Origin of the sequence: Methanoculleus horonobensis (genome assembly GCF_001602375.1) — an archaeon.
In the GTDB taxonomy this organism is placed as follows: Archaea; Halobacteriota; Methanomicrobia; order Methanomicrobiales; family Methanoculleaceae; genus Methanoculleus; species Methanoculleus horonobensis.
The window spans coordinates 112,208-226,267 of sequence record NZ_BCNY01000013.1; the positions used below are offsets into that span (position 1 = coordinate 112,208).

Annotated in this window: 100 protein-coding genes and 1 other RNA gene (2 of these 101 only partly in view); 42 read left to right on the plus strand and 59 right to left on the minus strand. The window is 63.7% G+C overall.

Annotation, left to right across the window (positions count from 1 at the left end):
• Both MCUHO_RS03615 and MCUHO_RS03620 read right to left on the minus strand, forming a co-directional pair.
• Positions 1-932: the 5' portion of a glycosyltransferase family 4 protein gene (locus MCUHO_RS03615; protein ID WP_067073463.1), read on the minus strand. Its footprint begins 241 nt before the window's first position; only the first 932 of its 1,173 coding nucleotides appear in the window; the start codon lies at positions 930-932; the stop codon falls past the left edge of the window.
• Complete coding sequence (locus MCUHO_RS03620; RefSeq protein WP_067073469.1) at positions 914-2,368, minus strand: glycoside hydrolase family 57 protein; 1,455 nt, start codon at positions 2,366-2,368, stop codon at positions 914-916. The genes MCUHO_RS03615 and MCUHO_RS03620 overlap by 19 nt, the downstream gene beginning before the upstream one ends.
• 192 nt (positions 2,369-2,560) lie before the next feature.
• On the opposite strand from MCUHO_RS03620, the gene MCUHO_RS03625 reads away from it, so the two are divergent.
• Together MCUHO_RS03625 and MCUHO_RS03630 are read left to right on the plus strand one after the other, a co-directional pair.
• Positions 2,561-3,409, plus strand: a complete 849-nt coding sequence (locus MCUHO_RS03625; protein ID WP_235808150.1) for a GNAT family N-acetyltransferase — start codon at positions 2,561-2,563, stop codon at positions 3,407-3,409.
• A 58-nt stretch (positions 3,410-3,467) separates the two neighbouring features.
• On the plus strand, positions 3,468-5,768 hold the full coding sequence (locus MCUHO_RS03630) for an Orn/Lys/Arg family decarboxylase (protein ID WP_067073471.1): 2,301 nt from the start codon (positions 3,468-3,470) through the stop codon (positions 5,766-5,768).
• 90 nt (positions 5,769-5,858) lie between these two features.
• On the opposite strand, the gene gltA is transcribed toward MCUHO_RS03630, so the two are convergent.
• Together gltA and MCUHO_RS03640 are read right to left on the minus strand one after the other, a co-directional pair.
• Complete coding sequence (gene gltA, locus MCUHO_RS03635) at positions 5,859-7,202, minus strand: NADPH-dependent glutamate synthase (protein ID WP_067073474.1); 1,344 nt, start codon at positions 7,200-7,202, stop codon at positions 5,859-5,861.
• Positions 7,195-8,055, minus strand: coding sequence for a sulfide/dihydroorotate dehydrogenase-like FAD/NAD-binding protein (locus MCUHO_RS03640; protein WP_084385907.1), 861 nt, complete (start codon positions 8,053-8,055; stop codon positions 7,195-7,197). The genes gltA and MCUHO_RS03640 overlap by 8 nt, the downstream gene beginning before the upstream one ends.
• 178 nt (positions 8,056-8,233) lie before the next feature.
• On the opposite strand from MCUHO_RS03640, the gene MCUHO_RS12825 reads away from it, so the two are divergent.
• Positions 8,234-8,410: a hypothetical protein gene (locus tag MCUHO_RS12825; RefSeq protein ID WP_162839707.1), complete on the plus strand. Its 177-nt coding sequence runs from the start codon at positions 8,234-8,236 to the stop codon at positions 8,408-8,410.
• 4 nt (positions 8,411-8,414) lie between these two features.
• A complete protein-coding gene (locus MCUHO_RS03645; RefSeq protein ID WP_067073479.1) occupies positions 8,415-8,738 on the plus strand; it encodes a YbjQ family protein in 324 nt (107 codons plus the stop codon).
• A 506-nt stretch (positions 8,739-9,244) separates the two neighbouring features.
• Here MCUHO_RS03645 and arcS read toward each other — a convergent pair.
• From arcS to MCUHO_RS03665, 4 genes are read right to left on the minus strand one after another with little or no spacing between them, the layout of a single operon-like run.
• Positions 9,245-10,873, minus strand: coding sequence for an archaeosine synthase subunit alpha (gene arcS, locus MCUHO_RS03650; RefSeq protein WP_067073481.1), 1,629 nt, complete (start codon positions 10,871-10,873; stop codon positions 9,245-9,247).
• Positions 10,860-12,311 (minus strand): tRNA guanosine(15) transglycosylase TgtA, encoded by a 1,452-nt coding sequence (tgtA, locus tag MCUHO_RS03655; protein WP_067073483.1) that lies wholly within the window; start codon positions 12,309-12,311, stop codon positions 10,860-10,862. Before tgtA ends, arcS begins: the two co-directional genes overlap by 14 nt.
• A 5-nt stretch (positions 12,312-12,316) precedes the next feature.
• Positions 12,317-12,883, minus strand: coding sequence for a TIGR00296 family protein (locus MCUHO_RS03660; protein WP_067073485.1), 567 nt, complete (start codon positions 12,881-12,883; stop codon positions 12,317-12,319).
• A 29-nt stretch (positions 12,884-12,912) separates the two neighbouring features.
• Positions 12,913-13,473, minus strand: coding sequence for a hypothetical protein (locus MCUHO_RS03665; RefSeq protein WP_067073487.1), 561 nt, complete (start codon positions 13,471-13,473; stop codon positions 12,913-12,915).
• A 169-nt stretch (positions 13,474-13,642) separates the two neighbouring features.
• Between MCUHO_RS03665 and rnpB the strand changes: the two genes are divergently transcribed.
• An RNA gene (gene rnpB, locus MCUHO_RS03670) (RNase P RNA component) lies at positions 13,643-13,985 on the plus strand.
• A gap of 42 nt (positions 13,986-14,027) precedes the next feature.
• Here the strand turns inward: rnpB and MCUHO_RS03675 are convergent.
• Complete coding sequence (locus MCUHO_RS03675) at positions 14,028-14,288, minus strand: hypothetical protein (protein WP_067073490.1); 261 nt, start codon at positions 14,286-14,288, stop codon at positions 14,028-14,030.
• An 83-nt stretch (positions 14,289-14,371) separates the two neighbouring features.
• Here MCUHO_RS03675 and MCUHO_RS03680 point away from each other — a divergent pair, with 83 nt between their 5' ends.
• Entirely contained in the window at positions 14,372-14,926 is a 555-nt protein-coding gene (locus tag MCUHO_RS03680; RefSeq protein ID WP_067073493.1) for a CBS domain-containing protein, read from the plus strand.
• Positions 14,927-14,928: 2 nt separating this feature from the next.
• Here MCUHO_RS03680 and tpiA read toward each other — a convergent pair whose 3' ends face one another.
• Complete coding sequence (gene tpiA / locus MCUHO_RS03685) at positions 14,929-15,597, minus strand: triose-phosphate isomerase (protein WP_067074465.1); 669 nt, start codon at positions 15,595-15,597, stop codon at positions 14,929-14,931.
• A gap of 943 nt (positions 15,598-16,540) precedes the next feature.
• Between tpiA and MCUHO_RS03690 the strand changes: the two genes are divergently transcribed.
• The gene (locus MCUHO_RS03690) at positions 16,541-16,876 is read left to right on the plus strand and encodes a hypothetical protein (protein WP_067073495.1); all 336 of its coding nucleotides are present in this window, start codon (positions 16,541-16,543) and stop codon (positions 16,874-16,876) included.
• A gap of 87 nt (positions 16,877-16,963) precedes the next feature.
• On the opposite strand, the gene MCUHO_RS03695 is transcribed toward MCUHO_RS03690, so the two are convergent.
• Entirely contained in the window at positions 16,964-19,495 is a 2,532-nt protein-coding gene (locus MCUHO_RS03695) for a DUF3656 domain-containing U32 family peptidase (protein ID WP_067073498.1), read from the minus strand.
• 97 nt (positions 19,496-19,592) lie between these two features.
• On the opposite strand from MCUHO_RS03695, the gene MCUHO_RS03700 reads away from it, so the two are divergent.
• The gene (locus tag MCUHO_RS03700) at positions 19,593-20,393 is read left to right on the plus strand and encodes a pyrroline-5-carboxylate reductase family protein (protein ID WP_067073500.1); all 801 of its coding nucleotides are present in this window, start codon (positions 19,593-19,595) and stop codon (positions 20,391-20,393) included.
• 81 nt (positions 20,394-20,474) lie between these two features.
• Positions 20,475-21,104: a type I 3-dehydroquinate dehydratase gene (locus MCUHO_RS03705; RefSeq protein ID WP_067073502.1), complete on the plus strand. Its 630-nt coding sequence runs from the start codon at positions 20,475-20,477 to the stop codon at positions 21,102-21,104.
• Positions 21,105-21,623: 519 nt separating this feature from the next.
• On the opposite strand, the gene aroC is transcribed toward MCUHO_RS03705, so the two are convergent.
• From aroC to MCUHO_RS03750, 9 genes are all read right to left on the minus strand, one after another.
• The gene (gene aroC / locus MCUHO_RS03710) at positions 21,624-22,643 is read right to left on the minus strand and encodes a chorismate synthase (RefSeq protein WP_067073505.1); all 1,020 of its coding nucleotides are present in this window, start codon (positions 22,641-22,643) and stop codon (positions 21,624-21,626) included.
• Entirely contained in the window at positions 22,640-24,004 is a 1,365-nt protein-coding gene (gene aroE / locus MCUHO_RS03715; protein ID WP_084385909.1) for a shikimate dehydrogenase, read from the minus strand. Before aroE ends, aroC begins: the two co-directional genes overlap by 4 nt.
• On the minus strand, positions 24,001-25,269 hold the full coding sequence (gene aroA, locus MCUHO_RS03720) for a 3-phosphoshikimate 1-carboxyvinyltransferase (protein WP_067073514.1): 1,269 nt from the start codon (positions 25,267-25,269) through the stop codon (positions 24,001-24,003). Before aroA ends, aroE begins: the two co-directional genes overlap by 4 nt.
• Entirely contained in the window at positions 25,266-26,057 is a 792-nt protein-coding gene (locus MCUHO_RS03725) for a prephenate dehydratase (protein WP_067073516.1), read from the minus strand. The genes aroA and MCUHO_RS03725 overlap by 4 nt, the downstream gene beginning before the upstream one ends.
• On the minus strand, positions 26,054-26,878 hold the full coding sequence (locus tag MCUHO_RS03730; protein WP_067073518.1) for a prephenate dehydrogenase/arogenate dehydrogenase family protein: 825 nt from the start codon (positions 26,876-26,878) through the stop codon (positions 26,054-26,056). The genes MCUHO_RS03725 and MCUHO_RS03730 overlap by 4 nt, the downstream gene beginning before the upstream one ends.
• A 5-nt stretch (positions 26,879-26,883) precedes the next feature.
• Entirely contained in the window at positions 26,884-27,870 is a 987-nt protein-coding gene (locus MCUHO_RS03735; protein ID WP_067073520.1) for a 3-dehydroquinate synthase II, read from the minus strand.
• A complete protein-coding gene (locus MCUHO_RS03740; RefSeq protein WP_067074469.1) occupies positions 27,867-28,652 on the minus strand; it encodes a 2-amino-3,7-dideoxy-D-threo-hept-6-ulosonate synthase in 786 nt (261 codons plus the stop codon). The genes MCUHO_RS03735 and MCUHO_RS03740 overlap by 4 nt, the downstream gene beginning before the upstream one ends.
• Positions 28,653-28,657: 5 nt before the next feature.
• The gene (locus tag MCUHO_RS03745) at positions 28,658-29,449 is read right to left on the minus strand and encodes a 2-amino-3,7-dideoxy-D-threo-hept-6-ulosonate synthase (protein WP_067074473.1); all 792 of its coding nucleotides are present in this window, start codon (positions 29,447-29,449) and stop codon (positions 28,658-28,660) included.
• Positions 29,450-29,763: 314 nt separating this feature from the next.
• Positions 29,764-30,255, minus strand: a complete 492-nt coding sequence (locus MCUHO_RS03750; protein ID WP_067073528.1) for a multiprotein bridging factor aMBF1 — start codon at positions 30,253-30,255, stop codon at positions 29,764-29,766.
• Positions 30,256-30,312: 57 nt separating this feature from the next.
• Here MCUHO_RS03750 and MCUHO_RS03755 point away from each other — a divergent pair, with 57 nt between their 5' ends.
• Positions 30,313-31,551, plus strand: a complete 1,239-nt coding sequence (locus tag MCUHO_RS03755; protein WP_067073530.1) for a proteasome-activating nucleotidase — start codon at positions 30,313-30,315, stop codon at positions 31,549-31,551.
• A 39-nt stretch (positions 31,552-31,590) separates the two neighbouring features.
• Here MCUHO_RS03755 and preA read toward each other — a convergent pair whose 3' ends face one another.
• The 3 genes from preA to MCUHO_RS03770 form a co-directional block, all read right to left on the minus strand.
• Positions 31,591-32,796, minus strand: a complete 1,206-nt coding sequence (preA, locus tag MCUHO_RS03760) for an NAD-dependent dihydropyrimidine dehydrogenase subunit PreA (RefSeq protein ID WP_067073534.1) — start codon at positions 32,794-32,796, stop codon at positions 31,591-31,593.
• A gap of 129 nt (positions 32,797-32,925) precedes the next feature.
• Complete coding sequence (locus tag MCUHO_RS03765) at positions 32,926-33,369, minus strand: DUF5804 family protein (RefSeq protein ID WP_067073536.1); 444 nt, start codon at positions 33,367-33,369, stop codon at positions 32,926-32,928.
• Between the two features lie 825 nt (positions 33,370-34,194).
• Complete coding sequence (locus MCUHO_RS03770) at positions 34,195-35,367, minus strand: proteasome-activating nucleotidase (RefSeq protein WP_084385910.1); 1,173 nt, start codon at positions 35,365-35,367, stop codon at positions 34,195-34,197.
• A gap of 43 nt (positions 35,368-35,410) precedes the next feature.
• Between MCUHO_RS03770 and MCUHO_RS03775 the strand changes: the two genes are divergently transcribed.
• From MCUHO_RS03775 to MCUHO_RS03795, 5 genes are all read left to right on the plus strand, one after another.
• Positions 35,411-35,809, plus strand: coding sequence for a DUF126 domain-containing protein (locus MCUHO_RS03775; protein WP_067074477.1), 399 nt, complete (start codon positions 35,411-35,413; stop codon positions 35,807-35,809).
• Between the two features lie 6 nt (positions 35,810-35,815).
• Positions 35,816-36,247: a J domain-containing protein gene (locus MCUHO_RS03780; protein WP_067073544.1), complete on the plus strand. Its 432-nt coding sequence runs from the start codon at positions 35,816-35,818 to the stop codon at positions 36,245-36,247.
• 160 nt (positions 36,248-36,407) lie between these two features.
• The gene (locus MCUHO_RS03785) at positions 36,408-36,794 is read left to right on the plus strand and encodes a rubredoxin (protein ID WP_067073549.1); all 387 of its coding nucleotides are present in this window, start codon (positions 36,408-36,410) and stop codon (positions 36,792-36,794) included.
• Positions 36,795-37,091: 297 nt separating this feature from the next.
• Positions 37,092-40,301, plus strand: coding sequence for a tetratricopeptide repeat protein (locus tag MCUHO_RS03790; RefSeq protein ID WP_067073551.1), 3,210 nt, complete (start codon positions 37,092-37,094; stop codon positions 40,299-40,301).
• Positions 40,298-40,807: an FKBP-type peptidyl-prolyl cis-trans isomerase gene (locus MCUHO_RS03795; protein ID WP_084385911.1), complete on the plus strand. Its 510-nt coding sequence runs from the start codon at positions 40,298-40,300 to the stop codon at positions 40,805-40,807. The genes MCUHO_RS03790 and MCUHO_RS03795 overlap by 4 nt, the downstream gene beginning before the upstream one ends.
• 476 nt (positions 40,808-41,283) lie before the next feature.
• Here the strand turns inward: MCUHO_RS03795 and MCUHO_RS03800 are convergent, their stop codons facing one another.
• Complete coding sequence (locus MCUHO_RS03800) at positions 41,284-42,600, minus strand: hemolysin family protein (RefSeq protein WP_067073552.1); 1,317 nt, start codon at positions 42,598-42,600, stop codon at positions 41,284-41,286.
• A 109-nt stretch (positions 42,601-42,709) separates the two neighbouring features.
• On the opposite strand from MCUHO_RS03800, the gene MCUHO_RS03805 reads away from it, so the two are divergent.
• Entirely contained in the window at positions 42,710-43,198 is a 489-nt protein-coding gene (locus tag MCUHO_RS03805) for a redoxin domain-containing protein (protein ID WP_235808151.1), read from the plus strand.
• An 11-nt stretch (positions 43,199-43,209) separates the two neighbouring features.
• Here the strand turns inward: MCUHO_RS03805 and MCUHO_RS03810 are convergent, their stop codons facing one another.
• Positions 43,210-44,505: a sodium-dependent transporter gene (locus tag MCUHO_RS03810; protein ID WP_067073554.1), complete on the minus strand. Its 1,296-nt coding sequence runs from the start codon at positions 44,503-44,505 to the stop codon at positions 43,210-43,212.
• A 173-nt stretch (positions 44,506-44,678) separates the two neighbouring features.
• On the opposite strand from MCUHO_RS03810, the gene MCUHO_RS03815 reads away from it, so the two are divergent.
• From MCUHO_RS03815 to MCUHO_RS03825, 3 genes are all read left to right on the plus strand, one after another.
• Positions 44,679-45,470: an N-formylglutamate amidohydrolase gene (locus MCUHO_RS03815; RefSeq protein WP_235808152.1), complete on the plus strand. Its 792-nt coding sequence runs from the start codon at positions 44,679-44,681 to the stop codon at positions 45,468-45,470.
• 82 nt (positions 45,471-45,552) lie between these two features.
• On the plus strand, positions 45,553-46,812 hold the full coding sequence (locus MCUHO_RS03820; protein WP_067073566.1) for a RecQ family ATP-dependent DNA helicase: 1,260 nt from the start codon (positions 45,553-45,555) through the stop codon (positions 46,810-46,812).
• Between the two features lie 77 nt (positions 46,813-46,889).
• Entirely contained in the window at positions 46,890-47,114 is a 225-nt protein-coding gene (locus tag MCUHO_RS03825; protein WP_067073567.1) for a PspC domain-containing protein, read from the plus strand.
• Between the two features lie 453 nt (positions 47,115-47,567).
• Here the strand turns inward: MCUHO_RS03825 and uvrB are convergent, their stop codons facing one another.
• Genes uvrB through uvrA form a run of 3 tightly spaced genes read right to left on the minus strand, consistent with a single transcriptional unit; the run spans position 47,568 to position 53,844 of the window.
• Positions 47,568-49,496: an excinuclease ABC subunit UvrB gene (gene uvrB / locus MCUHO_RS03830; RefSeq protein ID WP_067073572.1), complete on the minus strand. Its 1,929-nt coding sequence runs from the start codon at positions 49,494-49,496 to the stop codon at positions 47,568-47,570.
• Positions 49,493-51,043, minus strand: a complete 1,551-nt coding sequence (gene uvrC, locus MCUHO_RS03835; RefSeq protein WP_067073575.1) for an excinuclease ABC subunit UvrC — start codon at positions 51,041-51,043, stop codon at positions 49,493-49,495. The genes uvrB and uvrC overlap by 4 nt, the downstream gene beginning before the upstream one ends.
• The gene (gene uvrA / locus MCUHO_RS03840; RefSeq protein WP_067073579.1) at positions 51,040-53,844 is read right to left on the minus strand and encodes an excinuclease ABC subunit UvrA; all 2,805 of its coding nucleotides are present in this window, start codon (positions 53,842-53,844) and stop codon (positions 51,040-51,042) included. The genes uvrC and uvrA overlap by 4 nt, the downstream gene beginning before the upstream one ends.
• A gap of 184 nt (positions 53,845-54,028) precedes the next feature.
• On the opposite strand from uvrA, the gene MCUHO_RS03845 reads away from it, so the two are divergent.
• Entirely contained in the window at positions 54,029-54,754 is a 726-nt protein-coding gene (locus MCUHO_RS03845; RefSeq protein WP_084385912.1) for a DUF5591 domain-containing protein, read from the plus strand.
• Between the two features lie 334 nt (positions 54,755-55,088).
• On the opposite strand, the gene rbcL is transcribed toward MCUHO_RS03845, so the two are convergent.
• On the minus strand, positions 55,089-56,381 hold the full coding sequence (gene rbcL, locus MCUHO_RS03850; protein WP_011844166.1) for a type III ribulose-bisphosphate carboxylase: 1,293 nt from the start codon (positions 56,379-56,381) through the stop codon (positions 55,089-55,091).
• Positions 56,382-56,521: 140 nt separating this feature from the next.
• Here rbcL and MCUHO_RS03855 point away from each other — a divergent pair, with 140 nt between their 5' ends.
• Positions 56,522-57,355, plus strand: a complete 834-nt coding sequence (locus MCUHO_RS03855) for an alpha/beta hydrolase (protein ID WP_067073583.1) — start codon at positions 56,522-56,524, stop codon at positions 57,353-57,355.
• A gap of 178 nt (positions 57,356-57,533) precedes the next feature.
• Here MCUHO_RS03855 and MCUHO_RS03860 read toward each other — a convergent pair whose 3' ends face one another.
• The 7 genes from MCUHO_RS03860 to MCUHO_RS03890 all read right to left on the minus strand — a co-directional run bounded on the left by MCUHO_RS03860 (position 57,534) and on the right by MCUHO_RS03890 (position 61,985).
• Complete coding sequence (locus tag MCUHO_RS03860; protein ID WP_067073587.1) at positions 57,534-57,875, minus strand: hypothetical protein; 342 nt, start codon at positions 57,873-57,875, stop codon at positions 57,534-57,536.
• Positions 57,862-58,185, minus strand: a complete 324-nt coding sequence (locus MCUHO_RS03865; RefSeq protein ID WP_067073590.1) for an ArsR/SmtB family transcription factor — start codon at positions 58,183-58,185, stop codon at positions 57,862-57,864. Before MCUHO_RS03865 ends, MCUHO_RS03860 begins: the two co-directional genes overlap by 14 nt.
• Positions 58,186-58,705: 520 nt before the next feature.
• Entirely contained in the window at positions 58,706-59,359 is a 654-nt protein-coding gene (locus MCUHO_RS03870; RefSeq protein ID WP_067073594.1) for a TfuA-related McrA-glycine thioamidation protein, read from the minus strand.
• The gene (locus tag MCUHO_RS03875; RefSeq protein WP_067073597.1) at positions 59,319-60,533 is read right to left on the minus strand and encodes a YcaO-related McrA-glycine thioamidation protein; all 1,215 of its coding nucleotides are present in this window, start codon (positions 60,531-60,533) and stop codon (positions 59,319-59,321) included. The genes MCUHO_RS03870 and MCUHO_RS03875 overlap by 41 nt, the downstream gene beginning before the upstream one ends.
• On the minus strand, positions 60,530-60,946 hold the full coding sequence (locus tag MCUHO_RS03880; protein ID WP_067073601.1) for a molybdenum cofactor biosynthesis protein MoaE: 417 nt from the start codon (positions 60,944-60,946) through the stop codon (positions 60,530-60,532). Before MCUHO_RS03880 ends, MCUHO_RS03875 begins: the two co-directional genes overlap by 4 nt.
• A gap of 14 nt (positions 60,947-60,960) precedes the next feature.
• A complete protein-coding gene (locus MCUHO_RS03885; RefSeq protein ID WP_067073605.1) occupies positions 60,961-61,239 on the minus strand; it encodes a ubiquitin-like small modifier protein 1 in 279 nt (92 codons plus the stop codon).
• An 11-nt stretch (positions 61,240-61,250) separates the two neighbouring features.
• Entirely contained in the window at positions 61,251-61,985 is a 735-nt protein-coding gene (locus MCUHO_RS03890) for a HesA/MoeB/ThiF family protein (protein ID WP_067073609.1), read from the minus strand.
• A gap of 248 nt (positions 61,986-62,233) precedes the next feature.
• Between MCUHO_RS03890 and MCUHO_RS03895 the strand changes: the two genes are divergently transcribed.
• Positions 62,234-63,262, plus strand: coding sequence for a GNAT family N-acetyltransferase (locus tag MCUHO_RS03895; RefSeq protein WP_067073611.1), 1,029 nt, complete (start codon positions 62,234-62,236; stop codon positions 63,260-63,262).
• A 14-nt stretch (positions 63,263-63,276) separates the two neighbouring features.
• On the opposite strand, the gene MCUHO_RS03900 is transcribed toward MCUHO_RS03895, so the two are convergent.
• Positions 63,277-63,981, minus strand: coding sequence for a PIN domain-containing protein (locus MCUHO_RS03900; protein WP_067074493.1), 705 nt, complete (start codon positions 63,979-63,981; stop codon positions 63,277-63,279).
• Between the two features lie 195 nt (positions 63,982-64,176).
• On the opposite strand from MCUHO_RS03900, the gene MCUHO_RS03905 reads away from it, so the two are divergent.
• The gene (locus MCUHO_RS03905) at positions 64,177-66,972 is read left to right on the plus strand and encodes a PAS domain S-box protein (RefSeq protein ID WP_067073613.1); all 2,796 of its coding nucleotides are present in this window, start codon (positions 64,177-64,179) and stop codon (positions 66,970-66,972) included.
• A gap of 36 nt (positions 66,973-67,008) precedes the next feature.
• Here the strand turns inward: MCUHO_RS03905 and MCUHO_RS03910 are convergent, their stop codons facing one another.
• From MCUHO_RS03910 to MCUHO_RS03920, 3 genes are read right to left on the minus strand one after another with little or no spacing between them, the layout of a single operon-like run.
• Positions 67,009-68,442 carry an NEW3 domain-containing protein gene (locus tag MCUHO_RS03910; protein WP_235808153.1) on the minus strand — a complete coding sequence of 478 codons (1,434 nt, stop codon included), beginning with the start codon at positions 68,440-68,442 and terminating at the stop codon, positions 67,009-67,011.
• Position 68,443: 1 nt separating this feature from the next.
• Positions 68,444-69,541: an ABC transporter permease gene (locus MCUHO_RS03915; RefSeq protein ID WP_235808154.1), complete on the minus strand. Its 1,098-nt coding sequence runs from the start codon at positions 69,539-69,541 to the stop codon at positions 68,444-68,446.
• Positions 69,542-70,447: an ABC transporter ATP-binding protein gene (locus MCUHO_RS03920; protein WP_067073616.1), complete on the minus strand. Its 906-nt coding sequence runs from the start codon at positions 70,445-70,447 to the stop codon at positions 69,542-69,544.
• Between the two features lie 484 nt (positions 70,448-70,931).
• Here MCUHO_RS03920 and MCUHO_RS03925 point away from each other — a divergent pair, with 484 nt between their 5' ends.
• Positions 70,932-71,942 (plus strand): DUF7490 domain-containing protein, encoded by a 1,011-nt coding sequence (locus tag MCUHO_RS03925; RefSeq protein ID WP_067073620.1) that lies wholly within the window; start codon positions 70,932-70,934, stop codon positions 71,940-71,942.
• Between the two features lies 1 nt (position 71,943).
• The gene (locus MCUHO_RS03930) at positions 71,944-72,189 is read left to right on the plus strand and encodes a DUF5671 domain-containing protein (protein ID WP_067073623.1); all 246 of its coding nucleotides are present in this window, start codon (positions 71,944-71,946) and stop codon (positions 72,187-72,189) included.
• Positions 72,190-72,196: 7 nt separating this feature from the next.
• Here MCUHO_RS03930 and MCUHO_RS13155 read toward each other — a convergent pair whose 3' ends face one another.
• From MCUHO_RS13155 to MCUHO_RS03940, 3 genes are all read right to left on the minus strand, one after another.
• Entirely contained in the window at positions 72,197-72,340 is a 144-nt protein-coding gene (locus MCUHO_RS13155; RefSeq protein WP_161485880.1) for a PGF-CTERM sorting domain-containing protein, read from the minus strand.
• A 9-nt stretch (positions 72,341-72,349) separates the two neighbouring features.
• Positions 72,350-74,266: a sensor histidine kinase gene (locus MCUHO_RS03935; protein ID WP_067073626.1), complete on the minus strand. Its 1,917-nt coding sequence runs from the start codon at positions 74,264-74,266 to the stop codon at positions 72,350-72,352.
• 240 nt (positions 74,267-74,506) lie between these two features.
• Complete coding sequence (locus MCUHO_RS03940) at positions 74,507-77,359, minus strand: PAS domain S-box protein (protein WP_235808155.1); 2,853 nt, start codon at positions 77,357-77,359, stop codon at positions 74,507-74,509.
• A 266-nt stretch (positions 77,360-77,625) separates the two neighbouring features.
• On the opposite strand from MCUHO_RS03940, the gene MCUHO_RS03945 reads away from it, so the two are divergent.
• Entirely contained in the window at positions 77,626-79,560 is a 1,935-nt protein-coding gene (locus MCUHO_RS03945; protein WP_067073630.1) for a heavy metal translocating P-type ATPase, read from the plus strand.
• A gap of 34 nt (positions 79,561-79,594) precedes the next feature.
• Here MCUHO_RS03945 and MCUHO_RS03950 read toward each other — a convergent pair whose 3' ends face one another.
• Both MCUHO_RS03950 and MCUHO_RS03955 read right to left on the minus strand, forming a co-directional pair.
• Positions 79,595-80,458 (minus strand): cupin domain-containing protein, encoded by an 864-nt coding sequence (locus tag MCUHO_RS03950; RefSeq protein ID WP_067073634.1) that lies wholly within the window; start codon positions 80,456-80,458, stop codon positions 79,595-79,597.
• Positions 80,459-80,520: 62 nt separating this feature from the next.
• Entirely contained in the window at positions 80,521-82,935 is a 2,415-nt protein-coding gene (locus MCUHO_RS03955) for a sensor histidine kinase (RefSeq protein WP_067073637.1), read from the minus strand.
• 369 nt (positions 82,936-83,304) lie between these two features.
• Between MCUHO_RS03955 and MCUHO_RS03960 the strand changes: the two genes are divergently transcribed.
• The 3 genes from MCUHO_RS03960 (at position 83,305) to MCUHO_RS03970 (ending at position 86,736) form a co-directional block, all read left to right on the plus strand.
• Positions 83,305-85,341, plus strand: coding sequence for a copper-translocating P-type ATPase (locus tag MCUHO_RS03960; RefSeq protein WP_067074506.1), 2,037 nt, complete (start codon positions 83,305-83,307; stop codon positions 85,339-85,341).
• A gap of 97 nt (positions 85,342-85,438) precedes the next feature.
• The gene (locus MCUHO_RS03965; protein WP_067073642.1) at positions 85,439-86,287 is read left to right on the plus strand and encodes a hypothetical protein; all 849 of its coding nucleotides are present in this window, start codon (positions 85,439-85,441) and stop codon (positions 86,285-86,287) included.
• A 92-nt stretch (positions 86,288-86,379) separates the two neighbouring features.
• Positions 86,380-86,736, plus strand: a complete 357-nt coding sequence (locus MCUHO_RS03970; protein WP_235808156.1) for a type II toxin-antitoxin system PemK/MazF family toxin — start codon at positions 86,380-86,382, stop codon at positions 86,734-86,736.
• 566 nt (positions 86,737-87,302) lie between these two features.
• Here MCUHO_RS03970 and MCUHO_RS03975 read toward each other — a convergent pair.
• Positions 87,303-89,051 (minus strand): PAS domain S-box protein, encoded by a 1,749-nt coding sequence (locus tag MCUHO_RS03975; protein ID WP_067073654.1) that lies wholly within the window; start codon positions 89,049-89,051, stop codon positions 87,303-87,305.
• A 238-nt stretch (positions 89,052-89,289) separates the two neighbouring features.
• On the opposite strand from MCUHO_RS03975, the gene MCUHO_RS03980 reads away from it, so the two are divergent.
• Positions 89,290-89,877 carry a nitroreductase family protein gene (locus MCUHO_RS03980; protein ID WP_235808157.1) on the plus strand — a complete coding sequence of 196 codons (588 nt, stop codon included), beginning with the start codon at positions 89,290-89,292 and terminating at the stop codon, positions 89,875-89,877.
• Positions 89,878-90,638: 761 nt separating this feature from the next.
• On the opposite strand, the gene MCUHO_RS03985 is transcribed toward MCUHO_RS03980, so the two are convergent.
• Positions 90,639-91,694: a S1C family serine protease gene (locus tag MCUHO_RS03985; RefSeq protein WP_067073661.1), complete on the minus strand. Its 1,056-nt coding sequence runs from the start codon at positions 91,692-91,694 to the stop codon at positions 90,639-90,641.
• 147 nt (positions 91,695-91,841) lie between these two features.
• Between MCUHO_RS03985 and MCUHO_RS03990 the strand changes: the two genes are divergently transcribed.
• Positions 91,842-92,540 carry an alpha/beta hydrolase gene (locus MCUHO_RS03990; RefSeq protein ID WP_084385914.1) on the plus strand — a complete coding sequence of 233 codons (699 nt, stop codon included), beginning with the start codon at positions 91,842-91,844 and terminating at the stop codon, positions 92,538-92,540.
• On the opposite strand, the gene MCUHO_RS03995 is transcribed toward MCUHO_RS03990, so the two are convergent.
• Positions 92,512-93,231 (minus strand): glycerophosphodiester phosphodiesterase, encoded by a 720-nt coding sequence (locus MCUHO_RS03995; protein WP_067073663.1) that lies wholly within the window; start codon positions 93,229-93,231, stop codon positions 92,512-92,514. The genes MCUHO_RS03990 and MCUHO_RS03995 overlap by 29 nt on opposite strands.
• Positions 93,232-93,418: 187 nt before the next feature.
• The gene (locus MCUHO_RS04000) at positions 93,419-93,673 is read right to left on the minus strand and encodes a DUF2795 domain-containing protein (protein ID WP_067074521.1); all 255 of its coding nucleotides are present in this window, start codon (positions 93,671-93,673) and stop codon (positions 93,419-93,421) included.
• 302 nt (positions 93,674-93,975) lie between these two features.
• Between MCUHO_RS04000 and MCUHO_RS04005 the strand changes: the two genes are divergently transcribed.
• Positions 93,976-94,749 (plus strand): ABC transporter substrate-binding protein, encoded by a 774-nt coding sequence (locus MCUHO_RS04005; protein ID WP_067073665.1) that lies wholly within the window; start codon positions 93,976-93,978, stop codon positions 94,747-94,749.
• Between the two features lie 133 nt (positions 94,750-94,882).
• The gene (locus tag MCUHO_RS04010; protein ID WP_153020000.1) at positions 94,883-95,932 is read left to right on the plus strand and encodes a DMT family transporter; all 1,050 of its coding nucleotides are present in this window, start codon (positions 94,883-94,885) and stop codon (positions 95,930-95,932) included.
• A 9-nt stretch (positions 95,933-95,941) separates the two neighbouring features.
• On the opposite strand, the gene MCUHO_RS04015 is transcribed toward MCUHO_RS04010, so the two are convergent.
• Positions 95,942-96,976: a 6-phosphofructokinase gene (locus tag MCUHO_RS04015; protein ID WP_067073670.1), complete on the minus strand. Its 1,035-nt coding sequence runs from the start codon at positions 96,974-96,976 to the stop codon at positions 95,942-95,944.
• Between the two features lie 4 nt (positions 96,977-96,980).
• Positions 96,981-97,901 (minus strand): beta/alpha barrel domain-containing protein, encoded by a 921-nt coding sequence (locus MCUHO_RS04020; RefSeq protein WP_067073672.1) that lies wholly within the window; start codon positions 97,899-97,901, stop codon positions 96,981-96,983.
• A 248-nt stretch (positions 97,902-98,149) separates the two neighbouring features.
• Between MCUHO_RS04020 and MCUHO_RS04025 the strand changes: the two genes are divergently transcribed.
• The 3 genes from MCUHO_RS04025 to MCUHO_RS04035 are packed head-to-tail and all read left to right on the plus strand — an operon-like array spanning position 98,150 to position 100,281.
• On the plus strand, positions 98,150-98,827 hold the full coding sequence (locus tag MCUHO_RS04025; RefSeq protein WP_067073676.1) for an amino acid ABC transporter permease: 678 nt from the start codon (positions 98,150-98,152) through the stop codon (positions 98,825-98,827).
• A 3-nt stretch (positions 98,828-98,830) separates the two neighbouring features.
• On the plus strand, positions 98,831-99,586 hold the full coding sequence (locus tag MCUHO_RS04030) for an amino acid ABC transporter ATP-binding protein (protein WP_067073687.1): 756 nt from the start codon (positions 98,831-98,833) through the stop codon (positions 99,584-99,586).
• A gap of 8 nt (positions 99,587-99,594) precedes the next feature.
• Positions 99,595-100,281: an amino acid ABC transporter permease gene (locus tag MCUHO_RS04035; protein ID WP_067073689.1), complete on the plus strand. Its 687-nt coding sequence runs from the start codon at positions 99,595-99,597 to the stop codon at positions 100,279-100,281.
• A 42-nt stretch (positions 100,282-100,323) separates the two neighbouring features.
• Here the strand turns inward: MCUHO_RS04035 and MCUHO_RS04040 are convergent, their stop codons facing one another.
• On the minus strand, positions 100,324-101,067 hold the full coding sequence (locus MCUHO_RS04040; RefSeq protein ID WP_235808158.1) for a hypothetical protein: 744 nt from the start codon (positions 101,065-101,067) through the stop codon (positions 100,324-100,326).
• A 127-nt stretch (positions 101,068-101,194) separates the two neighbouring features.
• Between MCUHO_RS04040 and MCUHO_RS04045 the strand changes: the two genes are divergently transcribed.
• Complete coding sequence (locus MCUHO_RS04045; RefSeq protein ID WP_067073708.1) at positions 101,195-103,036, plus strand: ABC transporter ATP-binding protein; 1,842 nt, start codon at positions 101,195-101,197, stop codon at positions 103,034-103,036.
• A 19-nt stretch (positions 103,037-103,055) separates the two neighbouring features.
• Here MCUHO_RS04045 and MCUHO_RS04050 read toward each other — a convergent pair whose 3' ends face one another.
• Positions 103,056-103,247, minus strand: a complete 192-nt coding sequence (locus tag MCUHO_RS04050) for a hypothetical protein (RefSeq protein ID WP_067073712.1) — start codon at positions 103,245-103,247, stop codon at positions 103,056-103,058.
• Positions 103,248-103,337: 90 nt separating this feature from the next.
• Here MCUHO_RS04050 and MCUHO_RS04055 point away from each other — a divergent pair, with 90 nt between their 5' ends.
• Positions 103,338-104,024: a metal-dependent hydrolase gene (locus MCUHO_RS04055; protein ID WP_067073716.1), complete on the plus strand. Its 687-nt coding sequence runs from the start codon at positions 103,338-103,340 to the stop codon at positions 104,022-104,024.
• A gap of 5 nt (positions 104,025-104,029) precedes the next feature.
• Here MCUHO_RS04055 and MCUHO_RS04060 read toward each other — a convergent pair whose 3' ends face one another.
• Entirely contained in the window at positions 104,030-104,611 is a 582-nt protein-coding gene (locus tag MCUHO_RS04060) for an archaellin/type IV pilin N-terminal domain-containing protein (protein WP_067073723.1), read from the minus strand.
• Positions 104,589-105,149 carry an archaellin/type IV pilin N-terminal domain-containing protein gene (locus MCUHO_RS04065; protein WP_067073725.1) on the minus strand — a complete coding sequence of 187 codons (561 nt, stop codon included), beginning with the start codon at positions 105,147-105,149 and terminating at the stop codon, positions 104,589-104,591. Before MCUHO_RS04065 ends, MCUHO_RS04060 begins: the two co-directional genes overlap by 23 nt.
• Positions 105,150-105,293: 144 nt before the next feature.
• Between MCUHO_RS04065 and MCUHO_RS04070 the strand changes: the two genes are divergently transcribed.
• Entirely contained in the window at positions 105,294-106,265 is a 972-nt protein-coding gene (locus MCUHO_RS04070; protein ID WP_067073727.1) for a DUF1616 domain-containing protein, read from the plus strand.
• Between the two features lie 75 nt (positions 106,266-106,340).
• The gene (locus tag MCUHO_RS04075) at positions 106,341-106,835 is read left to right on the plus strand and encodes a hypothetical protein (RefSeq protein WP_067073730.1); all 495 of its coding nucleotides are present in this window, start codon (positions 106,341-106,343) and stop codon (positions 106,833-106,835) included.
• Positions 106,836-107,001: 166 nt separating this feature from the next.
• On the opposite strand, the gene MCUHO_RS04080 is transcribed toward MCUHO_RS04075, so the two are convergent.
• Together MCUHO_RS04080 and fdhF are read right to left on the minus strand one after the other, a co-directional pair.
• Complete coding sequence (locus MCUHO_RS04080; protein ID WP_067073733.1) at positions 107,002-108,240, minus strand: Coenzyme F420 hydrogenase/dehydrogenase, beta subunit C-terminal domain; 1,239 nt, start codon at positions 108,238-108,240, stop codon at positions 107,002-107,004.
• Positions 108,241-108,242: 2 nt separating this feature from the next.
• On the minus strand, positions 108,243-110,309 hold the full coding sequence (fdhF, locus tag MCUHO_RS04085) for a formate dehydrogenase subunit alpha (RefSeq protein WP_067073736.1): 2,067 nt from the start codon (positions 110,307-110,309) through the stop codon (positions 108,243-108,245).
• Between the two features lie 553 nt (positions 110,310-110,862).
• On the opposite strand from fdhF, the gene MCUHO_RS04090 reads away from it, so the two are divergent.
• Positions 110,863-111,549 carry a hypothetical protein gene (locus tag MCUHO_RS04090; RefSeq protein ID WP_084385916.1) on the plus strand — a complete coding sequence of 229 codons (687 nt, stop codon included), beginning with the start codon at positions 110,863-110,865 and terminating at the stop codon, positions 111,547-111,549.
• 50 nt (positions 111,550-111,599) lie between these two features.
• Here MCUHO_RS04090 and MCUHO_RS04095 read toward each other — a convergent pair whose 3' ends face one another.
• Positions 111,600-112,529, minus strand: coding sequence for a hydantoinase/oxoprolinase family protein (locus MCUHO_RS04095; protein ID WP_067073740.1), 930 nt, complete (start codon positions 112,527-112,529; stop codon positions 111,600-111,602).
• Positions 112,526-113,413, minus strand: a complete 888-nt coding sequence (locus MCUHO_RS04100) for an ATP-grasp domain-containing protein (protein ID WP_067073743.1) — start codon at positions 113,411-113,413, stop codon at positions 112,526-112,528. Before MCUHO_RS04100 ends, MCUHO_RS04095 begins: the two co-directional genes overlap by 4 nt.
• Before the next feature lie 83 nt (positions 113,414-113,496).
• Between MCUHO_RS04100 and surE the strand changes: the two genes are divergently transcribed.
• On the plus strand, positions 113,497-114,060 hold the 5' portion of the coding sequence (gene surE / locus MCUHO_RS04105) for a 5'/3'-nucleotidase SurE (protein ID WP_067073747.1). It continues 228 nt past the right edge of the window; only the first 564 of its 792 coding nucleotides appear in the window; it begins with the start codon at positions 113,497-113,499; its stop codon lies beyond the right edge, outside the window.

A 114,060-nucleotide genomic window follows, 5' to 3' on the forward strand; every position in this document is an offset into this window, starting at 1 on the left:
CCGACATCGGTCGCGACAACGCAGCGCTCCGCGCTCCAGGCCTCCGTGAGGACGAGCCCGAAGGGTTCGTTCCTGCTTGGTATGACGACGAGGTCGCAGGCGTTCAGGAGCCGGATATGCTCCTCATCGGAGACGTAGCCGAGGAACTGCACGGGAAGACCGTGCGCCATTCCCTCCAGGTAACCGCGCATATCCCCGGTGCCGGCGAAGAGGAACTGCACGTCCCAGCGTTTGGCCAGGATATCGGGTATGGCCTGCATCAAGAGATCGGGCCCCTTCTGGTAGGTGAGGCGTCCGACGAAGAGGACGACGGGCGCGAGCGGGTGGATACCGTAGTGCTTCTTCACCTCGCCCGGGTCGACCCTGGTGCGGTAGGCAGAAGGGTCGATCCCGTTCGGAATGACGGTGATCTTCCATCCCGGGACGTTATAGAGCCACATCACCTCGGTCTTCGTCGAGTTCGAGACGGTCGTGACCGCCTTTGCGATGTAGCCCCCATACCACTCTTTGCCCGATATCTCCTGAAACTCCCACCAGCCCCCGAAGTTCCCCCCGTGCCGCCCATACTCGGTCGAGTGGTAGGAGAGGACGGTGTTTCGGTCACGGAGGGCGTGCAGCGCCTCCACGACATGCCAGTCGTGGAAGTGGAGGATGTCGAAAGCCGGGGTGTCGCAGGCACGGAAGGCATCCACGAGCATGTTGCTCATGGTCCTGCAGTACTCGACGATGTTGTCGCCATAGGGAAGGCAGTAGTGGTAGTGGACGTTATTGATCGCCGCGTCGTCTCCCTCTCCCCGCGTGAAGAAATGGACCTCGTGCCCCTTCTGTGCGAGGCGTTCGGCGAGGTGGGTCGCTGCCGGCGCAAGGCCGCCCACCTTGAACGTGGCATTGAGCGACTCCCAGCAGAAGAATGCTAACTTAAGCGTTTCCATAGTTTGTTGATCCTCTTCTGAATCATCGTTCGGAGTCTCGTGCGGTCGGAGATACCCCAGATCTTCTGCGCCAGTTGCGTATCACCGATGACCTGGGCGATCCAGCGGTTGAAGTCCTCCCGCTCCACGTGGTACCGGATGACATCGTCCGGGGCAAACTCGAGCATATTTGCAAGTTCCTGGAGACTGTGGGCGGCGTACCCGGCCGGCCGGTCATAGGACGAGAAGTAGAACGCCTTATCCGGGGGGACGCAGCGGAGCGAGAGAGCGGCCTTGGGCGACCGGGCGATGGTTGCAGACCGTTCCTCGGCGTGCGAGAGGATCCGCATGAATGAGGCGAAGTAGTCGTAGGTCGCCTGGTGGCTGACGGCGTGGAGCGGCTTTCCGCACGAGGTCGAGCGCATGGCCATCCGGCGAATATGCTCGGTCTCAAGGAGGCGGCGCCAGATCTCCGCGTCTGTCACCAGGCCCCCGGCCTCCTCGAGCGCCTCGAGGGCGGACTGCTGCATGATGGTCCTCTGCCGGCCCGGCAAGCCGGTCGGGTCGCCTGTCTCCCCGATCTCCTCGTGCGGTGGAAGCCGGGCGGCGTCTGAGGGGCGTACGGTCTCTATCCCCTCCGCCGCGAGGGCGGACGGGAGCGCACGCAGGAACTCGAGGATGCCCGCTTCGGGGCCGATGAAGTCCCCGAAGATGCGGTAGTCGAGGAAGAGCGTGATGCAGTCGCCGGGGGATACGGAGAGCCACCCCGCATACTGGTCGGCCATCAGCGGCCACTTGTCCCACCCCCGCCACGGAAACCGTACGGCGATATCGTCGGAGAGGTCGCAGTGGGTGACGAGGACCGGGAGGCCCCGGTAGGTGTAGGTGTGGTTTGGGTCCCTCTCAAGAGCAGGGCCTTCGCCTCCCTCGATGATGGCCGCCTCAATTCCGGCCCCGGCAAGCGCCTCTGCGGTGGTCGGGGTGATCGGGTAGTCGGTATGCGCAAACGTGGTCGGCGTGACCGAGAAGTGCTCCTTCATCAGGTTCCGGTGCATGAGAAGTTCGTCCGTGAACTCCGTGAGATCGGTGAACTGTCCGGCGACGCTGTGATGGTAGGTCTGGGCGAGGAGTTCGACGTTAGGGTGGGTGGCCGCACGGGAGAGGAGGTCGAGCATCTCCGGGTACCACGCATCGAGGTTCTCCACCACCGTTCCGGATATCGCAAAGGCGCACGTAAACCCCTCATCGAGGAGTTCGAGGAGGAGTTCCGTCGTCGGTCGGAAGGAGCGGTCGATGACCTCCCCCAGGTCTTCCTTCGCGTCAGGGTTAAAGTAACTCTCTTTTACGTTTCTCTTTCCCTTTACCAGATCAGGTAAAAACCCGGGGTTAAGGTAGCAGGGATAATGAATATCGAATCCCAGACAGACCTTCGGTGGATTTAAGCCCTCGCCCGTCATCGGTGGTAGATGTCCGTTTCCGTATATAAATGTCGTCGGCTCCGGCCTCCCATCGATCCACTCCGTCTCTCCAGGCTCCGATACAACGGCGGCGTGCGGATGTTGCTCCGGCAGGAGATAGAGAGAGTCTCATCCCGTTATCTTCCGGATGGCTCAAATCCTGGGACGATCCATCGCATAGTGAGGAACATCGTGAGCAGCAACGGATTTCTGGTGCGGACGATGGACCGGCGAGAGGTCGAGACCGCCGTCGACTGGGCGGAGCAGGAGGGGTGGAACCCGGGGATTCACGACGCGGAGCCCTTCTACGCCGCCGATCCCGGGGGGTTCTTCGTCGGGGAACTCGACGGCGAGCCGATAGGCTCCGTTTCGGTCGTCAACTACGGCGGGACGTTTGCCTTTGCCGGACTGTACGTCCTGAAACCCGAGTACCGGAACCGGGGCTACGGGAGCAGGCTTTTTGCCGCAGGCATGGCCCATGCCGGTGACCGGAACGTCGGGGGCGACGGCGTCGTCGCGATGCAGGAGAAGTACCGCACGCGATCCGGGTTTAAGCCTTCATACCGTAACATCAGGTTCGAGGGCACCGGCGGCGGGAGCGTTCCCGAAGGCACGGTCGACCTCGCGGAGGTGCCGTTCCAGCGCCTCTGCGCATACGATGCCCGGCACTTCCCGGCGCCGCGCCCCGCGTTCCTGAAATCCTGGATCCGGCAGGAGGGAACGCTGGGCCGTGCCGTTCTCGCGGACGACGGCGATGTCAGGGGATACGGCGTCATCCGGCGGTGCCGGAGCGGCTATAAGATCGGGCCGCTCTTTGCGGAGACGCCGGGGATCGCGGAGGAGATCCTCCTTTCGCTCTCTTCGCAGGCAGCGGGCGAACAGGTCTATCTGGATACGCCGGAACCGAACGCCGCCGCCGTGGCGCTCGCCCGCCGGCACGGGATGGTTCCGGTCTTCGAGACGGGGCGGATCTACACGAAGGCGATCCCCGACCTCCCCATTCGCGAGATCTTCGGCGTAACGTCGTTCGAGCTCGGGTGACCCGGCCAAAAGATTCTAAAACGACCTCTCCCGATCACCCTCCGGGAAGTGTGGCTGCATGGACTACCTGGAGGAGTTTCCCGTTCTTGTCATCGACGACGAACTGCACTCGGATACCGCAGAAGGACGGGCGTCGCGGGAGATCGTGAAAGAGCTGAAACGCGAGAACTTCCCCGTCATCGAGGCGCTGACCGCCCGCGACGGGGTTCACGCATTCCTCTCGCACCCCCACGCGAGTTGCATCGTCATCGACTGGGAACTCTCCTCCGAGGCCGCGGACGGCACGCTCACCGCGCGAGACCTCATCACCCTCATCCGGGAGAGGAATCCGAAGATCCCGATATTCCTGAACACCGAGAAACTGGCGATCTCCGCGATACCCCTCTCCGTCATATCCCGGATCGACGGCTACATCTGGAAACTCGAGGATACTCCCGGCTTCATCGCCGGCCACATCAAGCGGGCGGCAACGAACTACCTCGCCGACGTCCTTCCACCGTTCTTCCGGGGGCTGATGGACTACGTCGAGGAGTACCGCTACTCCTGGCACACGCCGGGGCACATGGGCGGCGTCGCATTCCTCAAGAACGCCGCAGGCCGGATCTTCTACAACTTCTTCGGGGAGAACGCTCTCCGGGCAGACCTCTCGGCCTCGGTGCAGGAACTCGGTTCGCTTCTCGAGCATTCCGGCGTCGTCGGGGAGGCGGAGCGGAAGGCCGCGGAGGTCTTCGGGGCCGACCGCACCTACTTCGTCACCGGCGGCACGTCGGCCGCGAACAAGATCGTCTGGCTTTCGACCGTCACCAGCGGCGATGTCGTCCTCGTGGACCGGAACTGCCATGCGTCGGTGATGCACGCGATCGTCATGACCGGCGCCGTCCCGATCTACCTGATCCCGGCCCGGAACGAGTACGGGATCATCGGCCCCATCCGGAGCAGCGAGTTCCTTCCTGCAGTCGTCGCGGAGAAGATCAGGAACTGCCCCCTCATCGACGACCCTGCGTCGCAGACGGTCAGGATGGCCGTGGTCACGAACTCCACCTACGACGGGATCTGCTACAGCGCGGAGAGGATCGAGGAGCAGCTCCAGGACACCGACCCGTACATCCACTTCGACGAGGCGTGGTCGGGCTACGCCCGGTTCCACCCCCTCTACGCCGGGAGGTTCGGGATGCACGAGACGGACGCGGTCGGCCCGACGGTCTTTGCCACCCAGTCGACCCACAAGGTTCTCGCGGCATTCTCGCAGGGCTCGATGCTCCACGTCAGGCAGGGCCGGGGACCGGTCGACCACCCGCGGTTCAACGAGGCGTTCATGATGCTCACCTCGACCTCCCCCCAGTACACCATCATCGCGTCGCTCGACGTCGCCGCCAGGATGATGGCCGGGCACTCGGGGAGGTTCCTCGTCGAAGAGGCGATCGAGGAGGCGATCGTCTTTCGAAAGAAGATGGTGACGGTGGCCGAAGAGATCCGGGCAGGGAGCCGGGCCGGGGAGGACTACTGGTGGTTCACCGTCTGGCAGCCCGACTGCATCATGGACGAGGAGACGGAGAGACCACTTGGTGAGGCGGACGAGGTGCTCCTCCGGAACCACGCCGGCTGCTGGCTCCTCCAGCCTCACGATGCCTGGCACGGGTTCGACGGCGTCGAGGAGGGCTACGCCATGCTCGACCCGATCAAGGTGACGATCCTCACCCCGGGGATCGGGCCGGGCGGGAGGATGGAGGAGCGGGGAATACCGGCGGCCGTCGTCACGAAGTATCTCCGGGAGAACGGGATCGTCGTCGAGAAGACCGGGTACTACTCGTTCCTGGTTCTCTTCACGCTCGGGATCACCAAGGGCAAGTCCGGGACGCTGCTTGCGGAGCTCTTCCGGTTCAAGGCGCTTTACGACGGTAACAGCCCGCTCGAGGAGGTCTTCCCCGATCTCGTGCGGGAGCACCCGGCCCGGTACGCGGGCCGCGGCCTTGCCGACCTCTGCCGGGAGATGCACGGCTACCTCCGGGACGAGTCGATCGCCGGCACGCTCAGGAGCGTCTACGCAATGCTGCCTGAACCGGCGATGACGCCGGCGGAGGCCTACCGCCGCCTGGTGCGCGGCAAGGTGACGCCGGTGCCCGCGAACGACCTCGAGGGGAGGACGGTCGCGGTGATGGTCGTTCCCTACCCGCCCGGTATTCCCGTCATCATGCCGGGGGAGCGGTGCGGGGCGGCCACGCGGGCGATCGTCGATTATCTCACGGCGTCGCAGGAGTTCGACACCCTCTTCCCCGGGTTCGAGAACGAGGTGCACGGGGTGGACGTCGTGACGAGGGAGGGGCGCCGGGTCTACTACGTCTACTGTGTCAGGGAGTGATGGGGCCGGATGCTGCAGGACTGTTCTCAAAAGAGTGTATGCAGGGCGGGTACACCCTGATCGATCTCCCGCCGGAGCCGTGGAAGAGCCTTACTCTCCCTTCAGCATCGCGTCGATCGCCGCGGCCGCCTTCTTCGCCGAGCCCATCGCTTCGATCACCGTCGCGGCGCCGGTGGCGATGTCCCCGCCGGCGTAAACATGGGGGATCGAGGTCCGGCCGTTCTCGTCGACGACAACGTTGCCCTTCCGCCCGCGCTCGAGCCCCGGGATCAGGGAGACGAGGAGCGGGTTCGGGCTCGTGCCGATCGCCTGAACCACCATGTCCACGTCGAGGATGAACTCGCTCCCCTCGGTTGGCTTCGGCGACCGGCGGCCGCTCGCGTCCATGCCGCAGAGGGACATCTTCACGCACTCGATACCGGTGACGCACTGCTCGCCGAGGATCCGGGTCGGGTTCGTGCAGGTGAGGAACTCGATCCCCTCCTCCCTCGCGTGCAGGACTTCGGCCCTCCGTGCCGGCATCTCCTCCTCGCCGCGCCGGTAGACGAGCGAGACCTTCGCCCCCAGGCGGCGTGCCACCCGGGCGGAGTCCATCGCGACGTTCCCGCCGCCGATCACCGCGACGCGGGCTCCGTGCATGACCGGCGTGTCGAACTCGGGGAACGCCTCGGCGTGCATCAGGTTCACCCTTGTGAGGAACTCGTTTGCCGAGTAGACACCGCTCAAGTTCTCGCCGGGGATGCACATGAACGCGGGGAGCCCCGCCCCGGTCGCGAGGAAGACCGCATCGTAAGCGAGGAGCTCGTCGACGCTGACGCTCCGGCCCACGAGGTGGTTCTTCTTCAGCCGGGCGCCGAGGGCGAGAACCTGGTCGATCTCTGCCCTGACGACGTCTTTCGGGAGCCGGAATGCGGGGATGCCGTAGGTCAGGACGCCGCCGGCCTCGTGGAGCGATTCATAGATCGTGACAGCATGACCGGCACGGGCGAGCTCGGCCGCGGCCGTCAGCCCTGCGGGACCGGAGCCCACGATCGCCACGCGCTTCCCGGTCGGCTTCGCCACGTCGGGGAGGGTGGGGTCGTTCGCCCGCTCCCAGTCGGCCACGAACCGCTCGATTGCGCCGATCCGGATCGGGGTCTCCTTGTTGCCGAGGATGCAGACACCCTCGCACTGGGTCTCCTGCGGGCAGACACGCCCGCAGATGGCGGGGAGCATGTTCTGCTCCTTGAGCGCCCGTGCGGCCGCGGGGAAGTCCCCCTCCGCGACGTGCCCGATGAAGGCGGGGATGTCGATGCAGACGGGACAGCCCCTGACGCAGAGCGGTTTCTTGCACTGCAGGCAGCGTTCCGCCTCGGCGACGGCCTCGGCGGGGGAGAGGCCGCCGTCGACTTCCTTGAAGTCCTTAACCCGGACGTCGGCCGGCCGATCACTCATGGTGGTGGCCTCCTTCGCCGCACCGGCACCGGTGCTCCGCGAACCGCTCGAGCGAGGCCTTCTCCTGCCCGGTGTAGATCCGCTGCCGCTGCATCAGTTCGGCGAAGTCGACCTGGTGGGCGTCGAACTCGGGGCCGTCGACGCAGGCGAACTTCGTCTCCCCGCCGACGGTCACCCGGCAGGAGCCGCACATCCCCGTCCCGTCGACCATGATCGGGTTGAGGCTGACGTAGGTCTTGACGCCGTAAGGCGCCGTCGCGCCGGAGGTGACCTTCATCATGATGGCGGGGCCGATGATCCAGACCCGGTCGATCTTCCTCTCTTCGAGCAGTTTCTTCAGGACGTCGGCTGCAAACCCGTGGATGCCCTTGCTCCCGTCGTCGGTCGTGATGAAGAGCTCGTCGCAGATCTCCTCCATCTCGTCTTCGAGGATGAGGAGATCGGCGTTCCTCGCCCCAATGATCCCGATGACGTGGTTGCCGGCTTCTCTCAGTTCCTTTGCGATGAGGGGAGTGCTCGCGATCCCGACACCGCCGCCGATGACGCAGCAGGTGCCGTAGTTGCCGATCTCGCTCGGTTTGCCGAGCGGCCCCACGACGTCGCTGATGCTGTCGCCCGCGCCGAGGGTCGCAAGTTCCTCGGTCGTCTTGCCGACGGTCATGAAGATCACCCGGACGGTGTCCCCCTTGACCGCGGAGATGGTGAGCGGTATCCGCTCGCCCGCTTCGTGCAGGCGCAGGATGACAAACTGGCCCGCCCGCGCGTGCTCGGCCACCTGCGGCGCCCGTATCCAGTATTCGTAAACCCGGTCGGCGAGTTTCGTCGCCAATTCTATCTTATACAACCGCTTCACTCCTGATGATGTTGGTCGTCATAACGTCGAAATGCATCTAACGCTTCGTACATATTGTGGCTCCAGCCTCTTTACTGCAGCTGCTCGACCTTGAACGTACTCCATGACCGATCGGAGCAAGTATGGGTATGGAGCAAAAAGCCGAAGAATTATCCACTTATCCGTCACAGGGATAGGTATGCGGAGCCAGGTAATCTGGGGGATTGCCCTGACCGCCATCGGCGCGGCGATCGCGATCGTCGCGGTCCTGGGGATCCCGTTCCTCCTCATCTACAGCATCCCGCTCATCGTGATCGGTCTCGCGCTGATCATCTGGCGGGGGCGCGAGGAGATCATCGAAACAATCAGGGAGTGAACAGATGATAGTGACGACGACAGAAGAGGTTCCGGGCTACGCCGTGGGAGAGGTTCTCGGCGTGGTCTCCGGCAACACGGTACGATCGAAGAACGTAGGAAGAGACGTCATGGCCGGGCTAAAGAGCCTGGTCGGCGGGGAGCTCGAGGAGTATACCGCCATGCTCTCCGATGCCCGAACCGAGGCGTACAACCGGATGGTCAACGCCGCGCGCGACCTCGGCGCCGATGCGGTGGTGAACGTCCGGTTCGCGACGTCCCAGACGATGGCGGCGGCGGCGGAACTCCTGGCCTACGGGACGGCAGTGAAACTCGTCCCGAAGAAGTAAGGTTTATTAGGGGCTGGGGGTGAGTCCCCGGCTCTTTACGGCAGAACATTCTGCCCTTTTTTGGTTGGAATTTACGGGCATAGGTTGAGCCCGTGGTTATCGTGAACGGCGTCGTGTGGCCCACTAGCAGGTGGGACTATCTTTGCGGTAAGGAGGGCTGGAGATGAAGTGACCGTGGGGTATTGTGTAGACTCATACACGGATTTCTACCGAGTATCGCCACGCACTGCCCCCGCCCCTCTGGGGCGGGGGAGGAGGCCGGGCGGGTGGGGTTATAATCATCCTCGTATGAGTTGGAGACAGGGGAGGGGGGATACTCCCCCTCCCCGTCAGCCCCACCCCATGGCGATACTCCCACGGTCCACTGTACCGGGCTTTATCCTCGCTCGACTGTTTTGACCCTTGAGTGCCACAGATATGAATAACGACGCCCTGCAGCGATTTCAGGGTTAACCGCCGAAAAACGTGAGTCCCGGAGGGACAAAAGCCCCCGGTCGCTCTTCCTCCTAAAACTTCTGCGTCTTCCTTACCCTGACCGCGACCCCGCGCTTCGACCGGAGCATCTCGTCCGCGCCCATCGTCGCCCGGCCGGTGGCGATCGCGAGCGGGCCTTCGACCAGCACCTCGTCGCCTTCCCGTATCCGGGGGTCGCATGCCGTGATCCCCGGGGCGAGGACGTCGCCCTGCGGCACGAACGAATCGATCCTGACCCGGTAGCCCTCCGGGATCAGGTCCCAGCCCTCGAACGTCGGGCGGAAGAGCCCGGTTCCCGCGTCGATGCTGAAGAGCTGCTGCTTGCCGCGGAGCACCGCCATCTGCATGCTCCTTCCCCGGAGCTGGAGACCCTTTGTGTTGATGTCGGTCGCGAACTGCCAGGAGACCGTGCCGCGGATGGTGTCGGTCTGTATCCGCCGCTCGCCTTCGAGGGCGGCATCGAGCGCTCTAAGCGAGCCCGGCGCCGTCGGGTGCCCCTTGCAGGTCACCTCGAGGTCGATCCCGCAGGCTTCCGCCGCCATCTCCGCAACCGTGAGCGCCCCGCCTTCGAGGTGGGCGATCACCCGCCGGTAGGGATGCGCAGCGAAGTAGCGGGTGAGGATATCGGCGATGAAGGCGCACTCCTCGCGGTCCCAGTAGCCGGTCACCGGCACGTCGTAGTGCGCCGCCGGGTAGACCCGCTCGAGTTCTCTCGGCACGAGGCCGAGGGGCGAGGTGACGATCAGTTCGTGCGCCCGCCGGTTCACGGTGTTCACAAAAAGCCGGTGGCTCCGTGAGAGCGAGTAGGGCTTCCTCGCCGAGCAGGGGAGGAGGACCGCGACGTCCGTCCGGGTCGGGACGAACCGCTCGATCACCCGGTCGGCGAACCGCCGGACTTCTGAGCGGTTCTGCGACTCGGCGGTGTTGGCCCGCATCGGGATCGCCCGCGCCACCGGGAGTGAGCGCTCCATGAATGCGTAGTTGCGGTCGAGGAACCGGAGGATGCCGACCTGTGCGGCATCCGTGCGGCACCGGGCCTCCATCAGTTCCCGGAGCCTGCCGGCCTCGACGTAGTGCCGTACGAGGGCAAGCTCGCGGTCGAGCGCGAGACGGTTATGCCTGAGAAGGTCGCCCTCCCGGCAGCCCTCGCACCCGCAGACCCCGGTCTCCATCAGCGAGGCGGGGAACTCGCCTTCGGAGAGGCAGAACTTCTTCTGCGCGGAGGCGAGATCGACTGCCCGGTAGTCGAAGAGGTCGAAACCTGAGTAGACGAGGAGGCAGGCGGTCGAGGGGAGCGCCGCGGCCGGGGCGTACCATGCGGTGTCCGGCAGGATCTTCTCTTTCATGGCAGCAAGCCATCCCACGTAATTCCTGGGGTTCTTCTCCGCCGTATGCCAGTTCGCGACCATGATGCAGTCGCCGGACTCCGCCGAGGCGGCGAGCGGGTGGACGGTCACCGGCTGCCCCTCGCCGGGGCTGAAGTAGTTCTCCACGAACGCCGGGTCGATGGCGAGCGGGACATTCGAGAGAGCCCGGTCGCGGAGCGTGGGGAAGAGGGCATCCGTATCGAGGGCGGCGGGAAGGGATACGCTCGCCTCTTCGTGCTCGTAGGTTCCTATCCGGGCAAGGCCGTCGCGCTTTACCGCCTCATACCTGCTCATGGAACACCTCCGCATCCGGAACCTCTTCGAGGACGAGACGCGCCCACTCCTCGCCGCACCGGACGGCAAACCGGCTCTCCGGGTGTGCCTCCATCAGCGCCCGGATGCCTGCGCAACCCGACCTGACCATATCGTCGTCCCACTCCGGAACCTCGCTCTGGCCTACCGGGAAGGTCTCGGCGAGTTCCACCGGGTAGGGCCCGAAGGGCGGTTTGAAGTTCAGGAGGGTGTCGAACCCGGACGCTCCCTGCCCGTCGAACGAGACGAGCACCCGCTCGCCGACGGGGATTCTCGGGATGACCTCGTGGAACCGGAGCACCTCGGTTCTCCGGCAGGTCTCCGAGCCCCGGTAGAAGAACCGGCGTTTGGAGACGGGATCGTCGCGTTCGAGTTCCGCAACGTGGGCGAGGAGTTCCCGGTAGCCGTCGAGCAGGCGCGGGTGGCTCCGGCACCGCTCGTCGACGAGCTCCCAGAGTGTTCCGTCCTGGATCGCCTGCCGGATGCGGGCGATCTCCGCAAGAGTGACGTGCAGGTTGTGGAGGGCGAGCAGCCGCTCCCGGTCGTCGGACTTCCGGAGTTCGTCGGCGGTCATCGAACGGCAGACCCGGCAGGGGCAGGGGAGTTCCGCGAGTTCGTCGATCTTAAGGCTCCCGTGCGGGGTGATGTAGCGCCCTTCCCGGGCGAAGAGGGCGTATGCGGCCGAGTCGAAGAGGTCGCAGCCCATCGCGACGGCGAGGGCGAACATCGACGGGTGGCCTGCGCCGAAGAGGTGGATGGCGGTCGCCGGGGAGAGGCCGCGTTTCGCCGCAAGGACGACCTGCACGAGTTCCTTGTAGCGGTAACTCTCCATCAGCGGCACCACGGCACCGATGGGTGCGAAGGCAAAGTCGAGGTCCCGGACGGCCCGGCCCGCCTCCTCGCGGAGGTCGGTGAAGATGCCGCCCTGCACCGGCGCTGCCAGGTTCGCGTCGGGGAAGAGTGTCTGTGCCTCCCGGATCCGCTCCATCGTGACCGCGAGTTCCCGTGCCGCCCTCTCATGCCCTGCGTCCGGCGGGGTGGGGATGTCCAGAGGGACGACGATGTCGCTTTTTATCGCCTGCTGGAACTCGAGCGTGTCCCGGTTGCTCACCTCGACCTCCCCGTAGACGGAGAGCTGAAACGAGCCCGAGTCGGTCATGATGACGCCGTCGAAGTCGAGGACGCCGTGAAGCCCTTCCGCGAGCGCCCGGTCGTGGAACTCGGTGCTCCGCCTGAAGATGTAGGCGTTCGTGATCAGCGCTTCGACACCCATCTCCCGCATCTCGCGGGGGGTGACCAGGGGGAGGTGGGGATTGACAACGGGCAGGAGCGCGGGCGTCCGGACTGTTTTATCGTTCACCCTGAGTTTGCCGACCCTTCCCGCGATATCTTTGTGTATAACTTCAAAAGTAATTGCCATTCGGATTAAACCGCCTTTTCTTCGAATATCTGCCCCTCGAACGTCTGCACGGCGACATCGCCGCGTTTCCAGCACCCGGGCGGAAGCCCCGCCTTGGCGCAGGTCTGGTCGAGGAACTCTCTGCTGCTCCAGCCGTACTCGGTCGGGACCTGCGGGAGGAGAAGACCTCCTCTCCCGAGGCCGCTGACGATCAGGCCGTGCTTCCCGACTTCGACGTGGTCGAGGCGCTCCTCCGGCGGGCAGTCGAGCGTCAGGGGAAGCGTGAGCACCGTCACCTCGAGTTCGAGGGCGTCGAGTTCCGACCGCGATACCGGCGGGAACCGGGGATCCTCGAGGGCCGCCGATGCTGCCGCCTCGACGATCGCGTCGCCGAGCGGTTTTACCGGGTACGGGAGGCCGATACAGCCTCGGAGGTGCCCCTGCCGCTTTATCGTGACGAAGACGCCGCGCTTCTCCCCAAAAATCTCCGGGAGATCGGGCTGCACCATCCGTTTGCCGTCGACGGCGTTCTCGACGGCGCTCCGTGCCAGTCGAACTGCCGTTCTGCCTTCTTCCGGGGTCAGCATTTCCATCAAAATGGGTTGTATGATATTGAATACTTTTAGTCTTTCTCGGGTGAAGAGGAAGCGGGAGCATCGAGAGAAGAGGTGACGGAACAGGGCACGTTGCCCTCGGGGCGCACCAGAACGGTCAGGGTCTCGCCCGCGGGGATGGGCCGGTCGAGGCAGAGGCGGATCATGCACTCTTCCCCGGCACCGAGGAGGTTACCGCCCCCGGGCGTTGCCGCCGACCATGTCCCCGGTTCCGGGAGGAGGTCTTTGGACGGGGCGAGGATCTCGAGGTAACTCCCTGCCATGACCGTCACGGTGGCCCGGGCAAGGTCGACCGGATCGCCTTCCCCGGTATGGGCGACGCGGACGGCGACGGTATCGACGAAGGCCCCGGAGGGCCCCGGAACCGACGAGGAGCCGGTGACCCCCCCGACCGGTTCAAGACATGGTTCGCCTGCAGTGCAGACAGGATACATATTCGAGTCAAGCGTTGAGCCGCCGTTCATGCCGCCCACCCCGTACGAGACGAGCGAGAAGAGTGTGGTGACCGCGACGAACGCCGCAAAGATTGCCGCTAGCTCCAGGTGTGTATGAACTTCGTTTCCCCCCATGGTAACGCCAATGGTAAGACCCCGGAACCGGTATAAAAACGTATCTCCATCCAGGGTGTGCGCGGCTGAACGGGAAATGCCCACAAAATGGTTCTATTTCCGGCAGATCCGGGTGAACCCGGGCGGAGCACCCGTACGGGTATATACTCCCGCGATGAATAGTATAGGGGAGAGGGAGAGTGCGGCCGACGGTGGCACATGCTTGTGCCGCTGAGGAAAGTCCTCCCACCAGCCAGACACGCAGCCGCATGCAAGTGCGGGTGGCGAGAGTCACGGCAATGACACAGAAACGACACGGCCCGCCGTCAGTGATGAAACGATCGAGCCTCCGTCAGGAGGCGAGCGGCGCGGGTTTCCGCGCAACTCGTTGAACGCAGCGGCGGGAAACGATGAAACGGTGAATCCCTGCGGGTGCAAGCCAGAATCGGGCATATGGATCGTCTGGTATCCGCCCAGGTATGGCGCGTAGCTGAATGCCGCACCGAACAGAAGGAGGCTTACTCCTCCCACTCTTCACAATCGCGAGCTCTTTTCAATAAAACCGTTATAGAGCCTCAGCCGCCCCGCGGTCTCAGGTCAATCTCTTCAAACGTCACGACGTGCGAATCGAAGACGTCGCCCCGCTCGTTTATGGAGATCTGGACGAAGATCTCGGCGGGTGCGTTCTCCATGGATACGACGTCGCCGTGCTCCGCCCTGACTTCGAAGCCGATGACCTCCAGTTCGCTCCGGACGGCGTCCCGGGTGTAGTAGGTCGAGAGGATATCCCTGACCTTCATAAGGACGGCCTGCTGTTCTTCCTCCGTTACAGCCATACCCTCCCATGCCCCCGGGGGTATATTAACCTCTCCGGTGCCCACAGGCAAATATATACGTAAAAATTACCTTTAGTAATAAGATGGAGATTCCCACCCCGGCGGAACTGCGGGAAAAAAGGCTCCGAATGGGCTTAAAGCAGGCTGATGTGGCCCGCATGGCTGGAATCAGCCAGTCCATGGTCGCGCGTATCGAGGCGGGCAGCGTTGACCCGAGGGTGAGCACGCTCGCCAAGATCGTGGACGTCCTGCGGGCAGCGGAGCACTCGGCAATCACGGCGGCAGACGTGATGCACACACCCGTACTCTCCGTCGGCCCGGACGATTCCGTCGGCCGCGCTGTCGAGATCATGGGCACAAACGGTATCTCCCAGCTGCCGGTGCTCGATAACGAGGTTCCCGTCGGGTGCATATCCGAATCGGCGATCATGAACGCCATGGAGGAAGGAGGGCTCCACCAGACGCACCGGAAACTGGTGCGGGACTACCTGGAACCCGGGTTTCCGACGGTTCCCCCGTCGGCGCCGATCGATACGGTCGTTCACCTCCTGCACCACAGCCACGCGGTCGTCGTTATCGAGAAGGGGAAGGTGCAGGGCGTGATCACCAAGCACGACCTGATATCGTTGATCACCTGATTTTAGAGCAGCGAGACCAGGTCCCGGAGAACCGCTTCGGGATCCTCGGCCTTGACCACGCTTGAGGCGAGGAGAACGCCGCATGTCCCGAGGTCGACGGCGATCTTCACGCACTCGCCCGACTGGATGCCCGCCCCGGTCAGGACTTTCACGTCCGGGTTCACCGCCCGGACGGCGTTGACCGACCGCTCGATGATCCCCGGGTCGGCCTTCGAGACCGAGACGCCGCTCCCGATCAGTTCCGGTGGCTCGATTGCCACGTAGTCGGGCCGGAGGGCTGCGGCGGCGGCGCTCGTCGCGTCGTTGTTGGTGCAGACGACCGTCTCGAGGTGGAGCCTCCGGGCGCTCTCGACGCAGGCGTCGATATCGGCCAGGGTGAGGCGGCGCTCGGAGTGGTTGATCAGGGTGCCCCGTGCGCCCGCCGACCGGACGGCTTCCGGAAGAATATGGCCGGTATGGGCACCGGGCGTAATCGCATCGATGTGCTGGGCGTAGACCGGGATCGCGTAGTGGTGGCTCATCGGGTGGAGCTCGGTGAAGACCGGCGCGATGCCGATGACGGCTCCGCTCTCTTTTGCCACGATCTCGGCCGCAGCGGCGATTCGGTGAGCGTTGCTGCCCATACCCTCCTGATAGGTCTTGAGATTGACCAGAATGAACGGGGAATCCATATTCATAACCTCATAACAAGTAGATACATACTATATTTCCTTTACAAGCATTCGAAAGACATTTGTGTAATTCATCACGGGGGTGATAATACCTACGCACGATCTCGCTCACGGTGTTAAATCGTTAGATTAAACTCCCCATGCGATAAGCGTTTTTCATATGGGAAAAAAGTCTCATCATCATCACCACCATAGCAAAAAACGGAAACCGAGTCGCTCGACGCTCTCAAAAATTTACAGAAAGTTCGAACGGTTCTCAGCGCACCACCCCATTGCTTCAGCTGGTCTGTACCTCTTTGCCTCGCTTGTTCTCTTTAGAATCGCGCTCTTTGATCCTTCCTTCCGTATGCATACCCATCTCAATGAGTTCCATTTCTGGATTGCTGTCATAGCAATGATCATGGTTTTCGTTGCGCTGTTATCGGTTCGCGCATGGTGGAAGCGGAAGGTACCGGATTTCCACATCAAAGGAACTGGCGATATGACATGGAAGAACCGATAGATGTTGATGAGAATATTCCCAAACTTCCTCTTTCAATACAGATAGTTCGCATAAAAACTGTAGCTAAGTTGGAACTGTAAGATTGTGTTCACAGACCTCCCGATTACGGAGTTCTGTCGGCTATCGCCACGCACTGCCCCCGCCCCCCGGGGCGGGGGAGGAGGCCGGAGGCCGGGTGGAGTGGGGGTTACAGGAATCCCTTAGTGGTGAGACAGGGGAGAGGGATGCTCCCCCCTCCCCGTCAGCCCCTCCCCACATGGCGATACCGGGATAAGATCCGTTCTACATTCTGGCTTCTACTACAGATCAAGTGGGAAAAAACTTCATACTGCGTTCCGATCACGATAAAACAAAGTTTTGCAGACCTTTCTGGGAGGAACCCTGTAAAATAGTTCCATCTAGAAAGAAAATGCTTATCTGTACATGACGTAAGGGAGTCGTATGGATCGGGCTGTGTATATAAGGTTTAACCAAGATTCTATCTCAGTAGAAACAGTTGCGCCGAAATTTCATCAGATAAAAGAGATATCCGAGCAGATGAGGACATTAATCGGCTTCTTTCTTGGAAGAAATGAGATCGCTGGCCTGGTGAAGAAGTCGGATGGAAATGTATATGCACGAATTAAAGGTGAGATTGATCACACGCACCTTATGGAACAATATGAAGAAATTCGTTTAAACTGGTTGAATTTGATTGATTCTCCGGAAACAGGGTTATCCAGTTCCGAGTGCGAATGGTGTAAAGAACAGCTTGGCATGATCCGCTTAGTCGAGTAGTTTTTCACGTTCTCTGGAGATTAAAAAAAACTGTGTGCCTAGATTCCTCGCGGATGATTCCGGCACAAGTTCTCTTCGTAACCAGCCTCACTCCTCTATCCCCCTGACAAAGTGCCCGCCGGTGATGCCGCCGAGTGCCCGCCGTTTCACCTCGTCCTTGAGCGCGGAAAGCATGCCGGGGTCTCCTCGTCCTGCAGCGTCGATCCCCGCCCGGTAGATCCCGGCCATATCCCCGGCATAGCGGGCCCCCCGTCCCCGTGCGTCGATGGCGACGGCATCGATCCCCATCCCTGCGATCCGGGGGAGGCGATCGATGAGAGAGGTCTCGACGGCGTTTGCGATATACGTCCGCCCCTCGTTGTCGCACCGGAGCGGGAAGACGCGGTTTCTTCCGTCCTGGAGGCCCAGGAACCGGCCGCCGGGCTCTTTTCCGGTGACTGCCGCCGCGAGCCTGTCCTCGGTCACCATCGCCTCGACGTTGCCCTGCACCAGCACCTCGAGTTCGGGGGTATCCCCGGCCAGGGCCGCAAGCCCGGCAAGGTCGTCGGCCGGGAGTTCGGGGGAGGCCGTACACCGCAGGAAGAGCGGCGCGAGTTCCGCGGCGGCGCGGTGGTTCCAGAGGTTCAGCCCGGCGGCGCCGTAGAGCGCCATCCGGGGTTCGGCCCGCCGCACCGCGTCCGCTGCGCCCGTCCCGCTCACCATCACCCCGCGGACGCCCGCATGGTAGAGCGACGGGAGGAGTGGGGCTGCAGCGTCGAGGAAGGTGCGCCGGGTGATCGACGGCCATTTCCAGACGAGATCCGCTCCTGCCTCCCGGCAGACGGCGGCGGCCTCCTCGAGGAGGCCGGGAACGGAGACCTCCAGGTAGACGGTGCGGGCGCCGCCCCGGACGGCGGCCTCTGCCTCTTCGAGGGTACTGGTGTAGACCGAGACCGACGGAAGCCGTTCTTCTCTTCCCGATCCCGCCGGCCGCTCCAGCCCGGCGATGGCCTTCCCGGCCCGTTCCCGCGCAGCATGCACCGCATCCTCCCCGGGACGCCGTGCGGCGAGCACCGCCTCCCCGACTCTCTCCAGGAATGCTCGCCGGACCCGGTTCAACTCGCCAAGCGGCGCGAAGAGCCCGCCGGGGTAGCGGAGCGTCAGGTTCCGGATCGCAAACGGCGTCCCCCCGGTCTTTGTCAGCTGCTCCGCAATCTGCTCTTCGATGAGCGGCCGGCTCCGTGCCGGCTCCATCACGAGGTCGGAGCGGTAGCGCACCCGGAGCGGTTCGCCGCCGTCCGGGTCGACGACCGCCTCGAGGTCGGGCGTCCCATCCTCCCAGACGACCGTCACGTCGAGCGGCAGTGGTTGCAGGGGCCTTTCCAGGATCCGCTTCGTCCGCTCCTCGAGATCCGCGCTCTTCGTCAGGAAGACCCGGGCGCCGGGATCGACGGGTGCAGGGACGGAGAGCCGCACCGTGCCGGAGCGGACGGCGGGGGTGCCGCGGACGACCGCTCCTGCGTCGCGGTCGGGGTCGTCGGTGCAGAAGGCGAGCCCGTCACCGGAACGCGGCACGAGATCGCCCGTAAGGCGCACGGTCGCCTCCCGCCTCCGCGAGTCGTAACCGGTGACCGTGCCGAGCGGGAGACCCCGGTTCCCGGGCCGGTCGCGGGCCATGATCTCGCGGGCGCCGAGGATGTAGCCCTCCGTGAACTCCCGGTTGAACGCAAGCGCAAGGTCGCGCATATCCTCCCGCGAGGGCGACCAGTCTTCCCCGGCGGCGATCGCGTCGAGAGCACGCCGGTAGATGGCCGTCACCGTGGCAACGTACTCCACCGAGCGCATCCTCCCCTCTATCTTGAGCGAAGCCACCGGCGCACGTGCAAGAACGTCGAGGCGGGGATATACCGAGAGATCCCGGGTCGAGAGCAGGTAACGGTCATCTCCGGGCACGGCACGGAGGTTCCTCGGGCGCCCGTACTCATCCGTCCCGGCGGCCATGAGCCGATAGGGCTTCCGGCAGGGCTGGGCGCACATCCCGCGGTTCCCGCTCCGTCCCCCGATGACCGAGGAGAGGAGGCACTGGCCCGAGTAGCAGTAGCAGAGCGCCCCGTGAGCGAAGACCTCGATCCCGATCCCCCGCGCTCCGGCATCGGCCGCGATATCCTCGATCTCGGATAGGGTAAGCTCCCGGGCGAGCACCGCGCGGGAGAACCCCTCCCGTGCCGCTCGCGCCACGCCCTCCCGGTTGTGGATCGCCATCTGGGTCGAGGCGTGGAGTATGAGGTCCGGGACGATCTCCCGGGCAAGCGCCGCCACCCCGAGGTCCTGCACCAGGACGGCGTCGACCCCGATCTCGTAGAGGTGGAGGAGGTAGCGAGCGACGTCGGGGAGTTCGGCGTCCCGGACGAGGACGTTTACGGTGACGTAGACCCTGACACCGTGGAGGTGCGCGTAACCGACGGCTGATTCGAGTTCCTCGTCGGAGAAGTTCGCCGCGTAGTGCCTGGCTCCGAACCGCCGGCCGGCAAGGTAGACGGCATCGGCACCGGCGGCAACCGCTGCGGCCAGGGCCTCCGGCGACCCGGCCGGAGCAAGCAGTTCCGGCAACACGGACGTCTTATGGTGATCGTGCGGCATCTGTTCCGTACCGTTCGCTCTGGCGGCCTATATACCCACCCCGGATGAAGCGGGTATCCTTTTTGGGCAGGAGAACGATCTGGAGAGGGGCTATTGTATGGATTGCACAGGAATTATCGGCTACGGGCACATGGGCGGCATGCTGGTGAACGGATTTCTCTCGTCCGGTGTGCTCGGCATCGATGAGGTCGTGGTTACGTCCAGGAGCCGGGAGAGCCGGGATGCATGCGCCGCAGCGTGGCCGGGCATCGGCATCGCTAGAGCGAACAGGGAACTCGCCCGGCGGTGCCGCACGATCGTCCTCGCCGTCAGGCCGCAGGAGATAGAAGAAGTCCTCCGCGAGATCGTCCCCGTGATGGACGGTGACGAGCATATCGTCTCGCTCGCCGCAGGCATCAGCCTCGCGGAGCTTGAGGGGACGTTTTCGGGTTCGGTCACCCGGGTCGTTCCCACGATCACCTCCACGGTCGGGCGGGGGACGACGCTTATCTGCCACGGGCGGCAGGTGGGCATGCACGACGCTCGCCGGGTGGAGGGGCTCTTCTCGTCCATCGGGAACGTTATGCTCGTCGGCGAGGAAGAACTCCCGGCGGCCACCATACTCTCGAGCTGCGGGCCGGGGCTGCTCGCCGCCATCATCGAGGAATTTGCGGCCGCAACAGTCCGTGCGAGCGGTCTTACGCCGGTTCAGGCACTTGGCCTCGCAACGGAGACGGCGGCGGCTACGGCCGCCTACCTCCGGGAGACCGGCGAGACCCCCGGCGATCTGGTCGGGCGGGTCGCGACCGGCGGCGGCGTCACGGAGGTCGGTGTCAGGGGGCTCCGGGAACGGCTGCCGGAAGTCTTCGACGAGGCGGTCGCTGCCATGCTGGAACGCTACGGTACGGTGGGGAAGTGACGGCAGGCCGGAACTCCTCCCGATCTCCGGGCGACCGGAGGCAGACTTTTAAGTGATAGGGCGGGAATACATCCGGTAACTATGAAGATCGTCGTCTCTGTGGAGGATGCCGCCGCTATCGACGAGGTGGCGGAGTACAACCCGACGTTCATCGAGATCAGGCTTGACAGGATGGAGGGGGATCTGCTGGATCAGGTTCGTGCCATCCGGGAGAAGACCGATATCCCGCTGATCGCCACGCTCAGGAGCAGGGACGAGGGGGGCCGGTTTGTCGGCGATGCGGATCTCTGGGCCCGGATCGTCGGGCCGATAGCACGGTACGTCGATATCGTGGACGTGGAAGCACGTTACCGGGATCACGCGCCGTTCATCAAGAGTCAGGGGGTCCAGATCCTTGCGTCGCTCCACACGAACGAGATGCCCACATCGCCGGAACTCGGGAGGATCGAGGAGATGCTCCGGTCATACGGCGATATCCCGAAGATCGTCGTGCGCCCTAAGACCCGTGAAGACCTCTTCGAACTCGTCCTCTTCACCCACCAGGCCCAGAAACCGATCTGCACGAGCATCATGGGCGCCGAGTTCCGCTACGCCCGTGCAATCCTGCCCCTCTTCGGGTCGGAGTTCGTCTTCTGCCATGCCGGCACCCCGACGGCCGAAGGGCAGTACCACATACGGGAGATGCGGCAGCTTGCGGATCTGCTGAAGTGAGGGGGGGGTTCGACATGATCCGGGGTGGGATTTTTGGAGCCAGAGACTGCATCCGGCAAAACAGTGGATTTATGAACACGAAGGTTCGAGTGCCGCTAGGTTCCAGCTCGCGCTGTGAAAACGAAGGACTGTTTACCACATCGCCGACCACGGCTTTCCATTGAGTATCGCCACGCACTGCCCCCGCCCCCTGGGGCGGGGGAGGAGGCCGGAGGCCGGGTGGGGTGGGGGTTTGCAACTGTCAACTTGTGGGCGGCAACTGCCTAAAGACAAGAGTTCGAGCACGGTTTATGCAAGTTGGAGACAGGGGAGGGGGGTCGCCCCCCTCCCCGTCAGCCCCTCCCCCAATGGCGATACCCCCACGGTCCACCGCATCGGGCCTTACTTGATATCCGTTGGTCTAGCAATCTCGGTTCCACAGGGATAGCGATACCTCGCAAGGCAGGAGCCTTAAAACCCTTCCCTAAAGGGACTGCCCTGCTCCTGCCTTACCCCCCCACTCAAAGACCTCCGGTCTTCTCAAGCTCCGACCCCATGGCCCGTCGCACCAAACCCCCGATACTTCCCCTGCTCGAGCATCGCATCCATGAGAACCATCGCGAGCATGCACTCCGCGACCGGAACGATCCGCGGCGCGATACAGGGGTCGTGCCGCCCTTCGACTGTTATCTCCCGCTCCTTCCCGGCGATATCGACGGTCCGCTGCGCCTTGCGTATCGAGGGCGTCGGTTTGACAGCAAGCCGGACGACGATCTCCTGCCCGGTGCTGATCCCGCCGAGGATGCCTCCCGCGTGGTTGCTTGCAAACCCGGCTCCGGTGATGGGGTCGTTCATCTCGCTCCCGAGGAGCCGGGCGGATCCGAACCCCTCGCCGAGCTCGACGCCCTTCACCGCACCGATCCCCATCATCGCCCCGGCGATGGCGGCGTCGAGTTTCCCGAATACCGGGTCGCCGAGCCCCGCCGGGCACCCGGTGGCCGTCACCTCGACGATCCCGCCCACGGAGTCGCCCGCATCCCGGGCGGCACGGATCTCCGCTTCCATCGCTGCCGGATCCGTCGCGGCGTGCACCTCGATGACGCTCCCGTGGATCGCGATGCCGCAGGGTGCAAGGCAGCGGATCGCCACCGCCCCCGCCGCGACCCGGGCAAGGGTCTCCCGGCCCGAACTCCTCCCGCCGCCGCGGTGGTCGCGGCGCCCGTACTTCGCCTGCCAGGTGTAGTCGGCGTGCCCCGGCCGGAAGACGTCCCGGATCGCGTCGTAGTCCTCCGACCGGACGTCCCGGTTCCTGACGAGAAGTGCGACCGGAGCGCCGGTCGTCTTTCCTTCAAAAATCCCCGAGAGGATCTCCACCCGGTCGGCCTCCTGCCGGCCGGACTCGAGCGGGCTCTTCCCCGGCCGTCTGCGGTCGAGGTAGGGCTGGATATCCGCCTCCGTGAGGGGGATGCCCGGCGGGCAGCCGTCGACGACCGCTCCCACTGCCAGCCCGTGGCTCTCGCCGAACGTCGTGCACCTGAAGTTTCTTCCGAACGTATTCATGCAAGCATCTCCCGAACCAGTTCGGGCGTGACCGCGATCCCGGTGATCAGCCGGAACTGCTCCGTCGCCTGGTGGACGAACATCTCTGTGCCGGGGATCGTCTCGCACCCGGCCTCTTGCGCCGCCCGGATGAGGGGCGTCTCCGGCGGCGTGTAGACGAGGTCGAAGACGGTCGTCTTCCGCTCGAGATCGCAGGGGGCGAGCAGGCTCCGGATGTCGGGCTCCATCCCGACCGGGGTCGTGTGCACCACTACATCGGCGTCGCCCCCCTTGAACTCTTCCAGTGCCCCCCACCGGCACCTGAACCGTTCGGCGAGCGTCCTCGCCGCCTCCGGCCGCCGGGCAAGCACCGTCACGTCCATATCAAGCGTTCTGAGCGCGTAGACCGCCGCAGCCGCTGCACCGCCGGCGCCGAGGACAACCGCCCGTGCCCCCTGCCGGTGGGCGAGCGGGATCTGTACGCCCAGCCAGTCGGTGTTATGGCCGTACATCCTCCCGCCGCACCAGACAATGGTGTTCACCGCCCCGATCGCCGCCGCGTGATCGTCAATCTCATCGAGATGGCGCATTACGTCGGTCTTAAACGGGATGGTGACGGAGAGGCCCTTCAGGGGAAGGAGGGTCGCGAGGCGGATGATGACTCCCGCATCCGGCCACTCGAAGCGGGTGTAATGATAGTTCATCCCGAAGTGCGCAAAGAGCCGGTTGTAGAGGAGCGGGCTCCTGCTGTGGGCACAGGGGTTCCCGGCGATGCCGCAGACCATGAGACCCGGATCCCGGTCGACCATCTCCCGGACGGTCTCGAGTCCGAACTTCGAGAGGAGGTTGTCCCGCTCGCGCCGTTCATCGGGGGAACGGACGCTTTCCCCGTGAATCTGCCCCAGAATGATCTCGGCAGCCTCGTCCGGCGTGCGCCTTCCGGTATCGATGCAGATGTCGGCCGCGCCGAGATAAGCCTCCTTTCTCCGGAGAAGGAGGGTGCGCACCTCCTCCTCCGGGGGGAGAGCGGTCAGCCCCGGCCGGTCGCTCCCGGCGATCCGCTCGTGAATGATCCCGGGCGGGGCGGTGAGGAGGAAGACCCTGCCGTGCCGCCGGAGGTCGGTGACGTTTGCCGGGTCGCAGACCGCCCCGCCGCCGGTGCCGATCACGCCCTCCGCTGCCCGGAGCGACGCGACAACCTCACGCTCGAGAGCACGGAAGTGCGCTTCCCCGTGCTGTCGGAATAGCTCCGGGATCGGCATCCCGGCCCGCTGCTCGATAAGCGCATCGGTGTCATGGAGCGGCAGCCCGAGGCGGCTCGCGAGGATCCGCCCGACCGATGTCTTCCCGGTCCCCCGGAAGCCGATGAGGACGACCTTCACAGCAGCCCCTCCCCGTAAAGCGCCTCCCAGAACCCGGGGAAGGACTTCTCCACGCATTCGGGGTCACGGATCGCCATCCCCCCGACCGCGAGCCCGAGCACGGCAAACGCCATCGCCGTCCGGTGGTCGTCGTGCGGGTCGACGGCCACCCCGTGGAGGGGCGCGGGCGTGATCGTGAGGGAGTCCTCCGTCACCTCGACCCGCGCACCCATCCGCCGGAGGGTCTCCGCCGTCACCCCCACACGGTCGCTCTCCTTGTACTGCAGGTGCGCCGTCCCCGTGATCGTCGTCGGCGACCCTGCCGTTGCCGCCACCGCCGCGAGCGTCTGGACGGTGTCGGGGGACGAGGACATATCGATCTCGATGCCTTCGAGATCGCCTGTCCGCTCCACCGTCACCGCGTCGGTGCCGGAGGTCACCCGGCACCCCATCGCTTCGAGGGCTTCGAGGAACCGTCGGTCGCCCTGGACGGATGCCGGGTTCAGGCCCGTGACCGTGACCCTCCCGCCGCAGACGGCCGCGACCGCGAAGAGGTAGGACGCCGAGGAGTAGTCGCCCTCGACAGGATAGTCCCTCCCCCGGTAGGCTCTACCGCTCTGCACCCGGAACCAGTCGTAGCCCCGCCGTTCGATATGCGCGCCGAACCCGAGCATCACGTCCGCGGTCACGTCGAGGTACGACCGCGAGGCCGGGGCCGCCGGGAGGGTGAGTTCCACGTCCTCCTCCGCGTAGGGCGCCGCCATCAGGATGGACGAGACGAACTGGCTGCTGATGCTCCCGTCGATCGCCGTCCTCCCGCCCCGGAGCCTGCCGGAGATGCGGATGGGGGGAAACCCCGGTTCGCCGACGAACGCGACGTCACCCCCGAGGGCCCGGAGCGCTCCGGCAAGGGGGCCGACCGGCCGCTCGAGCATTCGCGGGCTCCCCGTCAGCACCACCGGGTGCTGCGAGAGGAGCGCCGCCGAGGTGAGGAGCCGCAACGTCGTCCCGGAGTTCCCGCAGTCGATCGTCACCTCTCCCGCCGCCGGGAAGGTGCCGCCGCAGCCGTCGACGGCGATCTCCCCCGGCAGCCACTCGAGCGGCACCCCGAGGGCTTCAAGCCCCCGGGCGGTCAGTTCCGTATCGGCCGCCCGGAGCGGCCGTGCGATCCGCGTTCTCCCCGAGCCGAGCGCTCCCGCGATCAGCGCCCGGTGGGTGTAACTCTTTGAGGGCGGCGCCGGAAACGCCGCGTCGACCGGGCCGGTCTGCGAGACGCGGACGATCATATCGGCATCTCCAGGCGGGCGTAGCACCCGAGTTCCCTGACGGTGGTCATGGTTTTGAGTTCCTCCTTTGCTTCCCGCCATCCTTCGGCGGTCTCCATGTCGATGAAGAACAGGTACTTCCCCATGCCCCGGCGGGACGGCCGCGACTCGATCCGGGTCAGGTTGATCCCGCGCCGGGCGAAGACCGCGAGGATATCGGCAAGGAGCCCGACCCGGTCGAGTTCTGGATCGACGAGGAGGCTGCACTTCGTGGCTCCCGCGATCTCATGGGGGAGAGCGGATATCTCGACGAACCGGGTGGTGTTGTCCCTGCTGTTCTGGACGTCCCGGACGGCAATCGGAAGGGCGTAGATCCGTGCCGCCGTCTCCGAGACGACCGCGCCAGCGCGGCTCTCTCTCTGCATCGCCATCGCGCTCGCCGCATTGCTGCTCGTGTGCACGACCTCCACCCCGAGGCTGTCGAGGAGGACGGAGCACTGCTCGTGCGTCTGCGGGTGGGCGTAGATGACCGAGAGGCGGGCGGGGTCTCCCCGGGCCGCGAGGTGGTGCCGGACGGGCATGTAAGCCTCTCCGGTGATCGAGACATCGAACTCCATCAGCCCCTGAAGGGTCTCCCCGACGCCGCCCGCCTCCGAGTTCTCGATCGGGACGAGCCCTTTCGCTCCGCCGGAAGCCACGCGTTTGATGATGGCGCGGATCGTCGGCAGGAGTTCGATATCGTCGCCGTAGAGCCTGGCCGCGAGTTCGTGGCTGACCGTCCCGGCCGGCCCGAGTGTTGCGACGGTCATCGGCTCACCACGTGGCTGATGAGGTCGTCGGTCTCTTCCGTTGCGGCCGCGAGGTAGGAGGCGTAGTGGCCGGCGTTCGCGGTAAAGAAGTCCTGGAACCGTTCGGCGTCCCCGGACTCGACGATCTCGCGGAGCGTCCGGACAGCCTCCTCGAACTGTGCAAGCACTTCCGGGACGGCCGGGTTCATCTGCAGGATGTCGCCGTAGAGCCCCGCATCCTGGGCGAGAAGCCGCCCGACGAACCCCATCTCGATCCGGTAGACGGGGCTCGTGAACCGGAGGGTCTCCGCGACGTCGGCGCCGGTCCGGCGGATGGCCTCCGCCTTTGCGAGCGTCCCGAAGTGGGTGAGCCCCTGGATCACCGCCATCATCCGGTCGTGGTCTTCCGGTGTCGAGAGGGTGATCGCCGCCCCCTGGTCGCGGAAGACGGATAAGAGTCCTTCAAGGGACTCCGGGCTGCACCGGGCCGGGGTCGCGACGATCGTCTGCCCCCGGAGCGACGCGGCGCCGGGCCCGAACATCGGGTGGAGCCCGATCACCTCCGCACGGGAGGCGAGCATCGCCCGGACGGGTTCGACCTTGAGGGATGTTACGTCGCAGAAGACCTGCTCCTCCGAGAGGAGCGGCGCGACCTCGCGGATCACCCCGACGGTGGCGCGGATGGGAACCGAGACCATGACGAGGTCCGCTGTCTCCGCGACGGCGCGGTTGGTGAGGGAGGTCGCAGTCCCCGAGACAATCGTCTCCCACCCGGCGGCCTCAAAGACCCCGGCAAAGAACCGCCCCATCTGTCCTGTACCGCCGATGATGCCTGCAAGCATTCCCGTCACTTCTCCAGGATCGTCTCTTTGACGGCGACGCCGAAGTGCCGCCCGCCCTCCGCGACGCTGCCGAGCACCCTGTCGCCGACCGCGAGGGCGGCGACCGATACGGCCGTCCCGTCCTCCCGGACGAGCCGGATCGTCTCGGCGTTCTGGAGAACCAGGCTCACTGTCGCGTCGCCGGCCTTCGCCTCGACGAGGAGGAGCGGGCGGCGCTCGATCTTCACCCTGCCGACGACCGCGTCGTGGGTCGGGCCGGTATGCTCCGCGACGAGCACCCTGTCTCCCACCGCGAGGTCGGCAAGGTACGCGGTCTTCCCGCCGGGGAGGAGGATGTAGGCGTGCACCGCCCCGGCGTTCACCCGGAACGGGCGCGGCGCTACGTAGGGGTTCTCCAGGGTCTCGGGATGCACCATCAGGAACGCCGATGAGGTGTTGCCGACGAGCATCCCTTCCCCGTCGGCGAGGATCGAGCAGGTGTCGACGCAGACCCTATCGCCCATCCCGACGGGGACGATCCGGGTCACCTCGAACGGGACGAGAGGAACCGCTTCGCCGGCGCCGGCGATCGTCTTCGCGACCCGCCGAACCTCCGCCGGATCGTCGGTCGAGAGAAGGATGCCCGCCGTCCCGCGTTCGAGGACGGTCAGGGCGACCTTCGCCTCGTCGGTGTTCCCGACCGCGGCGACGATCCGGTCGGACTGCGCGACGAGGTTCTCGAGCGGGATGACCGTCCAGTCCTGTGTCCTGACGATGACGTAGCCCCGCCGGGAGAGCCGGAGCGCCTCCTCTTCGGATTCCTTGTCGACGATCTCGATCTCGAAGACGTCTTTTCCGGGGACGAGATCGCCATTGTCTGCGACGGTCATCACCCGGCCGAGTTCCCGGACGCGCTCTGCGTCCTCGACGACCAGGGCGTCGGCGCCGCTCTCGAGCGCGGTCGTCGCAAGATCCTTCCTCCACGGCCGGAGATCGACCCAGAAGAGTTTCATCGCTCCGACCCCAGGGCTTCGGCCGCGCTTTTGCCCTCGTGCACCACCCGGGATATCGCAGCGATGAACCGGGCGGGGTCGTCGCGCTGGAAAGCGTTCCTTCCCATGCAGACGCCTGCCGCGCCCGCATCGATGGCGTCGCGGATGGTCGTGAGCGTCTCCACATCCCCGCTCTTCTCGCCGCCGGCGATCATCACCGGCACCGAGCAGGCGGCGGTGATCCGGCGGAACGTCTCCGGATCCCCGGTGTAGTTCGTCTTGATGAGGTCGGCCCCGAGCTCTTCCGCCACCCGGACGCAGTGCCCGATCGACTGCGGCGAGGTGGGGTCGATCCCCTTGCCGCGGGGGTAGATCATGATCAGGAGCGGTATCCCCCAGCGGTTGCAGTCGCGCACCACTTCGCCCGCCGATTCGAGCATCCTCGATTCGTTCGGCGCGCCGAGGTTGATGTGGATCGAGACCGCGTCGGCGCCGAGCGCGACCGCCTCCTCCACGGTGCAGACGATTACCTTATCATTGGGGTCCGGGTTCATCGAGGTGCTCGCGGAGAGGTGGACGATGAGCCCGATATCCTTTCCATGCTTCCGGTGCCCGCCTTTCACCATGCCCTTGTGGAGGACGATCGCGTTCGCCCCGCCCTCGCTCACCGCGTTGACCGTCTCGGTCATGTTGCAGAGCCCTTCGATCTGGCCCATCGTGAACCCGTGATCCATGGGGATGACCACGGCGCGGCCGGTGTTCCTGTCCATTATCCGCTCAAGGCGGATCTCTTTTCCTATCATATCCATCACGTCTTCAGAATCTCAACCGCTTCTTCTGCCGACCGCCCTTCATGAATGATCAGTGCGGCGGCACGGATAAGGCGATCGGGCGCCGGGTGCTGGAAGGCGTTTCTCCCGATCGATATCCCGGCGGCACCCCCCTCCATCGCGCCCTCGACCAGGTCGAGGATCGCCCGATCATCGGTCTTCGAGCCGCCCGCGACCACGACCGGCACCGGGCATCCTCTCGTTACTTCGCGGAACGAGTCCGCATCCCCGGTGTAGACGGTCTTGACGATATCGGCGCCGAGCTCCGCCGCCACCCGTGCGGAGAGTTTGACGCACTCAAGGTCGTGCTCGTCCGCGACCTTCCTGCCCCGCGGGTACATCATCGCGAGGAGCGGCATCCCCCACTCCATGCACGTGACCGCGACTCTGCCCAGGTCTTCGAGCATCTGCGCCTCGGAGTCGGCGCCGACGTTGATGTGCACCGAGACGCCGTCGGCGCCCATTTTTAAGGCGTTCGTGACGGTGTTGACGAGCACCTTGTCGTTCGGGTCGGGTCCGATGCTGGTGCTCGCCGAGAGATGCATGATGAGGCCGACATCCCGCCCGTGCCCCCTATGGCCGTGCAGGGCAAGCCCCACGTGGCCGATGACCGCGTTCGCTCCGCCCTCGGCGACCAGGTCGATGGTTCTCCCTACGTCGACCAGCCCGGGGATAGGGCCGAGCGTCACCCCGTGGTCGAGCGGCACGATGATGGTCCTGCCGGTGTTCCGATCCATGATACGTTCCAGACGAATCTCTTTTCCTCTCATAACCATAGTCCTCCCCGGATTTTGATGATGAAATCTTTCCGGGAGTAGTTAAAACTGGATAAACCAGGTAAAATAGCGATAGAACGCTGCCGCTCCAACATTACGGATATCGGCTGTAGAAAACTTGCAGATCGCTTCTGCGCACGCGGCGGTTACTCCGTTAACCGAGATAAAAGCGGTCACCGGCGAAAAAACATCCACCACGCATTGGCTATACCGTTACGTGTCCTTGTATAAAAATATGCCGGATTTGCACGCGGGAGGAGAATCCCGGGCAGGAGATGGCCCGGCGGAAAAAAGTATGGTGATTTGCCTTATTTCCGGCTCTTCTTGAACGATATGACGTCGCCGACGGTCATGGTCACCCGGCCGGGTCCGCCCGCGGAGGCGGTGTCTTCGGCCGAGTCGATAAGCCTGATATTGAGTGCCTTCTCGAGTTTCTTCCGGACATCGTCCTCGGGGATGAGGTCGCCCTTCTCGATCTTCTTGATCAGGATCTCACGCTCTTTGATCGCATGTGCGAGGTCGAGCGTGGACCACTCCCTCTCTTCCCGGGCGGCGCGGATGCGGTCGGCGTAATCGTCGACGAGTTCTCCTTCCATCAGGTCAAAGACGTCCCGTGGCCTCCTCCTGGCGGCCTGCGGGGCTGCGACTCCCGGCTTCTTCTGCGGGGCACCTCTTCGTCGCGATTGCTGGACTTCTGTACCGTGTTTCGCACATCGAACGCAGACGCAGAGTTCTGCACCCTCGATCTGGATGGTTTTCGACGGTCCCACTATAGGAGCGCCGCATAGTTCGCACTGCATAAGTCTCGCAAACAACTTTATATTCATTTTAACCTATATAATTAATCGAGGAGACCTATGGGAGATATCGCTCGGCAGGCACCAGACAAGGATACCGGTGAAGACATCTACCAGTATCTCCTGGAACGGATTACGAACCTCGAAAACCGAAACCTGGAGCTACGCGAGCAGTTCCGCCAGATGGAGTCCGAGAAACGATACGTTGAGACCCAGAAGATCCGCTACGAGCGGGAACTCCGAAAACTCAAGAGCGAGATCGAACAGCTGAGAAGCCCTCCTCTCGTGATCGGAACCGTTACCGACGTTATCGACAACAGCCGGGTGATTGTGCGAAGCAGTGCAGGGCCGCGATTCCTGGTCCGTACGTCCCAGCTCATCGACCCCGATCTCCTCAAACCGGGTGTGCGGTGTACGCTCAACCAGCAGTCCCTCGCGATCGTGGATGTGCTCCCCACGAGCTACGACGCGCAGATCTACGGTATGGAACTGGTGGAGTCCCCGGAGGAGACCTACGAGAACATCGGCGGCCTTGAACCGCAGATCGAGGAGATCCGGGAAGCCGTCGAGCTCCCCCTGACTAAACCGCAGCTCTTCGAGAAGGTCGGCATCTCCCCGCCGAAGGGTGTTCTCCTCTACGGCCCGCCCGGCACGGGGAAGACCCTCCTCGCGCGGGCGGTGGCCCACCAGACGAACGCGCACTTCCTCCGCGTGGTCGGTTCGGAACTGGTGCAGAAGTACATCGGCGAGGGCGCCCGCCTGGTCCGGGAACTCTTCGACCTCGCGAAGCAGAAGGCGCCGTCGATCATCTTCATCGATGAGATCGATGCGATCGGCGCGCACCGGAACGACTCGACCACCTCCGGCGACCGCGAAGTCCAGCGGACGCTGATGCAGCTCCTGGCGGAGATGGACGGGTTCGAAAACCGGGGCGACGTCAAGATCGTCGCGGCGACGAACCGGATCGATATCCTCGACCGCGCCCTCCTCCGCCCGGGCCGGTTTGATAGGATGATCGAGATCCCGCTCCCCGACCACCAGGGGAGGCTTGCGATCTTGAAGATCCACACCCTGCACATGAGCCTTGGCGAGGACGTCAACCTCTCGGAGGTCTCGCGGCTGACGGAGGGCAAGAACGGCGCCGACCTCCGGGCGATATGCATGGAGGCGGGGATGTTCGCCATCAGGATGGAGCGCGACGCCGTCAACAGCGACGACTTCATGAAGGCGATCGACAAACTCTCAGTGGATTTCGACCGCCACCACTTCCACACCACCTTCGGCGAGATGTTCGCCTGAGGTGCGCTCTCTTTTTTTTCAAACTCGCGTCTTTGGTGCTCACGCACCGGGCAGCATCACGATCACGCCTTCGGGACAGACGTGGGAGCAGAGGCTGCACCCGTCGCACCGCTCCGTCGCGATGACGACCTCTCCGCCCGCCATCGAGACGGCATGATACCCGCCGTCGCGGCAGGCCGTTACGCAGCGGCCGCAGGACGTGCACCGCTCCGGGAACCTCCGGGATGCAAAGAGCCGTCTGTCCCGGGAGAGCGCCGCATGCGTCCCGATTCTCTCGAGAGCGCGGCCCCTGAGCGCCCCGACGCCGGTAAAATGCTTGCGCGAGAGGTATCCGGAGAGACCCTCGTTCATCCCGCGGATGATGCCGGCTCCCTCCCACATCACCGCCGTGCAGACCTGAATCGCCGACGCCCCGGCCGCTATGTACTCGGCAGCGTCCTGCCAGCGGGAGATCCCGCCGATTCCGATAAGGGGAACCGGAAGTTCCCGTGCGATCTGCGAGACTATCCTTAGACCGACGGGTTTGATCGCGGGCCCCGAGTATCCCCCGTAGGTGCCGAAGCCGGCAACCGAGGGTCGAGGCTCGAGCGTCTCGAGATCGATGCCCATGAGGCACTGGACGGTGTTGATGGCCGCGAGGATATCGGCCCCGCCGTCCACCGCAGCCTCTGCAATGGGCAGTATCTCCGTCACGTTCGGGGTCAACTTGACGATCAGGGGGACCCTGGCGACCTGCCGGACCGCACGCGTCACCTCCCGCACGAGATCCGGGTGCTGCCCGATCGCCGCACCGACCCCCCGTTCCGGCATCCCGTGGGGGCAGGAGACGTTCAGCTCGATTGCGTCCGCCCCTGCGTCCTGGACGGTGCAGGCAAGTTCCTGCCACTCGCGAGGGTCAGGCGAGGCCATGATGCTCGCAACGAGGATCCTGTCCGGGTACTCCTCTCTCGTGGCGGCAATCTCCGAAACCCAGTAGGACTCCTCGTGTTTGCTCACGAGTTCGATGTTCTCAAAACCGAGAAGCCCGGAGTTTCCGTCTTTCCAGGTCGCAAACCGGGGCGAGACGTCCCGGATCTCCATCGTGTCCGGTACAATGGTCTTCGTGACCGCACCCGCCCAGCCGAGCCGGAACGCATGCCGGATCCGTTCGCCCGAGGTGGTCGGCGGGCCCGAGGCAAGGAGGAACGGGTTCTTGAGCGCGAGCGGGCCGACGGTTGTCTCGAGGGAGGGGGCAGGTGCGGGCATACGGTTCTTCCGTATCCGAATTGCGCCGGAATACCTTATGGTTCTTGCTATCGGACGGGGCTGCCGCCGAAATTTCCCATTCGTCACCGTGTAGGCATCACAGTCGTAAAGAAAACGGCGGATCCCCCTCTAATCTGCCGGGTACTCCTCTTCGGCGCACCAGACCTCGAGCAGCGTATCCTCAGGCTCCGTCCGGTCGACATATGCCTCCGGCGTCGTGCCCTTCTCCATCCAGATCGTATCGACCATGTGGTCGCCGGAGATCCGGTAAAGGCAGCGGTACCTCCACGGTTCTGAGGGCATCACGTCGCGTTCGTAGATCTGGCGGGCAAGCCCGGACGAGCAGAATATTCCCACCCCGGGCTCGAAGAGAACCTCATCGACGTAGCGCTGGATATACCACCGGAGTTCGGAGACGAGAGCAAGCGCACTCCCGAGCGACGCTGTTCTGATACGTATGCCGTACGCGAGCCGGTCAGGCCGATAAAAACGGAGAACGCCTCTGCTGGTCTCGGACTTGAGCAGGGTGTCGTAGAGGTCAACCCCCTCCGACTGGATGAGGAGGACGTTCATTGCATTATTGTGGGCGCGTGAGGTCGATAAGGTTTCCTTCGATATCGTAACGGGACTTTGTCTATGGAAAGACGGATGAGATGTAGCGCCTTGAGGCAATTTCACTGCAAATCCGTCAAGTGTCTGAATTTGCATACCTTTGAAATTCAAGTTTCTGCCAGTCGTGTGAACGATACGCGGATTTCAAGGGGATATCGCCATAGGGGAGTGCGACTGGCTGGAGGGCAGGAGCATGAGCACCGTTAGGAACGACGTTCCATAGGAACGGAGTTCGAGCACCGGAGGTGCGAGGTGCGAGGTGCGAGGGGCTGACGGGGATTGCGACGTTCCGAAGCGCGACGGATCGTTAGAACCGGAGCGTGAGCACCGAAGGTGCGAAGGAACGGAGTTCGACCACCGTCAGGTGGGGAGGGGGGTCTCCCCCCTCGAAGACCTTCGGCCTTCTCATGCTCGCTGCGCTCGCACTCCCCTTTGTCCCCACCCCCCATTGCGATAGCCACCACGGTCCAGTGTACCAGGCTATTCCATAGTTTCAGCCATTTAGTTCGTGGAAAAATCAGAAGAGGTTCAAGCGTGCTTGGGGTTCACCTGTGCATGGCTATCCAACGAACATTGCGTCTTAGGAAGTGTGAGCAAAAGCAGGACACAAGCACGTCAGGTGAGGGATCCGACGTGGAATTCGAGTACCACCACACGGCTGTGCAGTGCAAATATGAGAACGCGGAAGGCTCTCGAACCCCTCGACAACAGAACTTCAAAATGCCCCCTTTCATACTCCGGCGGCAAATGTGAACAAAAAAAGATTGGTAGGAAGAAAAAACCCCATCAGAGATACATGCGGCTGTCCGGCGCCGCCGTCTCGCGCTTCACCTTCTTTATTGCCGCGAGGAAGTCTTCGCGCTCGACGGCATCGGCGTCCCGCCGGATCGCCATCATCCCGGCCTCACGGCAGATCGCCTGCAGCTCGGCGCCGGTGGTGTCTCCGGCGAGTTCCGCAAGCGAGGGCAGGTCAACGCTCCCGGCAAGCGACATCTTCGCGGTGTGAATCTTTAAGATCTCAAGGCGTGCTCCGGCATCCGGCAGCGGAACCTGGATGATCCGGTCGAACCGGCCGGGGCGGAGGAGCGCCGGGTCAAGCATATCGATCCGGTTCGTCGCCGCCATGATCCGGATGTTGCCCCGATTCCCGAACCCGTCCATCTCCGCCAGGAGCTGCATCAGCGTCCGCTGAACCTCGGCGCTTCCGGAGGTTCCGTCGTTTGTGCGCATGCTTCCGATCGCGTCGATCTCGTCGATGAAGACGATCGCCGGAGCGCGCTCCCGGGCGAGGATGAAGAGCTCGCGCACGAGCTGCGCGCCCTCCCCGATGTACTTGTGGACGAGTTCGCTCCCAGACATCCGGATGAACCGGGCCTGGGACTGGCGGGCAACCGCCTTTGCAATCAGGGTCTTCCCCGTGCCGGGCGGGCCGTAGAGGAGGATGCCCTTCGGGGGCTCCACGCCCACGCGCTCGTAGATCTCGGGCTTCGTGAGCGGGTACTCGACCGCTTCCCGGACCTCTTCGATCTCCTCCTTCAGGCCGCCGACCTGCTCGAACGTCACGCTCGGCTGCTCGTCGAGTTCCATGACCCTGACTCTCGCATCGTAGATATTGCCGATCGTCTTGACGATGGAGAGGGTATTGTTCACCGCCACCTTCATTCCGGGTTTGAGGGTGCGGTGGAGTTTCTCGCTGACCGCGGTGACGTATTCCTGGTTGTTGCCCTGCTGCCGGAGATACACTTCGCCGTTCTCAAGTACATCGACCACAGCGGCAACAAACAGCGGCACCCGCTTTAACTGGGCGTTCTCTTTCCGGAGCTGCAAGAGTTCCTTTTCCAGCAACTCGTTCTTGAGTTTGTAGTCCAGGATCTGTGCCTTCAGGTCCTGGATCTGGAGAGTGAGCATGTCATGCTCGCTGCCAGGAGTGCTGCCAATGGTTTCGTCCATGTCACTCATATAGTTGGTTCTCCAACCACATTATAATGTGGTTGGAGTGATCATGCAAGGCAGAAGCATATCCAGGGGTATCGGAACCGGAGAACTCCTCATCTCGTCCGAACCCATATCGTTCCTCTCCGGTGTCGACCCCGAGACCGGCATCGTCGTCGAGCACGGACACCCGCTCGAAGGCCAATCCGTCGCCGGACGGGTGCTGGCCTTCCCGTACGGGAAAGGCTCGACGGTCGGATCCTACGTGATCTACGCGCTAAAACAGAACGGGCTCGCTCCTGCAGCGATCATCAATACGGAGGCCGAACCGATCATCGCGGTCGGCGCGATCATCGCGGGGGTTCCCATGGTCGACCGCCTCCCGCCGGAGTTCTCCGATCTCCCGCCCGGCACCGCCGTGACGGTGAACGGCGATTCGGGCGAGGTCTCCTGCGACGGGACTTCGTGAGGCGCCGTGGAGACTCATTACGAGATCCTGGGCGTCTCACCCGACGCCACGCCCGACGATATCCGGGTAGCCTACCGGAGGCTCGCCAAACAGTATCATCCGGACGTAAACCACGACCCGGATGCGGGCGAGCGGTTCATCGCGGTTCAGCAGGCCTACGAGACGCTGATCGACCCCGACGCCCGGGCACGCTACGACCTCGCTCTCCGGGGCGGCTGCACGACAGGGCCGCACGACCCGTTCCAGCAGTACCGTCCCGGCGGGCAGACGGCCTGGACGCGAGGGTTCTCGTGGAGCGGACAGGCACCGGTTTCCTGGACCGGCAGGCTTGGCGTCGTGCTCCTCCTCTTCCTCGGAGGAGTCCTGATCGTCTTCATGCTCGTCCTGTCGCTCCTCTCTCGTGCCTTCTCTGGCGGCAAACGGCAGCAGGACTCCTGAACACCTTTTTTACCCGAAGATTCTCCTCTCCCCACGGCAATCGGCACCGCGATACGGAGAAGAGGAGGATATCCACGCCGGGCCAGTCGGATCACGGGAAACCTTATCTGGTGAGACCGCCTTCGTGCCGGGTGATTATCGCGAGGTGAACGTGATGCCCATGGAGAAAGTGAAACGATACCGCTGCAAGTACTGCAACTACATCTACTCCCCGATGCGTGGCGAACCCCACCGCGGCATTCCGGCGGGTACCGAGTTTGAAGATCTGCCGGAGGACTACGTGTGCCCGGTCTGCGGTGCGACCGGAAAAGGGCAGATCGGGAAGTGGGGATTCGAACTCTGGGAGCCGACCAAGTACGTCTGCAAGATCTGCGGCTACGTCTACGACAAAAAGCGCGGCGAACCCCTCCGCGGCTACCCAAAGGGCACCGCATTCGAGGATCTGCCGGAGGACTACGTATGCCCGGTCTGCGGGATGGATCCGCAGATCTCGAAGTTCCACGGCCCCGTCGGCAAATCGCAGTTCGAACCCATCCTGGACGTCTGAAGGGGGTCGGGGCCGCCCGCCTCTCTCCCGGAACAGAACCGTGCCGACCGGAATCCCAGAAGCTACAGGGGATCCGGTCGCCGGCACGATGCCGGATTTTCGCGGCAGCACTCTTTTAAGAATCCCGAACACCCATTATATCCAGGGTCAGTCCGTTCACTCAAAATCGGTCCTTTCAAATACTGGCCGGCGCATCAATGTTAGAAAAGACCGGCTGCCTCCGTTAAGGGCAGCCACCCACAAAAAATGCGGCGTTGAATGATCGCGCATCAAACGAGCAGCGGCAGATGATGTCGGATGGATTTCTTCAGTAATATTCTAGGTCAGGGGAAGAACGCGAACCCCTCGATACAGCAGGGGACTTCTCAGTTCGAGGCCGGGAACTACAGCGAGGCGGTGAAAAGTTTCGAGAAAGCGCTCAAGATAGAGCCTGAAAACGGGTTCGCCCGGCTGTATATGGGGCGGGCGCTCGCCTGTCTCGGCAGGGACGGCGAAGCCGCCGAGTGGCTGAAGAAGGCACTCGAGTCGGCTCCCGGCGATGCCGGGACGCTCCGGGTGCTGGGACACGTCCTCGCTCGCTCCGGCGAGTACGAGGAGGCGGCGGGGTGTTTCTCACGGATCGTCGAAGAGAAACCCGCGGACGCGAACGCCTCGTACTGGCACGGGGAGATGCTTGAACGGCTCGGGCGATATGCCGAGGCGGCATCGGCCTATGCCCGGGCGCTGGCAGGAGACCCGGAGAATATCGTCCTGCGGGAGAGATGCGGGAGAATGCTCGAGCGGGCCGGCGACTACCGGGAAGCGGCGGCAAACTTCGAGAAGATCCTCAGGACGAATCCCGGCAGCACCGATATGCTCGCTCGCATCGGGGCAGCATACCTCTACCAGGGCGATCACTCGAAAGCCGCCGGTCTCTTCGACCGGGTACTCGATACGGAACCGGGGAACATCGACGCTCTCTACGGCAAGGCCCGGGCGCTCGAGTATCTCGGTCGGTTCCAGGAGGCTGCCGACTGCTGCGGCGAGGTCGTTGCCCTTGAGCCCGAGAACGTCCCCGCCTGGTATCACCGCGGCTCGATGCTCCTCCGCGCAGGAAAATATGCCGAAGCGCTGGAGAACTTCGAGAAGGTCGCCCTCGCCGACCCGGATCACGTCCCGGCGCGCTACGCCATGGGGATGGTCTACGACGCCCTCGGCCGCTACGAGCGGGCGGTCAAGAGTTTCGACCATATCCTGAAGCACGACCAGGGTCAGGTCCAGGTATGGCACGCCCGCGGCATGGCGCTCTTCCGTCTCGGCCAGTATGCCGAGGCGATCCGGTCGTTCGATCGCGTGCTTGAGAGCCGGGCGACGACCGGGATGAAGTGGATCGGAGACGGCACCGATCTCGCGCTCTTCGAGCGGGACGAAGCGGAAGCGCCCCGGAAACAGAAGCCGCTGAAGTTCGATGCGTTGAACGAGCTCGTTCACAACTGCCGGGGAACTGCGCTGCTTAACCTCGGGCGGTATGCCGAGGCGCAGAAGGACTTCGAGCGTGTCCTCCAGATCGATCCCGGGAACGTCTCCGTCCTGCAGCGGAGCGGCACCGCGCTCCTCCATCTCGGCAGGTATGAGGAGGCAGCACGCTGCCTGGATTCCGTCATTGAGAAAGAACCGGATAATGCCGTCGCCGTCTCGATGAAGGCGGACGCGCTCTTGAACCTCGGCAGGCACGACGATGCTCTGGCGTGCCTTGATTCGATACAGGGGGCCGGCGGCGAACCCCATATCCTGTACCGGAAGGGAGACGCCCTCCTGCACCTCGGGCGGTATACGGAAGCGGCAGAGACATTCGAAGCCTTCCTCAACATCAATCCAGGGGATGCGGCGGCAGAGAACAGCAGGGGAGAAGCGCTCATGCACCTCGGACGGTACGAGGAGGCGCTCGCCTGCTATGACGGGGCGCTCTCGGCAGACCCGGCCGACCGTGCCGCTCTGCTCGGCCGGAGCGCGGCACTCGAACGCCTCGGACGCTACGAAGAGGCGCTCGGATCCATCGACCGGTTGACGGAGATCGGTCCTGGAGACACCGGGACGATTCTTCGGAAAGCATGGATCCTTGAGGCTCTTGGCCGCTACGATGCAGCCGCCGGGTGTTACGAAGCCCTCCTTGCGGCCGACCCGGAGGCCAGGGGATACTCGGCAGGTCTCGGGTTTGTTCTTGCCATGCTCGGGCGGTACGAGGAGGCCGCCGGACGGTTCGAAGAGGTCACGCTTGCCGATCCGGAGAACTTCTTTGCGTGGTTCAACCGCGGCCGGGCGCTGGAGAGGATGGGGCAGTACGCAGATGCGGCCGAGTGTTACGCAAAAGTGGCTGAAGGCCGGCCGGAGGATACCGGCGCATGTTTCGCGCTCGCCGTCACCCTCGCACGGCTCGGCAGACACCAGAAGGCGATCGAGTGCTGTGATAAGGTGCTCGCCGCCGATGCCTCGAACGCCGCGGTTGCACGGATCCGGGCGGATATGCTCGAAGCCGTCGGCAGGCACGAAGAGGCGGCGGAAGCATACGAGCGTTACCTGAAGAACTCCCCTGACGACCGCGACGCCAGAATGGCGTTCGGCATGGCGCTCGAGCGAGACGGGAAGTTCGCCGACGCGATCAAGCAGTATGCGCTGGTGCTCGAGGGCGACGAGCGCGACACCGAAGCATGGTACACCCTCGAGAGCGCCCTCGTGCACATGGGGCAATACGAGGAGGCGCTCGAGTGTTCCGACAGCATCGTCGAGGCGAGCCCGGAGAACTGGGCTGCCTGGCAGCGGCGCGGAGAGATCTTCATGTGGCTCGGCCGCTACGCCGACGCGGTGGGGTGTTTCGTGAAGGTGATCGAGGCCGATCCGGCCGACGTTCTCACCCTCAGAAGACTCGGCGAAGCCCACGAGAAGGCCGGCAGGTACGAGGATGCCCTCGCCGCCTACACGCAGGTGCTCGACCGGGAGCCGACCAGCATCGAGACTCTCCACGCCCGCTCGTCGGCCCTCATTCATCTCGGGCGATACAAAGAGGCAGTCAAGTCGATCGACAAGATCATCGTTCTCCAGGACGAGAACCCCGCCGCACTCTTCATGCGGGCGACGGTGCTCGAGAAGGCGGGCAGGCATGACGATGCCCTCGCGAGTTACGAGAAAGCGCTCTCGATCGACCCGAAGAACGCGGCACTCTGGAACGCGGCCGGGAGGCTCAAGGATGCGCTGGGACGCCACGAAGAAGCCGTCAAAGCGTTTGGTAAAGCCATCGAGCTGGGCGGGGAAGACGTTCATGCCTGGCTTGCGAAGGGGCTCGCTCTCGGCCACCTGGGCAAGCCCGACCAGGCGGCCGCCTGCTTTGACCGTGTTCTCGAGGCCGAACCTCGCCACGCCCGGGCATGGTACCTGAAAGGGAGAGCGCTTGATAAGCAGGGCCGGTTTGCCGAAGCGGTGGAGTGCTTTAAGAAGGCGCTCGATAACGGGGGCGGAGGCGAAGACGAATGAAGGGGCGGCATGCGTACGGTGTCCTGCTGCTGATTGCGTGCGCCCTGGCCCTCTGTTCAGGCTGCATCGCAGGCGAAGCAGAGCAGGTGAAGTCCGGGGATACGGTGCTGGTTCACTACACCGGCACCCTCGAGAATGGGACGGTCTTCGACAGTTCTGCTGGCCGCGAACCGCTCCGGTTTACCGTCGGCCAGGGCGAGGTGATCCGGGGGTTCGATGAGGGTGTCGTCGGGATGCAGGTCGGGGAGGAGAAGACCCTTCAGATCCCGGCCGACCGGGCTTACGGGCCGCACCGCGAGGATCTCGTCTTCGTCTTCAACACGACCGAGACTGCCGGTACGGAGAACCTGACGGTCGGCGATCAGGTCGGATTACCCCTGCAGAACGGACAGGTGCTGCCCGCGAAGGTCGTCGCCGTATCGGCCGATGCCGTCACCGTCGATGCGAACCACCATCTTGCGGGCGAGGATCTTACGTTCAATGTTAGTCTCGTCGAGATTGTGTAAAATTACTCAACATTTTTTTGGAACTCCCTCTGGAGGGGCATCCCTGGAACAAGCCCGGCTCTGCAGATCGGCCTCTATCGCAGTTGCAGAGAACTCATAAACCACTTTTCTCTCGCCACACTGGCACGGCTTCTGTGGGAGTATCGCCATAGGGGAGGGGCTGACGGGGAGGGGGGAGCATCCCCCCTCCCCTGTCTCCAGATCATTATCTGACACCTACTACCCCCACCCCGCCCGGCCTCCGGCCTCCTCCCCCGCCCCCAAGGGGGCGGGGGCAGTGCGTGGCGATATCTCCATGAAATCCGTGCATCGGGGTAAGCGATGTCCCAGGAATGATATGTGAGTACGACTGGCCAAAGGTGCGAAGAACCGGAGCACGAGAAGCCATCAGGCTTCGAGTCGTGCAGTCCCCCCAACCCATGCCCGCGACGCAATTGACGACTTTCCCCGGAGAGAAAAGTTAACGAGGCCAATAGTCACCCATTCTTCTCCTTCCCGGCCCCCACCGGGGTGACGAGCACCTTATCGACCCGGTGACCGTCCATATCGAGCACCTCGAACCGGAATCCGTTCCAGACGAACCGGTCGCCGGCTTCCGGCGTCCGTTCGAGGTACATCATCACGAACCCGCCGAGCGTCTGGTAGTAGCCGCGCCCCTCTCCGGGCAGGGCGCCCACATCAAGGAGATCGTGGAACTCGTCGACCGGGAGCATCCCGTCGAGGAGCCACGACCCGTCCGGACGACGGACCGCCGGACCCTCGGGGGGGTGCTCGGACGACGGGATGCCGCCGACGATCGACTCCATGATGTCATGGATGGTGACCAGACCCTGGATACTTCCATACTCGTCGGTGACGAGGGCGATCCGCGCCCCGGATGTCTTGAACTCGTCGAGCACCGAGAGTGCCGGGACGCTCTCGGGCACGAAGAAGGCGGGCTCGATGGCATTCGAAAGGTCGGGAGGTTCGCCCGTGATCATTCGCGCCCAGAGATTGCGGACCGAGACGGTGCCGAGCAGGCTATCGAGGTGGTCGCGGTAGACCGGGAAGTAGACATGCCCGGAATCCACCATCTTCTGCCAGTTCTCTTCGACGGGGTCTTCGACGTCCACGGCCACGATGTCGGGCCGCGGGGTCATCAGCACGCTGACCCGCCGGTCGGCGAGGCGGAAGACGCTCTCCACCATATCCTGCTCCGCTTCCTCAAAGACGCCCGCCCGGGTGGCCTGCCCGATCAGAACCCTGACGTCCTCCTCCGTAACCTCGGGCTCCGAAGGTTTCCGAACCCTGAGCAGCATGAGAACCCCCTCGGTCGAGGCGCTCAGCAGCCGGACGAGCGGTGCGGCGACCAGCGAGAGGAGCCGTACCGGGCGCGAGACCAGCGATGCAATCCGGTCGGCGTGGGTCATGGCCACCCGTTTCGGCACCAGTTCCCCGACGACGAGCGTTAAGTAGGTGATGGCGGCGACGACGGTTACGACCGCGAGCGTGCCGCTGTAAGGCGCGACCAAGGGAAATCGGGCAAACTCTTCTGCAAGAGGTCCCGCGAGCGTCGCCCCGCCGAAGGCTCCGGCCAGGATCCCGACGAGGGTGATGCCGATCTGGATGGTGGAGAGGAACTGCGTCGGATTCTGTGCAAGTTCGAGAGCGGTCGCCGCCCCGGCGTCGCCTCCCGCCGCTCTCTTCTGCAGGCGTGCCGTCCTTGCAGAGATGAGCGCGAACTCCGCCATCGAAAAGAAGCCGTTTGTGAGTATCAGGAGGACGATGATCGCGATGTCGGTGGCCGGCGGCATTGTAGTAGTCTTGCCAGCAGGAGCCTTAAACCTGCGGCTTCACGGACGGGAGAGGAGCGTCCGTGAGAAATATTTATCGTCGCCGGGACGGAGTTCCATCCGGTGATACATGATGGTCGAGGTCGGCGATCAGGCCGGGGATTTCTCGATACCGGACCATAACGGGAACACTGTCCGGTTATCGGCGTTCCCGGGAAAGCGGGTTCTTCTCTCGTTCCACCCGCTGGCATGGACTCGCATCTGCGCCGAACAGATGAAGGCGCTTGAGGCGAACAGGGAGGCGTTCGATGCCCTCGGTGCCGTTGCCCTCGGCATCAGCGTGGATTCCGTCCCGTGCAAACATGCGTGGGCCGAGAACCTCGGGATCAGGGGAACCCGGCTCCTTGCGGATTTCTGGCCGCACGGTGCCGTGGCGGAGATGTACGGTGTCTTCGATAGCCAGAAGGGCTACTCCCGGCGGGCGAACATCGTCGTCGACGAGTTCGGGCGCGTCATCTTCGTCGCGGAATACCCGGCGACGACGGTGCCCGGCATGCAGGACGTCCTCAATGCTCTCCGGGCACAGGAGAGGCGTGCGGAGCAGGTGCCGGAGGCGTAACCCGGCCCCGCTCACCCCGCGCCCTGGAAGAAACTGCCGACAAGCGTGATCAGGAGAACGGCCGGAACGCCGTAGCGGATGAGCGCCATATAGACTGTCTGCTGCCACCCGCAGCCGCCGATCTCTGCACAGATCCGGGTGCGGGTCATGAACCACCCTCCGACGATGCTCACGATCAGCCCGGCGACGATGAGGCCGATCGTCCCGAATACGTAGTCGGCAAGGTCGAGGAACGGCATTCCAAGCGCTTCGAGGTTCAGGGCGGTGTAACTGAGGGCGGACGGAAGCCCGAGGAGCATGACCGCGGCGAAGACAAGGAGCGTGGCACGCTTCCGGGGGAGGCCATAGGAGTCCATCAGCGCCGCCGTCGGAACCTCGAGCATGGAGACCGCCGAGGTGAGCGCCGCTGCAAAGAGCATCAGGAAGAAGAGCGCTCCGAGCACCATGCCGTACTGGATCTCTGTGAAGGCCGCAGGAAGGGTGATGAACGCGAGGTTCACCCCGGCTGCAGGGTCGAGGCCCGCGGTGAAGACCAGGGGGAAGATCACAAGCCCGGCAAGGACTGCAATCAGCATATCTGCGGCGGCGATGATGGCGGCGTTCCGGAAGAGGGCTTCTCTCCCGAGGTAACTTCCGAAGGTGAGCAGGATGCCCATACCCACGGAGAGCGAGAAGAAGGCCTGCCCGAAGGCCGCGATCCAGACGCCGGGGTCGGCCAGCCTCGAAAAGTCAGGGGAGAGGTAGAACCCGATCCCCTCGGCCGCTCCGGGCTCCGTGAGCGAAAATACCACGAGAAAGATGAGGATCACGAAGAGGGCCGGGATGAGGTACCGGGAGGCCCGCTCGATCCCGCTCCTGACGCCGGACCGCACCGTCACATAGACCGCGAGTCCCGAGAGGAGGAAGAAGACGAGCGGGAGGTAGGAACCCGTAAACGCATCGAACTCCATCGGCCGGTTGAAGGCGAAGAAGATCGCGTATGCGAGCACCCAACTCGTGATCACCAGGTAGTAGCCGAGGATCAGGCTGATGACGGCGACGATGACGAGACCGGCGGCGGCGAACCGCTGCCGTATCGAGCGGAAAGCGGAGATGACCGACGTCCCCGTCGAGCGGCCGATGGCGAGTTCCAGCACCATCAGGGGGAGACCGAAGAGGAGGACGGCGATCAGGAACGGGATCAGAAACGCGCCGCCCCCGTTGGCCCCCACGATGTAGGGGAACCGCCAGATGTTCCCTATACCCACAGCCGAGCCGATGCTTGCAAGGATGAAGCCCAGTGTCGACGACCAGTGCTCTCTTGCCATATCACTCACCGTTTGAGAACGGTTCCCCGGGAGTAAGGAGGCGTTCCGCCTTTATATGCATGCCCGCCGGGTACCCGACCACTGCACTTTTGTAGCGGGTGCCCCCATACGAGTGCGGTCAGGAGCAGCATGAGCGCCAGTTTCCGGAAATGTCCCGGCAGGAGGGAAAGAGCGTGAACGGCCGGCACCCGTTCCTCGTCTCGATCCCTCATGGCGGCATTGCCGTTCCGTCTGAACTCCGCGGTCACGTCAACCTCACGCATAAGGAGATTGTCTTCAATAGCGACCCTTATACCCGCCGCCTCTACGGGTTCGACGATGCGGTGGAGGCGATGGTCGACTTCGACGTCTCGAGGGTCTTCGTCGACACCAACCGGCCTCCCTACGACTACCCGCCACGGACGCAGGACGGCGTGGTCAAGGTCATAACGCAGGACGGAACCCCGGCCTTCAAGAGAGGGCAGACACCCGGCAGGGAACTGATAGGAACCCTCCTGCAGAACTACTACCACCCCTTCCACAAACAACTAGCCGGGGCGCTCGATACCCGGCCGATCGAGATCGCCTTCGACTGTCACAGCATGCTGCCACATTCGCCGCCGGTCAGGATGGACGCCGGACGCCCCCGCCCGCTCTTCTGTCTGAGCAACCGGGGCGACCGGAACGGAAGGCCGAAACGGGCGGGCGGTCTTGTGACCTGCCCCCCGGAGTGGCTCCAGGCGCTCACCCGGTCGTTCCAGGCGGAGTTCGAGGGCGAGGGACGGGTTGCGATGAACGATCCCTTCCGGGGCGGGTTCATCTCGGTGGCGCACTACCGGCGGCGGCGGATCCCCTGGGTTCAGGTCGAGATCAACCGCGGCTTCTACGAGACCGAAGACCGCGAGGCCGACGAGGCACGGCTCGCCGAACTCCGGGGGAGGATCTTCTCGGCCCTCGCGGGGTTCTGGGACGAGGTTTCGGGGTGAAAAAACGCCCCTATCGGGCCGCATTCCGCCGGAATTTTCCGGCCGAAGATACTATGCCGGTAGAGCCCCCACATATATAGTGATGGATCGCCTGCACCTGCTCCTCCAGCGTTACTTCGGGCATTCTGCGTTCAACCCCTACCAGGAGGAGATTATCCGCGATCTCCTCGGCGGGCGCGACGTCCTTGCGGTGCTCGCGACCGGAGGTGGCAAATCGCTCTGCTACCAGGTCCCCGCGCTCATCGGCGAGGGTATCACGCTGGTGATATCGCCCCTCATCGCGCTGATGAAGGACCAGGTCGACGACCTGCAGGCCCGCGGGATCGGGGCGGAAGCGCTGAACTCTTCCGGATCATATGCCGCGACGCGCCGGATCCTCTCGGAACTCAACGAGGGCCTGATCCAGATCCTCTACGTCTCGCCGGAGAAGGCGGTCGGCGAAGATTTTATCGACCTGATGGCGTCCCTTCCGGTCACCCTGATCGCGGTCGATGAGGCGCACTGCATATCGATGTGGGGGCACCAGTTCCGCCCGGAGTACCGGTCGCTTTCGGTGCTCAAGGAACGGTTCCCCGGGGTGCCGATGGTTGCCCTGACGGCGACCGCGACCCCGGACGTCCGCGACGACATCGCGCGGCAGCTCAATCTTTCGGACCCTTCGGTCTACGTCGGGAGTTTCAACCGCGAGAACCTCCGCTACGCCGTCGTCGGAAAGGAGGAGGACGCGTTCGAACGGCTCCGGGCCTACCTGCGGGGCAGGAGAGGGGACGCCGGGATCGTCTATGTCGCAACACGGGAGGGGGCCGAGACGCTCGCGGCACGGCTCCGCGCCGGCGGCATCCCGGCACTCCCCTACCATGCCGGCATGACGGCGGCCGCCCGGAGAGAGACGCAGGACAGGTTCATCGGCGGGAAGATTCCGGTCGTCTGCGCGACGAGCGCGTTCGGCATGGGGATCGACAAGCCGGATGTCCGGTTCGTCGTCCACTACGATATGCCCAAGACCCTCGAGGCCTACTACCAGGAGAGCGGCCGGGCCGGACGGGACGGGAAGGAGAGCGACTGCATCCTCTACTACAGCGACGACGACGCACGGCGCCTCAGATCGTTCATCGACCGCGATCTTGCGTCCGAGTTCCAGCGCGAGGTTGCACGCTCGAAACTCCAGAGCATGGTCGACTACTGCACCGCAACCGGGTGCCGGAGGGCGATACTCCTCGGATACTTCGGGGAGCGGATCGAGGAGCCCTGCAACGGCTGCGATGCCTGTGCTCCGGCAGGAAAGGCTCGTCCCCGCTCCGAGCGGCGGAAGCGCGGTGCCGCCCGTTCTGCATCGGGATGAACCGTTGGGTACCGGTGTCCCCCTTCCCGGGGAAACACCTATTACGGAGACGGGAAAAGACTTTGCCGGGATTTGTCATGGCAAAGAAGTTAACTCGTTCGACGTCCGACCGGTGGATCGCCGGCATATGCGGCGGTATTGGAGAGTATCTCGAGATCGACCCGAACGTCATCAGGATGATCTGGGTCGTCCTCAGCGTGCTCACGACGGTCTTCCCGGGGGTAATCATTTATATCCTGCTCTGGATCATCCTGCCGGAACAGGGGCAGGCGCGGCCGGTGGGGACGTACAGCGAAGCGTGAGCGAGGGCAAGGTGCGGCCGGGGAGGCTGCACCCGGTTTTTGAGGAGGGGCGGTCGAGGGTGGCGGAGAATGTTTCAAACAAGAGAACTCGACCTGACATAGTGCTTGTCCCATAACGGGAGTTTTAATCAGACCTCCTTTGATCGCTCGCCCGTATACGGCTTTCCACCGGCTATCGCCACGCACTGCCCCCGCCCCTCGTGGGCGGGGGAGGAGGCCGAAGGCCGGGTGGGGTGGGGGTTACACGCGTCCTTCCTTAAGGGACAGAGACAGGGGAGGGGGCTCGCCCCCCTCCCCGTCAGCCCCTCCCCAATGGCGATATCCTCACGGCCCACTGTACCGGGCTTTCCATCGCCTCAACAGTTTTGTCGTCAAAACAAGAGAGGTTACCACGTTTACCGTCACAGCCCCTCCCGGCCCCATACTCCGCAGCAATCCGGAGCCTTAGCCTTTCTACCGCCCCTTCCCTTCCTGCAACTTCTTGATCATATCCCGGAGCGCAATCGCCCGCTCGAACTCCAGGCGTTCCGCCGCCTCCCGCATATCGGCCTCGAGTTCGATGATCAGGTTCGGGACTTCGGACTTCGGGACGTGCTTGATATCGGTGATATCGACCTCTTTCTCGCGGATCGGTTTTCGGATCGTCTGCGGCGTGATGCCGTGCCGGACGTTGTACTCGAGCTGCATCGCTCGCCGCCGCCCGGTCTCGGCCATCGCCTTCTTGATCGAGTCGGTCATGGTATCGGCGTAGAGCACGACCTTCGCGTTGACGTTGCGGGCCGCCCGCCCGATCGTCTGGACCAGGCTTCTCGCGTCGCGGAGGAACCCCTCCTTGTCGGCGTCGAGGATGCCGACGAACCCCACCTCGGGGATGTCGAGCCCCTCCCGCAGGAGGTTGATCCCGACGAGGACGTCGTACTTCCCGAGACGGAGCTGCCGGATGATCTCCGTCCGCTCGATGGTCTCGATCTCCGAGTGGAGGTAGCGGGTCTTGATCCCCTGCTCGGCGAGATACTCCGAGAGCTCCTCGGCAAGCCGTTTCGTAAGGGTCGTCAGCAGTATGCGGTCGCCGCGGTCGATGGTGGCCCGGATCTCCGCCATCACGTCCGGGATCTGCCCCTCGATCGGCCGAACCTCGACCGCAGGATCGACGAGCCCCGTCGGCCGGATGATCTGCTCCGCGACGCTCGACCGCTTCAGTTCGTAGTCTCCCGGGGTTGCCGAGACGAAGATGACGTTTCGCATGTAGCCCGAGAACTCGTCGAACTTCAGCGGCCGGTTGTCGAACGCCGACGGGAGCCGAAAGCCGTAGTCCACGAGGGACTTCTTCCGAGAGTAGTCGCCGTGGTACATCCCCCTGACCTGGGGGAGGGTCTGGTGGCTCTCGTCGATCACCATCAGGAAGTCCTCGGGGAAGTAGTCCAGCAGGCAGTAGGGCTGTTCGCCGGCCTTCCGCCCGTCAAAGTGGCGGGAGTAGTTCTCGATCCCCTTGCAGGTTCCGGTCTCGCGGATCATATCGATGTCGTAGAGCGTCCGCTGGCGGAGGCGGTGCGCCTCGATCATGCCGAGGCCCGGGAGCCATTCCTCGAGTTCCTCCTCTATCGAGACGATCGCCTGCTCTTTCACCTCATCGGGGGCGACGAAGTGCCTCGCCGGGTAGACGAAGAAGTAGTCCATCGCCTCGAGCCGCTCTCCCGATACCTTGTCGATCTCGCTGATCCGGTCGACCTCGTCCCCGAAGAGTTCGATCCGGATGATGTTGTTGAAGTAGCCGGGGACGATATCGATGGTGTCGCCCTTCACGCGGAACCGGCCCGGCATGAGTTCGAGCTCGTTTCGCTCGAACTGGATGTCGACGAGTCTCCTGATGATGTCGTCCCGCCGCATCCGGTCGCGGACCTTCACCTCGAACCCCATTCCCTGGAAGTTCGCGGGGTTCCCGAGACCGTAGATGCAGGAGACCGAAGCGACGATGATGGTGTCGGGGCGGGAGAGGACCGAGGCGGTGGCCGCAAGCCGCATCTGCTCGATCTTGGGGTTGATCTGGGCGTCTTTCTCGATGTAAAGGTCGCGCTTCGCGATGTAGGACTCGGGCTGGTAGTAGTCGTAGTAGGAGACGAAGTACTCCACCCGGTTATCGGGGAAGAACGACCTGAACTCGTTGTAGAGCTGGGCGGCAAGCGTCTTGTTGTGGGCTATGACGAGGGTGGGCTTCTGGACCTCCTCGACGACGTTTGCTATCGTGAACGTCTTCCCCGAGCCCGTGACCCCGAGGAGGGTCTGGTACCGCTCGTCGCGGGAAAGGCCGTCGCTGAGTTTCCGGATCGCGTCGGGCTGCGATCCGGTCGGCTTGAAGTCAGCCTTGAGGTGAAATTCCGTCATGGTGCCACCGTCTTCTTCCTGAGGGTTCTGTGATACGCGATCGCGAACCGGTGCGCCTCGTCGCGGATCTCCTGGAGGAAGAGCGACGCCTTCTCGTGTTTCTCAAGCGGCAGGGGGTGGGAGAAGCCCGGCACGAAGACCTCCTCCTCGCGCTTCGCGATCGCCGCGATCGGGACTTTGATACCGAGATCTCTCAGCACCGCGGTTGCCGCCGCAAGCTGCCCTTTCCCGCCGTCGATGAGGATCAGGTCGGGGAACTCGCCGCCCTCCTTCTGGAGCCGCGAGTAGCGCCGGCGGACAACCTCGGCGATCGCCGCGAAGTCGTCGACACCCTCGACCGTCCGTATCCTGAACCGCCGGTAGTTCCGCTTGTCGGGCTTCCCCCAGAGGAACCGGACCATCGAACCCACCATCGCCGTCCCGGAGAGGTGGGAGATGTCGAAGCACTCGATCGCGACGGGAAGGTCCGGGAGGTGCAGCCGGCGTTTGAGCTCGTCCAGTTTGATCCGGTCGCCGAAGAATGCGATCTCCACGTTCTTCCTGACCAGATCGAGCAGATTCTTCTTCTCGCCCCGCTGCGGCACGACCACCCGGACCTTGCCGCCCCGAAGGTGGGAGAGGTAGCCGGCGACGGCATCGTCGATGGGCACGGGCAGGATCACCTCCTGCGGCGGTTCGTGGTCGGCGTAGTAGCGGACGAGGAACTCCTCGAGGAACCCCTCCGTCTCGTCGAAGGTGTACTCGCGCTTCCCGGCAAGCGTTCCCCGGTCGACGTTGAAGAGCATCAGAAAGACGGTTCCCTCGCTCACGATATAGTTGACGATATCCTCGTTGTAGGTCTTCTGCCGGTCGACGTGCTGGCGCTCGCGCAGCCCCTCGATGGCTGTGATCTGGTCGCGGAGCTCCATCGCCCGCTCGAACTCCTGCTGTTCTGCCGAGGCTGCCATCTCCGCGCGGAGCGTCCGGATGAGCCCGGCGATATCTCCTTTCAGGACGGCTTCCGCTCTTCTCGCCCGCTCCCGGTATTCGTCCTCGCCGATCCTTCCCATGCAGGGGGCGCTGCACGAACCGATGTGCGCACGGAGGCACGGGCGGCGGGGGAGGCGCCGGCACGACCGGAGCCCGAATAATGATTTCAGCAGCCGGAGGAGGTCTTCGCGCTCCCGGCCGGAGACGAACGGCCCGTAGTAGCGGCCGTTCCCGTCGGGCTGGCGGGCGGTGTGAACCCGGGGATAGGGCTCGTCGGTGATGTGGATGTAGGCGTACCGCTTCGCGTCCTTCAAGTCGATGTTGTACTTCGGCTGGTGCTTCTTGATCAGGGTGTTCTCGAGGATGAACGCCTCGACCTCGGTGTCGGTGACGATGAAGTCGAGACCGGCGATCGCGGCCACGAGGTTCTGCGTCTTCCGGTCGAGGTCGTGCCGGGAGAAGTAACTCGAGACCCTTCGTTTGAGGTTCTTCGCCTTCCCGACGTAGATGATGGTGCCCTCCCTGTCGGAGAAGAGGTAGCAGCCGGGCTCGGTCGGAAGACTCTGGGTATCGATCATGGCTTCTTGAGGATCTCCTTTAAGAACTCACCCGTGTAGCTCCCTTCGACCAGAGCGACCTCCTCGGGGGTTCCCGTCGCGACGACCTCGCCGCCGGCGTCCCCGCCCTCCGGACCGAGGTCGATGATGTAGTCGGCCGACTTGATCACGTCCAGGTTGTGCTCGATCACGACCATCGTGTTCCCCCGCGCCACCAGATCGTCGAGGACGGCGATCAGGTTCTTCACGTCGTGGAAGTGCAGCCCGGTCGTCGGTTCGTCGAGGAGGTAGATCGTCTTCCCCGTGGCCCTTTTTGCGAGCTCCCGGGTCAGTTTGATCCGCTGCGCCTCGCCGCCCGAGAGGGTGGTGGAGCTCTGGCCGAGTTTGATGTAGCCGAGCCCGACCCTGGAGAGCGTATCGAGTTTGTTCCTGATCGAGGGGACGTTCTCGAAGAGGGCCAGTGCCTCCTCGACGCTCATGTCGAGGACGTCGGCGATGGACTTGCCCCGGTACTTCACCTCGAGGGTCTCGCGGTTGTAGCGCGCCCCTTTGCATTCCTCGCACTCGACGTAGACGTCGGGGAGGAAGTTCATCTCGATCTTGATCAGCCCTTCACCCTGGCAGGCCTCGCACCGCCCGCCCTTGACGTTGAACGAGAACCGGCCGGGCTTGTAGCCCCGGACCTTCGCCTCCTTCGTCTCGGCAAAGACCTTCCGGATCTCGTCGAAGACCTTGGTGTAGGTCGCCGGGTTCGAGCGCGGCGTCCTCCCGATGGGGCTCTGGTCGATGACGATCACCTTGTCCAGCTCGTCGTCGAAGACGAGGCTGTCGTGCTTCCCCGGAAGTTCCCGCGAACCGTGGAGTTTCTGCATCAGCGCTCGGTAGAGCGTCTCGTAGATGAGCGTAGACTTCCCCGATCCCGAGACACCGGTGATGACCGTCAGGACGCCGATAGGGATCTTCGCATCGATGCCCTTGAGGTTGTTCTCCCGGCAGCCCGAGAGCCTGATGAACCGGTCGCTCCTCCGGCGAGAAGCAGGAACCTCGATCCTGAGATCGCCGGAGAGGTAGCGGCCGGTGATCGATGCCGGGTTTGCCGCGATGGCGTCCGGCGGCCCTTCCGCGACGATGTCACCGCCGTGGAGCCCGGCTCCGGGCCCCATGTCCACGACCCAGTCGGCGCTCCGGATGGTATCCTCGTCGTGCTCCACCACGACGAGGGTGTTCCCGAGGTCGCGGAGGTGCTGCAGGGTCTCGAGGAGTTTCCGGTTGTCCCGCTGGTGCAGCCCGATGGAGGGCTCGTCGAGGACATAGAGCACCCCCGTGAGGTTCGACCCGATCTGCGTCGCGAGGCGTATCCGCTGCGCTTCCCCGCCCGAGAGGCTGCCTGCGCTCCGCGAGAGGGTCAGGTAGCCGACGCCGACCTGCTCCAGGAACTCCAGCCGGGCGGCGATCTCCTTCAAGACCTGTTTTGCGATCTCGCGCTGGCTCTCGGTGAGGTCCAGCGTCCGGAAGAACGAGCGCGCTCCCGTGACCGAGAGGTCGGTGACCTCGACGATGGACTTCCCGGCGACCTTCACGGCAAGCACCTTCTCTTTGAGCCTCCTGCCCTCGCACTTCGGGCAGGGGAGGATCCGCATGAACTTCTCGAGTTCGTGGCGACGGTACTCCGACTGGGTCTGGTGGTAGAGCCGTTCGGCCTGCGGGGCGAGGCCCTCCCACGTCCCGGAGTGCGACCATGAGTCACCGTTTCTGGTTCGCATCGATAGGCGGAGGTGCTCCGACGAACCGAACATCAGGGCGTTGTACTGCTGCTCGGTGAGGTCTTTGATCGGCGTCATGACCGAGAACCCGAAGTGTTTCGCGACGGCACCGAGGTACTGGCTCCGGTAGCCGTCGAGGAAGTTCCGGTAGAGCATGACGGCGCCTTCGGCGATGGACTTGCTCTTGTCCGGGATGATCAGGTCCGGATCGAACTCCATCCTGAACCCGAGCCCGTTGCACTCCTCGCACGCGCCGAAGGGGCTGTTGAAGGAGAACATCCGGGGCTGGAGTTCCTCGAATGCAATCCCGCAGATCGGGCAGGCCATGAGCGCCGAGCAGGTCTCCTCGTTGCCGTCCTCGTCGACGGCGATGACGAGCCCTTCGGACTTTGCAAGGGCGTTCTCGATCGCCTCGACGAGTCTTGAGCGCTCGTCGACGGAGAGTCGGTCGATGACCACGTCGATGTCGTGCTTGCGGTAGCGCTCGAGGGTGATCTCCTCGTCCGTCCGGTGGATCTCACCGTTGACCCGGACCCGGGCGTAGCCCTCCCGGTTGAGGTCTTTGAAGACCTGCTGGTAGGTTCCCTTCTTCTGCCGGATGACCGGGGCGAGGATGGTGACCGTCCCGGCCATCGTGGAGGCGATGTGATCGGCGATCTTCTCCGGCGACTGCGCCTCGATGGGGATATGGTGCTCCGGGCAGAACGGCGTCCCTATCCGGGCGAAGAGGAGCCGCAGGTAGTCGTAGATCTCGGTGACCGTGCCGACGGTGCTCCGGGGATTCTTGGACGTCGTCTTCTGCTCGATGGAGATGGCGGGCGAGAGCCCGTCGATGCTGTCGACGTCCGGTTTCTGCATCAGCCCGAGGAACTGCCGTGCATAAGCGGAGAGCGACTCCACGTAGCGCCGCTGTCCTTCGGCGTAGATAGTGTCGAAGGCAAGCGTGGATTTCCCCGATCCGGATACCCCGGTGAGGACGATGAGCCGGTCGCGCGGAAGTTCGACGGTGATGTTGTTGAGGTTGTGCTCCCGCGCCCCCTTGATGGTGATCTTCTTCATTTGTCTGTTCAGATATGTTTGTCGTCTTACCTCATAGCCGTTTGCCGACATAAAGTTTAAATAAATTTAGTTAGCGGAGCCCGGAATGACGCCCGTTTGGGAGGGTTCCGGAACCACTCCTGCATGACCACCCTTTTTGACTTTTCCGGTCAAAACGGTATACATCAAGAGTGGAACATTTTTCATGCAGAAGGATCGGATAGTGCGAAGTGCGGGCGCCTCCCGGCAGGTGGCCAGTATCGCGCAGGACAGGCACGGGAACCCTATCGAGATATTCGACCCGCCGTTCTACCAGAAGGAGTTCGAGGAGGCCTACCGGTTCATCATCGACGACTATCCGGTAGCGCCAAGAGAGATCGGCCTCTTCCTCCCCTGTGCCGTGCGGAAACCCTACAGCCAGAGCCCGAGCCACAGACTCTTCCGGCGGATCATCGACGGCGTCCTCGCCCCGGAGGAGTATCACATCGTCATCTTCGGCACCTGCGGAACCGTCCCCGCGGAGCTCGAGTGCATGTACCCCTACCGGAACTACCACTACATGCTCGGCAAGACCACGGACGAGCGGATCCGGCGGGACTTCCACCGGATCGAGGTCTACCGGCTGAAGGGCTACCTCGAGAAGACCCGGGAGACCTACCGGCACCGGCTCGCCTACTGCATCGGGCCGTTTCGGAAGGCGATGGTCGAGGCCGCGGAAGCGACCGGGATCGCCGTCGACCTCCTCCCCTCCGATCCGATGATCGAGCGGCTCTACGACATCGACTGCCCCTTCCCGGAGGGCAGCCTCTCGATGCAGGGCTACATCGACGAGTTCCGCGAGGGGCTCGTGAGGCTGGCGGGGAAGCTACACGTCGGGGGCACGACGGCTCTGGAAGGGTGCCCGGAGCGGCGGGGGCCGGTGAGGGCGTGATTGGGTGCGAAGGAAAAGAGTTGTTTAAAATTCGTTGACTGCCTTCTAGTCTCCTTCGATTGCACCTGGCACCGATTTCAGGGGGATATCGCCGAGAGGGGGGTGGGGACAGGGGAGGGGGGAATACTCCCCCCTTCGCACCTATCGGTGCTCAAGCTCGCTTCACTCGCACTCCCCGTCAGCCCCTTCCCCAGGGGCGATAGCCACCACGGTCCACTGCACCGGGCTTTCTCCTCGCTTCAGTCGCTCTGTTCGTCGTGGCTAACTCACAACTTCAGGCATATAATCCAGGGTATTTGCAGTCTCACTCAATCGAAATAGTATCAAAACCCCCTCACTTCGGCTTATACCGCCCCCACTTCTCGAGCGCCTCCGAAAGTGCGGGAGCCTTCTTCGCCTTCTCCTCAAGCGTCTCCCCCTCCTTCCAGGCCTCGATCGCCTGCATGGCGGCCTCTGCGCCCGCCCGCGTCCCCTTCGGGTGGCCGTGGATGCCGCCGCTGACCAGGAGAACGAGTTCGCTGCCGTAGATGTCGAGGACGTCCGGCACGAGCCCGGGGTGGAGGCCGCCCGACGAGACCGGGAAAGCGGACTTGATATTACCCCAGTCCTGGTCGAGGGCCATGTGGTCGACGGCGTTCGTATGCTTCTCCCGGAGCATGTCCGCAAGCACCGTGGCCTCCGCCCGGGTGCCGACCAGTTTGCCCACAGCGGTCCCGGTGTGGATCTGCGCAACACCGACGAGCCGCATCATCTTCGCCAGGAACTGCATCGTGATCCCGTGCTTCTCGTCCCGGTCGAAGGCCGCGTGCATCGCCCGGTGGGCGTGGATCGCAAGCCCGAGGTCGGAGCAGTAGTCCCGGAGGGTCGCGACGGCAGCGGTTCCGGCAACCACGACGTCGATCATCGCGTAGTTCCAGCCGTAATCGGCAAGCATCTTCGCCCGCTTCTCCATCGTCTCGGTGTCGGCGGTGATGTTGATGAACGCGGACTTCACGTCGCCGGTCTCCTGCTCGGCCCGATCGCGCATCTTCGCCATCGCCCGGACGCGGTCATCGAACCGGTTGAACGACTGGGACGTCAGGTTCTCGTCGTCCTTGACGAAGTCGAACCCGCCCATCCAGGTCTCGTAACCGACCTCTGCGTGTTCCTCTGCCGTGAAGCCTACCTTCGGCTTCGGCACCGCTCCCGTGAGCGGCCGCCCCCGGATCTTCATCATATCCCGGATCCCCTCCATACCGAAGTGCGGGCCTTTGAAGTGGCGGAGGTATTCGGCCGGGAGCGAAGCGTCGATCAGCCTGAGACGGTCGAGCGCCTTCATCCCGAAGACGTTCCCGGCGATCCCACTCAGGAGCTGGGCCGCGTTCCCCTCCTCCCAGAGGGCGAGCGGGTATGCGATCTTCACGTAGTTCCCCTCGATCTCGAACGCCTTCGCCTGGAGATCCCGCATCCGGGGCGGCAGGGTGAAGAGCGTCGTCCAGGTTCCGGTCGAACTCTCCGACGCGATCCTCCCGACCGCCTCTTCCTTGCTGATCCCCGCCGCAGGCTCGAAGTAGTAGAGGGCTACGAGCTCGTCCGGGCCCGGGGTGTGGTTTAAATCAACAAACTCTTCGTACCAGTCAATCGCCATAGAATCACCTCTTGAAGGAAGGGGTGCCCGGGTAGAAAAACCTTCCATTCGGAGCAGGGTAAAGAACGCTGCAATCACTTTCTCCCCGCAGGCGCCGGGTTTATCTGCCGGCGGGTCGAGAGGAAAGCAGAAGGAGTCTTATGGAACGAAAAGCCGATAATTTGCGCCCGCTCTTCGATTACGATGCAGAGAGACCGCCCGCGATCGAGATTGGCGGCACCGACATCTCGGTCCGCGACCTGACCTACCAGACTGCCCCGGGCCGGGGGGTTCGGGCCTACCTGGTGACCCCGGCAAGAGAGGAGGGGACGCGTTCTGCTGCCGTCCTCTACCTCCACCCGGGACTTGGTTCCCGCGCCACGTTCCTCGCCGAGGCCGTGGCCCTTGCCGGGATGGGTGCGGCCTCCCTGCTCGTCGACGCTCCCTGGGCCGCCGATACGGCAGCAGCCTGGGGTCAGGCAGTCACAGATCCCGAGGAGGCCGTGCGGGAGCATAACCGGACGGTGATCGACCTTCGCCGGGGGATAGATCTCCTCGTAGCGCAGCCGGGCATCGATCCGGACCGGATCGGATTCGTGGGCCACAGTGTCGGGGCGCTTTTCGGGGCGGTGCTCGCCGGCGTCGATCGGCGTCTTCGCGCCGCCGTCCTGATGGCGGGCACCGGAAGGTTTGTCGACGTCGCCGCGGTGAACCTGCCCGACCTGCAGGGCGAGAAATTCGAGCACTACCGCCGGACGCTCGCGGAACTCGACCCTGCCGTCTGGGTCGGCCGTGCCGCACCCACCCCGCTCTTCTTTCAGGCCGCTCTTCGCGACGAGTTCTTCACGGAGGAGCAGGCCCGGGAGTTCTTCGAGCAGGCGGGCGAACCGAAGTCGCTCGAATGGTACGACGCGGGCCATCTCCTTGACGAAGCAGCCCGCCGCGACCGTGTCGCGTGGCTGGCCGGGGTGCTCTCGCTGGAGCGTTCCCGGTAGCGGGAAAGAAGGGGCAATTGCTACGAATGCAATTTTTTGTTATAAAGGGTAAACATTTTTATGTGGTGAGTTCTTACCCATACGTGGCCAGGCGACGACGGAACCTGCCTGCGCCTCGTCCACCCACCCTGCAGCGCGCTACTGCATGTCCTTCATACACCCCGATCACTTTTTAGCGTCACTCGGAGATCCCATCGAGAACCTTCTCGATCCTGTCCACCTTCGCCTCGATCCGCTCCATCGACTGCCGCAGCATCTGGAGTTCCCCGCCGGCCGCACCGCTCTTCTGTCCCGCCGCACTCGCGATCTGGTCTTCGATCCACTCCTTGAGCCTTACAACGATGATGAAGAGCAGCGTCAGAACACCAAGATTAATGATAACGTAGACGGAACCGGCAAGCACGGCATTCAAGGAGTTCGAATCGCCAAACAAGCCGGCAATAAGGCAGCTGATCACGAGCAATGCAATAACGGCGCCCCACAGCGCCTTCAGGTAGAGTTTCCACCTATCCTGTCTCATCCTTTGACCTCTCTAACGACACAATCAAATCCAGGTTCAGCACCACCTCAAACGGCACCGCCCGGTAGCACCTCCGGAGATACGGGGGTTCGTCCGACGTCCTGCTGTTCCCTTCCGCAAAACCGAGTTTCTCGAGCTGCCGGAGATAAATGGCGGCCAGCGGGCGCGATATGCCGAGTTCTTCGGCAATCTCGCGGGCATACTTCTCTTCGGCCGCGATTGCCCCGAGTACGGCAAGTCGCTGCTCGTTCCCGAGCAGGGAGAGCAGCCGCGCCAGTTCGGGAAGGGTGCTGAAAGACAATGTCAACATGTGTTAATTATTTTTTACACATATGAGTGTTGCGATACCGCATCCTGTATGCCGCCGGGGTCTCTATCGTCTCGCCACGCAGAGCGAAGGTAGTATGACCGAACGTATCGGGGAACCAGACGTTACGTGGAGGTCGGGTTCGGGGAGAACTTCCGGGAGGCATATGCCGCGCCGGAATCGTCCGGTGGATCAGGATAGGTGGGTGTAGGAGATCCACGTTACGCGTTCTCCCCGCCGGCATCGGATCCGGCCTTATGCGGTTGATGGCATCTGCATGGGCATCGGCCGGACCCGGGGTATTCGGGGCAATCACAGTACATGCCTGCGTGGTTTCGGCCGTGGATCTTCTCCGGTTCGCCGCACATGCCGGAAGCACGGTGACTGCCGGGAAGAACCGCTTCCGGCCCGATAAACACGTTGCCCCTGCGGTGGGAATGGTTCCGCACCGACGTACAGGAAGTCGGCCCGGACGGGGATATATTGCTACGGCGGCCGCGGTAGGATCATTGAACCACGCGGTTCAATGCATCCCGGGGAGATCCCTGATGTATTCGAGCGCGAGCAGCGCGTCCTCGCGTTTCCGGTCGACGGCATGCTCGTCGGCAAACGTCAGAAACCGGGCGAGGTCGTCCGGGTCCGTCTTCCCTTCAGCCGCCTCGACGACCGCGTCGTAGGTTCGTTCCGGAAAATAGAGTGCCCTGGCGGCCTCAAGGAGCGACCCCGCCGCGTCGGCACCGATAACCCCGCACTCCAGTGCCCGCTGGATGGTCGCCCGGATATTCACGAGCGGCTCGGAGAGCGGCATGAACGTCTCGGGATCGAAGAGGAGCGCCACCTCGTCGTCGGCGACGAGCCTCCCCTCCCGGTAGGCACGATAGATCTCCCCGACACCCTCCATCCCGAGGCTGTCGAGTTCCGCAGCCCGGAGCGCTCCCATGCTGGAGGCGCCGACGACCCGCACCCCGGCCCGGAGCGCGGCCAGGACCTCACGGTGGGCGACGGCGCAGTCCTGGAAGAAGACGCCGTCGATCAGCCCGATGATCCGGGCTCCGGCACGTGCGGCCTCCAGTATGTCGCCCCGTTTCGCCGGAGGACGGTACTCGGCGTCGAGGATCGTCCGGGCGGCCGCAAGGTCACAGCTGGGACCGAGGAAGACGACGACTTCGTGCGTCACGGCACCTCCTGCCCATCCGGTCCTGATCCATCGCGTACATCTCCAGCCCCGGCACGATCACCCGGACGACCGGGATGCCGATCTCCGGCCGGGTGAGGTCGACCACGATCACCCGGGAGAGCCCGGCCGCATCGAGCCTTTCGGTGACGTGGTGGATGTCGGTGAGGAAATCGTCGCTGTCAAACGACGGCATCTGCGAGAACCGGACGACTTCGGACTCCGCGAACCAGTGCCGGTTCAGCCGTTTCGTCCGGTCGTAGCCGATCCTCTTCCTGACGTCCGCCGTATCGGTATCCTCGCGTGCACCATGGATCTGCGTCAGCCTGCTCTGCGCAACCTCCGTGAGCGCCCGGAGAACCGCGATATGGGCGCTCGTGTGCGACCCCATCCCGATCGTGAGGAGCGTGGGGTCTTTGAGCACCACGTCGTCGGCCACCGCGGCCACCGTGGGGATCCCGATATCGCTCGTGATGTCCTTGAGGGTGACCTCGACGCCGGCGGCCGCGAACTTCGCGAGCAGGTCGGCGGCGAGCCCGTCGTCGATCCCCTCGATCCGGGGGCCGGTGTTCCGGGTCACCTCCACGAGCGACCAGGCGTCGCGCTCGACCACCTCCATCAGGGCGTGGAAGGTCGCCTCCTCGAGGGTGTTTCCGGAGGCAAGCCCGTTGGTGTTGGTCCGAAAGAGGCGGCCATAGGTCGCCGGGAGGGGGTGGTAGACCGCGTGGGCGGGAACGAGCACCTCCTCCTCCTGGACGATGTCGTATCCTTTGACCCAGGGAACCACGATGTCGGCCGGAACCCGGCCAGGGAGGATCAGGTCCGCGGGGTCGAGCGCGTTCTCCCCGGCCGAGATCTCGCTGTATCTCCCGATTACCGGCTCCCGGTTATCCATCTCGCCCGAGTAGCGCTCGATCCCCTCCATCATCGCCGAGACCTCCGCCTCGACGGGGGTGGCGCCCTTGCCGTTGTAGACCGATATCGCTCCCGCTTCAGCGGTCGGCCGGATGCTTGAGAAGACCGGGATCCCGATCCGGTCGAGGTTCGTGATGTCGGCGACGCGGGTGATCCCCGCCACGGGGAGCCTCTCCCGTGCCAGACGGAGCGTCTCCTCGGGCGGAACCGTGCGCTGGGTCTCCTTCGCGTAGGCCTTCCTGCACGACTGCAGCCGGATCATGCGTCGCCCCCGTGGGACTCGCCCGGAACCCAGCGCTCGCCGCCCTCGCCGATCTCCTTCTTCCAGATCGGCACGCTCTCCTTGATCCGCTCGAGAATATACTCGCAGGCGTCGAAAGCCTCCTTCCGATGACCTGCGCCGACGACGATGAGGAGGATGTTCTCCCCGACCCGGAGCCTGCCTATCCGGTGGATGATCTCGACGGCCGCTATGGGGTATCGGGCAAACGCCTCGTCCCGGATCGTCTCAAGTTCCCTCACCGCGACCTCCTCGTAGGCCTCGAGTTCCATAACCTCCGTCCCGCCGTCGTCCCTGACGGTGCCGAGGAAGGTGACGAGAGCGCCCATATCGGGCTTCCGCACCCGGTCGATCACGGCATTCACATCAAAATCGTCTTCTGTTACGCCGATCATTCCAGTCTCCTCCGTCACCCGCCCGCCACCGGCGGGAAGAGTGCGACCTCATCCCCGTCAGCGAGGGCGAGCGTCATGGCCTCCGCACGCCGCACACGTTTGCCGTTGTGCATCAGGATCACGTATCCCCGGAGTTCTCCGCTCTCTTCAAAGAGCGCCTCCCCGGCCTGCTCCGAGGTCTCGGCGACCGCCGCAAGGAGCCGGCTCATCGTCGCCCCTTCGGGAACCTCGAGCGTGAGATCGCTCCCGATTGCCTCCCGCAACCGGGCAAAAGCCCTTACCCGAACCTGCATACTTCCCCTCCTCAGCGCCCCCTGTTTCCACACGCGCTGCAGTCATCCTGCCGCTCTACGGGCAGGATCGCCGTCGTGGCGGCCCGCCCGTCCCAGATGAGAAGCCGGCCGGTTAGGAGATCGCCGATGCCGGTGACGTACTTGATCGCCTCGTTTGCCTGGACAAGCCCGATGATCCCGGGCGTGGTGCCGACAACGGGGATGACCTCCTCCCCGGGCGGGGCTACCGGGAAGATGCACTCGAGGCAGGCCGTCTGCCCGGGGACGATCGTCGTCACCTGTCCGTCGAATCCCCTGACCGCCCCGTGGATGAGCGGCACGCTGTTCCGGAGCGCCACCCGGTTGAGGATGTAGCGCGCCGCGAAATTATCGGTGGCGTCGACGATGAGGTCGGCCCCGCCCGCGAGTCGGGCGGCGTTTCCTTCATCGAGGGTTGCCCGGGTGGCAACGACCGTGACATCCGGGTTCTGCGCCCGGATCTTCTCGGCCGCCGACTCGACCTTCGCCCGCCCGACGTCGTGGTCGGCATGAAGCACCTGCCGGTTCAGGTTGGTCCGGTCCACGACATCGCCGTCGACCAGCCGGATCTCGCCGATACCGGCGGCGGCAAGGTAGAGGGCGACGGGACAGCCGAGCCCGCCGGCCCCGACGATGACGACCCGGGCACGTCCGAGCCGTTCCTGCGCCTCCTCCCCGAAGAGCGCGACCTGCCGCCGATAACGTTCCGGTTCCCGATCCGTGAGCATCTTCTCTCACTCATCCTCGCTGTGGAGAGGCAACGTTCGCATCCGCAGATGAGTACGCAGTTTATGTGGTGTCCACGCCGATTTGAACGTTGTGATCCCACGAAACTGCCCCTGCCCGGGGTCTCTCCCGGCGGCCGCAACGGGAGAGCCGCACCCGCCACGGACAACCCTCCTCCCGGGAAATGTATATAACCTAGAGGATGGATAATCCGAACGACCCTGCAGACAAGCCGGGCGGTGAGTAGAGCATGACGATAGGGCTTATCGACGATGGGGACGCCTGGGACAGATTCGTGGACGAAAGCGCCTCCGGCCGCCTCTTCCACAAATGGGACTTCATGAAGATAACGGAGAAGCATACCGGCTTTCGGTTTCTCCCCTATGGAGTCTTCAAGGGCAACGAGGTGATCGCCGTCATTCCGCTCTTCCGGAAGCAGACGCACGGGGTCAACATTCTCCTCTCCCCACCCCCTCTCCAGTCGGTGGTGCCGTACCTCGGGTTCGTCATGGGCCGCCGTTACGATACCGCCAAGCAGAGCAAGAAGGAGTCGATGCTCAAACTGGTCGGTGACGACCTGGAGAGCGAATTTGCGGCCCTGGCTCCGAACTACCTCTCCATGATCCAGGTTCCGGGTTTCATCGATGTTCGACGGTTTCTCAGGGAGGGGTACCATGCCCGGCTCCATTTCACGTATCTGCTCGCACTCGATCCGCCGCTCACCGAGATCTGGAACAGTTTCTCCTCCAACCTCCGGACCAAACTGCGAAAGGTCGAGAAGAACGGTTACCACCTCGAGAAGAGCACCGATCTCTCGATCTTCTACTCCACGGTCTCGGAGCGGTTCAGCGATCCCGACATGAACATCCCGATGATCAGCCGCACCTACTTCGAGGAACTCTTCCGGGCATATCCCGACGACCTCGGGCTCTACTACCTCTACGATGACGAAGGCGCCGTAACGGGCGTGCAGGCAACCCAGGAGTACAAGGCCTTCACCCTCTGGATGGGGGCCCCGAAGATGACCGCGATGCCCGGCAACGAGTTTCTGCAGTGGCTGCTTCTCCAGCGGGCAAAGGATGAGGGATACCGCCAGATGGAGAACGTCGGGGCGAACAACGAGAACCTGAACCTCTTCAAGTCCAAGTTCAACCCCTCGCTCAACCTCTTCCTGGAGGTGAGCCGGGAAGACCTCATCGGCAGGGTTGCGCGATGGGCCTACAGCACCATCGCGAGCAAGGGTCCGGTGAAGCGCAAGGTCCTCTCCTGCATCGAGTGACGGGCCGGCCCTCCTTACCGGCGCGTCTCTTCCCGGCCTTCGAACCCGGCCAGCGCCGGCGACGGCGGTCTCCCGACGAGCGCCAGGGCATCGGATATCCTGTCGGTGATCGTAAGAGCGCCGCCGGTTCTCTCCCGGTACTCCCGTACGAGGTAGGCAGCGTGGTTGCGATACGTCCGGTCCCGGGTGATGAAGAACAGGTCTTCCTCGAGGTTGGCAAGCAGCGTCTCCCAGATGAGCTCGTCGCCGATGGTATCCGTCCCCGTGCTCTTTGGCGGGTTACCGAGAAGCTTGCGGCGGTGAGCCCGCGTAACGAGTTCGTCGGTTCGGCGATAGACCTGCACGGCAGGATCCCCGAATAGGGCGGTGAACGCCCGGGCAACCGGATCGGCGGCGGGATCTGTGATCATGATCTCGATATCGCTGTAGAGGGCGCCGATAGCCCTGTCGTACTCTATAGCGGCACGCTGCAGCTCTGCTGCATTCGGGTAGCCACGCATGATGGACGGCAGACGAATCTCGCCTGCCTCCCGCCTCCGCAGATCGTCCGCGATCCGGTCGAGGATACGCGACCGGTTGCGGAGGAACTCGTCGATGATGATGTCGGGGAAGACAAGGTGCTCCGCCAGCGCACCGAGATCCGCAACGATCTCTTCCGGATCCTCGCCGGCCTCGTAGAGTTCGAGAAAGAGATTCGTATCGATACATATCGCAGTCATACCACCGTCGAAGATGCCGCAGGGCGAGATAATGGTATCCGGAGCCGCCGTCATTAGCGAGTGTACCGACCGTCCAGGCAGACAGGGCGGACCCGGGAGCTATAAAAATCCTTTATTTTCCAGGAATATCAGCAACAATGCCGAATCAAAATGCTTAAGGATTATATCGCCCATCACTCCATAATGGGGTGGTGCATGTATCGTATTCTTGTAGTCGATGACGAACCGGCACTTCTCGAACTGAACCGGATCTACCTGGAGCAGTCGGGGAACATGCAGGTCGATACGACGCCGTCATCGCTGCAGGTTCTCGAAATGCTCTCGAAGGCCCCCTACGACGCTATCGTTGCCGACTACGAGATGCCGGAGATGGACGGCATCACGCTCTTAAAAGAAGTCCGCAACAGGGGCCTCTCGATACCGTTCATCATCTTCTCCGGCCGCGGCCGCGAGGATGTCATCATCGAGGCGCTCAACAACGGGGCGGACTTCTACCTCCAGAAAGGCGGCAACCCCTCCGCCCAGTTTGCCGACCTCCGGAACATGATCCTTCAGGCCGTCCGGAGGAGACAGGCCGAAGACGAGGCAAAACAGGCTGGAGACCTGTACCGGAGCGTCTTTGAACATACCGGCTCCGCCACCATCATCATCGAGGGCGACATGACGATCTCCCTCATGAACAGTGAGGGCGCCCTCCTTTCCGGCTATTCACGGGAAGAAGTGGAAGGGAAGATGTCCTGGACGACCTTCGTCGCTCCGGAAGACCTGCAACGGCTGGCGAGTTACCACCGGCAGCGGCGGACGGAACCCGACTCAGTGCCGAGAACCTATGAGTTCCGCCTGCTCGACCGACAGGGCAGAGAGAAGGATATGCACCTGACGATAGGCGCCATTCCAGGAACGGATCGCTCCGTTGCGTCCATGATCGATGTCACCGACCGGAAACGGTTCGAAGAAGAGCTGAACCTGGCGCACGAGGAGATGATCGCGGCCTTCGAGGAGGCGAAAGCGGGCCAGGAGGCGCTCGAGGCGCAGTGCCGCGAGATGGAGGATTACCAGGCAAACCTCCGGGGCATCATAGACTTTCTTCCCGACCCGACGTTCGTGCTCGACCGCACGGGAAAGGTCATCATCTGGAATCGAGCACTCGAGGATGTGACCGGGGTCACGAAGAGCCAGATCATCGGAGCGGGCCCGGAAGCCATCTGCAGGGCGATGCCCGGACTCCGGTCCCCGCTGGTGGCGGAGACCGTCCTCTCCCGGGGGGGTGGCGAGAGCATCGCCCGCGAGGTTCATATCACGTCGCCCCGCACGGGGGAGGGTGTCTGCCTCTCGGCAAAAGCATCGCCGCTCTACGATGCGCAGGGACGGCTCTCCGGGGTAATCGAGTCCCTGCGGGATATCACCGAGTCGAAACGGATGGAGGCGCAGATCCAGCACAGGATGGAACTCGAGCGGATAGTGGGATCGATCTCCACGCGGTTCATCGGCCTCGCGCCGGCAGACCTCGACGCCACCCTGGAGGAGACACTCCGGGTGCTCGGGTCGTTCCTCGATGTCGACCGGAGTTACATCTTCCGCTTCTCCCCCGATCTCATCGGCGTAGAGAACACCCACGAGTGGTGTGCGGAGGGGGTCGAGCCGCAGCTTGAAGTGCTGCAGAACCTGCCCGACGGCGTGATCTCCTGGGGGATGGAGCAGATCAAGGCCCGGAAGTCGATCTGCATCACGGATATTGCCGATCTGCCACAGGAGGCAAAGGCGGAGCGCGAATTTTTCCTGGAATATGGGGTTGTATCGATCATCCTGGTGCCGATCGCGACCGCCGACGAGATCCTCGGGGCCATCGGGTTTGAGACCACCCGCAAAGCACGGGCCTGGTCGGACGAGGACATCACGCTGCTTGAGATCGTCGGCAACCTTTTTGCCGATCTCTTCTCCCGGATTCGCGCCCAGGAGAGGCTACACGAGAGCGAAGAAAGATTCAGGAGCCTCGTGGAGCGGTCGCACGACTGCTACATCCGTGTTACGACGAAGCCGCAGACGATCGAGTACATCAGCCCCTCATGCGAGAGTCTGACCGGATACACCCGGGAGGAGATCCTGAGCAATCCAAATTTCATCAGGCGGTTGATTCACCCTGAAGACCGGAAGATATTCTCCACCCTGCTCAAGGAACGGGACGCATGCGCTCGCCAGCCGTACGTCTTCCGGATACGCCGGAAAGACGGGCGCTACATCTGGGTTGAGATCTGCACCATCCCCGTCTACGGGAACAATGGACACCCGATAGCGATCGACTATGCGGTTCACGACATCGACGCCTGGAAACAGACCGAGGCGGCGCTCATCCAGGCAAACAAGAAACTCACCCTGATGAACAGCATCGTGCGGCATGACATCTTAAACCAGGTCACGGTGGTGCTCGGGCATATCGCCCTCCTCCGGGAACAGCCGCTCGATCCGACCGTCGCCGGCGCCCTCGAGAAGCAGCAGGCCGCCGTCGAGATCATACAGTCGCAGATCGGGTTCACGCGGGATTACCAGGATCTCGGCATCCGGGCTCCCCGGTGGTTCCCCGTCGAGCCCCTGGTCACCGGTGCCTCAAAAGCGCTTCGGCCGATCGGGATCCGGATCTCCACCGACCTTGACGGGCTCTCTATCTACGCCGACCCGCTCCTCTCTTCCGTCTTCTTCAATCTCCTGGAGAACGCCGTGCGGCACGGCAGGACAGTAACCGAGATCCGTGTCACGGTCGTGCCGGACGGCGATGGAGCCCGGATTGTCTGGGAGGATAACGGGGTCGGCGTCCCCGGAGAGTATAAGGGTCGGATATTCGATCGAGGTTTCGGGAGCCATACGGGGCTCGGACTTTTCCTGGTGAAAGAAGTCCTCTCGATCACCGGGATCAGCATCACCGAGACCGGCGAGCCCGGGAAAGGAGCGCGGTTCGAGATGGCGGTCCCGGAGGGGAACGTCCGATACGGGTGACGCCACCAAAAAAGAGACGAGCGGCAGGTCTTTGTCCTACCGCCGCCCGTACTTCCTGAACATATACCAGAGCCCTGCACCGATCCCGGCCATCACCAGGATGCCGAGCACCGCGACGTAGGACTGTTCTTTCACCACGATCCGGTACTCGTCCTCTTCTTCGTCCTGGTCGCTTTTTGCCAGCGCGACGATCTTGTATTCGCCGGCGACGATATCGGCCGGCGGAACCACCGTCACCTGCACCGTCGCCCGTTCGCCGGCTTCAAGGCTCGCGACCGATGCCGGGTCGACGGTCACCCGCCACCCTTCCGGTGCGCTCATGTTGATCCCGATGTTCGTCAGCGCTCCGCCGACGCCGGCGTTCGTAACCGTCACATCGAACGTGAGGGTGTCGCCGCGGTTGATCTCGTGGCGGTAGCTCTTCGCGTAGGTCCGCAGATCGTACGACCCCCGGAGCCGGAGCGTCAGGTTCTCCTCATACTCCCGGGCGGAAGAGCCGATCACCGCCGTGAGGTTGTACTCGCCGACACCCACCGAGTAGGGCGGGATGAGATCGAGGTAGAGGGTCTTCTCCTCGCCGGACGGGACGTAGATCTCCGAGACCTCTTCGGTGGCGGTGCTGCTCTCCTTGAACCGGGCATACCACTGCTCGGGGAGGCCCTGGACGGCAAGGGTATAGGTATCGTCGTTTCTGCCCGTGTTCTTCAGGGTCATCTCGTACTGCGGGTTGGTGCCGATCGCCGTTATCCGGGACGGGGACTTCACCCGAACCTCGGCAAAGAAGTTCTCTTTCTCGAGCGGCACGATCCCGAGGTCGACCGTCTGGCCGATCCGGATCTCGACATTCTTCTTCTCCCATGCCCGGTATCCGGGCCGGGTGACCTTCACGGTGTAGGTGCCCATCGGGCCGCCGATGGAGACCTTGCCTTCAGCGGTCGCAAGCATCCCCTCGATCCTGGTATCACGGTCGTAGAGGCCGACGTCGGCGCCCTTCACCACGTTACCTTCCTTGTCCACCACGGTGGCCTCGAGCGTTCCCACTTCACCGCTGTGGGTCTTCGTTACCTTGACATAAACCCAGATCGTGCCTTCGCCGATGCCCAGCCGGATGGGATATTCCCCCACCGCGGCATGGCCGGATGTCTCGGCCACCAGACGGACGGTCTTCGTCTCGCCGGCCGGGATCAGCATCCGGTAGACCTCGCGATCGTCGGCCTCGAACCGGATCTTCCAGTTGTCGGTGCCGCGGAACGTCCAGTAGTTGAGGAGGCACGTCCCGGTATCGCCGCGGTTCGTGACCGCGAGATCGAAGACGGCGGTATCGCCCGCCTCGATCACCTCGCCGGGGAAGTCGCACCGGATCTCCGTCGAGAGCGTCCCGCCCTGTGCGGCAGAAACTGCCGGGACAACCGACGTGGCGAGGAGGAGCGCGAGGAGGATGCATAGTGAGGATATTCTATCGATCATCATCTCACCTGATATCCATCCGCATGAACTTCACGTAGGTCGCGGCGAAGAAGGCCGAGGGGAAGACGATCAGCGCGGCGATGTTCATCCAGACCTTGCCAAGGGCACCGGCAAGGCCGGGCTTCTCCTCGGGTGCCGTGTCGTAAGGCGACGCGATCATCGAGGAAAGCTGTGGATTCGTCACCGCGATCGCGACGGTGTAGTAGTTCGTCTGCGGCGAGAGGAGGTTTGAGATATCGCTGATGAATCTCTGTTTCTCGATGTAAGTCTTCATCTCCTCTTCATATGCCTTCCACTCCGGGTCCTCGGCTCCGCCGTATATCACGCTCTGCGCAACGGTGGTGGTAGAATACCCATTGCTGCTCGCGACCCGAACGACTTCTTTGGGCATGGGAGCCATCTCGGGCGGCTCGGGCGGGTCGCCCGCGAAAGCGTTAGCGGCCATCGCCCCGAACATCGGAAGGAGCGAGGAGACGGCGAAGAAGATCACCAGGGTGTAGATCAGCGCGTTCCCGCTCTCTTTTGCAGCCGTCGACATCATGAGCGCGACGGCGAAGTAAGCGAGCAGGAACCCGAGCGAGACCGCCCCGAAGATCAGGATGCCGGCGAACTCCTCCAGCGTCGGGACAACCGAGAAGATGAGGAGCATGGCGATGGCGATGGCAAGCGCAAGCGCCATGGCGAACCCGAGCGCGCCGACGCCCCCGAGTGCCTTGCCGTTGATGATCTCGTCGCGGTAGACCGGGTGCGAGAGGAGCGACTTCAGCGACCGTGTCTCTTTCTCCTTTGAGACCAGGTCGAATCCTATCGCAATGGCAAGAATGCCGCCGAGCATCGTCATGTAACTCATCATGGAGATGAAGACGTACATGATCGAGGGTTTCTGGGGCATCCAGCTCGTGTAGGGGTCGTCGAACTCTTCCATCTGCCGGAGTTGCTCGGTATACGCCTCCAGGCTGTTGTTATACTGTTCGATACCATCGTAGATGCTGATCGTCGATATCACGAGGAGCAGGCCGAGGATGATGGCAAAGCGCCTGCTGGTGATGTGGTCGGAGAACTCTTTTCTTGCTACGTTGAGCAATCGGTCAAGTGCCATCATCTACCTCCGGTAGGCCGCCATGAAGACGTCCTCGATCTCGGGCTCCTCAAGGCGCATCTCGCGAACGTGCAGCCCCTGCTCGAAGAGGGATGCGGCAAGCCGGTCACGGATATCGGCCTTCGCCCGGACAACCGCACGGTTGCCGTTTCCTTCGACGGAGAGGATCGCGGGGTCGTCGATCGCCGGCAGGTGCTCCCGGGTCTCGACGACGATCCGGACGGCATCGCCGTCTGCGGGTGCCAGCGCCCGGGCGACCTCTTCGAGCGTCCCCTGCGCGGCAAGTTTTCCTTTCGCGAGGAGCCCCACCGTCCGGCAGACCTCCCTGACCTCCGAGAGGATGTGGGAGGAGACGAAGATCGTCTTCCCTTCGCCGGCGAGGTGGGTGACGAGTTCCCGGTACTCCCTGACGCCCTCGGGGTCGAGGTTTGCCGTTGGTTCGTCGAGGAAGAGCACTTTAGGATCGTTGATCAGCGCCTGGGCGAGCCCGAGCCGCTGCTTCATGCCGCGGGAGTACTCTCCCGCCTTCTGCGTGACGCCGTCGAGACGGACGAGTTCGAGCAGTTCGGCGATCCGCTCCTTTCTCGCTTTCGCATCCATCCCGTAGAACCGGGCGAAGTAGTCCAGGTTCTGCTCGCCGGTCATGTTCCCGTAGAACCCGACGTCTTCGGGGAGGTAACCGATGATCTCCTTCACCTTCAGGGGGTCTTTCGCGACCTCGATACCGTCGACGAAGCACCGGCCACCGGTGGGCTCGATCATGCCGGTGAGCATCAGGATCGTCGTGCTCTTTCCCGCTCCGTTCGGGCCGAGGAAACCGAATATCTCGCCTTCCCCGACCACGAGATCCAGGCCGTCGACGGCTGATTTTCCATTGTATACTTTCGTGAGATTCTCCGTTCGTATCATTTCACACCCCCGCCAGGGTCGGTTTGGCGGCGTCCTACTGCAGACTACGACACCCTCTTATTAACGTTTTCTGTGACAATCGTCTACACTTCGGGAAGGGATGGCGATTTCAGCCTCTATGGTTTTACGATTACTCCGGCAGAGTCCTGAGATACGCCGTGAATCGGACGCTGGACTGCGTATCAGCCCTCGCGCGGCACCAATCATAAGTCCTGCAGCGACGTCCCCCGAGGATACGGGTCATTCTCGATCCTCGATTTGGCGTTCGGCGACAGAGTATAGGGAGGATTGGGAGATAAGGCGATGGTAAACTACGAAAAAAATCGAACCTACCCATGGCAGGCATTCGAGCACCGGCAGGGCGGGGGGCTTCGATAACGGGTATCCACAGCCGCCCGACCGCCCTTCTTCCTCAAGACCCCCGGGGAAGGGTCGCAATGCAAAAACCTTTTCTTCCGCCGGCCTGAAGGTTCTCTTGATTGATATGAGAAGGTTATTCGGTGCGGCAGCGGTCGCCGTGCTCCTTGTCCTGGTGCTCGCGGCGGGATGCATGTCATCCCAGCCACCGGCAGGCTATGTGACGATTCGGAGCGTCGATGTCAGCATCCCGGACGGCCAGCCGCCGTCGAACGTCACCCGGGTCGTTGCGGTCCCCTACCTCGACGCGGTCTACGACGACGTCGACGGCGTCGACCTGCAGGTCATTGCAAAAGAGGCAGGGACGGATATCGTCGTCGAGGAGACGGTTCTCTCCATCGGCACCCTGACATCGGGGAAGACCACGAAGAAAGAGATCACGCTCACGCTCGAGAACGGCCGGGGTTACGATATCTGGGTGACGATCTGGCAGGACGGGCGTATGCGGGAGTCGGGTTCGGTGAACGTCTTCCTCCCCGACAGGACGGTCGCTACGCAACGACTGGCCTACTCGCTCCTCACCGTCTCCGCGATCGACGTCATGACCCCCGAGATCGACGCCGACCCGATCACGCTCGAGATCATCACCGGGATCGCAAACAGCGGCGGTTCTTCCGGGAACCTCATGATGGAGATCCGGGCGGTCAACCTCCAGACGGGGATCACGGCCGTCCGCGAGTCCCGGCCGCTCGGGACGATCCCCGGTGACCTGGGCGTCGAAAAAAGGGTGAGCATCACGGTGCCGAACGGCTACGATTACGAGATCCGCATCCGGCTCGTCGAGGACGGCGCGGCCTTCGCGACCAGCACCGGCCGGATCACCCTGGCCCCACAGCCGCAGGTGATCCTCGCCGACGGTTCGGTCCTCAGCCCCACGAGGAGCACGTCGCCGGTCGCTCTCCCGTTTCCGACCCCGGCCCCGACTCCGGGGAAGCCGTCCTCCGCGCAGGTAGGCCAGTTCCGGGTGCAGAGCAGCGGTGCGCCGACGCCGACGTACTCACCCGGGTTTGAGGCCGCACTTGCCGCCGCCGGGCTCTTCGGTGCCGGAATCGCGGTGCTTGCGAGGCGGAGGAGGTAGGATGGCACCGGAGGGCCTCACCGCGTGGAGGGTTTACCTCTACGCCGTCTCGTTCATCACGCTCATCGTCGCGATCCTGGGTGCCGTGAACCTCATCGCGATCGGGATCGAGGTCTTCGTCTACCCGGCCCCCCAGCCCTACCCGGTGCCGCAGTACTACCCCGAACTCCCCGGGAGCGTGGCGCAGGTCGTTGTGGGGCTCATCGTCTGGGGTTACCACTGGATGCTGCTTAAAAAAGAGCACTGACAGGGATTCACTGCTTCCTGAGGTGTCTCGCGGCAATCAGCAGTCCCGCGGCCGCGACCGCCGCACCGAATCCGGGGAGCGGGGCTGCCGTTTTTAATGGAAGAGACTGGGGTGCCGGGGTATATGAGGGTTTCGCGGCCGAAGGAAAGATCCGGGACGCCTATTCTCTCTCGCCCTCTGCCCGCCATCCCCCGTTCGGCACGGTGATCTCGAACCGCGCCCCCTTCCCGAAGACACCGGTCTCCCGGATCGTCATCCCGGTGATCCCGAGGATCTCCGAGACCAGGAAGAGCCCGTGGCTGTGCCGCCGTTTATAGGTCTCGCGGAAGATCGCCTCCTTTTCGTCGTCAACGATGCCGGTGCCGTCGTCCTCGCAGGCGATCGTGAGATCCTGCCCGGCCTTCTCGCACGAGAACCGGATCTCCGTCACCTCTCCGCCGTGGCGGACGGCGTTGTCGATGAGGTTGTAAAAGACCTTCTTCACCATAGGGTCCGCATAGATCTCAAAGTTCCCGAGATCTGTCAGAACCCGGAGATCCGGCGGGAGGGTGAGTTCCGCGACGCTCTCCCGGATGAGGGACTCCGGCCGCTGCCAGGCGGGCTCCTTCAGGCCCATGTCCTGGTAGTCCCGGCTGAACTCGATCTGCTTCTGGATCTCGCCGACGGCGGCGTGAGCACGCTCCAGACAGGTCTGGAGCCCGGGATTCTCGTTATCCTCCCCGGCAAACTCGATGTAGGCGCGTGCGACGGTGATCTGGTTGAGGATGTCGTGGCGGGTGATCCCGGAGAGAAGGTTTAGTTTCGCGTTCGCCCGGGCAAGCGCCGCCTCGGCATACTGCTGCTCGGTGATGTCCTCTCCGGAACTCAGGATCCCGCAGACAGCGCCGTTCCCGTCACGGAGCACGGTGTTGTGCCACGCGATGATTCGCTCGCCGCCATCTACGGTGGCGACCGGCATCCTCACGCGCTCGTTCACCCCGATCTCGCCCTGCATCAGTTCCGTGAAGAGCGCACGGCAGCGCTCCCGCTCGGTCGGCGGGATGAACCGCTCGGTCCAGGGCTCGCCAACGGCCGCATCCGCCGGGCAGCCGAGAACCTCGGACGCCCGGCGGTTGATCAAGGCGACCTGCCCGCCTCTGTCGATGACGACGAAGAGGGCTCCGGCAATATCCAGGTACTGCGCGAGACGGTTCTTCTCCCGCCTGAGCCGCTCCTCGCTCGATTTCAGGCCGGTAAAGACCAGCGCGTAGGGCTGCCGGATCCCGGTCTCGACGAACGCAACGTAGATGAGCCCGAACGAGAGCACCATCAGGAGGTGGCCGATCATGTTTGAAAGCCCGTAGACGCTGATATAGAGCGTAAAGGCAAGCTCCGAGGCGATCAGCACGAGGACGGCCGCGAGCAGGTGGGCCACCACCCGGGGCGAGAATGCATTTCGCACCCGGTAGACGGCGACCGCCCCGAGGGCGAGCAGCGCCGCTATAATATACTCGCTCCAGATCTTGAACGGCGTCAGCCCCGAACCCACGATGTAGCAGTCGGGAAAGACCGGGACGACGAAGATCGAGAGGAACAGGAGCACGGTGACCCCGGCAAACGCGGCGAACACCTCCCGGGGACCGGGGTTTCTCCGGAGCAGGAGAGGCGCGGCAAGCAGCGTCCCGGCGAGGAGGTAGCGCGAGGCGATCCAGAGCTGCGTCGGGAGGTTTGCGTCGTAGCCGGCGAAGATCCCCATGCCGTCATACGCGAGGGTGTGGACCAGTTCGATGCCGGCCACGAAGAGCAGCCCGGTGCCGGCGACCAGCAGGTAGCCGTTCTCCCGCATCGTCCGGGCATTCCACGCCACGATGAAGACGCCCGTCGCGATCGCGATGGCAACGAATTCAGCGATCGTGTGGAAGAGGAGGTAACTGTACAGGCTCGTCGCCGCGAGACCGGCCAGAAGCACCGTAAGGACGATGAACGATCGCCAGATGCCGGATTCCGCGGCCCCCTGTTCTATGCGGCCCCACCGGCTCTCCGCTCCGCTCCGGGCTGCATGTGCCGACGGATCTCTTCGCATTGAGTTGCTTTGCATGGTTCTTTCCCGGCTGGGGCGAGCCCCTCGACGTTTCGCTCAAATCCCGCCCCGGGGGTGCGACGCCAGGGCCCGGAGCATCCGCCCCGTTTTCATTCTACTAATAATATATTTGATGAAACATCAATGTATTGGATACAATAACTAACAGATTTGAAATAATTCAAGAAAACGAGGAATATATTCTTAGAACCAGGAGGACGACTCCCATGCTGATTGAGATAGGCCCGGAAGAGACCGTTACACCAGTTCATTCCTCCGCAGAAACTCCCGGATGTCGCGGGACTCGACCCAGCCCTCGTCGAGCTGTCTGACGATCGCGTTGATCCGGTCAACCTGCTCCCGGATCTTTTCCGACATCGCCTCATCGTCGGCAAGATCGGCCATGCCCAGGATCACCTGCAAAGGCAGCCGGATATGATCCGCGAGAACTGCAAACTGTTCGATATTCTGCTCGATCTGGTAGAACGCCTGCAGCCGCATATCCTCGTAGCGCACCCGCTCCGAGACGTCCCGACCAACGATCTGCACGCCCACAACGAGGCCCTCCTCCACGATCGGAGACTCGTTCAGTTCGAGGAACGCCACCGACCCGTCTTTGCGGCGGAACTCGACCTCAAGCCCCTCGACCGGTTCGCCCCGGGCGATCTTCTCCCGTCCCTCCTCCCAGACGGGGAGGGACGAGGGGGCGACATAGTCTTGACACCTGCGGCCGATCAGTTCATCGGGGGTATACCCGAGGATGCGGGCCACCGCCGGGGAGATGTAGGTGATCCCCCGGTCATGGTAGCAGGTGTAGATCATATCAAAACTCCGCTGCGCAATCTGGCGGAACCGCTCCTCGCTCTCCCCGAGAGCGTTCTGCATCTCCCGCCAGTCGGTGATGTCCTCCAGCATCGCGATGACCAGGCCTCCCTCTCCGGAGTCGTGAAGCAGCGACGTGGTCAGCCGCCCCCAGACGATCCTGCCGTCCTTCGTCAGGTAGCGCTTCTCCCGGCGGATGCCCTTCCTCAGGACGGTCTCCTGGTGGAGAGAACCGGCCTCCTCCCGGTCGGGGGGGTAGATCAGGTCGTACGACCGCATACGATACAGTTCGTCCTCATCGTAGCCGAACATGCGCACGAGCGCCGGGTTCGCCTCCATGATCCGCCCGTCCGGGTCGATGAGCGCGATCCCGGTGCCCGCCTGCTCGAAGATCCCCCGGAACCGCTCTTCGCTCTTCCGCAGGGCAAGTTCCGCCTTCTTCTGCTCGGTGATCTCCTGACCCGTGACGGCCAGCATTCCGGCCCGCGGCCGGTAGATCTGCAGGTCGTACCACCGTCCGGTTCTCGGCTCCTGCAGCCGCCGCTGCACCGGGAGACCGGTCTCTGCGACCTCTCCGTAGAGAGCACGGGCACCCTCGCGGATCGCCGGGAAGATATCGAAGAGTCGCTGCCCGACCAGTTCTTCCCGGCTGCGGTCGAATACCTCGGCCGCTTTCTCGTTCAGCTCGCTGATACGGTAATCGACAGGGTTCCCTTCGTCGTCCCGGATAACCTCGTAGAGGGTGTAACTCTCGAGCATCCGCTCAAAGAGAAGGCGGTACTTCTCCTCGCTCCTCCCGATATCCTTGTTCGCCCGCATCCGCTCGATGACCCGGCCGAGCCGCCCGGCAACGGCGTCGATCAGGCGGCGTTCACCGACGAGAAACAGCGCACCGTCGTCTTCGGGCCGCGGGTGGCGGTAGCAGACCTCCACCCTCCCGGCTATCCTTCCCTGGACGACGATCGGGCTCTCCTGGCGCCAGGGGCTCTCGACAAATCCGGCCGACCGGTATTCCCGGCCGTCGACCACGATGCGGGCGGCGGCATCTTCCGGATGGAGCCAGCCGGCCGGAAGGATGACGGCAACATCGCGGAGAACCTCCTCGACCGAGTTCCCCGGCCGCTCGATGACACCGCTCACGGCATACAGCGTCGCAAGTTCCCTCACCCGGTTGTCCAGAGCGATCCGCTGCTCCCGCAACATCTCTTCGGCCCTGCGCCGTTCCGTGACGTCTTCCGCGATGACGACGAGCAGGTCGTACTGCGGCCGGTACACCTTCAGTTCGTAAAATGAGCCGGTTTCGGGGGTTGAGACCTCGCGGTACACCGTCCTCCCGGTTGCGGCAACCTGGTAGAAGAGGTCGAGCGCAGTGGTGCCGATCGCCGGAACGGCCTTCGGAAGGTCTTCTCCGACGACCTCTTCCTGCGGACGCCCGAGGCTTTCGGCGGCTTTGCGGTTGATCCAGACGATCCGGAAGCCGGCAGGGTTCTCTGAAGCGTCGCGGAGTATCTCAAGAAGGAGGCCGGCGTCCGGCATCTGGTCGAAGAGGAGGCGGTACTGGTGCCCGGTTGATGCAGCAGGAGTGTGTGCCGGTGCGATGGCCACCCCGAGCATCGCGGCGACGGCACGGACGAGGGCGTGCTCCTGCGGCACAAATGGGTCGTCGCTCCCTTCCGGCCTCTTCCGGCACTCAACCACGAGGTATGCGGGTGAACGTTCTCCCGCATCAATCCCGGCAACAATCCTCCCGGGTTCGGGAACGGCGGTTCCGGGCTCTATCCGCACCGAGACCAGCTCAGGGTGGCGGAAGCCGCCGGGTAGAAGAGCGGCCGTCTCCCGGAAGACCACGTCGGCATCGGCGCAGCCTTCTATCGCGCGGGCGACCGCGGAGAGGGTGCAGAGTTCCTTCGTCTGCCAGCAGGGTTCGTCCCGGCCGGTGACGTCGAGGTCGACCCCCGCCCAGAGTACGATCCTGCCCGCGCCGTCCCTGACCGGGATGCCCCTGCTCGCGATGGTGCGATAGCCGCCGCCAGCATCCCGGATCCGGTAGTCGCATCTCCGCAAAAGACCGGCATCGCTGCAGCGTTCCCACCGGGCGAGCACCCTCCCGGCGTCCTCCGGATGGAGGTTGTCCGCCCATGCGGAATCAGAACGCCATTCGAACGTCGTCTTCCGGAGAGCAGGCGCCACGCCGTTGGGCCCGCGGGTCCAGATCCTGCAGGGGACTGCCTCGTCGGCAGGCAGATCCCGTTTTTCCGGGGCGGGCGCGGTGAAGTCTGGTGACGGCATAGTTTAACACTGCAGGGAAGTCGGGCAGGGTGACGGAGATTGACGGCAGGCCGTCACCCGGGCATGCTGTGCTGGGGGCGATCTTCCGATCAGTTGGGTCGAACTCGTCATAATGGTTCTGCTCGGTGAAAGGGCGACCCCCATATGAGCGATCGCGCCGGCGAGATATCGTGATATACACCCGGACACCCTTTAAGTGCGAAGCAGCCAGGGTAGTATTATCATGACGGAGACTGCGCCCGAACGACCCCGGCCGGAGGCCGGTCGTGACGGAGCATGAGGAGGGGGCGTCCTGCCCCCGCTGCCGGGTCGGGGCCTCTCACGGGCAGGTCGTCGGCCGCCGGGAGATTGCGGTCTTCGGGGTCTCGGGCATCCTCCTTATCGCAGGGGTGATTGTCGGGTACTTCACCCCGTATCCCTTCGCCGGGACGGCCCTGCTCCTCGCCGCCGCGATCATATCCGGCTATGATGTCCTGAAAGCCGGATTTCTCGCCCTCATCCGGCTCCGGTTCAGCATCGCCGTGCTCATATCCATCGCGGCGGCAGGGGCGTTCCTGACCGGAAACCCCGCCGAAGGGGCGACCGTGCTCTACCTCTACGCCGTCGCCGAGTTTCTGGAGGAGTACGCAGCCGGCAGAGCCGAACGCTCGATAGCGTCGCTTCTCGATCTCACGCCGCAGATCGCCCGGGTCAGGCGGGACGGCGGCGAGGTGACCATTGCGGTCGACGACGTCGGCGTCGGGGAGATCGCGATCGTAAGACCGGGTGACACCGTTCCACTCGACGGCATCGTCGTTGCCGGCGCCTCATCGGTCGACCAGGCGGCGATCACCGGGGAGAGCGTCCCGGTGGCAAAGGAGGTCGGGGACGCCGTCTACGCCGGGACGCGGAACGTCGACGGGTACCTCGAAGCCCGGGTGACGAAACCGGAACGAGAGAGCACGATTGCCCGGGTCGCCGCCCTGGTCGCGGAGGCCCAGTCCCACACCTCTCCCACCGAAGCGTTCATCGAGCGGTTCTCCCGCTACTACACGCCGGCGGTCATCCTCCTCGCCGGCCTCCTCGTCGTCGTCCCGCCGCTCGCCTTCGGCGTCCCGTTCCTCGAAGCGTTCTACCGGGCGCTGATCCTGCTCGTCATCGCCTGCCCCTGTGCACTCGCGATCTCCACCCCGGTCTCGATGGTCTCGGGGATCACGACCGCGGCGCATAACGGCGTGCTGATCAAGGGCAGGGACTCGCTCGAGGCCGTGGGGCTTGCCCGGGTGGTCGTCTTCGACAAGACCGGGACGCTCACGACCGGGAGGCTCGAGGTGGACGGCGTGGTCGGGTTCGGGGTTCCGGAGGCGGAGGTGCTCGCCGTCGCCGCGTCGCTCGAGTCACGCTCCGGCCACCCGATCGCGGAGGCGATCCGACGGCGGGCGGAGGAGGAGGGCGCCGTCCTCTTGGACGTCGAGGAGTTCGTCTCGATCGCGGGGAGAGGCGTCCGGGGGAGGATCGGCGGTGCGGCCTACGCCCTCGGGAGCGTTGCGCTCTTCGCCGAACCCGGGGACAACGCATGGCAGGCGGCGTACGACCGGCTGGAGAGCGAGGGGAAGATCGTCGTCCTCGCCGGCACCGCCTCAGGGGTGATCGGGCTCATCGCTCTCTCGGACGTAGTGAAGAAGGATGCAGAAACGACGGTTGCCGCTCTTCGGGCGCGGGGCATCAGGACGGTGATGCTCACCGGGGACAACGAACGTGTCGGGGAGGCGGTAGCCCGCCGCATCGGGATCGACGAGTGCCATGCCGGGCTCCTGCCGGAGGATAAGGTGGCGATGGTCGAGCAGCTGATGGACCGCTACGGGCTCGTGGTGATGGTCGGGGACGGCGTGAACGACGCGCCGGCGCTTGCACGGGCGAACGTCGGGGTCGCGATGGGGGCGATTGGCTCGGACGTCGCGATCGAGGCGGCCGCTATCGTTGTGATGGAGGACGATATCTCGAGGGTCGCCTACCTCGTCGCCCTCTCGGAGAAGACGGTCTCGGTCGTCCGGCAGAACGTCGCAACGGCGCTCGTGGTGAAACTCGGCATCGCCGCACTCGCGGTCTTCGGGCTGGTCACCCTCTGGATGGCGGTGGCGTTCGGGGACATGGGGCTCTCGCTTGCGGTCATCGCAAACGCACTCAGGATAGGCCGGCTGGATACCGGCAACCCTCCATGAAACCAGAACAGGCGCCGAAAAAAGAAGAGAGGATCTACTCAAAGAGGACAGTCTTCTCCGGTGTCCACGCCGGGTCGATGAGCGAGAGGAGTCTCGTCGTCGAGTCCGCGACGTTCCGGGTCTCTTTCACCTGGTCGGGCCGGACATAGGCAGCACTCCCTGCAGGAACCCGTATCGTCTCTCCGCCGGGCGTGGCAACCTCTATCTCGCCCTCGATCACGTAGAGGAGGTCGGAAGAGCCGTTGATACCGTCATATCCAAGATACCCGCCCGGGAGGAGTTCAGCGTATGCGAGGCTGTAGCCGACCGGGATCGCCGTCTCGTTCATCAGCACCGGGTTGATGAGGGTGTAGACCGCCACGCCGGATTCGAGGCTCCACTCGATCCCTTCACGGGGATCGGCGACGACGAACGGCGCACAGTCCGTCTTCACGTCGACCGCATCGAGCTCGTCCCCCGAGATCTCGATCTCGGCCGTGTAGGCCGGCTGGCTCACGGTGAAGTAAGTGAGATCGGTATCCCCGGCCGGGGCTATCGACTGCAGCACCCCTTCCGGCAGGAGCACGGTCTCTCCCTCGCGGGCGGTCACCGTCTCGTTGTCGCAACGGATCTCCGCCGTACCGCCGAGCACGTAGACGAGTTCCGCCGTCCCGATCAGGCGGTGCGGCGGCGTCATGTTGCCCGGTGTGATGGCAACGAAGCCCATGCTGTAGTTCGTCTGGATCTGCGGCGTCTCCACACCGATGATCCCGGCGTAGGTTGCCTGGCCGTCGAATATGGGTATCGGGTCAACCGGGGCGATCAGGCTGAGACCCGCCCCCACCGAAGACTCGTCCGCGCCGAGGCATCCGGCGGAGAGGAGAATACAGACAAAGAGAAGAGCAGCAATTCGATGCATGGTAAAATGTCTGCGACAGCAGGAATAAACCCGATCGTCCGTAGCAGCATGCACGGGAGCGCTCAGGCGGAGGCATTGCCTCCACGTCCGGCTTTCCTGAGGGAGAACCGGAATGCCGCGCCCTGCTCCGGATGCCCCGGAACCCGGTCTTCGACCCACATCCTGCCGCCGTAGCGCGCGGCAAGCATCCGGCAGATCGAGAGCCCGAGCCCCTGGCTCCCCCGCCTGCCGCCCTCCCGCTCGAACCGGAAGAAGATCGACTCCTTCGCATCGTCCGGAACCCCGGGGCCGGTGTCGGCAACGGTGACGACAACGGTCTCATCGTCCGGAGCATCGACCGCCACCGTGACCTCGACACCCGGCCCGCCGTGCTTTGCGGCGTTGCCGATGAGGTTCGTGAAGATCTCGGGAAGGAGATCGTCGGCCAGGACTTCCACGGGTTGCCCGGAATACCGGATGCAGAGACCGGAAAAGTGGGCGATCTCTCCCTGGATCACGTCGTTGAGGTCTTGCCGCGTAAGGCCGTCCCGTTCCTCCTGGATCTTTCGGAGGGTGGCGACGTTTGTGGTGATCTCGATGCTCTTCCTGATCCCGTCCTTCAGTTTCCGGGCGTATCGGGCCGGATCTCCCTCGAGCTCGTCGATGAGGAGGTCGGCGTAGATGTTTGCGACGTTGTCCGCATTCCGGATATCGTGCGTAAGGATGTCGAGGTAGAGGTTCGCCTCCCGGTTCGCCACCTCAAGCCTCCGGTAGAGCATCCCCCGCACGATGCCGGCCCCGATCTCGCGACCGACGGCTTCGAGAAGCGCACGCTCGTCGCGAGAGAAGAATCCACGCTCCCGGGTCCCGATGAGGAGCGCCCCGACGACGTCGGACTCGACGACGAGCGGGATGCAGGCGAGTGCGGCAAACCCGAACTCCCGGAGAAGACGGGATCCCGGGGAGTTCAGGCCCCGATCCAGTTCAAGGTAGCACGGAAGGCCGGTGGCGATGGTATCGGCAAACGACCTTCCGAAAACGATCTCTGCCAGATCCGTGCACGTATCCGGCATGTTTCGCCGGCACTGAAGAGCGGCCTCTCCCTGTCCGGACTCGATACGGTAGATTGCGCCGCTATCGTAGCCGAGGAGATCGAGTGTCTGGTCAAGCGCCGTCTCCAGCAGTTCTCCCGGCAGATGGGTCGAAGCGGATGTGCCGATGATCCGGTTAAGCAGAAGGAGATGCCGGTTCCTCGCCTGCAGTTGCTCCTCCGCCTGTTTCCGGTGGCTGATGTCCCGCATGACGACCTGAACCGCAGGTCGGCCCTCAAAGATCGTCCGAGCTCCCCTCCCCTCGATGGGAACCGTCGTTCCGTCGAGTCTGACGACCAACAACTCGACAAGCGGCGTCTCCACGCCCTGGAGATCCCGCACGGTGATGGCCTCGATGATGTCGCGGGCATCCGGGTGGACGATATCGAGGATAACCATCCCGATCACCTCTTCCGGGCGTGAAGCCCCGAGCAGCTTCAGGCCGGCGGGGTTGACGAATATGATCCTCCCGTCACGGTGGATCAGGGTCGCCTCGGCAGAGAGTTCAACGAGAGACCGGTACTTCTCCTCGCTCTCGCGGAGTTTTGCTTCCATCTGCTTCAAGGGGGTGATGTCCTGGACAGTGGCAAGGAACCCCCGGCAGGTGCCGCCGGCGTCGATGATGGGAGTGGTTGCTATCAGCGCATGGATACGTCCGCCGCCTTTTTGAACCAGTTCGAACTCGAAGACCTCGCGCATGCTCCGGCCAAGAGTCTGCAGGTGTTCCCTCACGTCTCCGGCATCGTTCTCATCGACGAACGCGTAGACCGGCGCTCCGATGACCCCGGGGATCGAATAACCGATGATATCGGCCATCCTCTGGTTTGCGAAGACCACGATGCCCTCCCTGTCGATCAGCGCGATCCCCTCGTTGAGGTTCTCGACGAGGAACCGGTATCTGTCCTTGCTCTCCCGCAGTATCGCCTCTATCCGCCTCCGCTTTGCGGAATCCATGCCGCTTCCAGGACCTTCGACACGGGAGGCCCGGGTTTCGGGGACCGGGACGGCCCCGGGGCCGGAGGTGTCGGGAGAAAAACGAACGAGCCGGCTGCCGCGAAACCGACCTTCATGAACCGCGCGGCATGAGCAGCGGAACCATCCTTCGCCACCCCCGGGCAACCGCATCGCGCACGGGAAGTCGGCAGCAGAAGCGCGGCCGAAGAGAAATGCGGTGATCTCGGTTCTGCCCGACCCTCCGCAGATACGGGGTATCAGGGTCCAGCGGACGAAATGATTCGCGTCGGTTCCGACGGGCACGTCGTGAGTGATGCCGAGCAGATGCCGCAGATGACTGCTGATGCAGGCCACCCGGTTGTCGGGGCCGACAATAAGCAGCCCCTCGTCGAACGCATCCAGGATGCCGGAGAGTTCGAGGATATCGCCATGTGCGGGTGTGCAGTCATGCATCGGCCGGGATCACCTTCCCTTACTCTCGGAGGAGTTTCATCCCCATAGGCAGATAAAATGTTCCCGCACACACCTAACGAATTCGGCCAGAATTCAAAAGAATCTTGGCGATCCTATCGGTCTTGCGGGCAGGTTCATCCGAGCACAGGCATAATGCTGTTTCCCTGAAGTTATAAACCTGTTCATTTTCACCGGACGATATCCGTCACCCAAAGGGAGGCAGAGATGTGCCCCGACACTCCCGGGCTGTGCGCGGCCGATATATATACATCCCCAGCAAGAACGGCATCACCACCATGAACCGGTACGCACAAGGATCGGGCATGCACGATGGGGCAGCAGAAGAGCAGCGGACGGGGAGGGCATGAAGTGGGCCACGATCACGGTGAGGGCGGACGGCGGAACGAGACGGATCTAGAAGAGGCCACCCAAAAGAAGCCGCCGGAGACCCACCGGCCCGGCCATGGCTCGCACCACCACGCCCTCGAGGACTTCCGGCGACGCTTCATCGTCTCGACGATACTGACGATTCCAATCCTTCTCCTCTCGAAACCGGTTCAGGATCTTCTCGGGATCGCTATCCGGTTCCCGGGATCGGACTACCTGCTCCTCGCTCTTGCGACCGCGGTCTACCTCTACGGCGGGTGGCCGTTTCTCACCGGCATCGTAAGCGAACTCGAGGCGCGGATGCCCGGGATGATGACGCTCATCGCCGTCGCGATCACCGTCGCCTACGTATACAGTTCGGCGGTCGTTCTCGGTATCGTCGGCGAGGAGGGGTTCTTCTGGGAACTCGCCACCCTGATCGACATCATGCTCCTCGGGCACTGGGTGGAGATGCGCTCGGTTCTCGGGGCATCGCGTGCGCTCGAGGAACTCGTCCGGGTCATGCCCTCGGAGGCGCACCTTCTCCGGGACGCCGGCACGGACGACGTGCCCGTCGACCGGCTCGAACCGGGCGACCGGGTTCTCGTCCGGCCGGGGGAGAAGGTGCCGGTGGACGGCACGGTGATCGAGGGGGCGACGAGCGTCGACGAGGCGATGCTCACCGGCGAGTCGCGCCCGGTGGAGAAGCGCCCGGGTGATGCGGTCATCGGCGGAGCGGTGAACGGCGAGGGCTCGATCGCCGTGGAGGTCCGGCGGACGGGTGCGGAGACCTATCTCGCGCAGGTGATCGACCTCGTCCGAAAGGCGCAGGAGAGCAGGTCGCGGACGCAGGATCTCGCCGACCGGGCGGCGTTCCTCCTGGTGGTGATCGCCCTCTCGGTCGGCGCGGTGACGTTCGCGGCGTGGTTCGCCCTCGGAGAGGGGGCCGGATTTGCAGTGGAGCGGGCCGCGACCGTGATGGTCATCACCTGTCCCCACGCGCTCGGCCTCGCCGTCCCGCTCGTGATTGCAGTCTCGACGGCGCTTGCCGCAAAGTCGGGATTCCTGATCCGGGACCGGAGCGCGTTCGAGCGGGCAAAGGATCTCACGGCGGTCGTCTTCGACAAGACCGGAACTCTCACGACGGGAAGATTCGGTGTCACGGACGTCCTCGCCTTAGACGGCGCGACAGAGGAGGACGTGGTCGGGACGACGGCATCGGTAGAGGCGCACTCCGAGCACCCGATAGCCCGGGGCATCGTCCGGAGCGCGGAGGAACGGGGAATTGCTCCGCTCCCGGTAGATGGGTTTCGGGCGATCCCGGGAGTCGGCGTCGAGGGGAAGGCCGGGGGCCGGACCGTCCGGGTGGTCGGCCCGGGCTACCTCGCGGAGCGGGGCATCGATCCCGGGGACGGGCGGATCGAGACGCTCCAGCAGCAGGGCAAGACCGTCGTCTTCCTGCTCGAGGACGACCGTCTCACGGGAGCGCTCGCGCTTGCCGATATCATCAGGCCGGAGTCGGGGGAGGCGATCCGCCGGCTCAAAGAGATGGGCGTCCGGTGCATGATGCTGACCGGGGACAACCGCGACGTCGCCGCGTGGGTGGCGGGGGAACTTGATCTTGACGAGTTCTTTGCCGGGGTTCTCCCCCATGAGAAGGCGGAGAAGATCCGGGAGGTGCAGCGGCGCTACCGGGTGGCGATGGTGGGCGACGGGATCAACGACGCACCCGCGCTCGTCGAGGCCGATGTGGGCATCGCCATCGGGGCCGGAACCGATGTGGCCGTCGAGAGCGCCGATATCGTTCTCGTCAGGAGCGACCCGCGGGACGCGGCGGCGGTCATCGACCTCGCAAAGAAGACCTACCGGAAGATGCTCGAGAACCTCCTCTGGGCGACGGGCTACAACACCGTCGCCATCCCGCTCGCCGCCGGTGTCCTGATCGGTGCCGGGATCCTTCTCACCCCGGCCGTCGGGGCGGTGCTGATGAGTGCAAGCACGGTGATCGTCGCGATCAATGCCCGGCTGCTCCGGGTATAGACGATCGTCCACCACCGCCCGGCTAATCGATTGAACCGGGAAGCTCAATGCGGTCAAATAGGGGGGCAGGGCCAGTATCTACCGGAGGTAGACACTCATGAAACAAGATACCACGATCCGAATCTTCTCCCTCTTCATCGCCCTCATTGTGGCGGTTCCTGCCGTGCAGGCCGCCCTTGTCCTCGATGCAGGGGGCGACCGCACCGTGCTTGCCGGGGAGCCGGTCACCATCCTCGCGACCTGCAACGACACCGATGTCTTCGACGCGATGAACCTCTCGGCCTCCGTCGACTGGAGCACGGGAACGACCAGGGCGGAAGTTGTGCAGGACGACGAGCAGAACGGCACCGTCCGGGCAACCTATACTTACCCCGCCGCCGGCGCCTACGCAGTCACCGTAAAGGTCGTAAATAACGCCACTGGCGCCGTTGCCTGCGACACCCTGAACGTGACCGTCGCCCCGCAGACGGCGGAGGTGAAGGTCGCCCCGAAGACCCTGAACCAGAAGAGCAACGGTGTCATGACCGTCTTTATCAGCATCGCGGAATGGTTCGGGTTCGCCGGATCCGGTAGCGAGAACACGACGGTATCGGACCCCTCGGAGTTCAGGATAGGGAACGCAACGCCGGAGCGGGTCAACTTCTGTATGAAAGATGGCGGCACGCTCATCCTGAAGTACCGGCAGCAGGATCCCGACCTCGCCACTGGTGACGGAAACCTGACGGTGACCGGCAGCGCCGTGACGGAGAACGGAAACGTCTCGGTCGTCGGCACCGGGGCCGTCTCCGTCATCAACCCGGGCAACGGCAAAAAGATGGAGAAGGGTGACGCCGACGGGTATGCCTGGACCGCGAAGGGGAACGCGAAAGAGAAGGTGAAGAACCAGAAAGGGTTCCTTGATGCGCAGCAGAAGTCCAACGGAAGAGCAAAGGGGCAGACGCCGTAACAGCGCACCGGGGGCGGGAACGCCCCCCCTTCTCCTGTAGTCATAAGCCCGGATCAATTCTCTTATCGGTTTTCACGTCGACCGGTATGCATATGGGACGCTACGCCAGCGGCGACGTCGTTTTAGCCCCCGTGCGGATAGGGGGAGTGGGCGAGCGGAAAGTGCGCCCGGCGGTGGTCGTTTCTGCGGGAGAGAGCGGAAACCTGCTGATCTGCCCGGTATCGAGCAGTCCGTCCATCGACGGGATCTCGATCCCCCTCTCGCTCAACGACTTCGCCCGGGGCGGGCTCGACCTCTTCACCGAGAGTTACGCTCTCGCCGCACACGCCGCCACCATCCGGACATCGGACGTCGTCGGAAAGAAAGGCACGCTCCTGCCGGAGACGTTCGCCGCCATCAGGGAGGCCGTGCCGGGGGTGTACGACAAGAGGGGACGGGGACGGCGGTGAATGGGTAAAGACTACAAGTCTTGACTGGTGAGCCTCGGGTATTGTATGCGTTTCACGTAGCGAGAGATGAAGCGATCCGAGAGCGTGGAAAAATCCCAGTACAGTGGACCGTGGGAGTATCGCATGGGGGAACGACGCTCCGGAGAACGACCGTCCGCAGGACGGGAGTTTGAGCACCGAAGGTGCGAGGCGCGAACGCAGTGAGCGTGAGCACCGTTAGGTGCGAGGAGGGGCTGACGGGGAGTGCGATGGTTCGTGGAACCGGAGCTCGACCACCGTCAGGTGGGAAGGGGGGCTTGCCCCCCTCGAAACTCTTCGAGTTTCTCATGCTCGCTGCGCTCGCACTCCCCTTTGTCCCCACCCCCTTATGGCGATATCCACTGGAAATCCGTGTCATTTTAGCCGAAGGGCTTTCAAAAGCGCGATGGTTCGTAAGTGCGACTACCGTCCCGGCAAGATTTTGAGCACAGGGCGGTGCGAGTTGTGCAATTCACTGCGATCCACTGCACGGAAACCCCGGTGCAACCACGATCCTATAAAACAACCCTGAGGCCCCTAACAGCCCTTCAGAGTTCATACCGCTTCAAGAACTCCCGGATCTTCCGTGACTCCATCCATTCCCGGTCGAGCTCGCTGATCTGCAGATTGATCCGCCGGACCTGCTCCCGGAGTTTCGCCGCGACCGCCTCGTCGTCGAGGAGATCCGCGACCCCCATGATCACCTGGAGCGGGTGGCGGACGTGGTCGGCAAGGACGGCGAACTGGGCGATATTCCGCTCGGTCATATCGAACGCCTGCTCCCGGAGCCGCTCGTGCAGGATCCGCTCGGAGATGTCCCTGCCGATCACCTGGAACCCCACGATCGCCTTCTTCTCGATGATCGGCGACTCGTTCAGTTCCAGTATGGCGGTCTCCCCGTTCTTTCGCCGGACCTCGATCTTGAGCCCCTCGATCTGCTCGCCCCGGAGGACTCTCCGTCGCCCCTCTTTCCAGGTCAGAAGGCTTGTCGGGAGGATGTAATCCTCCCAATCGGTTCCCACCATCTCTTCGGGAGAGTACCCGAGTATCCGCTCCATCGCCGGCGAGACGTAGTTCAGCCCGTCGTCCAGGTACGACGTGACGATGAGGTCGAAACTCCGCTGGGCAATCCCCCGGAACGTCTCCTCGCTCTCTTCAAGCGCCGCTTCTACCTGCAGCCGTTCGATGATCCGGCCGAGCCGCTTCGAGATGGCGTCCAGCAGCATCTGCTCTTCCGGCAGGAACGGCCCTTTGCCGCCCTCGGGGATATCCGCGAGGTATCGCACCTCGATCTCACCGACCTGTTTGCCGTGGACGGCGATCGGGCTCTCCTGAGTCCAGGCTGAATCCGCCGGGTCGCCCCGGAAGTAATCCCGGCCGTCGACGGTGATCCGCACCCCGGTATAGTCCGGGTACTGCCATCCCATCGGAAGGGTATCGGCAACCGCCTGCAGGAGTTTGTCGAGCGTCATCCCGGGCGTCTCGACGAGGTGCGTGATGGTGTAGAGGCACCGGAGTTCGTCCATCCGCTTCTTCAGTTCGTGCGTCTTCTCCCGGAGCATCTCCTCTACCCGGTTCCGCTCGGTCACGTCGAAGGCCGTCCCGGCAACGCCGACGATCTCCCCGCTCACATCCCGGAACGGCTTGAGCGTCAGATCGCGGACGCGCTGTTCGCCCGCGACGGTGAACGTCACCGCAGCCCGCACGGACTCTCCCGTCTCAAGAACCCGCCGCTTGAGCGCGGAAAGATGCTCGGCGTTCTCGGGAAAGACATCCTCTTCGCGCATGCCGATGATGGACGTATCCGTAGACCCCAGCTGCTGGTTGTACGACCAGATGTAGCGGAGTTCTTCGTCCTGCACGAAGACGACCACCGGGGACTGGTCAAGCGCGACCCTGAAGTGATGCGCATGCAGATCCGCGGTGGCGTCCCGAATCTTGATGAGCCGCTGCCCGGTCACGGGGAACGCCTGCTTGCTCGATACCGAGATCCAGCGCCGGGTGCCGTCGGGTGTCCGGGCACGGCAGAGAAGAGAAGGCAGGTCCGCGCCGTTCTCAAGGACATGACGGAGCAACTGCATGGAATCGTCATCCTCGATGATCGGAAGGAAGTATGTCTCGAGGAGAGAACCGAACTCCATCCCGATGGCGTCCTTCTGCCGGATACCGAGGGTTCGTGCCAGGGCAGGGTTGTACCACCTGACCTTCCGGTCGTCGCCGACCACAAGAAGTCCGTCTTCGAGAGCGTTGAGCACCGCACTATGAAAGGGTGCCCGATCCTGGTGCGAGTCCGTCATATCTCACCGGCGCCGAAGTAAAGTCGCTGTAGTGGTTGTGCTCCGGGGAGATTAAAAAGATTGCTATCCGGTTATCAGGTGAAACCCGGGTTTTTTTGAACTCCCGGATAATTCAGCGACATCTCCGGGTTGACAAAGAAGCAGAAGGGAGGCCCGGGGAGAGGGGCTCCCGGCGGGAGGCCTGTGAGGCCCGCCTCGCCAAGGTATAAATACCGCCGGCAGGCCATAGCCGGAGTCCATGATGACGGATGCCGAATCCATCGAGATCTTCTCCGTGATCCGGGAGCGCCGGAGCGTCAGGAACTACACCGACCGGGACGTCCCGGACGAGGCCCTGAGAGCGATCATCGCTGCGGGCATCCAGGCCCCGACCGCCCTCGGGCTTCAGCCCTGGCAGTTCGTGATCGTAAAAGACCGTGCCCTGATGCGCCGGGCATCCGATTACTGTAAGCCGATCCTCATCGAGAAGATCGGCGAGGAGGGCGGAGCAGGGACGGAAGAGTTTCTTGAGGCACTCAAGAACCCCGCGTTCAACATCTTCTACAACGCCCCGGTGCTGATCCTGGTTCTCGGTGCCCGGGAAGCCGCATCGAGCTTCCTCGACTGCGCGCTCTGCGCGGAGAACATGATGCTTGCCGCCTGGGCGCTCGGTATGGGCAGTTGCTGGATCGGTTCGGCGGCTCTCATCCAGCAGAACCCCGACCTCCTTGCAGCGCTGAAGATTCCGGACGACCACCAGATCGTGGCACCGCTGATCTTCGGCTATCCTGCCCCCCTCTCACCGAAACAGGTGCGCCGGGAGCCCCGGATAACGTGGGTTCCCTGAGAATCCGGGTTCGCCGGCGGGATCAGGGCAATCCTGCTGCTATACCCTGCCGGCTCACGCGGAGTGGGAAGAGCGTGATGCCCGGTTGACGGAGAGTAGACACCCCTCTTCACACCTTCGGTGTTCAAGCTCCTGCTCCCACCCTGCGGGTGCTCACGCTCCGGACATTGTCCGTCGCGCCGTCCCGGCAGTCGCACTCACGAACCGTCCATCCTACCGGAACGCCGTTCTCCGGTGCTCGAAAGTTCTACGGACAGCGCTTCGATGCACTGACACGGATTTCAGTGGGACCGCGCACCTCGCACCTCCGGTGCTCGTGCTCCCGCCCCCGCACCTCGCACCTCCGGTGCTCGAACTCCGTTCCCATGGAACGTCGTTCCTACCGGTGCTCCAGCTCCGTTCCAGAGGAACGTCGCACCTTCGGCCGGTCGCATATCGCCCCCGGGGGAGGGGCCGACGGGGAGGGGGGCTCGCCCCCCTCGAAGACCTTCGGCCTTCTCATGCTCGCTGCGCTCGCACTCCCCTTTGTCCCCACCCCCCCATGGCGATGTTCCCACGGTCCACTGCATCGGGATATTTCCTCGCTCCACTTGCTTGTTTGTCGCACAACGACGGCCTTCGTCCCATCGCGGCTCGAAGCTTGACGGCTTCTCAAGCTCCAGACGTTATCCGTCGCACTTCGCATGGGGTGAAACATGTCAATCCGTGGCTTGCCGTTGCACCTCGAGACCCCGGGAGAGAGGGGCGAACCCTTCCCCGCTTCACCCGGCAACGGTGCACGCGACCGCTTCCGCGGGGACGATCGGGAGCGTGATCCGCCGCCGGTTCCGGACAATCGTCAGGGTTGCGGGTTCCGCGATAGGCCAGGCGGCAAGGAACCGGTGCAGATCGTCGACGCAGGTCACGCAGGTCTCGTTGATCCCGACAATCATATCCCCCGGCCTGAGTCCGGCCCGGCCGGCGGGGCTGGCCCGGTTCACCGAGACGACCTCGACCGCCTGGTTCGCGGCGAGGCCAAGCGCCAGAGCGAGGTGCTGCGGGAGCGGCTGCGACTGGCCGGCGATGCCGAGGTATCCGCGCCGAACCCTGCCGTCGGCGACCAGCTGCGGGAGAACCCACGAGGCGGTGTTCGAGGGGATCGAGAAGCAGATACCCTGCGCTGTCGGGATGATGGCCGTGTTGATCCCGATGACCCGGCCGCGGGAGTCCACCAGCGGGCCGCCGGAGTTGCCGGGGTTCAAGGGAGCGGTGTGCTGGATGATGTTCTCGATCAGGCGGCCGTCCCGGCTTCGAAACGCCCTTCCGAGAGCGCTCAGGACTCCCGTCGAGACGGTCGAATCAAAGCCGAGCGGGTTGCCGATGGCTATCGCGAGCTGGCCGACCGCGAGCTTCCCGGAGTCCCCGAACGACGCGTAGGCGAGATCTGCCGTCTCGGCGCGGAGCACGGCGAGGTCGGTTGCCGGGTCGGCCCCGGCCAGGCGTGCGGGGAGAGCGGTGCCGTCCGCCGTCCTGACCTCGATCCTCCCCGCCCCCTGCACCACGTGGTTGTTGGTCAGGATGTAGCCCTCCGGCGATACGGCCACGCCTGATCCTGCTCCCACCTGCTCGCCGCGCCACCCCGGGGAGTTCTTCCCCACGACCACGCTCACGACCGCGGGGCCCACGGACTCGACGACCCGGACGACGGCGCGGGAGTAAGCGTCGAGGAGGTCGGCATCGGACTCCCCGGGATCGGGGCTTGCAGCGTGCCTATCTGGAACGGATTTCTGAGAAGAATCTCCGATATGCTGGAAGAGTCTGTGCCCAATTTTATCCATCGTAGTATATAATTTGTAATCAATAGTAATGTACTTTCCGCACGGGTCTACGAACGCTACCCCGGTTTCGCGGGATCGCTCCCTACCCGGGCGCGCAAAAGCCTCCCTGCCGCAAAGGACAAATAGACCCGATCTCTATTGCCCCCCATGCTCGGAACGGCTGCAATTGAAGTGGAGGATGCGAGAGTCGACGTGCGCCCAACGGATATCAGGCGATTCCCACAGGCCGGCGAGGCCTACGACACCGTAGAGATTGCGACCGACCGGGGGACGACCGTCTGCCGCTACTACGAAGCGCAGGAAGCCAGAAGCGGCGTCGTCATGGTGGGCGGAACCGGCGGCGGATTCGACACCCCGGCACGGGGACTCTACCCGCGGCTGGCAGAGGATCTTCCGAACCACCGGATCAGTGCGCTCCGGGTGCAGTACCGGCACCCGACCGACCTCGTGGAATCGGCCTTCGACACGGTGCTCGGGCTGCGCTACCTCGAGAGCCGGGGTGTCGCGGCCGCCGGGGTGGTCGGACACTCGCTCGGGGGAGCCGTGGCTATCCAGGCGGCGGCGAACGTCCCGGCGGTCAGGGTCGTCATCGCCGTCGCCACCCAGTCCGCCGGAACCGAACCGGTCGCCGCCTTCGCCGGCCGTGCGGCAATCCTCCTGGTGCACGGGGACGCCGACCTGGTTCTCTCCCATCACTCCTCCGAGGTGGTCTACCGGCGTGCCGGCGAACCCCGGCGGCTGATCATCTACGAAGGAGCGGGGCACACCCTCGACGAGACGGCCGAGAGCCTCTATGTCGAGGTGAAAGCGTGGCTCCTCAAGCACCTCCCGGGGACGCTTGTCTGACCGGGCGCTCCCCGGCCAACCCCTCAAGGTAACGCCGCGCAGCGCAGGGATCATCGCTTGAGAACCCGTCGATGCCGAGCCGGAGCGCTTCACGGATATCATCCTCCGTGTTCAAGAGCCAGGGAGCGACAAGCAGCCCGGCCGCGTGCGCTCGCTCCACCAGTTCGCGCGAGACCCGGTCCCATCGCGGGAGGATGAGGTCGGCCTGCACCGAGCGGGCGAGCGCTACGGGATCGCCGGTCTCCTCAGAGTAGATGAGGCCCGCCTGCGCCCCGGGAAGGAGCCTCTTTGCCGTCGCAACGCTTGCGGGATGAAACGAGACTAAAAAGAGACGTTCCGGCATCTGATCCATGAGCGCCGAGACGATGATCGCCTCCGTCCCGGGCTCTTTGATCTCCGCAACAAGCCCTGTAGCGTTGCGGACGAGGTCGAGAATCTCCGCTAGCGTCGGGATCCTCTCGCCCCCGCCGGCGTCCAGTCCGGCCAGGTCTTCGACGGTATGACCCTTGACCGGCCCGGCCCCGTCCGTCGTCCGGTCGAGGGTTGCATCGTGGATCGCGACCGGGATGCCGTCCCGTGTGAGGCGCAGGTCGACCTCGACGAGATCCGCGCAGGCCATACCCTTTCGGAGAGAGCTCAGGGTGTTCTCCGGCCCGAGGGCCCTCGCTCCCCGGTGTCCGATGATGAACATGCGGCGCCGTGCACCGGGTGACCAGATATAGATGACGGGTGGCGAGCCTTTCCGGCAGAGCGCCCCATGCCAGGCACTTCCCGGCACGGTGCGGTTGCCTGCATGGCTCCCGGCACGGGGCCGGCCTGAGAAACGATTCGTCAGGGCCAGGTGCCGCCTCCGGCGCCTGTGTATGACTAAAAAAGGGTTACTTCTGCTGGACCTTCTGAAACTCTGATTTGATGTCTTCCTGGCTGTTGTACTGCTTATCCTCAAACCGGTTCAACGTGTCGAGGAGGCCCTGGGGCGCTCCGCTCTCCTTCGCCTGGGAGATAAGATTGCCTTTCGATGCGGGGAAATTGATCTTCGAAGTGATCTGTTCGATGATCCGGGGGTCGAGTTCCTGCAGGGACCCGGCGACTTTCGACATCCCGCTCGCGGCGGATTCTTTCATGCCTTTCATGCTGCTCACCATCCATATCTGCGCTTCCCTTCCGGGAGGCGGCCTCAGAAGAGGTAAGATACGATAAATACCTATCGGCCGTACCATGGCGGGGATGATTACTCCGTGCCGGCCGCAAGCGACCGACCTCTCCTGCTGTGAACGCCGGCAGGACGCCGGAGGCCGCACCGGTCCGGGCGGAAGGGCGGCGACGGCGAATATTTGCTCCGAAACGAGAGATTTCGCGGGCTGCAAAGCCAACCGCACCTCCGGCAGCGCCAAATCAAAAGGTTAATTTTACTCGTCTAACTAACCCTTCCCTTATGAAAAAGTATGGTATTCTCACGCTGCTCGCATGTATCGTCGCAGTGCTGGCAGTCGCAGGTGCAGGGTGCACCGGTACGACCACCGAACCGGACTACGTCGTCGGTATCGACGGCGCGTATCCTCCCTTCAGCTACGTCGATAAGGACGGTAACGCCCAGGGATTCGATGTCGATTCCATGAAGTGGATCGCCGAGAAGAAGGGCGTCAAGGTGACGTTCATGGCGGTCGACTGGGACGCCATCATCCCGACTCTCCAGGCAGGAAAGATCGATATGGTCTATGCCGGGATGTCGATCACCCCCGAGCGGCTGGAGAAGGTCAACTTCAGCGACCCCTACTGGTCAATCAACCAGGACGTCGTAGCCCGCGAAGACTCGAACGTGACGCTTGATGACGTTCTTGCCGGAAAGGCGATCATCGGAGTGCAGCGGGGATGCACTGCCGCCATCTGGATCGAGGAGAACCTGGTCGAGACCGGAAAGATGTCCAAGGACAACCTGAGATACTACCCCGACACACCGGCTGCCGTCAGCGACCTCGAGATCGGCAGGATCGACGCGGTCATGTATGACGACGTCTCCATCCAGGACATCATCGCAGGCAAGCCGCTGAAGACCATCGGCTCCGTCGAGACACAGGAACAGGAGCAGTTCGGCGTCGCCATCAGAAAGGAGGACACTGCGCTCCTCGAGTTCATGAACGAGGGGATTGCGGAACTGCAGGCCGATCCCTACTGGGAAGAACTCAAAGAGAAACACAACCTGAAGTAACCGGGGACGACTCGTCCCTCCTTTTTCACGACATTCAATCATCCCGGAGGCAACTCTCCTGTACCCGCGTAAACCCGCCGCTGTAGAGAACGGATCCATCCTGACACAGTACCGGACACCCGTCCTCTGTGCGCTGGCGACGGCGATCCTGATCGGCGGGAGCGCCCCGTTCACGAAACTTCTCCTCGCCGATATCGGGCCGCTCGCTCTCGCCGCACTCGTCTCGCTCGGGAGCGGTTGCGGCGCCCTGCTCTTCTCCCTCGCCGGAACGGCGGCGGGAACCCGGCGGAGCCAGATCGAGGCGCCGCCCGGCAGGAGCGACATACCCTGGCTCATCGGCGTGACGCTCTTTGGAGGGCTCCTCGCACCGGTCACCCTGGTGTACAGCCTCCCCGGAACGCCTGCGGCGACGGCGGCTCTCCTCCTGAACTTCGAGGCCGTTGCCACGACGCTGATTGCCGCGACGATCTTTCGCGAGTGGGTGAGCCGCCGCGTCTGGGTTGCGCTCGGGTGCATCACCGCATCGTGCCTCCTCCTCACCTGGAACCCGGCCGCCGGACTCGGCCTCTCCCTCCCGGCACTCGGCATCCTGCTCACCTGCCTCTTCTGGGCGGTCGACAACAACCTGGGACAGCGGCTCTCGGCGAAGGATCCCCTCCTCGTCATCTCCATAAAGGGGATCGGCGCCGGCACCGTCACGCTCCTCGTCGCGCTCACCGCCGGGGAGCACCTCCCGGCCACGGCCACGGCTGCCGCCGCCATGGCGGTCGGGTTCCTCTGCTACGGGGGCCTGACGAGCATCCTCTTCCTCCTCGCCCTCCGGGGCATCGGTGCAGCCCGGGCGGGTTCGCTCCTCGCCGTCTCCCCGTTCTTCGGCGTCCTCTTCTCGCTCCTGCTCTTCGCCGAACTTCCGGCAGGCGCCTTCTACGTCGCGCTGCCCGTCATGGCCATCGGGGCCTGGCTGATGATCTCCGAGGAGCATTCGCACCCTCATCGGCACCCGGCGACCATCCACGAACATCGCCACCGCCACGACGACCTCCACCACGACCACGACCACGAGGCCGGCGACCCGCCGCTCCCGGCGGCCGGGGAGCACTCCCACGTACACGCCCATGCCGAGGTCGCCCACGAGCACCCGCACCAGCCCGACATCCACCACCGGCACCTGCACCGGCGTTAGGGTCTCCGCTCACCCCCCGTAGAAGATGCTCGCGATCTTGTAGAGATCCATATCCACCGTCTTGAGGTTCGCCACCGCCTCCTCGAGGGGGACCGCGACGATATCGTTCCCCCGGAGCGCGACCATCTTCCCGAAGTCCTTCTCCTTGATGAGGTCCGCCGCCGCCACCCCGAACCGGGTCGCGAGCACCCGGTCGTGCGCCGTCGGGGAGCCGCCGCGCTGGATATGCCCGAGCACCGTCACCCGCACCTCCATATCGAGCCGCTTCTCGAGTTCGTCGCGCAGGAAGTTCCCGACGCCGCCGAGGGTGACATGGCCGAACTCATCCGTCCGGGCGGACTGCGCGATCGCCTCCGCCATCCCCTTCGGCTGGGCGCCTTCGGCGACCACGACGATGCTGAACTTCTTCCCCCGCTCGTAGCGCACCCGGAGATGGTGGGTGACCTCGTCGAGGTCGAACGGGATCTCCGGGATCAGGATCTCGTCTGCTCCGCCCGCAATCCCGGCCACGGTCGCGATCCACCCTGCATGCCGGCCCATCACCTCCACCACCATGACACGGTGGTGCGACTCCGCCGTCGTGTGGAGGCGGTCGATCGCCTCCGTGACGATGGAGACGGCGGTATCGAACCCGAAGGTGTAGTCGGTCGCGCCGACATCGTTGTCGATGGTCTTCGGGACACCCACGACCGGGATGCCTATCTTCGAGAGTTTGTTCGCGACGCCGAGGGTATCTTCGCCGCCGATCGCGACGATCGCGTCGATCCCGAACTTCCTGATGTTGTCGCGCAGCCGCTGGACATCGGCCTCGTTCTTGAAGGGGTTCGTCCGCGACGTCCCGAGGATCGTCCCGCCCTTCGGGAGGATCCCGGTCACCGAGTAGTCGGTGAGCGGTTCGACGTTCCCGGCAACCAGCCCGTGCCACCCGTCCCGGATCCCGATCGCGTCGAACCCGTGTTTCGCCCCCGTCCGCACGACCGCCCGGATAACCGCGTTCAGGCCCGGACAGTCTCCTCCTCCCGTCAGTATGCCGACCGTCGTCATACCCTCACTTACCTCCCTCGTAGATCCCGACCGCTTCGTCGACGCCCGCATCGTCGAGGGTGATCGCCGATATCGCGTTGCAGAACCGGACGGCCTCGTCGAGCGGCCGCTGGTGGATGTTCCTGCCGGTCGCGTTCCCGAGCGTGCCGCCGACGTGGATCTGGTCGTGGAGCTGCTGCAGGAACTCCGGCGCGTCGGCATGCGATCCCCCCGCGCAGACAACCCCGGTCCTGCCGCCGGCCGCCACCGCCTCCCGGAGCAGCGCGGCGTCGATCCTGTCGCCCGCCTTCGGCGGGTTCACCTTCACGAAGTCGCTCCCGAGGGTCGCCGCGACGCCCGCCGCGCCCGCGATCAGGTGCGGGTCGCGTTCGTCCTTGACCGCTTTGCCCCGGGGATACATCCAGAGCACGGTGATGAGCCCGTTTGCGTGCGCGTTGTTGACGATCTGCGCCGCCTGGAAGAGCATCATCGGTTCGTACTCGCTCCCGAGGTAGATCGTGTAGCCGACGCCGAGGATCGCGAGCCCCGTCCGGTCGCGGAGGTCGACGACCTGCCGGACGAGATGGAGTTCCGAGCTGAGCGGATCGCGCTGGGCGGTCTTGACCAGATGGGTCTTGGAGTTGAGCTTGACGAGGTAGGGGACATCCCGGTAATCCTCACCGTAACGCGCGATCATCCCGAGTTGCGTCGCAAAGACCCCGATCCTCGCCCGGTCCGCGATCCGGAAGAGGTGTTCGGGATCGGCGTCGTCGGGATGGATGCCTTCACCGTAGAAATCGTCGTTGAGGTGCTCGACCTTCTGGTCCCCGGCAAAGAGCATCAGTCTCCCGGTACCGTGCGTGATTTTCCGGTAGTTCTCCCGGTACCTCTCCTGCTCCTCAGAGGGGACATCGAGAGGGATCCTGATATCGGGTGCAGATGGCATACCCCTTCTTCCCCCTCCCCCACATACTTAAGTGTTGCTGGAGCCTCCCGGAGCATGGCGTGGAGAGCGTTTGCCGCGGATACAGTCGAATCCGCCTCCGGGGATAAGAACCTCCCGCTGCGGCGAACGGCCAACCTGCTCAACCGGGGCGGATTTGGCAACGTTTATTTTGCTCTCCGTCAGATTCATGCATAGAGTACCCGGCACCGTTCTTGCCGGAGAGACTGCAGTGATTCAGGAATAGCCAAATGGACGTTTTGCCGATTCTCATCGACTGGTTACCATATCTCCTTTCAGGCGTCGCCTCTACCCTCGGTCTTGTCCTCGCCGCCCTCGGCCTTGGAGTCCTTTTCGGACTGCCCATGGCGCTCGGCCAGGTCTACGGGGCGCGACCGATCCGGTGGGCCGTCGGGATCTATGTATGGTTCTTCAGGGGTCTCCCGATCCTCGTCCTGCTCTTCCTCTTCTGGTTCGGCATATTCCCGGCGATCGGGCTCGGCCATCTCTCGGCGTTCGTCGTCGGGGCGGTCGTGCTGGGCCTCCGGGGGGCGGCATACCAGTCCCAGATCTTCCGGGGAGCCGTACAGTCGGTCGGCGAAGGACAGATGATCGCGGCGCGATCCCTCGGGATGAGCAGGCTCACCGCCATCCGTTCGGTCATCCTTCCCCAGGCGATGCGCATAGCGCTCCCGGGCTGGTCGAACGAGTACCCCAACATCCTGACCGATTCGGCGGTCTGCTACGCGATCGGGGTCGTGGAGTTGCTCACCATCACGTCACGGATGGTCACGCAGACCCACATAACCATGCCCGTCTACCTCGCCACGGCGGGGATCTTCATCGTCCTGAACTACGGCGGCCTCAAACTCCTGCACAGGCTTGAGGCGAGGATAGCAATCCCGGGATTCGGAACCGGAGCGATGTAGAGCATGAACGACAACGACATTGTGCTGAGAGTCGAGGATATACACAAGTCCTTCGGGGAGACCGAGGTGCTGCGCGGAGTATCGTTCGACGTCCGCCGCGGCGAGACAAAGGTCTTCATCGGCCCCTCGGGGACAGGGAAGAGCACGCTTCTCCGGTGCATCAACCAGTTGACGCCGCCCGACCACGGAAGGGTCTGGCTCGACGGGGAGGAGGTCACGAACTCGGGAGCCAGGATCAACTACTTCCGGCAGAAGATCGGGATGGTCTTCCAGAACTTCTTCCTCTTCGACCACCTCACCGCAGTTAAAAACGTCGAACTGGCGCTCCTGAAGGTCAGGGGCATGGGGAAGGCGGAAGCGCGGGAGAAGGCCCTCACCGAACTTCGGCAGGTGGGGCTGGAGGACTGGGCCGACCACTACCCGGCGGAACTCTCCGGCGGCCAGGCCCAGCGGGTCTCCATCGCACGGGCGCTTGCCATGGACCCGGACGTCATCCTCTTCGACGAACCGACCTCCGCGCTCGACCCCGAGCTGACGAGGGAGGTGCTCGAGGTCATGAAGAAACTGGCCCGGAACGGGATGACGATGCTCGTCGTCACCCACGAGATGGGGTTTGCCTGCTCGGTTGCAAACGAGGTTCTCTTCATGGAGAACGGCGTGGTTGCCGAACAGGGGTCGCCGGACCTGCTCCTGCATGACCCGCGGTTCACCCGGATGAAGGACTTCATCGGCCGGATCGATTCCCGGATGGATGACTGAGGAGCGGCATGGATCAGGCAGTATTCCTCTTTGAGATTCTCCTCCCGGCGCTGATGCAGGGGCTGATCGTGACATTGCAGCTGATCGCGTGCTCCGCCCCGTTCGGCCTCGCGCTCGGGATCGCCGTCGCGGTGGGGAGGCAGTACGGTCACCCGGTCATATCCTGGCTCTGCAAGACGTATGTCTTTCTCATCAAGGGTACGCCGTTGCTCCTCCTTCTCTTCATCCTCTACTTCGGGCTCCCGTCGATCGGGATCACCTTCACCGCGTTCGTGGCGTCGGTGGTCGGATTTATCCTCTGCAACGGAGCGTATAACGCCGAGTACATCCGGGGCGCCCTCATATCGATCAAGGAAGGCCAGATGGTTGCCGCCCAGGCGCTCGGGATGACCCGATGGCAGGCGATCAGAAACGTCATCCTGCCGCAGGCGCTCTGCCGGGCGATACCGGGGCTTTCAAACGAGTTCATCTACCTGATCAAGTACTCGTCGCTTGCCTACATGATCACGGTGATCGAACTCTCCGGGGCGGGGAAACTGGTGGCGACGAAGTATTTCACCTACACGGAGTCGTTTGCTGCCGTCGGCATCGTCTACCTCGTGCTGGTCTCGATCACGACCATCGCCGTCACCATTCTTGAAAAGCGAGTGGCCGTTCCCGGGACGGCCAGGGCAACCCCCGCTGCCCAGTTGTAACTTTTTTTCGGTGGAGATCTCTCCAAAAACAGCCGCAATCTCTTAACCATCCCGGGGACCCGGCCGCACGACCGCACCGGCAACCCCGGCGGCGGTCCCGAGGAGTGGGAAGAGCAGTCCCAGCGCGATCGCGACCATCCCCGCGAGCCCGGCGACGAACCCCGTGGCATGCGATGCCGTCCAGAGGAATGGAATCAGGAAGATGCCGGTTCCGAAAAGCCCCGCGACAAGGCCGGCCTCAAGGCCATCCCCCGGTCTCGGCCCGGCAGAGTACCCCGCGATGAATCCGCCGACAAGGGGAGGGGCCAGGATCAGCGGGCCGAGAAAGGCGATGACGAGAGACGAACCGCCGATGACGGCCGTGCCGATTCCTATCCCGAGCCATCGCCTCCGCTCGCCCGGCCCGGCGGTGCCTCTCCTGACCCCGTTTCGCACCGCCGTCCCGGCCGCCCCGCCGACGGCGTTGTAGGGGAGGAGGAGTGCCGTGAAAATCAGAGCGTAGAAGCCGAAGGTCATGTCTGCTGGACTCACGAAGGCCATTAGAGAGGCTACGATCAGTGCCACGAGCACCCCGCAGACCGCACCGGCAACGGCCCCGTCCCTGACCCTGCCCCGGGTGAAGAGACCGGCGATGAAACCCCCGCCGAAGAGGAGCGCCACCGTCATGATCGGGGCCGAGAGGAGACCCAGCCAGCCGAGAAAAAAACCGCACCGACCACCAGTGCACCCGGAACCGCCCCGGAGAAGCGACCGGCGTTCAGCGATACCATATGGAGCCTTCACCACGCCACACAATAGCCTTTCTGGTTTGCCCCGACCTCCGTGCCGCAGGTATTATACGCCTGAACGATATGGGACTGCAACGGAGACCCGGCAGAAGACCGGGGACCGTTCCTCAACGGGGACCCATACCATGAGCATCACAGACTGCTGCCGGCGCACCGTCGCCTTCACCCGGGATATCATGCGCCAGCCGGTGGCGGCGAAGACCGATCTCGGGTTCTCCGACCTCGCCTTCTTCCTCAGGTTCGCCCGGCCGATCAGGATGGTGGGCGTGCTGGCCCTCGCGGCGACCGCTCTCGTCTCGGCGGCAAAGACCGTGCTCCCGCTCAGCATCAAGTTCTTCATCGACAACATCCTGCTCGGCGGAACGGAGGCCTCCGGCGCTATCCTCGCAGGGGCGGGCGCCATCCTCTCCTCGCTCGACACCCTCATCGCCGCACTCCTGGTGCTCGGACTCTTCACCGGCGGCATGGATCTGTTGCGGAACTACTGGACCGCCCGGTTCCGGGAGGGCTACGCCTTCAACCTCCAGACCGCCCTCGTCGAGCACGTCCTGAGTTTCCCGATCTCGTACTTCAAGTCGCAGCAGACCGGCTACATCATGTCCCGCCTCTCCGACGATGTCCAGATCCTGCAGTACACCGTCTCCCAGTACCTCCCCCTGATCGTCGCAAACGGCCTCTACGTCGTCTTCACCCTCGCCATCCTCTGCATCCTGAGTCTGAAACTCACCCTCGTCGTCGCCGCCTTCATCCCGCTCTACCTCCTGGTCAACGCCGTCTTCATCCGGCGGATCCGCGCCGCCACCCACCGGGAGCGCGAACGGCAGGCCTACGTCTCCCGCGATATCCAGGAAGTGATCTCCGGCATCGAAACGGTAAAGACGCACGCCGCGGAGGATCGGGAGGTGCACCGGGTCTCCGGGACGCTCCGGAGCATGGTCGATGCCCGGATCAAAAACACGATGCTTTCGGCGTTCTCGGAGTACTTCAGGATCGGCACGATGTCGCTCATGCTGATCGCCGTCTTCTGGGTCGGCGGGAACGAGGTGCTCGCCGGGGGCATGACCGTCGGGGACTTCGTCGCGTTCGCGGTCTACGTCGTGACGTTCGCCCCCACCGTCAACACCTTCTTCGCCTTTCCCGTCGTCATGCAGCCCGCGGCGACATCCGCCTCCCGCCTGCGCGACCTCTTCGCGATGGACGGGGAGCCGGCCGGCGGCGGGGTCGTGCCCGCCGCGGTGCAGGGCAGGATGGAGTTCTCCGGTGTCCGGTTCGGGTACGCGGAGTCGGAACCGGTGCTCGCGGACGCAGATTTCGTCATCCGTCCCGGCGAGGTGGTCGCCGTCGTCGGGCGGACAGGAGCAGGAAAAACGACGCTCGTGAACCTGATCCTCCGGGCGTTCGCGCCGCAGGAGGGTACAATCACCCTCGACGGCCGCGATCTCGCGTCGCTCGATCCAAGATGGCTGCGGCGGCAGGTATCGCTCGTCTCGCAGGATCTCTTCCTCTTCCACACCACCATCGAGGAGAACATCCGTTACAGCAGGCCCGAGGCGACCTTCGAGGAGGTCGTCAAAGCCTCACGGAAAGCACAGGTTCACGATGAGATCATGGGGTTTTCGGACGGGTACCGGACGATCGTCGGGGAGCGCGGGACGCAACTCTCCGTTGGCCAGCGGCAGCGGGTCGCCATTGCAAGAGCCTTCCTGAAGGATGCTCCCATCCTCATCCTCGACGAGCCCACATCCGCGCTCGACATGCGGACCGAGGAGCAGATCTGCCGGACGCTCCGGCTTCTCGTCCGGAACCGGACGACCATCCTCATCACCCACCGCCCGTCGCTCCTGACGCTCGCCGACCGCGTCCTCGCGGTCGAAGGCGGGCGGGTGCGGGAAGAGCAAGGGACGGATCTCCCGGCGGGACACGATCCCGGCCGGATACACCGTTCCGGCCAATCGGCGGCCACGTGAACCGCCGGGTTCACCCCGGCTACCCGACCGGGTGACCCACGGCCCGGAGAACGGTTATGATGATAAAGTAGCCGGCAACGGTTCCGGCAAGCGTCGCGGCGACTGCGATCAGGCCGTCACCCCACTGCGTGCGGCTCCACCACCCCGCCACGCTGCCGATGAGGAACGAGGCGAAGATGACGAGGATCTCCTGCCGATCAAGCGTTGCCATAGTCCGGAGAGTTATCGGCTCTCCCCGGCCATATCGTTTGCCCCACCCCGAGCAGCAGGAATATAACCACCGGCATCATCTTCATGAAAAGTGTTCGTCGCCTGCCACCTCTTCCTCGGCCTCATCCTGGGCCTCGCCTTCGCCGGACGCCTCGACGACCGGCGGCTCATCGGCTTCTCTGCTCTCGGGGCCGTCCTTCCCGACCTGATCGACAAGCCGGTCGGCCACATTCTTCTTGCAGGCACGCTCGATTCCGGGCGGCTCTTCGGGCACGGACTGCTCTTCCTCGCGCTCCTCGCAGTTGCAGGCATCGCCCTGTACTGGAGACGAGAATCCTTTGCGCTCCTCGCCGTCGCGGCGGGAGCACTCTCCCACCATCTTCTCGACGCGATGTGGGCAATCCCCGTCACCTGGTACTTCCCGCTCCTCGGCCCGTACCAGCCTTACGGGTTCACCGACTACTTCGGCGGGGCCATCCTTGCCGAGGTTTCTTCGCTCTCCGAATGGATATTCCTCGCGGCATCGGCCGGGATCGCTCTCGCCGCCTGCCGGGGCTTTGGTTCCGGCAGACCCGGGCTCGCCGCGGCACTCGTCCGCGTCTCCGTCCCGCTCCTCGGAATCCTCGCCCTCGTCTCACTCCTCGCCTGGGCAGCCGGCAGCCCGGAGAGCATCCTGATGGCCGGGGCGGGGCCGGAGGATTACCTGCTGCTCGCAATGGTGGCGGCAGTCGGGGTCGTCGGGGCGATACGGTACCGGGAGTACCTGTACGCCGGGTAGAGGCGTCAGTCAAGCCGGGTGATCGTGGTGATGCTGCCCGGCACCGTTCTCTCCACCCGGAGCGCCGGCCTCCCGGCCGGTTTGAGCTCGACGGCAAACGTCCGGTACGCCATGCAATCCGACTTGCCATTCGGTGAGATGTTCAGGATGTACTGCTCTCCGGCCTCGAGAAGGTGATCGGAATCGGCGTTGAACCGCTCCTGGACGCTCCAGTTCCCTTTTTCGGGGGCGACGTCTATGAGTGGCTCATTCCGGTAAACCGTCTCCCTGTGTGCGGCGCCGATCAGGCGGACGGATACCGTGGTGATATCGATCGGCTCGCTACCGGCGGTGAGACCGACCGGGACGATGATGGAACTTATCATCCCGGGAGTGTTGCTGACGCCGTATACGCCGCCGGTCACGGTGAGGCTCGACCCCGCCTCCTGGATCCCCCGGTGAACGGTGGATCGGCTCTCCTCGGAGAAGAGGAGACCCGCCCCCAGAACGACGTACGCAAAGACGGCTGCAACGACAACAAATGCAATCAGCACGATTGCAGCCTCGAGTCCGGTGAATCCGGCTTCAGAAGAGTTCGACGTAGACATTCTTCCCAATACCCGCCGGAACAGTTCTGGTCAGCGAAACGGTCTCTCCCCCGGCGGCGATCACCTGGAGGGTGAACGTATCTCCCCGCCCGATCTCCACACCGATCGTATTCAGTCTCACCATGACGGTCTCCCCCGCCTCAAGGAGGGCTCCGCCGTCCTCCGGATACCGCCAGGTGATGGTTACGCGAGGGTCGCCGGGAGGGAACGTGACGAGAGTCTTCTTCGTCGCGATGGTGTAGGTCATGCTCCCCAGATCGATGACGGCGAGGTCGGTCGCGGTCTCGAGATCGAACTCCATGAACTCGACGAGACCCTGACCGTTATCCAGCTTGGCGATGATCGACTGTCCCGGGCGGAGGGCGGATCCGGCTTCACCGAGAGCGGCATGCATCGTCTCCTGGCTCTTCTGCGACGTGGTCATGCCCAGCCCGAGAACGACGTACGCAAAGACCGCAGCGACGACGATAAAGGCGATGAAGACGATGGCTGCTTCGAGTCCGGTGAACGCCCGATCGTCCCAACCTTCCCGGGGCATATGAATGCGGGTTAGTCACGCTTCGATTAAAAGGTGCTGATCTCTCCCGCAGCCCGGCCTCCATTGATTCCAGGTCTTCGTATCTCCCAAAAACGCCCTCGCCGGAGAACTTATTTATACCATGGCTTTTTATGGGGTAGCAGAATGACATCCGAAACTACCGCAGGCACTCTCATCGGGTCACTGGATCCCCGCACCATCCCGCTGGACTTAAAGGGCATCTACCTCTGGGTCTTCCTCGCCCTTGCCGGCATCTACGCCCCAATCCTCAGCGAGAGTCCCCTTCGCGTGGTCTTCGTCCTGCCGTTCATCCTCTTCATCCCCGGTTACCTCCTGACTGCGGCGCTCTTCCCGGCAAGAGACGACCTCGACGGAATAGAACGCACCGCCCTCTCGTTCGGGATCTCCATCGCCGCCGTGCCGCTCCTCGGCTTTGCGCTCAACTACACGTCCTGGGGCATCGGACTCGACTCCATCGCCGCCATCCTCCTGGGATTCAGTCTCGCCGTCGGCCTCACCGCCCAGTTCCGGCGCCGAGAACTCCCGGAAGAGAACCGCTTTACGGTTCCCTTCGCCACCTACCGGGCTTCGATACGGGAGGAGTTCTCCGGCGGTTCCGCGTCCCGGTTCGACCGGGTCTTAAGCGTCGCCCTCATCGCCGCCGTCCTCGTGGCCGCGGCAACGACAGTCTTCATCATCACGGTTCCAAAAGAGGGCGAGAAGTTCACCGAGTTCTACGTCCTCGGGCCGCGAGGGAAAGCGGCCGATTACCCGACCGAGTTCATGTCCGGAACGCCTCAAACGGTCATCCTCGGGATCGGGAACCACGAATACCGGGACATCACCTACACGGTGGAGACGTTTGCCGTGGAGAGCAGGTTCAATAACGCGACGAACCAGTCGACGATCGTCTCGGCGACGCTCATCGACCGGTTCTCCGTCACGGTGCCGCACAACCGGACCGTCGAGCAGCCCTACACCTTCAGGATCATGGATCCGGATACGAACCGGATCGAGTTCCTCCTCTTTGCAGAGACACCGCCCGACAACATCGCGAGAAACGATCTCACACAGGCCGGCTACCGCAACCTTCACCTCTGGCTGCGGGTACACTGACCGGAAGGAGCCATCCGCAGGATGACTCCAAAAATTTATCCATTCAAACGCCATAATGTTCTTCGAGGTACAAGAATGAAACGCGAGATTCTGGTCGCCTCTCTTCTGCTCATGGCGATTATCGTGGCTCCAGCAGGGGCTTTCAGCGCGGACCGCCTTCAGATAACCGTGAATGAGGATGCGAGCGCGGACATCACGTTCAACTACACACTCTCATGGATCGAGACAATCGCTGTCTTCCTCAAGATCACCGATCCGGCGCAGGAGCTGAAGTCGGCGCTCGAAGGAACGCTCGGGGTTCCCGTAACGGTGACCTCGGCCGAGAGCGATCTCGCCTCGTTCTCTGCTGCAGAGTTTGCAAAGATCACCGATGCGGCCGGAGGGAAGACATACTCGACACCGGGCCTCGACTTCACTGAGGCACAGGCCGTCCTCGACGGTTACTGGTTTGCACCGTTGGTAGAGGCCGATTTCTCCCCCGCTCAGACAGTGGTCTGGTTCCCGGACGGCCACGAGGAGACCTTCTCCGACCAGAGCGCAATTCCCCCCCTCTCTCACACGGTTCTGTGAGCAGAGTCACACCCTCTTTTTAGCCCCGGGTAGCATCCGACACCTGAACTTGAGGAGCGGAGCAGAACCAATCCAGTCTCTCATAATCCGATTGATGATCCAATCGGCGCCGGAGCCTCCGCTGACCGGTCGCAGTCTGCCAAAAAAAAGAGGGAGAAGACTCCCCTCACTCGAAGACGTTGAAGATCTGGTCGCTGCCGGTGTCGGAGAGACGCTTGCGTTCCGCCTTCTCCTCGACGAGCGCGAGCACCGGGAGTTCCATGTCCACACCCGGGACATGGCCGAACATCTCCTGGAGATCAACCTGCAGGGCGTGCATGAAGAGCGCGTTCGGGATATCCATCGCGCAGTTCTCTTCGCACTGACCGCAGTTGATACACGAGTCGGAGATGTGGGCATACCGGATCAGGTGGAACATGAAGGGCGGCGGGACCTGACCGGGTTCGACCAGGTACGCCTTCTTCGTGCTGCACTCGACACAGTAGCAGATCGGGCAGTTCTCGATGCAGGCGTAGCACTTGATGCACCGGCTCGTCTCGTCCATGATCTTCTTGAGACGATCCTTGCCCTCGCCGAGGCCCTCGAAGTATTTCGCCCGCCACTTGTCGCCGAGTTTCAGCATCGCGTTCTCGACCTTGCCGCGGATCTCGATACCCTTCGGGTTCGCGGGCTCGGTCTTGAGTTCTCCGGCTTTTGCGGCGCCGTCGAGGAGGTTTGCACCCTTCTCGGAGCAGACCTCGACGAAGGTGGCCTTGCCCGCCTTGTCGCCGATGACGCCCCAGTTGCCGCAGGCGAGATCCGCCTGGCGCGGGACTTTCATCTTGCAGCGGCGGCAGTTCGACCGGCGGCCGAAGCCTTCCTCCTCGAGTTCGTCCATCGAGATGCCCTTGTGCTGGCCGTCCTTCGTGACGATGATGAACTGACCCTTGTCGATCTCTTCCTTGACGACGTCGTTCGGGTCGACCCCGAACTTCTCGGCGATCATCTTCCGTGCAGCCACGGGGCTCACGGATCCACCGCAGTTGAGGCCGATCATCAGGATGTTGTCCAGGTTGATCTGGTTGCGCTTTGCAAGTTCGTACAGGCCCATCGCATCGCAGCCTTTCACCGGCATGGCGATCCGCATATCCTCGGCGCCATCCAGGTACTTCTTGACCAGCTTCGAGAGCAAGAGCGTTCCGCAGTGGAGTGAGCCGGACGTCTGTGCGATCTCGGCCGGGTCGGTGATGAACGTGGGGACGGCATCGTAGAGATCCTGTCCCTTCTTTACGGCAAGGACAGCGTCCACCATGCCGGATTTAAGCGCGTGCGTCAGCAGAGCGGTGACCGCTCCGCCGCACTCGCCCTTCTCCTGGCAGGCGGCGTCGGCTGCCCATGCGTAGACCATATCGCCTTTTGCTGCCATCTTCAGGCCTCCGTAATCTTCTCGACCTTCACAGCACAGGCCTTGAACTCAGGGATCTTTGCGATCGGGTCGAGCGCGTTGTTCGTCAGGACGTTCGCTGCACACTCGGCGAAGTGGAACGGCATGAACATGACGCCCTTCTTGATCTCGTCGGTCACTTTCGCTTCGACTTCGACCTTGCCGCGGCGGCTGCTTGCCCGGACCATTTCCTTGTTCGCTATGCCGAGTTCTTTTGCGTCCTCGGTGTTGATCTCGATCCAGCCGGTCGGGACCTCGTTATCGAGCGTCTCGGAGCGGCGGGTCATGGATCCGGTGTGCCAGTGCCAGATGCACCGTCCGGTGGTGAGGATGTAGGGGTACTCCGCGTCGGGGACTTCCGCCGGGGGTTTCCACTCGATGGGGTGCATCACGCCCATGCCATCGGGGTGCGAACACTTGCCGATGTGCAGGATGGGCGTGCCGGGGTGGTCTTCCGTGGGGCAGGGCCAGTGGAGTGCTTCGGGCCGGTTGAGCCGCTCGTAGTTCATGCCGTGGTAGGACGGCGTGAGGGCGGCGACCTCGTTGAAGATCTCCTCGGCGCTCTGGTAGGGGAACTGGGCGGCGTAGCCCATGGCGGCTGCCACTTCGCAGAGGATCTTCCAGTCGACCTTTGCCTCGCCGGGCGGGTTCTGGGCCGTGCGCCACATCTGGACGCGCCGCTCGGTGCTGGTCTGGGTGCCTTCCTTCTCTGCGTAGCAGGAGGCGGGCAGAACGACGTCCGCGTGCTGGGCGGTCTCGGTCAGGAAGATGTCCTGCACCACCAGGAACTCGAGCTGTTCGAGTGCGTGCTCCGCGTGGGTGAGGTCCGGGTCGGAGAGCATCGGGTTCTCGCCCATGATGTACATCGCCTTGAGCTCGCCGGGGTTCTCGGTCAGGACGTTGAACATGACGGTGACCTCATAGCCGTTCTTCGGCTCGCAGATGCCGTCGGGGAAGCCCCAGGCGTCGGCGAACTTCTTGTGGACGGCCTCGTCGATGACCTTCTGGTAGCCGGTGAAGACAACGGGGAGACAGCCCATGTCACAGGCGCCCTGGACATTGTTCTGGCCACGGAGCGCGTTCACGCCGCCGCCGCGCTTGCCGATGTTTCCGGTAAGCATCTGGAGGTTTGCAGTCGACTTGACGTTGTCGACGCCGACCGTGTGCTGGGTGATGCCCATCGAGTAGAGGAGCGAGGAGGACTCGGCGGTACCGATCCATTCGGCTGCCTTCTTGAGGTCAGCAGCGGCAATGCCGGAGACCTTCTCGACGTTCTCGGGGAGGTAATCGTCCTTGAGCACCGTCGCTTTGAGTTCCTCGTATCCCTTTGCACGCTTCGAGACCCATTCCTTGTCCTCCCATCCGTTCCGGATGATCTCTCCCATCAGGCAGTTGAGGATGGCCACATCGGTGCCGGAGTAGAAGGATGCATAGAGATCCGCCTGCTTCGCGGTCGGCGTGTAGCGCGGGTCGAATACGATGACCTTCGCACCGTTCATCTTTGCCTGCATGATCTTGCGGCCGATGAGCGGGTGCTGCTCGAATGTGTTGGACCCGATGACGAAGACGCACTTCGACTCGGCGATGTCGAGGATGGAGTTGGTCATCGCACCGGAGCCGAACGAGGCGGCGAGGCCGGCGACGGTGGACGCGTGGCAGAGCCGGGCGCAGTGGTCGATGTGCCGCGTCTTGAAGACGCCGCGTGCCAGTTTCATCAGCAGGTAGTTCTCTTCGTTGGAGACACGGGCTGAGGAGAGGCAGGCAATCTCATCGGGCTTGTACGACTTGAACTTCTGGGCGATCAGGTCGTAGGCCTCGTCCCAGGTCGCCTCGACGAACTTGCCGTCCTTCTTGATGAGCGGCTTTGTGAGGCGGTCCGGGCTGTTCACGAACTCGTGAGCGTAAGTGCCCTTGGGGCAGACTTTTCCCTCGTTGACCGGAGAACGCTTGTAAGGTTGTGTGCCGACAACCTTCCCGTCCTTCACAACTAGGTTAAAGCTGCACCCCGTACCGCAGTACGGGCATGTAGTTTGAACATACTTGAGATCCATGGTTAAAACCTCGGATACATAGAAATACGGGGTTCAGAATATTTAACTATAGTGATTAACACCCCTTTTTTTGATGAATAAGTGTGGGCTGCAGCCGGCCCGGTACCGGGAGACCTGCACGATGTCGGACATACTTGCCCTGAAATGCATTCGGGAGCATTTTATCGGCCTGATGGGGGATGCGCCCTGAAATATCCCATTGTAAAAAAATAGTCAGGAGATATTGGTCGCCTTCCCGGGTTCGGGGCCGAATGCGGTCTTGCGTCTGGATCCGGTAGCGTGGGGGACGAGCACAAACGGGGTGTCCATCAGAAAGAGTTATTTGCACCGGCCGCAGATTATAGGGGACTCCGGGATGCTCACGAACCTCGGCGGGTGGAAGATCGGCCCCAACCGGGATCAGTGCCCGGGGGACGGCATCTCCGGGCGCTCAGGAGCCGGATTGTCACCTGACGAAGCCGGGACGGCAGGATAGACCAGAACCGGTGCTCTCCGGAGCACTCTCCTGCGGCCTGTAACGACCATGATGCCGTTCACTCTTGCTCGATGAGAGATGTTATTATTGGTGGGTGCAAACCCCTCTCATACAACTACACGGGAGAGAGTTGCCATAGCAAAGAAGACAGTGCTGATCCCGCCGATGCTCGTCGATCTGGTGGGAAACGCCCTCGCGTCGATGGACGGCGTGATATTCGGCGATCTCGACGCCTGCCCGTCGTGCGGGGGCCAGGTGCTCGGGCACGACATGCGGGCAAAGCGGTTTGCCGTCATCCTCGATGATGACAAAGAACGCACCATCCGGGTCTTCGTGAAGCGTTTCTACTGCCAGGACTGCGGCGTCCTCTGCTATGCGGACGCTCCCTTCTACCCCGACACCCGCCTCGCGTCGCCCATCGTCGATCTCTGCCTCCTCCTCTCGCAGCAGATGCCTTTCAACCAGGTTGCGCAGCATCTGCGGGCGATGGGGATCGTCGTCGACCGCGGAACGATCCGGAACTACGCTTCCCGCGACTTCGGGCCGATCTCCGCAACCGACCTCTTCGGTTTCCTGTTACCGCTCTCTCTCCTGAACCTCGCCACCTTCACCCTCAACCGTGAGCGGCGTCCCATCGTAGGGGCAGAAGCGCTCGCTGCCTGCGGTTTCCCACCCGCAGGCAGGGCACCGCTTCACGGCAGGGCGGCGCCCAAAGAGCGGGATCAGCGGTATGAACAGGAAGAGAAAGAAGAACGGGAATCCTAGTGCCAGCGATACGGCCGTGACGGCGAGAGACACCGCGAGCAGAAGAAGGGTCAGGTTCCACCGGCGCGCCGTAGCGCCACCTCCCTGACCGCGTATGCCGGCAGTGCATCCGAGACTTCTCCGATCTCTTCTTGAAGCGTAACGCCGCCGAGTTCGCGGGCAAAGAGGTCCGCTCCAATCCCGGCCGTGATCAGACGCCCGGCACCGCTCCGGGATACTGCACGATCTACTGCGCGGGCGATCAGCGTTCGCTGGGCATCCCAGAACACCCGGGCGACTGCCAGCGCCCCGTCCCTCCCGATCTCGTCGAGATCGGCGCAGACCACCCGGGCAAGCCTCCTTAGCGCCGCTTGGGGGGTCTTCTCGCCGTCGTCGGGTGCAGGGGAGGTGTAGTCCTCCGGGGTGATCTGGCCGAGCGCGAGGTGGGCGTCGGCGCTTGCGGCGAAGTACTCGGTGCTCACCGGGGTCGCCGTCCCGTCGAGCGTGACCGACGAGACCAGCGTCGCGACGTTCGTCCGGAGCATGCCGGTGTAGACTAGGTACTGCTCCTGCAGCCGCCGGGTGTCGGTCAGCCCCTTGAGGTCTTCAAAACGGTTCAGGGGGATGACGTCGGCGGTGGTGCTTCCCACGTCGAGGAGCACCGCGTCGGCATGGTTCTCCCGCAGGTAGTCGGCCGACGCCAGCCAGTTCGCGGCGGCAAGGGCCGGAACCGGCCGGGTATGGAACGCCGCGTCGGTGCCGTAGAAGACAGCGCCGGGAATGACCTCCTGCACCGCTTCGACGATCCACCGGATGCCGTCCATCTTGCTCGCAAAGCAGTCGGCGAGCTCCCCGCTCATCACCACGGCGGCGGGCTCTCCGGCATAGGGTTTGAGGAGAGCGGCGAGCGGCGCGCCCTGCCAGAGGGGGCAGTAGTGGATATGCACGCCGGTATCGTCGACGACCTTGAGGTTCGCGCCGCCGATATCGATCCCGATCATAGCCGGTGAAGCCCCCCGTCCTTGTCGAACCGCACCCTCCCGGCGAGGTGCACCTCCGCCGGCGCCTCGCCGTGCGACGCTGCAACAAGGATATCGGCGATCTCCTCCTCCATGACGGCCGCGATCCCGACCAGGCTGGTCGTGGGCCTCGGGTTGACGTCCACGACGTAGATCCGGTCACCGGCGACGACGTCGATCCCGGCGTACCCCTGGCACCCGAGGACGTTCATCGCCCGGACGGCAAGATCGACGATCTCCTCCTCGCGATCGGGATGGACGGGCGTCTCTCCCCCGAGGTAGAGGAACCTCCCTTCGTCCGCGACGGCGATCTCCTGCCGGTTGACGGCGAGCAGGAGCGGCACGGCGCCCGTGTAGAACTCGCAGACGTTGCCGGTCACCCGGCTCCCCACCAGGCTCACGCTCAGCGCCTCTCCTTCGACGTAGGTCTGTGCAAACTCGCCGGCTCCCGGCTCCTCATCCGTCAGGCGGACCCCGAGAGCGCCGCAGCCCGTGATCGGTTTGACGACTCTCCTTCCTTCCCCGGCAGTGGGGGGAACGGCTATCCCGTTCCGGGAGAGGATATCCGCCGTCCGCTGCTTGTTGGCGCAGACCGCCGCGTTCATGCTCCCGCACCCGATGTTGTGGGTCAGCCCTTCGAGGAGATGCGTGTACCGGAAGAGGAGGTGATCCGGTGCGATGACCAGGCCTACGTCGCACTCCGGCGCGAGCCTCTTGATCTCGCCCTCGAAGTCGGGGCGCTCGGGCGTCACCACCTCGTAGCCGCACCGCTCAAAGCTGCCGCGTATGGCGGCGAGCATGGCGGCGCCCTCGGGCGCAAGCTCGGGGTCGTTGCATACGGAGTATTCGGCGAGAAAGACCTTCATTGCAGTAGAGGTTAGCTACAGAGGACTTGACCCTGACGATCGGGCAGGTTTTTGATGCGCGGAAACCATCCCTATAGACAAGGATGAAGCCCAAGATTCTGCTCACCAACGACGATGGGATAACCTCTACGGGACTCTGGGCGGCATACGACGCGCTCGCGCCGATCGCCGACGTCACCGTGGTCGCGCCTGCCACCCAGCAGAGCGCCGTAGGAAGGTCTATCTCCATCTTCGAGCCTATTCGTGCGAATCAGGTGACGATGAACGGCGTGACCGCCTACTCGGTCGGCGGGAAACCGACCGATGCCGTGATCATCGGACTCTTCGCGCTGCACCTGAACCCCGATCTTGTGGTCAGCGGGGTAAACATCGGCGAGAACCTCTCGTTCGAGTCGATCATGACCTCGGGAACCGTCGGGGCCGCGCTCGAGGCGTCGAACCAGGGGGTGCCGTCCCTTGCCTTCTCGCTCCAGGTGGAGGACCAGGGCGACAAGTTCGACGACCCCTCGCGGATCATCGACCGGTACTCCGACGCGAAACGGGTGATTCGCGAGATCTGCGAGAAAGTTTTTGCAAACGGGTTCCCCGGAAAGGCTCACGTCATCAACGTGAATATTCCGGCACGGGTGCGCGGCGGATACGAGATC

Excerpts from the sequence above, each read along its gene's own strand:
- MCUHO_RS03620 (WP_067073469.1), bottom strand. The coding sequence starts at position 2,368 with ATGACGGGCGAGGGCTTAAATCCACCGAAGGTCTGTCTGGGATTCGAT.
- MCUHO_RS03630 (WP_067073471.1), top strand. The coding sequence starts at position 3,468 with ATGGACTACCTGGAGGAGTTTCCCGTTCTTGTCATCGACGACGAACTG.
- gltA (WP_067073474.1), bottom strand. The coding sequence starts at position 7,202 with ATGAGTGATCGGCCGGCCGACGTCCGGGTTAAGGACTTCAAGGAAGTC.
- MCUHO_RS12825 (WP_162839707.1), top strand. The coding sequence starts at position 8,234 with ATGCGGAGCCAGGTAATCTGGGGGATTGCCCTGACCGCCATCGGCGCG.
- MCUHO_RS03645 (WP_067073479.1), top strand. The coding sequence starts at position 8,415 with ATGATAGTGACGACGACAGAAGAGGTTCCGGGCTACGCCGTGGGAGAG.
- arcS (WP_067073481.1), bottom strand. The coding sequence starts at position 10,873 with ATGAGCAGGTATGAGGCGGTAAAGCGCGACGGCCTTGCCCGGATAGGA.
- tgtA (WP_067073483.1), bottom strand. The coding sequence starts at position 12,311 with ATGGCAATTACTTTTGAAGTTATACACAAAGATATCGCGGGAAGGGTC.
- MCUHO_RS03660 (WP_067073485.1), bottom strand. The coding sequence starts at position 12,883 with ATGGAAATGCTGACCCCGGAAGAAGGCAGAACGGCAGTTCGACTGGCA.
- MCUHO_RS03665 (WP_067073487.1), bottom strand. The coding sequence starts at position 13,473 with ATGGGGGGAAACGAAGTTCATACACACCTGGAGCTAGCGGCAATCTTT.
- MCUHO_RS03675 (WP_067073490.1), bottom strand. The coding sequence starts at position 14,288 with ATGGCTGTAACGGAGGAAGAACAGCAGGCCGTCCTTATGAAGGTCAGG.
- MCUHO_RS03680 (WP_067073493.1), top strand. The coding sequence starts at position 14,372 with ATGGAGATTCCCACCCCGGCGGAACTGCGGGAAAAAAGGCTCCGAATG.
- tpiA (WP_067074465.1), bottom strand. The coding sequence starts at position 15,597 with ATGGATTCCCCGTTCATTCTGGTCAATCTCAAGACCTATCAGGAGGGT.
- MCUHO_RS03690 (WP_067073495.1), top strand. The coding sequence starts at position 16,541 with ATGGATCGGGCTGTGTATATAAGGTTTAACCAAGATTCTATCTCAGTA.
- MCUHO_RS03695 (WP_067073498.1), bottom strand. The coding sequence starts at position 19,495 with ATGCCGCACGATCACCATAAGACGTCCGTGTTGCCGGAACTGCTTGCT.
- MCUHO_RS03700 (WP_067073500.1), top strand. The coding sequence starts at position 19,593 with ATGGATTGCACAGGAATTATCGGCTACGGGCACATGGGCGGCATGCTG.
- MCUHO_RS03705 (WP_067073502.1), top strand. The coding sequence starts at position 20,475 with ATGAAGATCGTCGTCTCTGTGGAGGATGCCGCCGCTATCGACGAGGTG.
- aroC (WP_067073505.1), bottom strand. The coding sequence starts at position 22,643 with ATGAATACGTTCGGAAGAAACTTCAGGTGCACGACGTTCGGCGAGAGC.
- aroA (WP_067073514.1), bottom strand. The coding sequence starts at position 25,269 with ATGATCGTCCGCGTCTCGCAGACCGGCCCGGTCGACGCGGCGTTTCCG.
- MCUHO_RS03725 (WP_067073516.1), bottom strand. The coding sequence starts at position 26,057 with ATGACCGTCGCAACACTCGGGCCGGCCGGGACGGTCAGCCACGAACTC.
- MCUHO_RS03730 (WP_067073518.1), bottom strand. The coding sequence starts at position 26,878 with ATGCTTGCAGGCATCATCGGCGGTACAGGACAGATGGGGCGGTTCTTT.
- MCUHO_RS03735 (WP_067073520.1), bottom strand. The coding sequence starts at position 27,870 with ATGAAACTCTTCTGGGTCGATCTCCGGCCGTGGAGGAAGGATCTTGCG.
- MCUHO_RS03740 (WP_067074469.1), bottom strand. The coding sequence starts at position 28,652 with ATGATAGGAAAAGAGATCCGCCTTGAGCGGATAATGGACAGGAACACC.
- MCUHO_RS03745 (WP_067074473.1), bottom strand. The coding sequence starts at position 29,449 with ATGAGAGGAAAAGAGATTCGTCTGGAACGTATCATGGATCGGAACACC.
- MCUHO_RS03750 (WP_067073528.1), bottom strand. The coding sequence starts at position 30,255 with ATGCAGTGCGAACTATGCGGCGCTCCTATAGTGGGACCGTCGAAAACC.
- MCUHO_RS03755 (WP_067073530.1), top strand. The coding sequence starts at position 30,313 with ATGGGAGATATCGCTCGGCAGGCACCAGACAAGGATACCGGTGAAGAC.
- preA (WP_067073534.1), bottom strand. The coding sequence starts at position 32,796 with ATGCCCGCACCTGCCCCCTCCCTCGAGACAACCGTCGGCCCGCTCGCG.
- MCUHO_RS03765 (WP_067073536.1), bottom strand. The coding sequence starts at position 33,369 with ATGAACGTCCTCCTCATCCAGTCGGAGGGGGTTGACCTCTACGACACC.
- MCUHO_RS03770 (WP_084385910.1), bottom strand. The coding sequence starts at position 35,367 with ATGAGTGACATGGACGAAACCATTGGCAGCACTCCTGGCAGCGAGCAT.
- MCUHO_RS03775 (WP_067074477.1), top strand. The coding sequence starts at position 35,411 with ATGCAAGGCAGAAGCATATCCAGGGGTATCGGAACCGGAGAACTCCTC.
- MCUHO_RS03785 (WP_067073549.1), top strand. The coding sequence starts at position 36,408 with ATGGAGAAAGTGAAACGATACCGCTGCAAGTACTGCAACTACATCTAC.
- MCUHO_RS03790 (WP_067073551.1), top strand. The coding sequence starts at position 37,092 with ATGGATTTCTTCAGTAATATTCTAGGTCAGGGGAAGAACGCGAACCCC.
- MCUHO_RS03795 (WP_084385911.1), top strand. The coding sequence starts at position 40,298 with ATGAAGGGGCGGCATGCGTACGGTGTCCTGCTGCTGATTGCGTGCGCC.
- MCUHO_RS03800 (WP_067073552.1), bottom strand. The coding sequence starts at position 42,600 with ATGCCGCCGGCCACCGACATCGCGATCATCGTCCTCCTGATACTCACA.
- MCUHO_RS03805 (WP_235808151.1), top strand. The coding sequence starts at position 42,710 with ATGATGGTCGAGGTCGGCGATCAGGCCGGGGATTTCTCGATACCGGAC.
- MCUHO_RS03810 (WP_067073554.1), bottom strand. The coding sequence starts at position 44,505 with ATGGCAAGAGAGCACTGGTCGTCGACACTGGGCTTCATCCTTGCAAGC.
- MCUHO_RS03820 (WP_067073566.1), top strand. The coding sequence starts at position 45,553 with ATGGATCGCCTGCACCTGCTCCTCCAGCGTTACTTCGGGCATTCTGCG.
- MCUHO_RS03825 (WP_067073567.1), top strand. The coding sequence starts at position 46,890 with ATGGCAAAGAAGTTAACTCGTTCGACGTCCGACCGGTGGATCGCCGGC.
- uvrB (WP_067073572.1), bottom strand. The coding sequence starts at position 49,496 with ATGACGGAATTTCACCTCAAGGCTGACTTCAAGCCGACCGGATCGCAG.
- uvrC (WP_067073575.1), bottom strand. The coding sequence starts at position 51,043 with ATGATCGATACCCAGAGTCTTCCGACCGAGCCCGGCTGCTACCTCTTC.
- uvrA (WP_067073579.1), bottom strand. The coding sequence starts at position 53,844 with ATGAAGAAGATCACCATCAAGGGGGCGCGGGAGCACAACCTCAACAAC.
- MCUHO_RS03845 (WP_084385912.1), top strand. The coding sequence starts at position 54,029 with ATGCAGAAGGATCGGATAGTGCGAAGTGCGGGCGCCTCCCGGCAGGTG.
- rbcL (WP_011844166.1), bottom strand. The coding sequence starts at position 56,381 with ATGGCGATTGACTGGTACGAAGAGTTTGTTGATTTAAACCACACCCCG.
- MCUHO_RS03855 (WP_067073583.1), top strand. The coding sequence starts at position 56,522 with ATGGAACGAAAAGCCGATAATTTGCGCCCGCTCTTCGATTACGATGCA.
- MCUHO_RS03860 (WP_067073587.1), bottom strand. The coding sequence starts at position 57,875 with ATGAGACAGGATAGGTGGAAACTCTACCTGAAGGCGCTGTGGGGCGCC.
- MCUHO_RS03865 (WP_067073590.1), bottom strand. The coding sequence starts at position 58,185 with ATGTTGACATTGTCTTTCAGCACCCTTCCCGAACTGGCGCGGCTGCTC.
- MCUHO_RS03875 (WP_067073597.1), bottom strand. The coding sequence starts at position 60,533 with ATGATCCGGCTGCAGTCGTGCAGGAAGGCCTACGCGAAGGAGACCCAG.
- MCUHO_RS03880 (WP_067073601.1), bottom strand. The coding sequence starts at position 60,946 with ATGATCGGCGTAACAGAAGACGATTTTGATGTGAATGCCGTGATCGAC.
- MCUHO_RS03885 (WP_067073605.1), bottom strand. The coding sequence starts at position 61,239 with ATGCAGGTTCGGGTAAGGGCTTTTGCCCGGTTGCGGGAGGCAATCGGG.
- MCUHO_RS03890 (WP_067073609.1), bottom strand. The coding sequence starts at position 61,985 with ATGCTCACGGATCGGGAACCGGAACGTTATCGGCGGCAGGTCGCGCTC.
- MCUHO_RS03895 (WP_067073611.1), top strand. The coding sequence starts at position 62,234 with ATGACGATAGGGCTTATCGACGATGGGGACGCCTGGGACAGATTCGTG.
- MCUHO_RS03900 (WP_067074493.1), bottom strand. The coding sequence starts at position 63,981 with ATGACTGCGATATGTATCGATACGAATCTCTTTCTCGAACTCTACGAG.
- MCUHO_RS03905 (WP_067073613.1), top strand. The coding sequence starts at position 64,177 with ATGTATCGTATTCTTGTAGTCGATGACGAACCGGCACTTCTCGAACTG.
- MCUHO_RS03910 (WP_235808153.1), bottom strand. The coding sequence starts at position 68,442 with ATGATGATCGATAGAATATCCTCACTATGCATCCTCCTCGCGCTCCTC.
- MCUHO_RS03915 (WP_235808154.1), bottom strand. The coding sequence starts at position 69,541 with ATGATGGCACTTGACCGATTGCTCAACGTAGCAAGAAAAGAGTTCTCC.
- MCUHO_RS03920 (WP_067073616.1), bottom strand. The coding sequence starts at position 70,447 with ATGATACGAACGGAGAATCTCACGAAAGTATACAATGGAAAATCAGCC.
- MCUHO_RS03925 (WP_067073620.1), top strand. The coding sequence starts at position 70,932 with ATGAGAAGGTTATTCGGTGCGGCAGCGGTCGCCGTGCTCCTTGTCCTG.
- MCUHO_RS03930 (WP_067073623.1), top strand. The coding sequence starts at position 71,944 with ATGGCACCGGAGGGCCTCACCGCGTGGAGGGTTTACCTCTACGCCGTC.
- MCUHO_RS03935 (WP_067073626.1), bottom strand. The coding sequence starts at position 74,266 with ATGCAAAGCAACTCAATGCGAAGAGATCCGTCGGCACATGCAGCCCGG.
- MCUHO_RS03940 (WP_235808155.1), bottom strand. The coding sequence starts at position 77,359 with ATGCCGTCACCAGACTTCACCGCGCCCGCCCCGGAAAAACGGGATCTG.
- MCUHO_RS03950 (WP_067073634.1), bottom strand. The coding sequence starts at position 80,458 with ATGCATCGAATTGCTGCTCTTCTCTTTGTCTGTATTCTCCTCTCCGCC.
- MCUHO_RS03955 (WP_067073637.1), bottom strand. The coding sequence starts at position 82,935 with ATGCATGACTGCACACCCGCACATGGCGATATCCTCGAACTCTCCGGC.
- MCUHO_RS03965 (WP_067073642.1), top strand. The coding sequence starts at position 85,439 with ATGAAACAAGATACCACGATCCGAATCTTCTCCCTCTTCATCGCCCTC.
- MCUHO_RS03970 (WP_235808156.1), top strand. The coding sequence starts at position 86,380 with ATGGGACGCTACGCCAGCGGCGACGTCGTTTTAGCCCCCGTGCGGATA.
- MCUHO_RS03975 (WP_067073654.1), bottom strand. The coding sequence starts at position 89,051 with ATGACGGACTCGCACCAGGATCGGGCACCCTTTCATAGTGCGGTGCTC.
- MCUHO_RS03980 (WP_235808157.1), top strand. The coding sequence starts at position 89,290 with ATGATGACGGATGCCGAATCCATCGAGATCTTCTCCGTGATCCGGGAG.
- MCUHO_RS03985 (WP_067073661.1), bottom strand. The coding sequence starts at position 91,694 with ATGGATAAAATTGGGCACAGACTCTTCCAGCATATCGGAGATTCTTCT.
- MCUHO_RS03990 (WP_084385914.1), top strand. The coding sequence starts at position 91,842 with ATGCTCGGAACGGCTGCAATTGAAGTGGAGGATGCGAGAGTCGACGTG.
- MCUHO_RS03995 (WP_067073663.1), bottom strand. The coding sequence starts at position 93,231 with ATGTTCATCATCGGACACCGGGGAGCGAGGGCCCTCGGGCCGGAGAAC.
- MCUHO_RS04000 (WP_067074521.1), bottom strand. The coding sequence starts at position 93,673 with ATGAAAGGCATGAAAGAATCCGCCGCGAGCGGGATGTCGAAAGTCGCC.
- MCUHO_RS04005 (WP_067073665.1), top strand. The coding sequence starts at position 93,976 with ATGAAAAAGTATGGTATTCTCACGCTGCTCGCATGTATCGTCGCAGTG.
- MCUHO_RS04015 (WP_067073670.1), bottom strand. The coding sequence starts at position 96,976 with ATGACGACGGTCGGCATACTGACGGGAGGAGGAGACTGTCCGGGCCTG.
- MCUHO_RS04020 (WP_067073672.1), bottom strand. The coding sequence starts at position 97,901 with ATGCCATCTGCACCCGATATCAGGATCCCTCTCGATGTCCCCTCTGAG.
- MCUHO_RS04025 (WP_067073676.1), top strand. The coding sequence starts at position 98,150 with ATGGACGTTTTGCCGATTCTCATCGACTGGTTACCATATCTCCTTTCA.
- MCUHO_RS04030 (WP_067073687.1), top strand. The coding sequence starts at position 98,831 with ATGAACGACAACGACATTGTGCTGAGAGTCGAGGATATACACAAGTCC.
- MCUHO_RS04035 (WP_067073689.1), top strand. The coding sequence starts at position 99,595 with ATGGATCAGGCAGTATTCCTCTTTGAGATTCTCCTCCCGGCGCTGATG.
- MCUHO_RS04045 (WP_067073708.1), top strand. The coding sequence starts at position 101,195 with ATGAGCATCACAGACTGCTGCCGGCGCACCGTCGCCTTCACCCGGGAT.
- MCUHO_RS04050 (WP_067073712.1), bottom strand. The coding sequence starts at position 103,247 with ATGGCAACGCTTGATCGGCAGGAGATCCTCGTCATCTTCGCCTCGTTC.
- MCUHO_RS04060 (WP_067073723.1), bottom strand. The coding sequence starts at position 104,611 with ATGTCTACGTCGAACTCTTCTGAAGCCGGATTCACCGGACTCGAGGCT.
- MCUHO_RS04065 (WP_067073725.1), bottom strand. The coding sequence starts at position 105,149 with ATGCCCCGGGAAGGTTGGGACGATCGGGCGTTCACCGGACTCGAAGCA.
- MCUHO_RS04070 (WP_067073727.1), top strand. The coding sequence starts at position 105,294 with ATGACATCCGAAACTACCGCAGGCACTCTCATCGGGTCACTGGATCCC.
- MCUHO_RS04075 (WP_067073730.1), top strand. The coding sequence starts at position 106,341 with ATGAAACGCGAGATTCTGGTCGCCTCTCTTCTGCTCATGGCGATTATC.
- MCUHO_RS04080 (WP_067073733.1), bottom strand. The coding sequence starts at position 108,240 with ATGGCAGCAAAAGGCGATATGGTCTACGCATGGGCAGCCGACGCCGCC.
- fdhF (WP_067073736.1), bottom strand. The coding sequence starts at position 110,309 with ATGGATCTCAAGTATGTTCAAACTACATGCCCGTACTGCGGTACGGGG.
- MCUHO_RS04090 (WP_084385916.1), top strand. The coding sequence starts at position 110,863 with ATGTTATTATTGGTGGGTGCAAACCCCTCTCATACAACTACACGGGAG.
- MCUHO_RS04095 (WP_067073740.1), bottom strand. The coding sequence starts at position 112,529 with ATGATCGGGATCGATATCGGCGGCGCGAACCTCAAGGTCGTCGACGAT.
- MCUHO_RS04100 (WP_067073743.1), bottom strand. The coding sequence starts at position 113,413 with ATGAAGGTCTTTCTCGCCGAATACTCCGTATGCAACGACCCCGAGCTT.